Below are 115,343 nucleotides of genomic sequence, written 5' to 3'. Positions count from 1 at the left end.
AATTTCATCTGTTTATGCATCTCCGTGTGAATCGACTGCCAAGCCATCTCTGGGGGAGAATCGACTCCATCCCCAGCCAAGGGTGCAATCTCTTGCCCAAAAAAATCCTCAGCTTCTTGACAAGCAAGGATTAATCCGTCTGGAGCCGTCTCAGTTGTAGACAAAATTAAAACTTTATTTAAAATTTCCAGAAAATTCTGGTAAATCTGTACATGCTCTTTAGATAACATACGAGTATTTCATCCCCTCGCTTTTTTTAGAGGTGTAAAGTTATAGTATTCAATAACAGAGCATTAGAGTAACCTGGCATCAGGGTAAACTTCTGCATTAACTCCACCACCAGCTATTTGCCATTGCTATCATCCTCATCTCGTAATCGGGAGACCTTCGACGATTTCGAGAGCGGATTGGCTATTGTATCGATCATCCCCAAACATCCACCCCCTATGAAAACCATCATTGAATCCAACTCCCTCGATCTAACCCTTCCCAACTGGTTAGCTGCTTGTTTAACCCCAGAGCAAGCCACTGTCGATGCCCCACCCATTGGTCAATCCGCAAAAGATCAGCGTTTAATTCGAGAAGCCTTTGAATTTGCTTATCAACTCCATCAAGGGCAATACCGAAAATCAGGAGAAGCCTATATTTCCCATCCCGTAGCAGTAGCTGGATTATTGCGGGAACTGGGGGGAAGTGCCCCCATGATTGCGGCCGGTTTTCTCCATGATGTGGTGGAGGATACGGATGTAACCCCAGAAGAACTAGAAGAGCGATTTGGCTCAGAAGTGCGCCACCTGGTGGAAGGAGTAACAAAGTTGTCTAAATTTAAGTTTTCCAGCAAAACTGAACGGCAAGCCGAAAATTTTCGGCGCATGTTTTTAGCCATGGCCCAAGATATTCGGGTGATTGTAGTGAAGTTAGCTGACCGACTTCATAACATGCGAACCCTAGAATTTATGAAGGAGGATAAACAACAGGCGATCGCCTTAGAAACCCGTGAAATCTTCGCTCCCCTAGCCAATCGTTTGGGAATTGGGCGGATTAAATGGGAACTCGAAGACTTGGCCTTTAAGTATTTAGAACCCCTCTCCTATCGCGAGGTTCAAGCCCTAGTTGCTGAAAAGCGTACAGACCGAGAAATGCGCCTGGATAATGTGATTGAAATTTTCCAGATTCGTCTGGAACAAATTGGGATTCCCAATGTAGAAATTACTGGTCGTCCCAAACATCTGTATGGTATTTATCGCAAAATGCAACAGCAACAAAAAGAGTTTCATGAAATCTTTGATATTGCTGGAATTCGCATGATTACTCAAACTCATGATGAATGCTATCGCGCTCTGGCGATTGTTCATGATTCCTTTCGACCGATTCCCGGTCGATTTAAGGACTATATTGGCCTGCCAAAACCTAACCGCTACCAATCCTTGCATACGGGGGTGATTGGCCCCACAGGACGGCCCCTAGAAGTGCAAATCCGTACCCAAGAAATGCATCAGGTCGCGGAATATGGGATTGCAGCCCATTGGAAATATAAGGAAGGGGGATCGAACTATAGCCAAATGACGGATGCTGATGAAAAATTTACTTGGCTACGTCAACTGCTGGATTGGCAAAACGATCTCAAGGATGCTCAGGAATATTTGGAGAGTATCAAGGATAATCTATTTGAAGATGATGTCTATGTGTTCACGCCCCGTGGGGATGTGCTGTCCCTAACTTCGGGATCGTCAACGGTGGATTTTGCCTACCGCATTCACTCGGAAGTGGGGAACCATTGCGCGGGGGCAAGGGTGAATGGGCGCATGGTTCCTTTAAGTACCGTGTTGAAAAATGGCGATATTGTGGAAATTTTGACGCAAAAAAATAGCCATCCCAGTTTAGATTGGCTGAATTTTGTCAAAACCGCAGGAGCAAGGAACCGGATTCGTCAATGGTACAAGCGATCGCATCGGGAAGAAAATGTGGCTAGAGGTCGGGAACTGCTGGAAAAAGAAATGGGTAAATCGGGATTTGAAGCTCTGCTGAAATCTCAGCCCATGCAATGGGTAGTGGAGCGATGTAATTACCATGCTGTTGATGATCTATTGGCGGCTTTGGGGTATGGTGAGCTGACCCTAAATTTAGTGGTCAACCGCTTGCGGGATGCCATTCGCGCTACCCAACCCCTGGAACCCGATCGCAAACAAGGACTTAAGGGTGAGGCCATGATTCCCTCTTCCTCTTCTGCTTCATCTTCTGCTGGGGATCAGAGTTCTCCGATTGTAGGCATTGAAGGCTTGCTCTATTATCTGGCTGGATGCTGTAATCCCATTCCCGGAGAGTTGATTATTGGTGTCGTCACCAGGGGACGGGGGATTTCGATTCATCGCCAAGGCTGTCAAAATGTGGAGCATGTGGAGGGCGATCGCCTGATCCCCGTCAGTTGGAATGGCAAGAATCATAAAAATGCGCCCACTGCTATGACTTATATTGTGCAAGTGCAAATCCAAACCATTGACCGAGTGGGGATTCTCAAGGATATTCTCTCCCGGTTAAGCGACCAAGGGATTAACGTGCGGAATGTGGATGTGAAAACCCAGACCGGAAAACCCGCAGTGATTAATCTGGGGATGGAAATTCGCGATCGCCCCCAACTCGAATCGGTGTTTACTCAAATTCGTAATATGAGTGATGTTCTCAATATTCGTCGTTTGGGACAAGCAGAAGATGCTCATCCTGAGTCAGAATAGGGGAAGGAAATCTTGAGGATCAACGATGACAGACCGGGTAGCGAACAATCCTTTTCAGCAGCTCGAAACTGAAAGTGCCCTAGAAAATTTAGGGGATGATTATTACGATCTCGTAGCTGCTGCCCAATTTCCTCAGCATATTCTCCGATGGCGTAATGACGATCTCTTACCCCAAATGGGACTCGATCCCCAACAGGTGAGCGATCGCCATTTTATCGACTTTTTCGGTAAATTTAACAGCGCTCTCCCCTGTTTAGCCCTCAGATATCATGGCTATCAATTTGGAGAATACAACCCCTGGTTAGGCGATGGTCGGGGATTTTTGTATGGTCAAGTGCGAGCCATCGACGGTCAATTGTATGATTTTGGCACAAAAGGATCGGGCATGACTCCCTATTCCAGGGGGGCAGATGGCCGGTTAACCCTCAAGGGGGGAGTGCGGGAAGTCTTAGCGGGGGAAATGCTCCATCGGTTGGGGGTTACCACCTCACGCTGTTTGAGTTTAATTGAAACCGGAGAGTCTTTATGGCGAGGGGATGAACCATCACCCACGCGATCGTGCGTAATGGTACGCTGGAGTCGCTCCCATATTCGCTTTGGCACATTTGAAAGATTACGATATTTTGAGCGATCGGATTTAATCACCAAACTGCTCGATCATGTCATTGAACAGTATTATCCCGCTCCCTTGCCCCTAGTCAAGCCGGAACCTGCACCAGAGGGCTACATCCGATTTTACGATCAATTGGTGCAACGAGTCGCCCAACTCGCCGCCCAATGGATGGCCGCAGGCTTTTGTCATGGAGTCTTAAATACCGATAATATGTCCATTACCGGTGAAAGTTTCGACTATGGCCCCTATGGCTTCATTCCCCACTACGACCCCAATTTTACCGCCGCCTATTTTGATTATTCTGGACGCTACAGCTATGGCAATCAACCCCTGGTGTGTCAACTGAATTTAGAATTGCTTAGTGTGGCTCTGAGTAAGGCGATCCCCAAAGCCGCCATGCAAGAGAGTTTAGACCAATTTAATCTTCGTTATGAACAGGCTTACCAGAAATTAATGTTACGTCGGTTAGGCTTAGATCCCGATCAAATTCCAGAACAAGAAGCCCAGGAGTTAGTCGAATTAACCCTGAAATTACTCAAAGATACCCAAAAAGGATACCCTCAATTTTTTAGCGGTCTCCGGGATAGCTTCGATCCCAGTTGGTTACAACAGGTAGATGCAATTCCCAATTGGTCTAGTGCTGGCCCCAGTTCAATTTGGCAAGCTTGGAAAATATTGTATCATAGGGTATTAACTCAAAACTCGGAGGAACAAGTAGTCAAAATTAGCGATCGCCTACAAAAAGCAAATCCCCAAGTCCATCTCTTGAGACCCGCGATCGAAACCATTTGGAACTCAATTATGGTCGATGATAATTGGCAGCCATTTCTACAATTTTTACAAGATATGAAACCATAGTCTCCTTCCGTTATCTTCCTTATCCCTTGCCCCCAGTCTAGCCTGGATATTTTCCTGATTATGAACTCAAACCAATATTTTTCTCAAGCCTTATCATGATGCGCTTATTGGAAAAAAGTCTCTTAAGAAAGATCGCACTTTATTATTCTGGCCTCTCATTTTTGATTCTCATTTTAGTTGCCAGTAGTGCTTATATACTAGCTCGCTCTTCCCTCAAGCAATCTGTAATCAATCAGCTTGGTTTGGCTATTTCACTCAAAGAAAATGAAATAAATCAATGGTTCTTGCTGCAACTTCAGGATGTGTTTCTATTATCAAAATTACCGGAAGCAACTGAAAAAATAGATGCATTAATAAACCTGAGAAGATCGGATTTTCTAATGGAAGAATCTGATGATTATGAATATATAAAATACTATTCAGAAATCAAAAATCTCCTCAATCAAGTGACCCAACTGAAATCCAATATAAAAATTGCTTCTGTTGTTAGCAATCAAGGAATTGTCCTGATTTCAACTAATTCTATACTCGAAAAAACCTATCAGCCATTAGGTCATTTGACCACTTATATAACCGATCCAAAAGATCCCATTAATCCCATATTTTATAACTCGATTATTACTCAAAATAAAGCAATTACATTTGTCACTCCAGTGTATAATCAAGACAACATAAAAATTGCCTATATTTCCATAGAGCTAGACTTAGGCGAAATCGATATTTTTTTGCATAACAGTAATAATTATGAGCAGGATAAAAAGATTTACTTAGTTGGTCGTATTGGTGGCAAGAATACATTTGTAAACTCGCTAAATTTACAAGAAAAAAATATTGATTTTGTTCATAGTTTTGCTATTGATGCTGTTCTTGAAGGAAAAAATGGATCGGGATTATATATTAATCACCAAAACATTCCCGTCTTAGGACTGTATCGGTGGATCGAAGATAAAAACATGGGTTTAGTGGCTGAAATTACGCAAAAGAACGCATTCAGTTTAGCCGAAAATCTGGCTGGTCAAATCTTTTTAATTGGTTGTTTTTTATTGATTCTTATATTATTCATTGTTTATTTCATTTCTCGTAAATTGGTACAGCCAATTACTGAAATATCTGAAGCAGCCATAAAAGTTTCTCAAGGGAATTTAAATTGTCATGTCCCTGTATTGAGTAAAGATGAACTCGGTACATTAGCGATAAGCTTTAATATAATGACAGAAAAACTGAATCACTCTTTCCATGAATTAGAGCTAATCAATCAAGAGTTAAAAATTAAAATCGATCAACTGAAGACAGCCAATCAGATGGCTGAAAAAGCCAATCAAGTTAAGAGTGAGTTCATTAGCCAAATGAGTCATGAATTAAGAACCCCTTTGAATAGTATTTTGGGATTTAGCCAAATTCTAGATGAAGATGATGAAATATCCGATGGTAAAAAGTCTTTTGTTCAAAGTATTTTAGCCAGTGGTTACAAATTATTGGAATTAATTAATAATGTTATCTCTCTGTGTAATCAAGATCAAAAAGAAGAGTCTTTAGCCCTAAGTGTTGTTGCTGTTAATGATGTAATTCATGAAGTCGTAGAGCAATTTAGGGGGCACTTGAGAAGCCTAAACTTGTCCCTAGTTTACCAAATCGATCCCAAAGTTCCGCAGTATATTCAAACCGATGTGTATTGTTTAAAAAATATATTAAAGCATTTAGTTGATAATGCTGTTAAGTTTACCTCTGAAGGGCAAATTACCATCGATGTCAATCTATTGCCTCCCGATCGAACCCACCACTTATCAGCAAAGATGCCCAGTTATTTAACTTTTAATTCAACCCCTGTCGATTGGATTCAATGGGAAATTCAAGATACAGGGTGTGGAATTCAACCAGAAGAATGGGAAAATTTATTTCAACCCTTTGCTCGCCATCTGAAGACTGGGAGATTTCAAGAGGGAATGGGATTGGGGTTACCCTTATGTAAGAAGTTAGTGGATCAAATGGGGGGTGAAATCCAATTGGAGAGTCAAGTGGGTATGGGCACTAAGGTAAGCATTATTTTACCCTGCAAAAAACTAGAAGCTCAGGTAGAACTTCATTTACATCAGACTAGACTATCTAACACAGAACCCCAAAGTGTCCGTGAAGTGAGTGGTTCTATAGAATCTTGGAACGCCCTGAGAATAGGTGTTGAATCCCTATCCGAGGTCTGGCTGGAAAAAATGCATCAAGCTTGTTGTGAAGCCGACGATCAGAAAGTGATGGAATTACTTGATGAGTTACCAGAATCTGAATTAGCTAAACAGGGAATGAGTGAATTGGCTCAAAACTATCGATTAGATAAAATTCTGGAATTGGTGGAACCTTTAGTCATTAAGGATTAGGGGGTTGGCTATTTGAAATTGATTACTCACATGCAGTCATGGAAACATTAACTATCCTTTTGTCCAGTTTATTCCTAGTGGGATCGCCTTCTGGACTGTTGGTCGATCGCATCACCCAATCTCTACTCAAATCAACCTTCGATCGCGCAGAAACTTGGCAGGTGCGGGTAGACAATGCTCCGGTTCATCGACTGCTACAAGGTCAAGCAGAACGGGTGAGAATAGCTGGACGGGAGATTTGGATAACTGAGGATTTACAAATCGCTAAACTAGAGATAGAAACCGATGCGATCGATCTCAAGCTTCAGGGTTCTGGCGATCGCCAATCCCTAGATATTCTAGAGCAACCCTTACAAGCAGGAATCAGCATCGCATTCACCGATACCGCGCTGAACCAGTGGTTAAAATCGCCCCAAATGAGCGATCGCCTGCGGCAATTCGGACTCTCCTCCCTCCCTCGCCTAGCGGCCGCCCAACTAGAGCGCTATCGTATAGTTAACCCAGAAATCACCTTTTTAGACAACCGGATCAGACTGCAATTCCAACTTCAGCAACTCCCCAACCCAGACACCTCCTCCCAACCCTTTGAACTGGGCCTTGCCGTTGAATCCGGTTTCACTATCATAAAAGGGTGGGGTTTAGAACTCGTCGATCTGGAGGTCACCGTCAACCAAGAACCTGTTCCTCCCCTGGTGATTAATCTCATCCAACGGGGAGTTCGCGAACAAGTTGACCTCCGCACCCTCGAATCCAACTCCGTAATCCTGCGCCTATTGCAGATGCAGATTACTCCCGGTCAACTAGAAATTGCTGGATTTATTAGGGTTCAGCCCCCCTTTGGCCCTTCAGATAATCCTGATCCAGAGGAGTAGATCTCGATCCATATCTTATGTAGGAACCCTTGACTGGCGTAAAACGGTCTTTAATATTCCCCAGTCAGAGTCAATTCAATATCGTCCAACTCAATCAGGACAGTCATTATGGAACAACCCAAACAAAATCGCGGTATTCATATTGGCCTAGTCGTCGGACTATCGGCCTTAATTCTAGGGTCTGGAGGGGGTACAGCCTGGTGGATGCTCCGGTCTATGCAGGCCCCTAACAGCTCTTCTTCTATCCTGGAGGAAGTTCAACCTAGCCCCTCAGAACAAAATACGCCTCAAGCCTATTGGATTAAAGATACGGGCAATACTTTAGAACTGGTCTCCACACCGGTACAGGTAAAAACCCTAGGATCGCCTGAAGAGGGGTTGACCCTAGCCCTAAAAACGGTTTTAGAGTCACCGGTCGATCCCCAAGTGTCGAGTACCATTCCCCCAGGAACAACCCTGTTAAGCTTAGAGCAAAAATCGGATGGTATCCACCTCAATTTGTCCCAGGAATTCACGACAGGGGGCGGCAGTGCCTCAATGACAGGACGATTAGGGCAAATTTTGTATACAGCTACTTCTTTAGACCCAGATGTCCCGGTTTGGCTCTCAGTTGAAGGTGAACCTTTAGAGTATTTAGGAGGCGAAGGCTTAGAAATTCTCCAACCCATGACTCGCGACCTTTATGACCAGGAGTTTGCCTTGTAAGAAAGTCTCTCTAGGAGACTAATTGTTTGCCCGTCATACTAAAATTGCGAAATTGACGGGCTTGCTGTTCAATCCGACTTGCCAGGCGATCGCAGACTAAATTACATAATTCAAAGATTAATTCATCTTTAACGCTATAGTAAGCGGACGTTCCCTCAGCTCGTCGTTGCAGAATGCCCGCTTGTAACATAAGCTTGAGGTGTTTGGATACATTCGCTTGGCTGGTTTGGGTTGCTTCCACTAGCTCTTGTACGCATTGCTCGCGCTCGCGCAATAGGTTTAAAAGCTTTAAACGCATCGGTTCTGAGAGAATGCTAAAATATTCAGCCACTTGATCGACGACTTCTTGGGGGACTTTTTGCGATGCCATGTTGGTTAAAGAATCAATGACAATGAGTGGGTAGTTGTTCCTCAAATTGTAGCAATTTATTGATCAATGGCAATAGGGTCATGAAGGAGTGGGGGAATGGGGGAATGGGGGAGTGGGGGAATGGGGGAGTGGGGGAGTGGGGGAGTGGGGGAATGGGGGAATGGGGGAATGGGGGAATGAGGAACTTTGATTATCTCTATCTCCCTATCTCCCTATCTCCCTATCTCCCTCACCAAGCAGCTCAGGATACGGTTTGATAAACGGTGGTGAGTTGATGGAGTTGGTTGACCAAGAGGCTCAGGAATAAGCCCACATCGGTGACTACACCAACGGACTCTAAGGAACCGCGATCGCTCAATTTAGTCACAACAGCCGGATTAATATCCACACAAACCATTTTCACCCCAGAAGGAGTCATATTGCCCACGCCAATAGAATGAAGCATGGATGAGAGCATCAGCACCATATCCGCACCTTGCAAGAGTTGGGCATATTGCTGTTGAGCAGCAATCATATCCATTTGCGTATCGGGTAAGGGGCCATCATCACGAATAGAACCGGCCAAGACGAAGGGGACTTGATTCTGCACGCATTCGTACATCACCCCTTTGGTTAAGACTCCTGCTTCCACGGCTTTAGCGATACTGCCATAGCGACGCATTTTATTAATCACCTTCAGATGATGACGATGCCCCCCTTTGACAGCCACCCCTTGATTCATATCGACACCCAAGGAAGTTCCCATCATCGCTTGTTCGATATCATGGACGGCGATCGCATTTCCACCGAGCAGAGCTTGTACATAACCTTCCCGAATCAGCGTCGCTAGGTGCTGTCCGCCACCGGTATGAATCACCACCGGCCCAGCCGTTACAACGACTTTACCGCCTTGATCCCGGATATGGCGCAATTCCCAAGCCACCTGCTCAACCATCAGTTCTACGCGGCGCTCGCTAGAGACTCCACCGCTCATAAAGCTAAATTCTTGAGAGGCTTTTTGGTCTCGGTTTTCTACCTTATGCAAGGTGCGAATGCCACGAGTCCCCACAATCACTTCTTCACCAATCGTCAAATCTCGCAGGAGTTTACACTGAGCCACCGGCCCGAGATCGGTATAAGTAACGGCGATCGCCCCATCCATTCTTTGGTTTTGCACCTTCACCCAAGAACCTTGAACCCTTACTTCTGTCGGATAAATGGTACTGACATAGAAATCATCCGGTGCAACACCCGCTTGAGGAACTGCCTCGCGCAAGGCTTCTTGCTGATCTTCAGAAGCCGGGACTGCTCCCAAATCAATCAACTGAGCCATAATATCATCCAGCACTTCCGCCGAAGGAGCCGATACTTTCACATCCGCTTCCGAGGGACTTTGACGCTGTTCGCCCAAGTTGAAATTGAGAACCTTAAAGCTACCACCACCTTCTACGATTAAGTCTAAAGCTCGGTTCATCAAGCCTGCATCGAGTAAATGGCCCACCATATGGATGGTACGGGTATCGATTTGAGTGGTTCCATGGAATTCTGTGCGTACCGGTTCTGTGATCCGCAGGGTGAGACATTTTGATGCGCCCCCAGCCTTCAAAAACTCCGTCAATGGGGTTTCAATCACTCGGTAACCCACGGATTCTAGGCGATCGCGTAAATTTTTAGTGGCTTTATTAAGAATGACAATATCGTTAATATTGACGGCATTACAAGCAAAATTTACAGCATCGGGTTCGCTAATGGCAATCCGTTTTTCCGCCGGAACCCGCATTTCAATTAAGCGATTAGAATATCCATCAAATGCAGGAGGATAATATAATAAATAACCACCGCTTAAGGGACAGAAACAGGTATCCAGGTGGTAGAAGCGCTCATCCATTAACCGTAAAGAAAGCACTTCCACATCTAACCATTCGGCGATCGCCGGATGAGAATCCAGTTCAGACCGGAATCCATACCCAGCCCATAACCATCTTCCTTCCCGGTCAAAGAGGGCATCACCTGCCCCTTCAAAGGGCACATCTTTGGGTAATTCATGTACCGTAAATCCTTGAGATTCAAACCAAGCCTTAAAATGGGGTTCTTCACCTTGTCGTTCCGGGTGATAAAATCGGCTGAGGACAACAGTTTTTCCCAACACCAAACCCGCATTCGCAGTAAAGACCATATCCGGCCATCCCTGTTCGGGTTTAACTAGCTCGACAATGGCATGGTCTTTAATAATATGGTGAAGTTTCTCCCATTGTTCTACCGCTAGAGAACGGGAGGATTTGTGAATATTTCCTTCCATCCAGGGATTAATTACATAATCCACATCGTAGTGGTCAGGAGGACACATTAAAAAGCGAATTGGATCGGTCATAATTCAATTAAAGATAGGGTAGAGGCTTTCAGGATTTTGCACCTTGATCTTTGACACCTACAGCAGTTTCCTCTGCGATGCAATACATCTCGATCCCCCTAAATCCCCCTTGGAAAGGGGGACTTTCTCTATGTTAATCCCCCTAAATTCCCCTTGGAAAGGGGGACTTTCTCTATTGCCCCCCTTTTTAAGGGGGGTTGGGGGGATCGAGAAGATGGTCAAGTCTTATGCCAACCCAATATCCTATCATGGTTAAGACCTTTCCCTAGAAAGCGTCAGGATTTCATAACCCATTGAGGTGAAGCAGTTGGCTAAAAATCAGATTTTAATTATCGGAGGAACGGGAAGAATTGGCCATCATGTGGCCCAAGATTTGCAACAGCACCTGGACGCAAAGCTCGTGGTTACAGGTCGTCAATATCCCAGGAAGGATCGAGATCCAATTGGGGAATTTTTGCCCCTGGATTTAGGGAACTGGGAGCAGCTCCAAAAGGCGATCGCCGAAAGTCAACTGGTGATTCATTGCGCGGGCCCCTTTCACCATCGGGATGCTAGAGTCCTCAAGTGTTGTATTGAACAGGGTGTAGATTATTTGGATGTGAGCGATCATCGTTCCTTTACCCAAAAAGCACTCAAATTAGCCACCGCAGCACAAGAAGCGGGAATTACGGCTATTGTGAATACAGGGGTATTTCCAGGCATTTCTAATGGCATGGTGCGGCAAGGGGTAGACTCATTTGACCGAGTAGAAACCATTCGCCTGTATTATGCTGTGGGAGGCTCTGGAGGCGCAGGGATCACGGTGATGCGGACGACATTTTTAGGTCTGCAACATCCCTTTTTAGCCTGGATCGGGGGACAATGGCAAAGCATCCAACCTTACAGCGATCGCCAAATCATCGACTTTGGCCCCCCATTCCATCACCTAGGAGTCTATTGGTACGATGTGCCGGAAGCTTGGACATTAGCGGAAAGTTTCCCGGTACAGAATGTAATTACAAAATTTGGTTCTGCACCGGATCTTTACAACCGTTTAACCGCTCTGATGGCAAGATTGCCTCAATCTTGGATTAATCATCCTTGGGTGATTGAGGGACTCTCACAAATCAGTTATCGCATGACTCAGGTGAGCGATCGCTTTTCTGGAGTTGGTATTGTCATGATCGTTGAAGTCGAAGGCGAGAAAGATGGTACACAGGCAAGCTATCAGAGCCGATTTTACCATCCTCACACGGCGATCGCCGCCGGATGGGGTACGGGAGCCTTAGCCGAGTGGATCTGGCAAGGGAAGCTCAAAAAACCGGGGGTTTGGCCGGTGGAACAAGCGATAACTTCAGAGCAATTTGCACAGATGATGCGATCGTCCCGTAATCTAGAATTCCAAGAAACTTGGGGGACACAACCCACCTAAAATCCCCCCCTCTCAACGCAACCGCACATGACGACTCCAACGGGTTTTATGCCAAATCCCTAAAAACGCCGCTCCCGCAATCATAGCCCCCAAATTCCACTTCACCGACTGTTTTATGAGCGTCAACCGTTGCATCCTTCTCTGACGCTCTAATTGCCCCTCCCACTGAGCTTGAGTCTGGGTTAATTCCTGCTGCAATTGTTTCTTCAGCTCTTGGGGATTCTCAAGCACAGGTAAAATGCGATCGGGAAACATCCAAACCCTTAATGCATTTAAATCTTCTAAGGATTGGCTCTTTTCAAGACGCTCTTGAGCCTGGACAAAAACCTGATTATATTCAACCCTTTGGGTCTGTAACTGAGCTTGGTTCATCGTATCAATCTGCCAAGTTTGGCGAATCCCCACAGGAACCATCAATAAATAAACCAAACCCACCCACAGCGTCATCCGAGACAAAAAACGCCATAACCTCAATTCCCAGCGATCGACATAACCCCAGCGACCATAAAGAATACACGCCAATCCTAATAAAGGAAACCAACACCCCTCAACCAAATATCCCTGGGTTTCTAGCACCCAAACCCCATTCAAGGGTTGGAGAGGGATCAACACAATCACCATATTAATCACCGTTAAACCCAAGATGGTATAGCCCACGAGAGGGAATAACAGCAGGGTTCGGTTAAAGACTGCTTCAGAAAGAAACAGTCCTGAATCATTGGGGTGGAGCGGATTGTGGAACCAGCGAGGGGGTAAATTACTAGCAGGAGTATCAGGCTTGGGTTGTTGCTCTAGCATAGGGATAGCAGCGAGTGAAAGACTTCCAAACCCCATCAGATGCACTGAGGTTGGTCTAGACTTATGGTAGCTGATTCCCTCACCCCATTTTGTATCTCTATCCATTCAGCCGTCTTTTAACTTTGGGTGACATCATGATCGATAGGGATCTCCAATGTAGAGATCTCCAAGGCATGTACTTTTCAGGATCTCATGGATGTCTATTCGGTTTTCCACTCTCGTCAAGCTGTTGAATGCTCAGTTATCCCGTAAAATTGCGGGTTGGGTGTTTGTGAGTTTAATGGCGATCGAAACGATTATTTTAATTCCTTCTTATTATCGGCAAGAAAGACAAGAATTAAGGCAACTTGAAGAAGTATCTTGGGCGATTATTGATTCGATTGTTCGCTTGAGCTATCTAGAAATGGATACTGGTTCAGAGTTTTATCAAAAGGTAGAAACCTTAACCAAAGATTCGATTATTGTGGGGATTACGATTTACGATCGCACGGGAGAAGTCGTTTTTGAGTTTGGAGAATTACCGGAAATTTCCTTTGAGCAAACCCAACAGGAGGCTGTTTTTCGCGATCGCAGTTGGAATGGATTGCGCTATGATGTAGCTTGGTCTGCCAATTATTTAAGTATTAACTATACCCTAGTGGCACGCCACAATGCGGAACGCATTCAACCTCTGCTCACGGCTTATAAATGGCGGATTTTGGGATTAGTGATCATTATCGCGATCGTAGTGACTTCCTCTACTTTATTGGTTTTAGGCATAACGGTAATTATCCCCATTTTACGCCTGAGAGATGATTTAATTGCTGCGGGAGAGGTCTTATCCGAGCCTCATCGCCTTAAGCCTCAATTTTATTCTTTTTCCACCGAGCGATCGGATGAATTAGGCGCAGTCATGCAAGCCTTTCATCAAATGTTTTGTCGAGTGCATCAGGAGCAGGAAAAGTCCGAGCGTTTGCTGCTCAACATTTTACCAGAGGCGATCGCCTCCCAATTGAAAAATGGCCAAGCTACCATTGCCAATAGCTTTACCGAAGTCACCATCCTGTTTGCCGACTTAGTGGGGTTTACCGAGCTTGCAGAGCAGTTGTCACCTTGTGAATTAGTCGAGTTTCTCAATCAAATTTTTTCTCGCTTTGACTCCCTGACGGAAAAGCACCATCTCGAAAAAATCAAGACGATTGGTGATGCGTATATGGTTGTTGGCGGTATTCCCATCGAGCGCAGGGATCATGCCGAAGCTATTGCTAATATGGCCTTAGAGATGCAAGAGGCGATCGATGAATTGAATCACCAATCTCAAGAGCAATTTAAAATTCGCATTGGCATCAATACCGGCCCAGTTGTTGCTGGAGTCATTGGCACAAAAAAATTTAGTTACGATCTCTGGGGAGATGCGGTCAATACCGCCAGTCGCATGGAATCCCATGGTTTACCTGGGATGATTCAAGTCAGCCAATCCACTTATGAAAAGCTCCAAGGAAAATATCAATTTCAAGAACGGGGAGAAATTCCCATCAAAGGCAAAGGCCAACTCAAAACCTATTTTTTAATCGGTAAACAGCAATAAAAAGGGCTATCCTAAACCGATAGGATAGCCGCTCATGGGAATTAATGTAGGGGATAGCTATACTGTGCCATCAACATAGGGGCCAAAGAAATCCGATCCCAGATTTTGTTGGAACGGAGTCAGAGTAACCACATCAAAGCTATTGATACCCAAGGTATAGTCTTCAAGCACCGCCAGTACGGTGTTGTTGAGGTTGTTGTAAATCACTGTATCGTTCGAGATACCCCCAGTAATATTTTGACCGGTATCGAATCTGAGGTTAGAATAGACCAACCCGCTATCGAGTCCCAACATATCTTCTTGGGGATTGAAATCAGTGATCACATCAGCCGCGAAGGGATTACTTCCGTCAACGGGGCCAATGCCTGGATCAAAGACAACGTAGTTAGGACTGGTTGCGGGTAGGTTAGGATTGACATAACGAACTCCAGCCAGAGGGTTGGGTGCGTTAGCACGGATAACAAAGGTATCGAAGCCGTCGCTACCGGTGAGGGCATCAACGCCGAAGTCACCAAACAACCAGTCATTTCCAGATCCACCATCGAGGCGATCGCCACCTTGACCACCTCGTAGGGTATCGTCATCTTGATCGCCTAGGAGGTCATCATTATCGAAGTTTCCTAGGAGTAAGTCATTGCCAAGACCACCCACTAGAACATCATTACCTTGTCCGCCAGCTAATTTGTCCTGGTCATTGCCACCAAAGAGCAAATCATCACCTGCGTTCCCTAAGATCCGTTGGTTCCCTATGGAAGCCACTACCGTATCGTTACCTTCGAGCGTCCAAAGTCCGCCAGTAGGAAGGGAAAAATTACCCGCCAGACTCACATAGTCATTAGTGGGAGCTGTAATCCGAGGGTTTACTAAACCAACAGGAGTTGGGGTAGCAACAATCCGAGATAGGCCATTAACCCCTGTAACATCATTCGTTAAAACAGTGGAAACTGTACCGGTGGGGAAGGGAGGTACAGGAATCGTACCGGGTAAACCGGGTAAATTGGGTGCAGATACAACGGGCTGAAAGGGCCCAGTAGACGGAACGGGAACAGTACCGGGTATAAATACCATAATCAGTCACTCCTCACTCTATGGCTTTCGTTATGGTGTACGCCTAGAAGATTATAGCAGTAGTCTCCCTGAACTGTGTCAATCCCCCTAGTGAATCTCTAAAATCCCTTCTAGGCGAATGGTTAGGGGGACAGACTGAAAAATATTGAATCAGGTCTTCTCATCGCTGGCTGCATTATAACTTGTTTATGGTTTTAGGCCAGAGTTTCTGGACAATAGCCTAAACCCATTACAAATTGTTTACGAAAGGTTTCGACTTCGATGCGGCTGGGCCTGCCATGGGAGACGACGGCTACTTGGTAACGGCGCATGACATGGGTAGGGGATTGGCCGGTTTCTAGACTCCATAGGGCCATTTGTACGCGGATCTCTGGTTGATAAGCAAATCCTAATTCGTTGAGGACGGCGCGGAGATTACCGGCTTCTTGTGGGTTTAGTTCTCGGGCCAGCTTGATCCGGACGACCCAACCATCGATTTGATGAATAACGGTAACAAAATCGACCTGGAATTGAGGTGAAAGGTTTAGATATTCAATAATCCGGAGGGTTAAGCTGGCATTCGCGAGGTAGTAAAGATAGTCCATAATTTTTCCTGGGTCACCTGGCAAATGCTACATTTCTATTCTCTCTGGATAGCGGGGATCATGAGTAGGGGAGAGTTCCCCGATATGCTCTGGGTAGATTCCCCCAATTTGGGATGGGGAGATGGGGAGATGGGGGGATGGGGGGATGGGGAGATGGGGAGATGGGGAGATGGGGGGATGGGGGGATGGGGTATTTTTAAAGGAGAACTGGGATGGAATTGTTGTGATGGATGGAGAATGGGGATCGATGAATTCTCAGGATTATGAGTTGGATGGGTATGATTATTTTCTACCAGAGGGATGTATTGCCCAAAATCCAGTCACTCCTAGGGATAGCTCGCGGTTGTTGGTGGTGAATTCGCCCCTAGGGTGTCATCATGGGGTGTTTCGGGAGTTGCCCCAATGGTTACGGCGGGGGGATTTGTTGGTGATGAATAATACGCGAGTGATTCCGGCGCGGTTGTATGGCCGTAAGTCTACGGGGATGGAGATGGAGGCGCTGCTGCTGGAGAGGGTGGAGCGTCAGGTGTGGTTGGCTCTGGTGAAGCCGGGGCGACGGTTGAAAGCGGGGGCGGTGGTTGAGTTTTCTGCCCATAGGAATCTAGATTTGCCACCGTTAAGGGCGAAGATTCGGGGGACGGATGAGGCGACTGGGGGGAGGTTTTTGGAGTTTGAGTTATCTGGCGATCGCGAGTTACAGGATCTGTTGGATGATTATGGTCATGTGCCGTTTCCGCCCTATGTGACGGATACCCAGGCAGAGGCGGAACAATATCAGACGGTGTATGCACAGGCGGAGGGTTCGGTGGCTGCGCCGACGGCGGGTTTGCATTTTACGCCCCGGTTGTTGCAGGAGCTGGATAATCTGGGGATCGAGCGAGCGATGGTGACTCTGCATGTGGGGGTGGGGACGTTTCGCCCGGTGGAGGTGAGTGATATTCGGACACATCAGATGCATCAGGAGTGGTTGGAGGTGTCTGGGGAGACTTGGCGGAAGGTGCAGGAGGCTAAGGAGCGGGGGGGACGGGTGATTGCAGTGGGGACGACTTCGGTGAGGGCGTTGGAGGGGGCAGGTTCTGTAGGGGCAGGTTTGAAACCTGCCCCTACGTCGGGCGGTGAATCGGGATTTTATGGGAAGACAGATCTATTTATTTATCCGGGTTACAAGTGGCAGGTGGTTGAGGGGTTGATTACGAATTTCCATTTGCCCCGTTCGAGTTTGTTGATGTTGGTGAGTGCTTTGGTGGGTCGATCGCGACTTTTAGAGTTATATCAGGAGGCGATCGCCCAGGGATATCGCTTTTATTCGTTTGGGGATGCGATGCTGATTTTGCCGGAGGCTGCGGTTGGGAGCCTGAACCAGAACATGAATTGTTAATTATCTAAGTTGGCGATCGCCTCGGTAACTTGGGTAATCGTCTCGAAGTCAAAGTTATTGACAAGGGTGGTTAAGGTGTGAAAGAGGGGGCGATCGCGCTCTTGAATTTCAGCAATTAGATCCAGGAGTAAATCGCTGTCTGCTTCTGTAGCTGCCTGATGTAGGCGATCGAGCCAGGGTTGAGGGAGGGATTTGAGGCGATCGGGGGTGAGGGCGATCGTCTCCTGCATATCTCCCTGGGCGATCGCTTTTTCCTCTTCATAAACATACTCAAGATCGAGATATTGGGCCATCTTTTCCAGTAACTCCACCTCATCAAAGGGTTTACTTAAATAATCATCACAACCACTCGCCAACATCTTTTCCTTATCCTCAGCAAAAGCATTCGCACTTAAAGCAATAATCACCGTTTCTTTCCCCTCTGGCAACGACTTAATCCTTTCAGTTGCTTCATATCCATCCATCACCGGCATTCTCATATCCATCCAAACCAAATCAGGATGCCAAGTTTGCCACCTTTCTATGGCTTCAAGTCCATTCAGGGCTTCCTCAACTTCAAACCCAACTCGTTTTAATAAATTCACCAGCAATATCCGATTCGCCCAATGATCCTCTACTACTAAAACCTTATACCTTGGACAATCTTTAGCCAGACCCATAATATTACGATGGTGACTCAGTAAACTTTCAGTTACCCGATCCGCCACTTTGACGGGAATATAAAACTCAAACACTGTCCCTTTATCCAAAGTGCTACTGACCCAAATCTCACCACCCATTAACTTAATAAATTCACGAGCGATCGGTAAGCCCAATCCTGTCCCCTGGTTCATTTTCAGCCCTTGATTGGTTTGAAAGAAAACATCAAATAAGTTGTCGAGATCTTCTGGAGCAATCCCGATACCCGTATCTTGAACCTTAAACATGAGACGCTGATTTATTTCTCCACTGTTTGGGGTCTCTTCTTCATACTGGTCAACTTCAATTTTAATCCATCCCTTTTCTGTAAACTTAATTGAATTATCCACCAAGTTAATCAATATTTGCCTTAATTTTCCTTCATCTGCTATTATGAATTGATCGACATTATCTGGAACTTGGAAGATCAAACTCACGGGTTTGTATTCAAGCTTAAGAGATAATATTTTTTCTACACTTTCGATCAGCTTACATAGATCAAAAGTTGCTTCATTTACATGAGATTTTCCAGCTTCAATTTTAGAAAGCTCTAAAATATTATTGATTAATTGCAATAAATGTTCGCCACTATGAAGAATGATATCCAAATATTGATCTTTCTTTTTATGTTCATTAGGTTCTTTTTTTAAAACTTGAGAAAATCCCAAAATTGCATTTAATGGCGTTCTTAATTCATGACTCATACGGGCCAAAAAATCACTTTTCGCTTGATTGGCTCGATCGGCTTTATCTTTAGCGATTTGCAATTCAAGAGTTCTAGATTTAACCCTATATTCTAATTCTTCAGTTAACTTTTTCAAGGCATTTTCTGCTCTTGCTCTTTCTTTAATTTCTTTCTTAAGCTGCTGATTTTGTTTTTCTAAATTAAGATTTAAGCTTCTCAGTTGTAAATGAACTTTAATTCGAGCTAACACCTCTTCCTGACGAAAAGGTTTAGTGATATAATCAACTGCACCGACAGAAAAACCCCGTATTTTATCCTCAATTTCTCCTAAAGCCGTCGTAAAAATAATCGGAATATCTTGAGTAGAAGGTGAAGACTTGAGACGACGACAGGTTTCAAATCCATCAATACCTGGCATCATCACATCTAAAAGAATCAAATCAGGTTGTGCATATTCAACCTGTTCAATCGCACTTTCTCCATCAAGAGCTACTAAAATTTCCCATCCTAAATCTTTAAGAGTATCCGATAAAACTTTTAAGTTCGTCGGATTATCATCTACAATGAGAATAACAATATCTTGAAAAGCATTCTGAAAATCTGTAAAGGAATACATTAGAGTAGATTTTTTTCTGTAGAACCACAATAGGAAGACGATTAATATCTCAATCTTAGGTTAAAACTGGATTGCATGACTACAAGAGTTAATCCTTATGGTTTTACTCCCCTGTTTACAGTGTAGTCAGATGAGTTTGATTTTGGAAAATGAGTCAGCGATTAGGTTCATCATGTTTTACCTGTCTCGATCTATGGTTCAATAAATCACAAAAATATAAATATAAATACTGATTAAATGTAACAATTGCGATCTAAATCTCCTTCGAGTGTAAAGTTTTATTGAATTAAATCGAAGAAATTCAATATTGAAAATAAGTCTCTCGTGAAGATTGGGTTTTCTAGGGAAAGCGTTATAATAAGAGCTACCCCGATCCCAACCATGGGTAAAGAGTGACATTAAGGGTTCATCAAGTTTAAAATCATTAACACTTGTCATCATCTATGGTGGAGACCAATCTCAAACCGAAGGAACACAGTATGAGAGAGATTGAAGAGAATGAACCTTTACATAATCAACCGTTAATTTCTAAACAAAAAAATAAAATTTCAGCCAATCAATTGCTGAACCTATCTCAAGATATCCCCTTAAGATTACTGTTAGTAATTCCCTTTATTTTACAAATTGTAGGAGCAGTTGGATTAACGGGTTGGTTGTCTTTACGCAATGGTCAACAAGCGGTAAGACAGGTGACTTTACAGCTTCGGGATGAAGCCAGTGCTAGAATTAGACAAAATTTAGATGATTATTTAGAAGCGCCTCGCATTATTGCTGAAGTCAATACCAATAGCCTAGAATTAGGGCAATTAGATCCACAAGATTATTCCCGTTTAACTCGTGCTTTTTGGCGACAAAGAGATCTATTTGATCCGATTGAGGTTTCAGCGATTTATTTTGGTACGGAAGGGGGAGAATTTACGGGTTTAGGATTTCAGAACGATCAAACTTGGCAAGTGGGAAGATCGGGTCAAGAAACTGCGTTTCATTTTTATAGTTATGCTACCGATAATAAAGGTAATCCAGCTCGACTTTTAGAAAAGGGAAATGCCTACGATCCGAGGGTGCGTCCTTGGTACAAAAAAGCAGTAGATACTCAAGATGCGACCTGGAGTGATGTTTATGCAGATTTTAAGGAACCGCGATTAAAAGTAACTCTTGCTCAACCGGTTTTTCGAGAGTCTGGAGAATTGTGGGGAGTGTTAGGAGTAGATTTTGTTTTATCTCATATCCGTACTTTCTTACAAGGGATTAAAATTGGCGAGTCAGGCAAAACTTTTATTATGGATCGCTCTGGGTTTTTGGTGGCAACTTCTACGTCAGAATTACCCTTTGTGATTAAACCGGAGACGGTGGAGCGATTGCCCGCTATTGAGAGTGAGAATGAGGTGATTCAAAAAACAACTTTATATTTGTACGATATTTTTGGTGATTTGGAGAATATCAAGACAGCGAAAAATTTAGAATTAAATGTGGATCGAGAGCGATATTTTTTGCAAGTGGTTCCTTTTAGTCAAGGACAGAATTTAGATTGGTTAGTTGTGGTGATTGTTCCAGAGTCAGATTTTATGGGACAAATTCATAAAAATACGCAACGGACGATCGCTCTCTGTGTGATTTCCCTATTGGTTGCCACTGGCTTTGGATGGGTGAGTGCGAAGTGGATCACTGATCCGATTATGCAGTTAAGTGCTGGAAGTCGTCGGTTAGCAAGTGCTGCTCTAACGCGCTGGACTCATGAGAGTTTAGCTGAGAATGTGGAGGTTAAAGGGGTGGCTGAGTTAAAAATTTTGGCTCAATCGTTTAATCAAATGGCTAATCAGCTTCAAGAGTCGTTTACAGCTCTTGAAAAAAGTAATGAAGAATTGGAGTTACGGGTAGAAGAGAGAACGGCGGATTTACGTCGAGAGCAGGAGAAGTCGGAGACGCTGTTGTTGAATATTCTGCCGGAGGCGATCGCCAAACAACTCAAACAAGAAACCCAGGCGATCGCCGAACATTTTGAATCGGTAACGATCCTATTTTCGGATATTGTGGGATTCACTTCTTTATCCTCTCGTCTGGCTCCCATTAATCTAGTGACTTGGCTTAATGAAATGTTTTCTACGTTTGATTATTTAGCAGAAAAACATGGGTTAGAAAAAATCAAAACGATTGGTGATGCTTATATGGTTGTCGGGGGATTGCCTGTGCCCCAAGCTAACCATCAATCGGCTATGGCGGCCATGGCCTTAGATATGCAAGAATGTATGCAGAAATTTTGTTTGGAAAATGGAGAATGTTTACAAATTCGGATTGGCATTCATACCGGGCCAGTCATCGCGGGAGTGATTGGCGTGCGTAAGTTTAGTTATGATTTATGGGGCGATACAGTAAATGTGGCTTCGCGGATGGAGTCTTCGGGGATGCCGGGAAAAATTCAGGTGAGTGAGGAGTTTTATCAGTGTCTTAAAGACCGGTTTGAGTTTGAAGAGCGGGGAATTATTTCGGTTAAGGGGAAGGGGAAAATGAAAACCTACTGGTTGGCAGGAGTCATGAGTAATGACTAATTGAGTTAGGATTAAAACCCCTTATCCCCCAATCTCCTATCTCCCAATCCCCCCATTATGTAAAAATGGTAGATATGCAAAATTGATGATCCGAATCAGATCGTAGTGAAGATGACTCAAACCACCAACGCGCGTGACCTTTTCCAAAGTGCTTACGAAAATCGCTATACCTGGGATGACCAGTTTCCCGGCATGACGGCTGAGATTGATGTTGAACAAGGCAATGAAATCTATAGCGGTTCTATTCAGATTAACCGAGATCTGACGATTGAAGTTTCGGGGATTGACAATGAGACGGTGAAAAAATCTGTGGAAACCCAACTCAAGGATATTATTACCCACCGTAAACGCAGTTCTTTTGAGGATACCCATGGTAAAAATAGTTTTACTCTGGGGGAAACGGATGATACGGGTGCGGTAGAGATCAAAGTTTCTGGTGCAGCTATGGGTTCAGAGTATAAATTACGCGATCGCACGATTTGCTATGTCAAACGGGTGGTCGGTCAAATGACCTTTTATATTGATACCCATGAAACCTTGGATACAGGCAATGGCTATCTACCCACCCGCTATGATGCCGTGTTCCGCAAGACGGAAACGGGTGAGTTAATTCAGCAGGTGCAGTTTGAAGACCGCTATCAAAGGGTTGGTGATTATTTTATGCTCACCCATCAAACCCTGCGTACGGAACGGCCAGAGGAAAAGGTGACGACTCAGTTTACTTACTCGAAGATTAAACTGTTAGAGCCGAGTCTGGTTTAGGGCGATCGCCTAATTTCATCAATCGCGTTAGGATAATTGAAAGCATTTGAAGTCCCTTGTGGTGAATTAAACCTATGTCTAGCACTTTAACCCCTCCCCTAGAACTCAACCCGGAAAATGTGGAAGCAGTTTTAGATGACCTCCGTCCTTACCTAATGGCTGATGGGGGAAATGTGGAACTGAGCGAAATTGATGGCCCCATTGTGAAATTGCGTTTACAAGGTGCTTGTGGCTCTTGTCCGAGTTCGGCAATGACCCTAAAAATGGGAATTGAGCGCCGTTTGCGCGAATTTATCCCGGAAATTGCTGAAGTTGAACAGGTTCTCTAGGGCTGGTAAAAGGTCATGATTGTAGGGGTGGGTTTGAAACTCATCCCTACTGGTGAATTGATTATTGAGCCTAGATGTTTGATAATTATGGTTTTCCTGTTTAGGTTGGTTTATGATGCTCTCTGTTCGTCGCAAATCGTTTTGGGTATGGATGGCGATCGCCTTTTGTCTCACTTGGCTCATTAGTTGTGGCGCTCCCCAACCCAAGAATTCTGCTTCCGGGGAAGTGGAGTTTTGGACGATGCAATTACAACCTAAGTTTACGGATTATTTTAATACCCTAATTGCTGAGTTTGAGGCGGAAAATCCGGGAGTGACCATTCGTTGGGTGGATGTGCCTTGGGCGGCGATGGAGAGTAAAATTTTAACGGCGGTGGCAGCGCAAACCGCTCCAGATGTGGTCAACTTAAACCCCAATTTTGCCTCGACTCTAGCAGCTCGTCAAGCTTGGTTACCCTTAGAAGATCGCATTAGTGAGGGCGATCGCACTCTCTATTTACCCGGTATCTGGAAAGCCAATACCCTCAACGAAATGACGTTTGGTTTACCCTGGTATCTCACCACCCGCATCACCCTCCATAATCAATCGATTTTGCAAGCAGCAGCCATTACCGAACCTCCAAAAACCTATGCCGAATTAGCACAAGCCGCCCAAAAAGTCAAGGAAAAAACAGGAAAATTTGCCTTTTTTGTAACGTTTGTGCCCGAAGATTCCTCGGAAGTCCTAGAGTCCATGGTACAAATGGGCGTGACTTTAGTAGACGAGCAAGGAAAAGCCGCGTTTAATACCCCTGAAGGAAAAGCCGCCTTTCAATACTGGGTGGATTTGTACCAAAAAGGCTGGTTACCCAGAGAAGTGTTAACCCAGGGACACCGGCGAGCCATTGAATTATATCAAGCAGGGGAAGTGGCGCTGTTATTCTCAGGGCCAGAATTTATGAATGCGATCGCCACCAACGCCCCTACCATCGCCGAAGTCACCCAGAGTTCTCCGCAAATTACCGGGAATACAGGTAAAATCAACGTCGCCGTCATGAACTTAGTCATCCCTCGTCAAACCGATCAACCCGAAAACGCCCTCAAATTCGCCCTCTTCGTCACCAACCCCAAAAATCAACTCGCCTTTGCCCAAGCAGCCAATGTCTTGCCCTCCACAGTAGAATCCGTACAAGAGTATCAAACCCAACTCAAATCCACCTCCCAGTCCACTCCCCTAGAAACCGCCCGCTTGATCGGTTCCCAACAATTGGACTCGGCAGAAGTCTTAATTCCCGCTATGAAGGGATTAACCGAGTTAAAAGGAGCCATTTACGACAACCTGCAAGGGGCAATGTTAGGCGAAAAAACAGTGGAGCAAGCCATATCAGATGCAGCCGAAACCTGGAATAGTTTGAGCTTTTAGGGTGCGTTAGTCGGGCATAAATTTTGAACTTAATCAGTCCATTAAAAAAACCGACGTAACGCCCCAAATTTACACCAATAAAATCAACCAAGTTGTAGGGCAATCGCAGGGGAGAAGAAGCGGCTATCCTCTACCAAGTTACTCGGCCTTCCAATTTTCTTAACAAACTCGGCCCCACCCCTGGCACTCGATCTAAATCTTCGAGGGAGGTAAAGGGTTGCTGTTGACGGAAAGCAATAATGCGTCCGGCTAAGGTTTCTCCAATACCGGGTAACGCTTGTAATTCTTCTGAGGTTGCAGTATTTAAATTGACTATTTTACCGCGAATGGGGTGGTCGGTTTGGGCTTCAATTTGGGGACAATCTTGGCTTTGACGGGCAATCTGCTCAGAGATGCGCTCTGGAAGGGTGAGATTAGCATTACGGTAAAGGCGCTGAAATTCACGGTCAAAATGGGCCGCAACGGTAGGGTTGGTAAGAATAAGGACAGTTTCATCATTTTTTTGATTAGCCGCTTCTGACCAATTTTGGGAGCCGGTAATAACGGTTTTTTGGTCGATGAGGGCGAATTTGTGGTGCAGTTTGTCACCGATCGCTAATTTAGGCGTGCCTACAGTATCAATCTTTGCTCTCCAGGGCAGGTTGTCAGGTTCATACTTACATTGATTGGCGATCGCCAGCCCCCGCATATCCAAAGCTTCGCTATAGTATCGATAGGCAAACACCGGATCGATCAACGCCCGCACCTCAACCCCATTTTGATGCTGAATGTGCAGAATATTCGCTAAAGGTTGCTCAGAGAAAACAAACAGAGCTAAATCTGTCGTTTCTTGAGCGGTTTTCAACGTTTTTCCAATCAAACCATTAGCGCTATTTATCCATAACTCGGAGGAAGAAGTGGGAGAAAATTGAACGGAAACCGGAGTATTCCCTATAACAAGACTTTGAGCAGGACGTAAAGGTTTTCGTAGGCCAAATAGACGAGTGTCAGGTCTCGAATTTCCCTCTCCCCACATCAAATTAAATTCTTGGGTAAATTTCTCCGATAGTTCCCGACTTTGGATCGTCAGCAGATGATTGGCATTACCTCGACTCTCTGGATTTTGAAGATCTCCATGAATACCACTGGTAGTAAAATTAGCCGAAGAAACAATCAAGCGCTGGTTATCAATAACCACAAATTTGTGATGCATTAACCCACTACCTCGCGATCCATCTGCCGTATCATCAATAACCGGAATTTGTGCATTACGCAGGATCGCTAGGGCATCTCTTTGGTTAATTTCCTCTTCAGACAGTTGACCATCTTGGTTGATGTCGGCTAGTTTAACAAACTCACGATATCGGTTTTGATTGTCATTATCTAATTGGGCAATTTCGCGAGGAGTAAAATCGCTCCAAGGGCGAGAATAGGTATGTTCTAAGATAACCCTGATTTTGACTCCCGCTTTAGCTTGGGTGGCGAGTGCTTGGGCAAGTTGGGGTAGACGAAACTCTTGAACTGCAAGGTCAATGCTAGTTTGAGCTTGATTAATTTCTTCAATGATAACCGCTTCTAAATTATCCCCTAATCGCGTAATTGGGCGATAGGGTTCTGTATAACTGGAGGCTTCAGAAGAATTAAAATAAACTTGAATAAATGGATCTTGAGGTAGAGGCTCAAGGGTATTCAGTTCTGGACTTTTGGGTTTACATCCTGTGAAGAGAAGACTTAACAGGACTAGGAGTATTCTGTAGGGGCTGGTTTTGTAGGGGCTGGTTTCAAACCAGCCCCTACAGGATATGTGTTTCTTATTTAGAACTATATTTTGCCACCAGTTCCTCAAGGAGAGTTTGCTCATAGACTTCAAAGGGTTGATGAATCCAGGGATTATCCGTCAGATAATCCACATAATAATCCGGCACAAAGACTGAGCAGGATTTATACCATAATACCGCCGTGCGAATTTCATCGAGGCGATCGCCCTCCACTTCTGCGTAATTTTTCAACCAAGTAATACTTTCTTGCAACGAAATCCCAGAATCTACTAGATCATCAACCAATAAAATTGGAGAATGCAAACGATCCGTAGTCATACTCAAATGAGGAGAAAACCGAATTTGACCCCGTGTCTGATAATCCGGGCCCGTGTATGATGAAGCAGAAAGAACCGCTAAGGGTTTCCGATATAATCGACAGAGAATATCTCCAACGCGCAAACCACCCTTGGCAATACAGACAATTTGATTAAATTCCCAACCCGATTGATAAATTTGGGCGGCCAATCGTTCAATCTTTTGGTGGTATTCTGACCAAGAAACAAATAAATCAGACATCACAGCTATAAGGGAAGGGTATCAGGGCAGCATCATAGAAGATTTATTCTCAGGGAAACCTAGTCAAATGGAAACCCAATTATCCCATAGTTTTAGCATATCTTAACCTATGACCTCTGAGAGCCACCCATCACCATCACCCCTGACCCGGTTACAGAAATTATCCTATGGCCTGGGAGACTTAGGGCCAGCCATTACCGCCAATCTCTTGGTGTTTATCTTTTTACCCTTCTTAACTGATGTCGCCGGTCTCAGTCCCGGTTTGGCGGGTCAGGTGTTAATGATTGGTAAAATTTGGGACGCAATTAACGATCCAATCATTGGCTTTTTAAGCGATCGCACCCAATCTCGATGGGGAAGACGACATGCTTGGATGATCTGGGGCGCAATTCCCTTTGGTCTCTTTTTCTTCCTCTGTTGGGTTGTCCCCCCCTTCGGAGAATGGGGAACCTTTTGGTACTACGTGGTGGTAAGCATATTCTTTAATTTGGGCTACACCATGGTCAACTTGCCCTATGTGGCCCTCACGGCTGAACTCACCCCAGATTACAATGAACGTACCACTCTAAATAGCTTTCGGTTCACCTTCTCCATTGGCGGCAGTATCTTCTCCTTAATCCTCGGCTTAGTCCTCTCCTTACTGATTAAAGATCCCCAACTGCAACATTTGGTACTCGCTGCTCTAGCCACCGTATTATCCGTCATTCCCCTCTATTTATCGATATGGGGAACTCGGCAACCGGTCAAACGCATAGAACAAGAGAGAAAATCAACCCATATAGAAGCATCCATTCCCCTCATCGATCAAGTCAAGATTGCCTTTACCAATGGGCCCTTCCTATTCGTGATGGGAATTTATTTATCCTCCTGGTTAGCCATCCAAGTTACAGCTACAGTGCTTAAATATTATGTTGTCAGTTGGATGGGATTACCCGATTCTCTCTTTTTCATGGCTGCTTTGGCCGTACAAGGAACTGCCCTAGTGATGCTCTCTGTGTGGAGTAAAGTCAGTTATCGGTTAGGCAAAAAAGCCGTTTACTATCTCGGTGCTGGGTTTTGGCTAATCACAGAATTGGGGCTATTTCTGCTGCAACCCGGTCAAGTCGGCTTAATGTTCTTGTTATCGATTATTGCCGGATTTGGGGTTTCTGTCGGGTATTTAATTCCCTGGTCGATGCTCCCGGATGTGATCGATTTGGATGAACTGAAAACCGGTCAACGTCGAGAGGGAGTGTTTTATTCCTTTATGTTGGTCTTACAAAAAATGGGTCTGGCCCTCGGTTTAGCCTTAGTGGGCCAGATTTTAGGTTGGTCGGGATATCAATCGACGATCGCCGGATCAACCGCTCCTATCCAACCTGATTCTGCACTATTAGCCATTCGTTTATCTATTACCCTGCTTCCCCTGTTCTGCGTCATCCTGGGTGTGGGTTTAGCTTACTTCTATCCCATTACCCAAACCGTGCATCAAGAAATTCTCCTAAAGCTTGAGGAGAATCGCATGGATAACAGGAAAACCAGAGGATAAAAGTATCGGGTAGGGTGGGCAGGGTCTGCTTGTATAGCCAACCTAAATGAGTTATATAAAGTCCGTTGGATCAGTTATAGTATGTCATTGCGAAGGTCGCGGAGCGGAATGAAGCGATCGCAATGACAACTGTTGAACCGGACTTGATCTTAGTGGAGTGGGAGCGTCTCGCTCCCAAGACTTTTTAATTGTTAATTGTTAATTGCTCTAACTACCTGAATGTGGCAAACCGATGAGCTAGATCGGAGTCGATCTCCACTTTGTAGTCTGAGAAGCATCGAGGCACGTTCTGATCTTCCTTTTTGCTCACAGATACTGCACTATTAATGTCCCGTCGTGGGATATCTCCTAACTTACTCTCATGGGTGAAGACCATTAATCCTTGGCAGTCCAAACGCTTACTACTAGAGTCTGAGTTTTCCCAGCAGTTTAACAAAGCTTCCCAGAATAACTCTAGATCTGCTGAGGTTACGGCATCACTGGCCCGGTTCGGATTATAGGAAATTTCAGCCCGGTACAATCCATAGGGAATAATTTCTTTAGTTCCCATGGTTTTATTATCCTTGCCTTCTTTGCCATCCGTGGCAGCGCATCGAGTCAGGGTAACACTCATGGGTTCAATGGGATCGACAGAACACCCAAACCCAACTTGAACGGGCCCCCAGACTTGCCCTGCATTCATGCCAGTGGATAAAACAGCGCCAAACATGCGAATATCCCAGTATTGTTTCTGCATCCAGGCTTGTACTTGAGCTTGTTGTTCTGGGTTTCCGGTCTTGGAGACCTCAATCGTTAGGGCATTATAACCCGCTTTGATGGCATCATTGAGGATTGCCCCTTGGGTCACAAAGATCTTGTAGCCTTCTTCACCCTGCTTTTTATCTAAAACATAATTGCGGATTTTGCGTTTAATAGCCGCATCAGTGACCAATCCATGTTGGGTAGTAATATCCATACGGGGTGCATTTAGAGCATCTGGATCGCCGTTAGGATTACTGTTGGTGCAATCAAACAATACAATTGCATCGTGGCGCTTGGTTGGGTCACAGTTTGGTTTAGTCATTTGATTCTGCTTCCTGTTCAGTTTTCTTCGTGAAATATTCTGCTTTTTGTTTCCACCATCCCTCACAAAATGCGGTTTGCTCATCCAGGTTAAATTGAATTTTTTGCAGTTCAGAAGATGAGGGCATTCCTTTGAATAGTGGCGTAAGTAAGCGCTCTTCTCTGTGAGATTTTCCTGACTTCAAATGAATATCTAGCAGGCGGTACAGTCGAGGGAAAACGGTACGAGGCGATCGCATTAAAGACCCAAAAGCCTTAGATGCTGAAGTGTCTTCTGTTCCCCTAACTGCAACTTCAGCGCGATGCATCAAGAAGGCAATTCTGCCGTAACGTTCGGCAATTTCATGTTGTTCCATGGCTGCTCCTTTACAGATAATCTTGAGTGCGATCGCCTGAGTTTGTGAAATATCCCCTGACTTGGCGATCCTCTCAAGTAGTCGAATTTTTACCGACTGACTTATGGGTTTGCCGGTGAAGATGTAGTCTAAAAACTCACGGGTAATTTGAGCTTTAACGACCTCAATTCCTTTACCAGGGGGCAAGCAAGTGCTGACAATTTTCCATAAAGCGTAGATCTTAGGATGCTGGGTATGGGCGGTGATATCTAAGTGAATCTGCTGATACTCTCGAATAGAATTGATAATGCGATCGGCTTTTTCTGTGCCATAGGAGGTAATCGCTACACGAGCGCCCATGCCTCGAACGGCCATCAGGTGATAGTCCTGGTCGGCGACATCCGAAACCTTGAGCCGATCGCCGGTAGCGTTAACCAAAATCCCTTGATAACGGTCTTCTCTGGGATCGATTTCCTCGATATCTTCAGCCAGATTGAGATCGAAGCCATCCCCCAAGTTTGACCAAAAGAAGTAGGTCAGATTGCCCATCTTAAAGGAATGGTTGTCACTGAGAATCAACCATTGCATGGCTTGAGTTAGGGCGATCGCACTCGTTAATCCGATGGGGGCATTGTGGCAGCCTTCCCATCCCCAGGACTGGAAGGCTGCCTTATCAAATGAGATGAGCTTCACCCCTGCCCCATCTGTACCGGCAATGCCCTTGTTTTTATAGGGCAAAAGTCGGCAAATATCATCCTGTTGTCCCGTGAGTAGACAAGTGCCTTTGGTAGTCTCTTGGGCCGATAACCAGCGCTGTTGCCACCACTGCTGAATGGTCGCGGACTGGCAGAGGCGATCGCCTTTATAGCGAAAATCCACCCACTTTTCTAAGCTCATGCGGTCTTTCTGATTACTCTCCTGGTAGATCTCACCGATCCAATTTCCTAGATTTTCCATGTACTCCAGAGCCAGTTGTACGCCCTCGTCTCCGGTCTCTTGGCTGTACTGCTGGGCTAGTTCCCTCCAGAGCTGGTGCTTTTCCTTAGCCTTGTTCTTGGGGAAAAAGGGTAGCACATATTCAGCCCGGTCAACTAACAACACGGGTTTAGCCCCATTGCGCTCTAGGTGAGGGACAGGTAATCGGATGGGATCAACGATCTTAGGCGGCAACTGGGGAGCATCTAAATCAACAATGATCGTCACTTCTTGGATGGCGTATCCTTTGGGGGGCAGCAGTTCCAGGGTATTGAGCCGTTCGCCCAAAGCGGTTAACTGATTGAACATTGGATTACCCCTTGCTCGGCTATGGCGTGGAACATGACGGGTTCCACATCTCCCTTGACGATTTCCCCTTTGTTTTTCCAGGTGACTTTACCCTTGGTATTGGGAATATAGTTGAGGTGGTGTAGCACCAGGCCGAAGTCCATCGTGCCATCGTAGGTGTAATGGGGTTTTTCTTCTCCGGTGGGACAGGAAAAATCGGCTGTACACTCGCGAGTCCCGGCGTAAACTCCAGAGAAGGATTGCCCCTTGTCAACCCGGCGATTCAATTGGGCAATGTATTTGATCGGATCGTCTGCCAGAATATCGAAATCAGCAATAAAACAGAGATCTTTTAGGTATCGGTGCGATCGCTGGGTGCGATCGTTTTCAATATCAATGCAATTTTGCCGAAATGCCTTGTTCTTCACCATGTTTCTCATCATGCTGCCATACTGAATCGGATTGATCATGATGATTTGGTTGATCCGATATCGCATTTCAGGTTTCCAGATAATCGAGGAGAGCATCCCGGCGATCGCGCTAGGCGGCGGAATTGGGTAGGAAACGGCTTCTACCTTGAGTTCAGGGCGAGTGAATATCGCCCAGCTTGCAGTGAATTTGACTTTCATCTGCGTCGTTGGAGAAATTGGATTTACCTATTGTAGCATATTTGCTGCAAGAGTGTCGATTTTTTACTTAAATTTACAGTCGTTTCAATTCACAGAAAACTCAAAGGTTTTCTGAAAGACAAAAACGTAAAGAAGGGAAGAAATCACCGCTAATTGTTTCAATTCACAGAAAACTCAAAGGTTTTCTGAAAGGAAGAGAAGTCGCCCCGCTACTACAATGATTTTCTGGTTTCAATTCACAGAAAACTCAAAGGTTTTCTGAAAGATGAACTACCACAAAAGGGACTCCAACTTCTTCTTGGTTTCAATTCACAGAAAACTCAAAGGTTTTCTGAAAGAAAAAATCTGGATCAGGTGGATCAGGTGGGTCAGGAGTTTCAATTCACAGAAAACTCAAAGGTTTTCTGAAAGAGACGTGAAAGCGGGGGTGGCAGCAGTGCATAATGTTTCAATTCACAGAAAACTCAAAGGTTTTCTGAAAGATCAGAATCTTGGCATCCTCCCCGAATTGAGCAGGTTTCAATTCACAGAAAACTCAAAGGTTTTCTGAAAGGATGTGGTGTTCCATCCACTCCCCCCCACCGTTTTTCGTTTCAATTCACAGAAAACTCAAAGGTTTTCTGAAAGTTAATCTTCTGTGCTGATAGAGCGCAGCACTACAAAGTTTCAATTCACAGAAAACTCAAAGGTTTTCTGAAAGCTAAAAGATGGTGTTTCTGGAAACGTAATCGATATGTTTCAATTCACAGAAAACTCAAAGGTTTTCTGAAAGATCCAAAAAATAATCTTGCTCGATATTAGCGAGATTTGAGTTTCAATTCACAGAAAACTCAAAGGTTTTCTGAAAGGAGGATGAAAACTAATGCGGTATCGAAGTAATGTGTTTCAATTCACAGAAAACTCAAAGGTTTTCTGAAAGATTGAACGCAATATAGCCGCGCCCCGGTTCGTTATGCTTGTTTCAATTCACAGAAAACTCAAAGGTTTTCTGAAAGCTTTGCTTCGCGAAAGTTTGTATGCGTTTACACGCATCTGTTTCAATTCACAGAAAACTCAAAGGTTTTCTGAAAGATAGTATAATCCCCTTGAGGTGAAGGAAATTCAGCGTTTCAATTCACAGAAAACTCAAAGGTTTTCTGAAAGTTTAATTCATCTACCTGTTCCTGTGTTGCTGTTGGTTTCAATTCACAGAAAACTCAAAGGTTTTCTGAAAGTAGAGAAGGAGGAAGAATAATGCAAAAAGCCCGGGTTTCAATTCACAGAAAACTCAAAGGTTTTCTGAAAGCTTTAATTCATCTACCTGTTCCTGTGTTGCTGTTGGTTTCAATTCACAGAAAACTCAAAGGTTTTCTGAAAGAAGGGAGGAGGAAGAATCCATTCTTAACCCAGAAGGTTTCAATTCACAGAAAACTCAAAGGTTTTCTGAAAGTCCATTCCTGCTTAATCTCCTCGTAAATTTCTTCGCTGTTTCAATTCACAGAAAACTCAAAGGTTTTCTGAAAGGGGTAAGTATCTCTGGAGATCCAGTAATTGGCGGCGCTTTGTTTCAATTCACAGAAAACTCAAAGGTTTTCTGAAAGACTGGATGAATCTAGCTCCATTAGGTACGCTAAAGGTTTCAATTCACAGAAAACTCAAAGGTTTTCTGAAAGGTTAAATTTAAGGGGACTTCCAACCATTCCTTGGATGTTTCAATTCACAGAAAACTCAAAGGTTTTCTGAAAGGCCGCGCTCGGAAACTCTGAGCCAGTAAAGGTCTGAGTCCCCATTTGCGCCACACCCCTCAATTTTAGCATCACTATCGCCTCCATTCTTGCCTAAAATCGCTGAAACCCTTGCCCTGTCTATTCCGACGCTACTTTTGATCGACAAAACGCCAGAACCCTTAGCTGGCAATAAATCCAGTCATTCGAGAACCATTCTCATTTTCCACACCCCCCTAGCGTCGGAAAATCCAGTAATGAATACAGGGCTTTGCGCGGTAATGGGTAATGGGTAATAGGAAAACCATTTTTCACCCTATACCCCATTCCCTATTCCCTAGCGCGAAGCGCTATAACTAATCCCGATCCACTAACACCGCACCGATCGCATCATCATAATCTCCACTCCACACTGGAAGACCATCCTCAACTTGAACGTGACGAGCTTGCGACTGAGGAACCGAAATTGCGTACTGTGCCAACTGTTTCCAATCCCCCAATGTTAAATACTCCTTATTTTTGATCTTCTCTTGCAATGCTTCAATCAGCCGTTTACCGCCACCCCATTGAACATAACCCGTGATTTGATTATCATCGATACACCGAAATTTAGCCACTTCAGGAAAATTCAGATCTAGCCTCAACTCTTCTAAATTAACCCCCTCAAAACCAAATTTTTGCTGATAGTAATCCCGGATCGCTAGATCGTGGTCATCCCAGAACGGATCGTCATACCCTTGAAGTAAATCCCTGGTTACATTGATCGCCTGGGCATATTCTGGACTATGTAAATTTTCCCCATGATCAAACAAAAAGACCTTAGCGCCTGGATATTCCCCAGCCCGATTAACCCGTCCTCCAAATTGAATGATCGAATCGAGTGGAGCCATCATCTTAAATGCTTGGGGAAACGAAATATCAATCCCCGACTCGATCACCTGAGTGGCAATCACAACACATAACTGTCCCCGATCGAGCTGTTGTCTGGCTGCTTTAACCACCTCTTCCCGGTGCAGTGGGCACATCGCCGATGAGAGATGAAGGGCTTTAATGCCCTGAGCCAGAAGCGCATAATAGCAGTTTTGAGCAGCTTTTCGGGTATTCACCCCAATCAAGGTAGAGCGATCGATTTGCTTGCCAATCGCCTGCCAATCCCGATCCCCCACCCATTCATACTCCCGGTTTCTCATCTGCCCCCGACACCATGCCACCACCTCTAGAGGCACAAGTTCAGGAGCAGAGGCAGCCCTAGGACAGAACTCAAACTTAGGCTGAGTTGCCGAACAGAGAATCACCTTTAATCCCCAGTGCTGGGTGAGTTGATCCAAGATCGCCAGAATAGATTTACACGCCTGAGTCGGCAGGGTTTGTACTTCATCCAAAACCACCACTGCATTAATGAGCGCCCTTAATTTACGCAACTTAGAAGCCCGGTTAGAGAGCAAGGATTCGTAAAACTGAACCCCTGAAGTTACGATGACTGGGGGTTCCCATCGCTCCGTCTGGGCTTTCCAGATTTGCCAATCTTGATGTTCTTGGGGATCGTAACCGCTATGGTGTTCTAGAATCCAATCTTGATGTTCTTGGGGATCGTAACCGCTATGGTGTTCTAGAATATTTTCTGCACCATAGGCAACCCGAAACTCATCGGCTGATTGCTTCAGGATGGATTTCAAGGGCGCAACATAAATAATTTTTTCCGCTTGTAGGCGATCGCACACCTCCATAATCGCCTTCGTTTTGCCCACTCCACAAGGGCCTGTCAGTCGGTAAAATGGATGCCCTGTTTCCACACAGATTGCCTCTCGGAACCGATTCCGAATCGAGTCGATGGCAGTAGACCGAGTGGGCAGCACAATTTGAGGCGATCGCGGTGGGGCTTCGATCGCCACAGTCCCCCCAGAGAAGCAATGGGCATCCAGGCGATCACTGTCCACCAACAGAGCCGTCAACATGCGGATGGCCACATCTTTCTCACTGCTCTCTAAATCTAAGTGGCCAGGAATATTAAACTCCCCATAGCTTTGACGAAACCAAGCCATAGACTCAAGAATCATGTCCTTAAGTTCTGGATCGGCATCTCTTTGTTTTTGCGTTTTGAACCACTCACTATTTTTTCTATATTTGAGCTGTGAATGATGGGCAGCGATCGCGTAGGCAATCAGGGGCGGATTTTTCCACTTCCACCCTAAAATCATGGCGGCTGCCATAGCACTTTCTGCTGCATGGGTCACCATTTTGGGGTCTTTCCCCTCTACCTTTTCCTGAAGATAGTGTTGCCAGCCTGTTGAGGCCTTGGCTACGTCATGCAGCAGGCCAGCGCTAGATAAAGGTTTATAGGGTTCTGGCAGTAAACTGAGGAGGCGATCTCTGACGTTAGATAGGTGAGTTTTAAGGGTTTGCCCTGGACGAGCTATGGGTTCTTTCATCTTTTTGTTGGTTTCCAATCAAGTCCGAAACATCCGTTAAAATTGTGGGTCGCGAAGCGCTATATTACTGATAACTTAAAATGAACCCTTCTGTTGACCCAGGTAGACTAGGGAGCTAAAACGGTCGAAGTTAGAGGATGCGATAACAGGGGGGCATCAACAATCTGCTCTAACCCCACTTGCGGATGGCTGAGGACGCTTTTCCAGTCAGCCGTTGCTTGGTCGCGATCTGGGCCAGAAGCCGTTTGGCGCAACTGAGCTAAAGTAGTCAGCAAATCGTACCATAAACCGGCTTGGGCATAGATTTTAGCTCGCTCGCGGTCAGATTTGGCCCCATCCAATTGCGCTTTCACTGTAGCTTGATTGTCCTCTAAATTGACCACCTGAATCCAGCCTTGGGTATAGTCGCTCAAGGTATTATTACAAACTAACTGAAACGCCCACAAATAAATTTTTCCCGCTTCTAGTTTAGGTAACTCAGGATGACGGCTCAGAGGCACACCTAAAATTCCTGCCTCCTGATTCAGAGACACGGAACTTTCAAATTCTGATTTCAAAAATTGATCTTGATTTTGTACATCTAAATCCCCTAAAGTTAACCCAGCTTGGGCGAGTTTTTCCCGATCCAATTCTTGCACAATCAGTATTCCTCGATCGGTACTATGCTTCGGTAAATGTACAAATACAGTGGGTGAATTACTCAGGGTTCGACCGACATTAAATTCTGGAATAATGGCCATCAGTTGACCGCTTCGATCAGTAATGCAAGGGCCGCGGGTTCCACCAGCTTCACGGCGGCTAGGTAATCCCATCTCGTCTGGGAGTTGTAAATCCTCTAGGGCGAGAGTCGGTAAAGGAAATATGGTAATTCCCAGAGCGAGAAGGGTGGCGAAAGCCCCGTAAGGTCGAGATCTGGAAATGGACGCAAGCCAGGAAAATAACATAAACGATTGATCCTCATCAGAAAAAACAACACAAAAAACCACAATTGTATCTACTTTTATTTTAAACCTTGAACCCGGCACTGTGGGGAAAGTATTACCCGTTAGTGCGTGAAGGGCTGTATATAGCTTGACGCACCAAAATCACGGTACAATCACATCCAGAGGCGATCGCTTCAGGAATATTGCCTTTAATCACCTGTTGGAGCAAACCTTCCCGCGATGCCCCCATGATCACCACATCAATGTCGGATTGTTGCACTTGCTCAATGATGGATTCGCTAACTTGTTCGGATACTAACTTAACCAGGGTTAACTTCGGTAATTTTAAGTTGGTGTGGCGTTTATCCCCCAGAGATTTTAAGCGATTGAGTAAAAACTGCTGTACTTCTTCTAACACGACAGGAACCTCCGTTTTTTGGTCTGGAGGATAAACCTGGCATAATTGAATTTCTGGGGGAAAAAACCTCCTTGGGGCAGAAGGCTTGCCCCTACGGGATCTCAACTGAATTTCGCGCAACCGCATTAAACCCGGTAACAACTCAGCGCCAGCGATTGCATTCGGGCCTCCTGCTAAGGGTAATAACCAGCGATTAAAATGCCATTTTGCCTGCTGGCCACGGGTAGCCCATTTAACTAAGACCACCTCACAAGGAGCTTGTCGAATCAAGGTATCCACCACATCCCCAAAAATACGTCCGTCTTTTCTAGCTCTGCCTTTCCATCCCATCAACAACAGATCCACATGGCGATACTTCACAGTTTCCAGAATCGTTTTGCCGATATCATGGGTTACGCGCACCTGCGTATGTACGCTAATGCCTAACTCTTCCCCCAACTTGTGGGTGTAGTCCGTCCAGCGTCGAAATCGATCTAAATTCACCCGTGCTTGATCCACTGGAGTATGATCGGAGACCACTGCTACTTGTAAACATTCCAACTCATAATTCTGCTCGGCGGCGATCGCCCCTGCCATCTGTAACAATAGGGCCGCTGTGCTATGATTAACCACCGGAACCAAAATCCGCCCCTGACCGGTTGCCGGCCCATGGGTTTGATAAATCACATAAGAAGTCCCCCCTGCCGGGCCCAAAGCTGGCCCCACCCCACTCAACAAATCCGACTCCGCCCGAATAATATCACTGCGGGTAATAATCCCCACTAACCTGCGTCCCTCCGTTACCGGTAGGCGGCTGAGTTTATACCGATTCAGGCAATACACCACCTCACTCAAGGGACAAGAGGGCCGAACACTCACCGGATCGGGAGTCATAATTTCTGCTAAAACCGCATTGCGATCTTGGGGACGTTTTTCTAAATCCCCCTGAGTGACAATACCAACTAACTTACCTTCATGGACTACGGGAAACCCCCGATGATGGGAGCGGGAAAAGGCTTGCACCACCTGATCCAGGGGTAAATGCAGATTCAAGGTTTCCACACGCTGTTGCATCAAATCCTCGGCAATCAACTCATCAAACCCTTCTGGGGTTTTCCGTTGCTCATTTTGGGGTTCCATGCCATTCCAGATCAACAGCCGTTGGTATAGGGAGTTTTTCTCCAACAAACTGGAAATAAAATAGGCTACCACCGATACAATCATCAGGGGTAAAACTAGATTAAAATCTGCTGTGATTTCAAACACGATCACAATACTGGTCATGGGTACTTTGCCCACGGCACTAAAAAAGGCTCCCATCCCTGCTAAGGCGTAGGTATCGGGAGAAAAGCCTAGAGGGATTCCCAGAAGATGGCCGACTAAATAGCCAAGAGCTGCCCCTAATGTTAGGGTGGGCGAAAAAAGTCCTCCTGGTGTGCCTGCACCATAGGCTAAACAGGTGAGTAAAAAATGGACAATAAAGGCGAGAATGACTTCAGAGGCTTGGAGATTGCCAATTAATAGCAGTTCTCGTAAGCCCGCATGGTCATTAAAACTTGGGGGGAGTAGGGCAATACAGAGGCCAGAAATTAGACCCGCTAGGGCCATACGAGCCGGTAGAGTTAGGGGCAGGTGGCGATTGAGGGTGAGGCTGGTAATGATACCTTGGTTAAAGAGTGTACCTAGAAGACCAGCTAAGATACCTAGGATGAGGAAGGCGGGGATTTCTGGGGTAGAGAAATGGGCAACGGAGGCGCTCACTTCCCGATTGAGGTTGAGGTCATTCCCAAAGATACGGGAGACTACTGCACCGATAAAGGAGGCGGCGATCGCCGTTTCTAGGGTTAATTCGGAAACATCATGGAGTAATTCCTCTAACACAAACAACATACCGGCGATCGGGGCATTAAAGCCAGCCGCCAGTCCTGCGGCGGCTCCAGCCGCTACCATCTGCCGCCGATGGTTGGGAGAGGTCGGGAAAATTCGGGCAATTTCCGAAGCTAAGGCAGCTCCAATTTGTACCGTTGGCCCTTGGCGACCCAGGGTGAGTCCAGAGGAAAGGGAGAGCAATCCCGCAATCAGCTTGACTAGAGCCGTGCGCCAACTGAGGGGAACAGGGGTTCCTTCTAAGACGGCTTTGACTTGGGCAATACCGCTACCTTGAGCTTCGGTGGCAAAGGCTTCAATTAAACAGCCGGAAAGAAAGGCAAAGGTCATCCCCACGAGGGGTAAAACAAACCAAGCGGGGAAAATTTGGGTGAGCCAGATGCGCCATCCCCCCAATATGCCGATGCCATTTCTGAGTAATACGGCGCTACAACCAGAGACCAATCCAATCAGACAAGCCTCGGCAATCATGACCCGTCGTTTGGGTAACAGGAGAGGACGCACGGTTCAATTAAAAATTAAAAATTAAAAATTAAAAATCCTTAGAATTATAGCGTTGTGCGCTATAGGGTTTACAAAAACTCGAAAGCAGAAAGCGCTGTATTACCTAGGTCGGTTATCAATTGTCTAGTTTAGTGGTAATGGATAGGCCTTCGACAATCACAGATGGGGTATAACAAGATCCATTCCATTCGCGATCGCCTCCGAGTTCGACCACATTTCGCAGACCGTGATAGATATTTCCTGCCACCATGGTGTCTTTGACTCGACCGATGATTTCTCCGTTGCGAACCCGATAACCCAGATCTACATTAATAGAAAAGTCGCCGGAAATTCCGCCCCCTGAGCCTAAGATTTGATCCACGATCAGGGCATCGGCAAGGGAGGCAATTAAGTCTTGTAGCGTCCGGTTTTGACCGCCGGAGATAATCAGATTATACAGGGAGGGGGTCGGATAACTGCCGAGACTGGGGCGAAACCCGTTACCGGTGGTTCCGGTTCCTAATTGGCGACCGGTGGCGCGATCGCATAGAAAATTCTGCACGACCCCCTTTTCCACAAAGATCAGGGGCTGGGTGGGGGTTCCTTCATCATCAAACGGACAACTATAGGGCCCCATTTGCGGGTCTTGGGAGAGGGTAAGCTGGGATGAGGTCATCTGTTCTCCCCGTTTGTCTGCCCAAGGAGAAGAACCTTCAAACACTTGTTTGCCATTCAGGGCAGCGCTGAGGGTTTCCCAGAGGACATCGGCTGCTTTAGCTGTAAACAGAATCGGTACACGCCCTTGGGGAGCTGCCACATTACGTTCGCAGGCTTTCAGGTGGTCTTGGATTCTGGAGACGATTTCTCCTAAATTTAGGGTATCCCGTTGTACCTGTCCATCACTGATGTTGCAAAAATCATCACTGCGTACCCATTCCACGGCTAGATAGGCACTAAGGGTAGTATCGGTGTAGCTACAATCGAGGCCTTCCGAGTTAAGCAGGCGGGTACTTTCTGCTTCACTATCGAGTTCAGCACTACAGAGAATATCGCTCTGGATTTCTCGCAACTGGGCGATCGCCTCTTCTCCCCAATCTAAAAGTTGCTGAATCTCGATCCAAGATCCTAGATTTGAGTAAACTTTTTTGCCTCCAGGAGTTAACTCCAAATATTCAGATTTTTCTTGCAGGGCAGAAAGGGCGATCGCCTTTTCTACTAATTTTTCTGGGGCAACTGAGCCATGGGAGACAGCTAATCCCGGTTGCCCATTTTTCCATAGGCGCAGAGCCACCCCTTCACTATGGTGAGTGAGAACACTTTTGAGGCGGTTGGCTTCAAAGACAATGGGGGTTGAATGGGATTTAGATAAAAACACCTCTGCCGCTTCTGCCCCATGGCGAGTGGCTAAAGCTAATAATTGCTCGCCATAATCATCCCAAGAGGTTTCATAGGGATCGACACTGGAGGGGGATCGAGATGCGGAAAGTAAACTTTCGGCCAGGCGATCGCCCCTTGAACTGCGATCCTCTCGATCGGTTAACTTTTGATTCCCTGTGCGATCGTTCACGCTCCGTTCCCACCCTCCCTAGGATTCTGGCTTTAGGTTCACTGTACCAAAAAAGGAGTCTATCGCCGCACCCATTCCGTTAGATGTCTGGATCAATACCCAGTTGTGCCAATCGTTGGCGATCGCACTCCCGTTCAGCCCTCTGCTTAAATGATTAATTGTTCTTGCATCAACCAAAATCCAGCAAAAGACTCTGATTGAGGATTAGACTGAATAGCGATAAAATGAATCCCTTGAGAATTCTTTTTCGCCTCTTCAAAATTCTGTCCCTCTTTTAATAATTGATCTGTATTCAAATTAGCTAAAATCCAGCTTTCATTGACTCCGGTTTCCAGCAACAAGCGAGGTTTTTTACTTCTATCTTCTCGATTATCCAGGACTTTGACACAACCCAATTCTAACCCAGACATCCATCCCGCCATGGGAATAGCACGGGGTGAAAACAGGATAATACCGGGAATGGGGGTCGTTTCTGATAAGCCAAATGGACTTAAGGGAAAAGATTCTTGAAACGCAATATCCCATTCTGGCATCTCGGCAAAGGCTTGGACTTCTAGGCTAACCAAAGCCCATTTTTGACCGAGGATGGCATCCGGAAGGGGTTGGGCGATCGCCGATTCATATTGCACAGAAGGGGAAGAAGCGGCCTTAGCATCATAACCAGCTTCTTGGGGATACACTTCCTTTTCTCTTTGCTGTAACCAATGATATAGGGTTAAGGTACGGCGACTGGGAGCCGAGGGAATCGCCAAATCCTTGCAAGCTTTGACAATCATGTTATTCATTTGTCTGCGAAAGAAGCGGATCTTATTAGGGCGCTGATTGGCTTTATCCATCGCCTCTAAAATCGCATCCCTCAATTCTCCTGAGTTGACTTTACTACTCTCACAAAATCGAGAATACCGAAACAAACTGTCTGGGTCAGTGGCGATTGACGATGGAGTTTCACAAATCAGAATTTCCCAAACTTTCTTATTATTTTCATCCAGAATAGGGCGGGAGTAAAAATCGAGTTCCCAAATGATTTTCATTTAATCAGCTAACCGGTAAATTTCCAAATGTAGAGCAGTTTAAAACTTAGAAGAGAGGAAAGATCGAGACCCAACAATCCGCTTTCTTTCCTCCTGGGTCAAATCTGTAGCTTAGGTATCGAGCAGCGATTTCGCCGCCCGTTCTCGACGAGCCGCAGCGCTTGCCATCACCTCCTCCATATTTTCCAACACTTCTCCAGGATAGTTTTCCAAGATGCGGGTAGACAAAGAAATCCGTCCTTTCCCTTCATCAATACTAACGATCATCGCTTTAATCGATTGACCAATGGAAAACTTACTGGAGAGGGAATCAATATAGCTTTGGCTAATTTGCTTAATATGAATGAGTCCTGTTGTATTCCCTAAATCCACGAACAAACCAAAGGGTTTAATATTCGCAATTCGACCTTCCACCAGTTGACCCACTTCTAACTGACTAAAGGTCACCGTTTGGGTTGCCAGTCGCTCAGAAAGTACCAACTTACGAGTGTCTGGATTCACTTCCAGAAAGGCAACCGTTAGGGTTTCTCCCTTGAGAGCGTTCAGATTATTCCGTTGACTCAGATGAGATCGCGGTATAAAACCTCTAAGTCCCATCACATCCACCGTCACACCCCCTTTATTGGTTCCGGTTACCCGAACTTGCAGCGCTTGTTGTTCTTCCTGCTTATCTAAGAGGGTATCCCAAAGGCGTTGGATTTCCAGTTGACGACGGGAGAGCGTCACTTGTCCCTCTTCATTTTGTTCGCGAGTAATGAGAAAGTCTAATTCCTCATTAAGTGGCAGAATGGTAGACAAATCACTGACACTTTCTAAGGCTGCCTCTTCCATGGGTACAAAGGCAGTAGATTTGCCTCCAATTTCAATATAGGCTCCCTCTGGGGAATGGACGGCCACCCGACCGCGTACCACTTGTCCTTTTTGGAAGGTATAGTCATGCTCTTGCAAGGCTTTGGCAAAGTCATCTTGGGAAAAACCAATGGAAGCGGGAGTTTTAGAAGCGGGTTTAGATTCAGGGTTCATAACTAGGATCTGAGAAATTAAGAGGCCTGAAGTTGGGAGTGAAACAGTTCTTTCACTTTAGCCCAGGCATCAGTAGCAGCTTCTGCATTATAACTAGCCCGGCGATCGCAGAAAAAGCCATGATCGGCTCCATCGTATCGGAAAATCTGATAATCCACCTGAGCCTCCCTTAACGCTGCTTCAATTTGCTCAACTTCGACAGCAGGAATACTGACATCCTCATTGCCAAAAAAGCAGTGAAGGGTTCCCTTAATCTCTGGGGTACGAGTAACAGTAGGTGCGCCCCCTCCTGGAGTCAGAGTGGCAATTCCCGCACCATAGAAAGAGGCAGTCGCCTCGATTTCCTCCAAAATAGCGGTTAAATAAACCACATGGCCGCCAAAGCAAAATCCGATCGCCCCAAAACCTCCCGATTTCAAATTGGGTCGGGTTTTCAGATACTCTAAAGTGGCTTGAATATCACTGAGCAGTTCATCAGCTTTGGTTTTGACCTTATATTCCCGGCCAATTTTAATATCTTCTGGAGTATAGCCCGCTTCAAAACCAGGGGCTAGACGCTGATAAATAGCGGGAGCAATGGCAATATAGCCCTCTTTGGCGATGCGATCGGTTACCTCCCGAATGTGTTCATTTACGCCAAAAATCTCCTGTACCACCACCACCCCCGGATGGGGCCCCGGTGTCGTGGGTTCAGCTAGATAGGCATCAATAAGTAAGTCCCCATTGGGCACTTGTACAGGGGTGGATTGGATGGTTAAATCGGTCATAATTGCTGGAAAAATTGAGATTGCGTCTTTCCCATTTTAATGGTGTTCTGATTGTTCCTCTTCTAGCGGTAACAGAAACTTTATGTTCTCTAGAAGTTCAGGAATATGCCCTTGAGCGATCTCCCAGACCTGAGAAAGATCGATTTGTCGGTAGTCATGAACGCACTTACAGCGCTTCGCGCGGTAATGAGGTACAGTCGGAAAAGATCTCCCTAAATCCCCCTTAAAAAGGGGGACTTTTACTGCCCCCTTTTTTAAGGGGGGTTGGGGGGATCGAAATGTACCGCATAGCAGCGAAAACTGCTGTATCACGCATTCCAGCAATTTGTCGCCAAGGGATATGGGGATTATTCTCTCGGAGTTGGGTGGAAAGTTTTTTTTGTAGCTTCTTCAATAATAGTGATACTGTAGAGAACTGCTTTTTGCACTTTCCGGTCAGCTAAGAATGTGGCTTCATCCATGTCTTGAACAAAGTCAATGATATCTTGGGAATTTTGGGCAATATCAAGTAGATAGAATGGATCGCGATTCATAGATCGTTTGATAATGGTTGAGAATTTCTTGGCGGCGAAGCCAATTCCGATCGCATTCAACCGCTTTTTTACTCACAAGATCGACATTTCGGTTGAGTAAGTCTTGCAGTTGATATTCAAGTTCAACAAAGTCTAGCAAGCTAATTTTGCAGTCAGGTTCAAAGCTTACTAGGATATCAATATCGCTCTCAGGACGGAAGTCATCACGAAGGATAGATCCAAACAACGCCAATTCACTAATCTGAGCATTCTGGCAAAATTGCTGGAGTCGATCAGGGGCGATACCTAGATGTTGATACAGGATTTCAATATTCATACACTTCAAGGGTGAATTCGATATCTTTCGTGATAGCCAGGCGCGTCGCCCATTCTCCGACCTTATTCCCTATGACCTAGTACGAAGCACTATATACTAGAGAGCAATGATGTTTTGGGGGTAAATCTGGGGAGATGGTCAAATTTCAGATTCAACCGGATAGTGATATTCCGGCTTCTAATCAGTTATTTAATCAATTACGCTTTGCGATCGCCTCCGGTCAATACCCTCCTGGCTCCCAACTGCCCAGCACCCGTGCCTTAGCCATGCAAACCGGTTTACATCGCAATACCATTAGCAAAGTCTATCGCCAACTGGAAGACACCGGATTAGTGGAAGCTCAAGCTGGCTCAGGAATTTACGTCCGTCAGCAGGGAAAAGGCATTCTGGCTCAGTATAAATCCCAACTCTTGCAAACCTATCCCCAAGCCCAAACCATTGTCCAAAATAGCGTCAATCAGCTCATTCAAGAAGGCTGCTCTCTCCATGAAGCGCGGGAACTCTTCTTAGCCGAAATCGATTGGCGTTTGCGTTGCAGTGCCAGGGTTTTAGTCACCGCTCCCACCAACGATATCGGTGTCGGACAACTGATGATGGAAGAACTACAAGCAGCCCTGCATATTCCCGTACAGTTAGTTCCCTTAGAAGAACTAGATGACCTCTTAAATCATACGCGATCGGCCACCGTCGTCACCAGTCGCTATTTCTTTGGTGATGCCGAAAAAATTGCCGCCCCCAAATCTGCACGAGTCGTTCCTGTAGAAATTTATGACTATGCCCCTGAAGTTGAATTAGTCAAAGGATTACCCAAAGGCACATATTTCGGAGTTGTTAGTCTCTCCCATGGCATTTTACGCGCCGTTGAAGTCATTATTCATAGTTTGCGCGGAGATGATGTATTAGTCATGACTGCTCATCGGGATGACCGCTATAAACTGAGAGCCATGGTCAAAACAGTTCAATATATAGTCAGCGATGTCTCTAGTTATGATGCCGTGAAAGCCGCGCTCCAAGCAGCCAGAGAAGATATTATCCGCCCCCCTCGTTTAATTCAAACTGACAGTTATATCGATCAATCTTCCATTAATCGCCTGAAACGAGAACTGGGTTTAGATTAAGTCTTGAGCCTAATAATTCTGTTACTGCTTCTGCTGGCATAGGTTTAGAGTAAAAATAACCCTGGCCATACTCACAACCCAATTGTTTCAGCAGTTGATGCTGTTCAATTTTTTCAATGCCTTCAGCAACAATATCCATGCCAAGATTATGACCTAAATCAATCACCGCTTTAATAATGGCTCGATATTGGCAGGAAGCTTTAGAGTCTAAATTATTCAGAAAACTGCGGTCAATTTTTAGGGTATGAACTGGGAAACGATATAGATAGCTTAAGGAAGAATAACCTGTCCCAAAATCATCAATGCAGAGTCGAATTTGACGCGCTTTGAGTTGCTGGAAAATGAGATTAGCCACTTTAGAATTATCGATAATTGCACTTTCAGTAATTTCCAATTTGAGATATTTCCCTTCAATCTCCGTTTGCTCCAGAATCCGATCAATTTGTTCAATCAGATCGGCTTGGGCAAATTGTTTCACCGACAAATTCACATTCATGATTAGCGGGTAGCAATGGGGGAATTGAAGATTCCAAAGATGCAATTGTTGACAAGCTTGTTCGAGTACCCAAGTCCCAATGGGTAAAATTAATCCTGTTTCTTCAGCAATGGGAATAAATTCAGCCGGAGAAACAAAACCCCATTCGGGATGAGGCCAGCGCAGGAGAGATTCAAAACCAGTGAGTTGACCACTATTTAAGTCAATAATCGGCTGATAGTAAAGCTCTAATTGTTGCCGGTCAATGGCTCCTCTGAGATCGGTTTCCAGTTTCAGTCGGGTTACAGCTTGAGTATACAGGAGCGTATTATAGACAGCATAACGCCCTTTTCCAGCCGTTTTAGCCTGGTACATTGCTAAGTCTGCATCTCGAAGGATGTCCCCCGGTTGATCGTATCCGATGGTGCTTAAGGTAATACCAATGCTGGTATTGGCAAAGACTTCATGACCCTTGAGGTTAAAGGACTGAGAGAGTTTTTTTAAGACCCGTTGGGCAACTTTGGTAGCATCTTGGAGAGTATGAATATTATCTAAAAAGATCGTAAATTCATCCCCTCCCAGTCGAGCCAGGAGATCGCAGGGACGAAGACAGTTTTCTAGACGACGGGCGATCGCCACTAACAATAAGTCTCCCACCAAATGACCCAGACTATCATTAACTTTCTTAAAGCCATCCAAATCGAGAAACAGCACGGCAAATTGATAATTGGGGTCTTTTTGATGCTGTTCAATGGCCCGTTGTAGGTGTTCGATTAATAGGGCACGGTTGGGAAGATTCGTGAGATGATCGTAAAAAGCGCTATGTTCGAGCAGTTCTTCTGCTTGTTTGCGATCGCTAATATCATTTTGAATGCCAATAAAATGGGTCAGATGACCCTGGATATTAAACACCGGGGAAATATGCAGTTCATTCCAAAACAGTTGGCCATCTTTACGCACATTTTGCACAACAACTCGGCATTCAGTACCTTGCTCAATCGCTTCGCGAATTTGATCCAGAGCCGTTTGATCTCGGTAACTCCCTTGCAGAAAACGGCAGTTACGACCGAGAATCTCTTCTGGAGAATAGCCCGTAATCTCTTCAAAAGCTAGATTGACATAAACCGCCGGATTATCCGATCGCGTCGCATCTGTAATAATAATGCCATTATTACTAGAAGCGATCGCCCGCTCCATCAGATGCAATTGCTCTTGAGCTTGCAAGCGAGTCATCACACTTGTCAGCACATTGGCGATCGTTTGTAAAAAAGACACATCCTCCTGGGTAAAATGGCGACACTCTCTCGTGTAAACACTTAACACCCCAAACGGCCCCTCAGAACCCGGAATCCCGGCAATAATCGTACTGACTCCCGAAACCACCCGATGATTATGCAACAGAGGAGAACCACTAAAGCGCGTTTCAACCCGCAAATCCTCCACAATAATCGGTTTCCCTTGAGATAAGGCATACCCCGCATGACAATTACTGCGAGCGCTCAACGTCGCCTGTCCCACCAATTCAGCTTGCCAACCCACCCCCGCCCTCAGCAACAGGGTCTGATGATTGGGCAACAACTCCAAAATCCCACTACAATCTACCGATAGAGTCTCATTCACCAACTCCACCGCCTTTTCCATCAGAGCATCTAAATTCTGATTCGTTAAAGCCTTCTGACTCAGTTCTGAAACCGCCGCCTGCTGCTGCAAACGCGAGTGCAGTTCAGTTTCTACCTGCTTATGATGGGTCATATCCCGACCCACAGCATAAATTAAACCCTCATCTGCATAAACAACCGCAGTCCAAGAAATCCACCGATAGGAACCCTGGCGGCAACGATAGCGATTTTCTAAAGAAACACTCGATTCTCCTGAAATTAATTGCTCCAACCCTAAGCGAGTTTGTGGTTGGTCTTGGGGATCGATCAATTCCAGAAAATTCTGCTCAAATAATTCTTCTGCGCTATATCCTAATATCCTTTCCCATGCAGGATTAACACTTTTGAGATATCCCTGAAAGTCAATCGTACAAAAGAGTTCTAGGGAGAGGTTAAAAAATCGTTCCTGATGATGTAGCACAGACATCATATGACCCTCTTGCCAACAAAAGTTGTTTGTTTCTAGGGTAGATTTCTGAATTGGCTTAAAATGTTGCTGCACTGCGAAAATCCCTATGGCACTTTTACATGAATCATCAAAAACTGGCAACTCTAGCCGAGTCAACCCTTTTCAGGAGAATATGCCGGTTCTTGATTCAAGCAACAAAAGAGTTGATGTCAATCCAATCCCACCCCAAACTCAATCTGAAGACTATAGGCTTGACTCTGTTGACCTCCTAGCTTTAGGGGTAAGGGTTTCCTGGCGATCCGGGATAGATAAGGAGTATTTACTAATCTCCTCAAACCCATGGGCCCACAACCTTTTTACCTCTTATTCTCCTTTTGAATCTATTATATCAAATGATACACAAATTCCCAAGTTTTTTAAGTTTCTTTGAGTCTAGCTTTGCCATCCGAGTCGGTCGATCCCCACTTAATCATAGATAAAAATCTATTATTAGATCAGATTAAAACATGAGATATACATCTTCAAAAAGCAATGGGATTGCAGATAGTCTGATTAGGGATCAATACATTTCTCTTATTAATCAATATTTTAACGAACTTTCTTATCAACAGACTTGGTTCCCCTTTGTATTTTATATTTTTTACCCTATCCACCTGTAAAATCCTTGTGATAAGAGAGAGACAGCCTCCTTGACTTATAATGAATAAAAAAATGTATAATAGGTAAAAAGAGATCGTAGAACTATTCTTAATTTACCCTAAAATAACCGTCTTTTAATGTTTGGTTTACCTTTTCTTAACCAAAAAATTACCATAAAAGGTTAACCTGCAATCAACATCTTCTCGTACACTGAAGATCGGCCTAATCTCGAACTTGTATATCCTATGTTTTCTCTTTCTAACTTCAAGCGTAACAGCATTTCCCTGTCGATCGCAGCTCTAACTGCCCTAGCCTTATCCTCCTGTGCTGGTGGTGGAGACAACACCGCTCAAGTGGAAAGCACCACTACAGGTGAAGCCAACACAGAAGAAGCAGCCGCTCCCACAGAAGCAGCCTCTCCCAAATCAACCAGCAAACTCGCCCTAGCCAACAACACCAGTTTAACTGGGGCTGGAGCCTCCTTTCCTGCTCCCCTTTACCAACGCTGGTTCGTAGACTTCAGCAATGCCACCCCCAATTTACAAGTGGACTATCAGTCCGTTGGCAGTGGAGCTGGGGTAGAACGATTTATGCAAAACCTGGTTAACTTCGGAGCCAGTGACGTAGCCATGTCCGATGAAGAAATCTCCAAAGTGACCAAAGGAGTATTAATGCTCCCCATGACTGCGGGGAGTATAGTAATGGCTTATAACCTTCCTGGTGTCGAACAACTGAACCTAACCCAAGAAGCCTTGATCGATATTCTTTTGGGGAAAATCACCAAATGGAATGACCCCAAAATTGCCGCAGCCAACCCTGATGCCACCCTTCCCGATACCAACATCACCGTCGTTTATCGTTCGGATGGTAGCGGAACCACCGGAGTATTCACCAAAAACCTCAGCGCTATGAGCGAAGAGTGGAAAACCCAAGTGGGTGAAGGCAAAACCGTAGAATGGCCTGTAGGCATTGGGGGAGCCAAAAATGATGGCGTAGCCGCCCAAATTCGCCAAACCGAAGGAGCCATTGGTTACCTAGAAGAAGGGTTTGCCAAAAGCGCCGGTCTGAGCATGGCAGCTCTGGAAAACAAAGCGGGTAAATTTATCTATCCCACGGCTGAAGCTGCTTCTCAATCCCTAGCCGCCGTTGAATTACCAGAAAACCTGCGGGAGTTTGTGACCAACCCTGACGGAGAAGAATCCTATCCCATTGTCAGCTACAGTTGGCTACTAGCTTATAAGCAATACGACGATCCCGAAATTGCTAAGTCTTTGGAAGCCATGATTGAGTATGGTCTCAATGAAGGACAATCCGTTAGCTCAGAGTTGGGTTATATTCCCTTACCCGATAAGGTGCGCGAAAAGGTGGCCATGGCGGCTGATGCCATTAGCCCAGATTACACCATCGAAGTGAAATAGACTCTTAAACGTCTTCATGCTTCTGGGAGCAAGGGAGACCTTGCTCCTCAACCCCACTCTACAGTTATGGTTTAGTCTTGATCTTATGGTTTCTATTGCAAAAACTGAATCGGGGCGATCGCGCTCTGGCCTAGAAAAAAACCTAGACCGAAGCTTTATCGGTCTCACCTTGATTTTTGCCCTCTCCATTGCCCTGATCCTAATCATCATTACCCTCACGGTGGGTTGGCGTGCTATTCCAGCCATACAAAAATTTAATGTGGGCTTTCTCTTCCAGAGCGCCTGGAACCCAGTGGAAGATCGATATGGCGTTTGGCCCATGATCTATGGAACCATGATGAGTTCCGCCATTGCCCTATCAATCGCTGTCCCCCTAGGTCTGGGAACCGCCGTTTTCCTCAGTGAAGACTTTATTCCCGTCAATATCCGCACCATTCTCGTCTTTCTCGTGGAACTGCTGGCCGCTATTCCCAGCGTGGTTTATGGCTTATGGGGAATTTTCGTCCTCATTCCCCTGCTTAAACCCATAGGTGACTTTCTCCATGACAACTTAGGCTGGCTCCCCTTATTTAACACCCCTCTGGCAGGGCCAGGCATGTTACCGGCTGGCCTCGTCCTCTCGATTATGATTTTACCGATTATTACAGCGATCGCCCGCGACTCCCTCGCCAGCCTGCCCCCAGACCTGCGTCAAGCCTCCCTTGGTCTCGGTGCAACCCGATGGGTGACCATTTTTCGGGTACTCCTCCCTGCCGCCTTCTCCGGCATTGTCGGCGGCATCATGTTAGCCCTCGGTCGAGCCATGGGAGAAACCATGGCCGCCACCATGCTCATCGGCAACTCCAACCAAATGAACCTCTCAATTTTAGCCCCCGGCAATACCATTGCCTCCCTAATGGCCAACCAATTCCCCGAAGCCTCCGGACTCCAGGTTTCTGCCCTCATGTATGCCGGTTTAATTCTGATGATTCTCACCCTAGTCGTCAACGTACTAGCTGAATGGATCGTTAATCAAGTCAAAGCCAAATATGAGTAATGGGTAATGAGTAATGAGTAATGAGTAATTGGTAATGAGTAATTGGTAATATTCCCCCATTCCCCCACTCCCCCACGAACCCATTCCCCCATTCCCCCACGAACCCATTCCCTGACATCATGAACCCTTCCACAGAATCTCAGTCCCTCGCCCAAAGCCTAATCCGAGATAATCGCCGCCCCAGAGCCATCTTTGACACCGTAATGACGACCCTTTCGGGGATTTGTATTGGACTAACCATCTTGCCCCTATTTGCGGTCTTAACTTATGTGATGATTAAAGGTGGATCGCGTCTGAGTTTAGCCCTATTCACCCAACTTCCCCCAGCCGCAGGACAAACGGGAGGAGGAATTGCTAACGCCATCCTCGGAACCTTTATCACCGTTGGCATTGCCAGCGTCATTGCCGTCCCCATTGGCGTATTAGCAGCAGTTTATCTGTCTGAATTTAGCTCTAGTAGCCAACTTGCCCGCGAAGTCGCTCGCTGGATTCGCTTTGCCACTAATGTCCTTAGTGGTGTCCCTTCCATTATTGCTGGGGTCTTTGCTTATAGTTTAGTCGTTTTAAGCACAGGAACCTTTTCTGCCTTAGCCGGAGGAGCCGCCCTATCTGTGTTGATGCTCCCCACCATCATTCGTACCACCGATGAAGCCTTGCAAATTGTGCCCCAAGACATTCGTTGGGCCTCCGTTGGAGTGGGAGCATCCAATTATCAAACCGTTCTCAAAGTGGTTTTACCGGCAGCGCTCCCGCCCATTTTGACTGGAGTTACCCTAGCAGTAGCTCGTGCTTCTGGAGAAACGGCTCCCCTTCTGTTTACAGCCCTCAATTCCAATTTTTGGCCCAGAGGATTAATGGCTCCTACTCCTTCCTTAGCCGTCCTGGTTTACAACTTTGCCAGTAGTTTCGATCTTAAGCTTCAGGAATTAGCTTGGGCAGCTTCTTTAGTCTTAGTCTTTTTGGTTCTCATAAGTAGCATTATTGCCAGACTAGCCACCCGTCAAAGTCAGTTTTAATCGTCGATCAATTCATCCAAGAATAGAGGAAATATCATGTCCAACTCAGATGCAAATATTGTCAACAAAACCGAAACGGTCTTAAGAACCGATAATGTAAGTATTTTTTATGGGGATTTTAAGGCGGTTCGGGATGTATCTCTGGAAATCCCCAAAAATCGAGTCACGGCATTTATTGGCCCATCGGGATGTGGGAAAAGTACAATTTTAAGATGTTTTAATCGCCTGAACGATCTGATCCCCATTTTTAAGTTAGAGGGGCAAATTTTATACCACGATCAAAGCTTATATGAAAGCAATATTGACGCAGTAGAAGTGCGCCGCAGGATTGGGATGGTGTTTCAAAAACCTAACCCTTTCCCCAAGTCTATTTATGACAATATTGCCTATGGAGTGCGGATTAATGGGTTAGCAAAAACCAAGGCAGATATTGAGGAAATTGTGGAGCGATCGCTCCGTCAAGCTGCCCTGTGGGATGAAGTCAAAGATAAAATGCATCAGAGTGGATTTGCCCTCTCTGGAGGACAACAACAGCGCCTATGTATTGCTCGTACAGTGGCTATTAACCCGGATGTGGTGTTAATGGATGAACCCTGCGCTTCCCTCGATCCCATCTCTACCCTGAAAGTGGAAGAGCTGATCCATGAGCTGAAGGAAAATTACACCATTGTGATTGTCACCCACAATATGCAACAGGCTTCCCGTGTCTCCGATATGACAGCATTTTTCAATGCGAAGGCGATCGAAGGGGGTAAACGGTTCGGGTATTTAGTCGAGTATGACAACACAGAAGATATTTTCCAAAATCCCCAAGAAGAAGCCACTCAGCAGTATGTCAGTGGACGATTCGGTTAAGACTAATCATCACCCAACGATCGCCAATGTCCCCATTCACGATAGGATCGTTTGACGAGTAAATCTCAATAATGCAGGTTTTGATGATCCTTATGAAGCGATTTTTTGCCAGATTGCTACCCTTGATTTTGGTGGCGGTCATGGGTTTGGTTGGCTGTTCCAATACCCCTTCCTTGATTACAGGCAACTATTCTCAAGATACCTTGAATATGGTTGATAGCCTTCGCACAGCCATTCAACTTCCCGAAGATGCTCCCAATAAGGCTGAAGCTCAAGCCGAGGCTAGGGAATTGATTAATCAATATGCCTCTCGATATCGTCGGGATAAGTCAGTGTCTACGTTAACATCGTTCACGACCATCCGCACAGCCCTGAATAGCTTGGCAGGCCATTATAGTTCCTATCCTAATCGTCCGGTTCCAGAGAAGCTGAAAAATCGGATAGACCAGGAATTGCGCCAAGTAGAAGCAGCGCTTAAACGGGGAGCCTAGTTGCCCAGTCTCAAGAGTTATGAGGTGGGCCAAGCCCACCCCTCCATTGGTCTAGGTTAAGGCTGGGGTTAAATTGAGGTGGGATTCGCTTTGCAAAAGTCCCGTTAATAAGGAGGCCGGATGCTCTGGATAAGGCCAAGCAAAGGCATGGCGGAATGAGGCATCTTGACAGGCTTGCAGTTGCTCAAAGTCGATGATGTCTAGGGTAAGTAGATTTTCGTATTCAAAGGGCAGACGCATGTTATGGAGTCCGGCGTTATCGGTACAGATGGCAATGTCTACCCCAGCATCAAAACAGCGATCGAAGACGATTTTTAGTTCGTGTAAGTCTTCTAGAGTGCCGGTTTTCAGGTAGGTAGTGGGACAGACTTCTAGACATTGCCCTTGCGCCGCCAGTTGGGGCAAGAGGTGGGGATAGTGGAGGGGAATTTGAATCCCATGGCCGATACGCATCAGGTAGGGAAGCAGTTCCGGATAACATCCATCACGGGTTTCATAGAGGTGTCCGGTAGTTTTGAGACCCAAAGATCGGGCATATTCATAGAGTTGAATCAATTCTGGGAGGCGATCGCCATAATGGGCATCTCCACCCGCGATATCAATCCCACAGACATATTCAGGCATTTGGGCCGCCAGTTCGACAATCGCCCGGTTCACCTCATAGGGTAGACGGGAATGGGTACAGAGAATCTGGCTGGTAATAATACTATAGTTATGATTTTGGCTTGCCCGACCCACGGCTTCCACAATCGCTGCCATGCGATCAATGCGATCGCTCTGGCTATACTCCTCTGGAGTCCGCAGGTAAGGCGTATATCGCAATTCCAAATAAGCTAAATTTTCAAACACATAGGCCCCACGAATCAATCGATAAATAAAATAGGGCAAAGTGTCTAAGGTTTGCGTTTTCTCCACTAGGGTATGGAGTTCTAAATATTCATCTAAAGTTGTCCGAGGACGAGTATAGAAGTCTTCAAACTCAGCATACTCAGGAAACTGCTCAGACCATTCTGAGCCGCTACGGTGAAAGTAGCGCCAGAGAATGCGAGGGACGACCGAACCGCCTAAGTGTCGGTGGAGTTCAGCATAGAGAGCCACAAGAAGAACCTCTTAATATCTGCGATCGATAGGCTAGAAAAACCGTTCACCTCCTATGGTAATGTTCAAAATCCAGTTCAGCACCCTTCAGGACTTATTTCTTGTATATCCCGATCGTTAAGAAGCTTTTTCAATGCGCGTTAAGCGGGCCCCTAATTGTTGCAACTTGACTTCAAGCTGTTCATAGCCCCGGTCTAGATGTTGCAGATCTTGAATAATAGTCGTTCCTTCGGCAGCTAATCCAGCGATGACTAAAGCGGCTGAAGCTCGTAAATCCGTGGCTAATACCGGCGCACCCGATAAGAGGGGCACACCTTTAACAACAGCAATATTACCCTTGACGCGGATATTAGCTCCCATACGCTGCAATTCGGCCACATGGCGCAGGCGATTTTCAAACACCGTTTCAGTCACCATGCTGTTACCTTCGGCGACAGTCAGCAACGCCATAAACTGGGCTTGCATATCCGTGGGAAAACCAGGATAGGGCAGAGTTTCGATATCCGTGGCTACAATGCGTTCAGCCGGAATCAGGCGTAATTGTCGCTCGGCTTCTTTAATCACTTTAGCTCCGGTTTCTTCTAACTTCGCGATCGCCGGAATCAAGTGAGAAGCAATGACATTATTGAGCAGCAGTTCAGATTGGGTAATGGCAGCCGCAACCAAGAAAGTACCGGCTTCAATGCGATCGGGAATCACTTCATAATCGGTACTATGGAGTTGGGATACCCCTTCAATCCAAATGGTTTTTGTACCCGCCCCTTTAATGCGAGCGCCCATGGAACGGCAGAAGTTGGCTAAATCGATCACTTCCGGTTCTTGGGCGGCATTTTCAATACAGGTTTCTCCCTCAGCCAAAGTAGCCGCCATCATCAGGGTTTCCGTGGCTCCTACACTGGGATAATCCAGATAGATTTTGGCTCCCTTGAGTTTACCCTGGGGAGCATAGGCATTGACGACCCCATGTTCAATTTGCACATGGGCCCCCATCGCTTGCAGTCCCCGCACATGGAGGTCTACAGGACGAGCGCCGATCGCACAGCCTCCCGGTAAGGGCACTTGGGCCGTACCCAAACGGGCGAGCAAGGGGCCAATGATAAAGAAACTAGCCCGCAGTTGGCTGACCACTTCATAGGGGGCTTGCCCTTGGCTAATATGGGTAGCCTCCAATTCTAGGGTGTCCCCGTGGCGTTCAAGCTTAATCCCCAATGATTGTAAAATTTGGCCCATGCGGGTGACATCGACCAAGTTCGGTACATTGCGTAATCGGCAAGTTTGGGAGCAAAGGATCACCCCGGCTAGAATGGCTAAGGCCGAGTTTTTCGCCCCACTGATTTGCACTTGGCCGCTTAAACGAGATTTCCCTTCAATCTGAAGCAGGGAATGGCTTTGTGTCACTTCTGTCGTGACATTAGTTGAAATTACGGTATTAATTGCCCTATCCTCCAAAATTTAAGTAATTCTTACCATCAGTTGCGAAGTTGGTTTTGATTGTACCGGAAAGTTTTCTAGGACGCTAATCCAATCTCCGGATCTCTTATGAGTTTTGGGAAGCACGACTTTCTAACCAGAGGGGAACAACAATCCAAGCGATGAGGAGAACTAGGGCAAGGATGGCAAATTGTCCCACCCAAGCGATCAGTTGTTCTAGGGCGATAACACGGCCAACAAAGAAGGATAAACTCACCATCACGGTAGCCCAAAGGCTGGCTCCGGCCACATTACACAGGAGAAATTTAGGATAGGGCATTTCCACGATCCCGGCGATCGGGCCGGCAAAGATCCGCAGCAGAGCGACGAAGCGACCGAGAAAGACAGCACGAGCGGCATTTTGCTGAAATTGGGTTTTAGCGTTTTCAAGTTGATGTTCAGCCACCCGAAAGAATTGACCCACTTTCAGGAGTAGGGGCCATCCTCCGGTTCTACCGATCCAATATCCACAACTATCACCAATGACGGCTCCGGCGATCGCACTGATGAGAACTCGCCAATAGACCATTTCCCCGCTCCCGGCTAGAAATCCACCCACGAGGGTAATGGTTTCACCCGGTAGGGGCAGGCCGGTATTTTCGAGCATAATACCGAGAAAAATCGTCCAGTATCCGTATTGACTGGCTAGGGATTGAATCGTATCGAGGGAGAGAAATTCTAAGGACATGCAAACCGTTGGGGGAGAAGGGAACGTATTTGTTACGTTGCTAGATTGAGCTTTCTCTGATCTTGGCGTGGAATCGGGGTACTGTCAATCTCCACTGGGGATCGAGGCTTCGGGAAAGTTTGAGCGAGGGAGTGAAGTTTTAAAAAAGTGTAGTTTTTGGGGCTGACAATTCTCAATTTTCACGCTTATATTAAGAAGGTCTAAAGGAGCGATCGCTAGAGTAAGATTGCTTAAGCTAGAGTTCGGTCGTCTTGCCGGACTCTTTTGGCTTTAGATCTTGGATCAATCAACGATTTTCATCTCCTAGGGACTTATCAAAAGGATAACTACAATGACAAATAGAGTAATGGGTCAGTTTGCGGTTCTTCACCCTCAAGGGCGTTTCGATCGCCAGGGTGGGGAACAAATTGCTCGCCAGATTGAGGCGATGGCTTCTGAGACTTCTGTCCTGTGTTTAGATTTGGCTGGAGTCGATTTCATGGACAGTGCCGGACTCGGTAAGCTCGTCTCTGGACTCAAAGCCGCCCGTCAGCAGGGTTGTCGCCTGGTTCTCTGTCATATTCCTGGACAGGTGAAACTGATTTTGGATATTGCCCGACTAGAGGGGGTTTTTGAAGTTTATTCTTCCTACGAAGAAGCATTAGAGGTGTTTCAAGCCGATAAATTAATGGCTGCTTGAAGCAATGGGTTTAATTTGTAGGTCAATGAGGGGGATTCCGATTTGGCAATACCAGTAACTGGTGAGTAAGTCTGGCTCCTGAACTCCTAAACTGGCTAAGACTGGGGTATCGGGAAAGGGAATGAGGCGATCAAAGCAGGGATCGGATATTCCCCCAAACTGAAGCAAATAAACGCCAGGAATAGCCCGAATATGGCGCAACAGTTGATAACCCAGTTGGTAGAGGGTTTGACGGGTTTGATCGCCTAAATGTAGGGGTTGATGATAGCTGGAGTTCCTGTTTTCAATGGCTTCACCATAAACAGGCCCTTTCGTTGTCAGCATAATCGGTAGCCAATGCTCTCCTTCGCCAGTCGCATATCCCCAGGTGGTAACGGTTTGCCGTAGGGAGTCTAGCGATCGACAATATTGGTAAGTTTTTTGACCTTGAAAAGGGAGCCAATCTGGAATATTGAGGGTTAGGGGACAGAAAAGAATCCCCTCTGAAGTTTTGAGAGTCTTAATCGATTGAATCGTGGCCTTCAGATCGGGGGAGATTCCCTGAATTATTTGTAGCAATTGTAAAGGCAAAGGGGCGGAGCGATCGCCATCAGACTCGACAACGATCTGTACAGAGGAATGGGACATGATCGGAAATTATGTTTGGCCAGAAGTTATGGGAAAATTGGGTAAATCAATGCGGGAAGGGTTACGGGTTCGCATGGCTAACCGATAGCTGACGCTTTGCAGTTCAGCATGAAGTTGGCGATTTTCCCGTTGCAGCATCGCCACTTTTTCCCGGATGGGTTCCATGCGTTCGGCGAATTTTTGCCGATACAGATGGGGAAGTTCTTGTACGACTTGTTCGAGCATTCCAGAGCGATCGCTTAATTCTTGCACAGACTGGCGCAGTTGATAGATTTCACTATCTCGCTCTTGAATTTGTTCTTGATAGAACTGTACCTGCTCCTCCACCTTTTGCAGTTGTGCTTGGAGCAATCGCATATTTTCCCCTTGATCTCCTGACTGGGTTTGAGCCGGGATAAAAGAGGCATTCCCTTTCACTAACCGAAACAGCTCTTGAGACAACTGTTGCACCAATTGGTCTCTTAAAGTTAACTCTTCCCGCAAGCGCGTCATTTCCGCTTGAAATTCCTGAAGGCTCTCCGAGTCAGAAGAATGGGTCATTTTAGGTCTCCTTGGGATAATAGGGAATAGGGAATAGATTAGCTCTTAAGGGGAGTTCCTCGGTATAAAGATTCTAAGGATTTGACCGGTTCAGAATCTCGTGCTTCCTCATACAAGGCTAGATCGAACCAAAAGGTTGTTCCCACTCCCACTTCACTGACCAATTGTACACAACTATTATGTTTGTCAATAATATTGCGGACAATAGATAATCCCAGTCCCGTTCCTTCTAAGGTATGCACCCGGTTTTCCACCCGATAGAAGCGGTCAAAAATGGCAGCTTGGTCTTCTGGATCGATCCCAATTCCCGTATCCGATACTTCGATGCGGACGACCTTCTTATTACTCGGAGGACAATAAGAGCGAATTATTACTTTACCTTTTGATTCTGTAAATTTGAGGGAATTTCCCACCAAGTTAGTCAATACTTGCAGGAGCAGATCGTAATGGCCCAAAATTTTCGGTAAATCCGTTTCAATCTCTTGGCGCAGTTCAATCCCTTTATCTTTGGCATTGAGTTGATAGGTACGGAGGGTTTGCTCTATCAGTTGTCCCACATACACCGCATCAAGGTGATAGATACGGCTGGATTCTAGCCGGGATAAATCTAATACATCATTGACCAAGCGAGTGAGGCGATCGGTTTCATGATTAGCGGTTTCTAGAAAATCGCGCCGCTCGACTTCACTGAGTTCTTCCCCATATTCATAGAGAGTTTCAATAAATCCTTTAATATTAAATAAAGGAGTTCTTAGTTCATGGGATACATTACTAATAAATTGGCTTTTAGCTTCATTAAGTTCCACTTCACGGGTAATATCTTGAACGGTCATGGCAATGCCTTTCAAGTTGCCAATATTAGCATTCTCTAAATTAGGTTTAATATTATGCTCATATAAGACGCATTCTTGGGCTAGGGGGCGTTCGGGAACCACACAAGTATCATTCTCATCATGCAGGCAGTCTTGACATAAGGCGGCTTCTCCCGTGGCGCGATGGGATAAAACGGTGGTTAAAAGAATTCTTACAGTGCGTTTAACTGGTTCAGTTACAGTAATGCGAAATTCATTGACAGAAGCACCATCACCAGGGAAAAAATTACCTTGAATAATTTCATAAAGGGGGCGAGTGAGTTTAACTTGTATGGGGGGAGGGACATAGCGTAAAACATTTTTACCGACTACAGATTCTCCTTCCCAATCAAACATGCGGCGAGCGTTGGGATTGACTAAGATAATATTCAGTTCAGTATCTAATAAGATTGCGCCATCGGCAATGGTGGAAACTAAGGTTTCTAGTTTGGCTTTTTCGGCGGTTAACTCTTCAATATTTTGTTCTTCATAGCTCTCTAACCGTTCGGCCATCTCATTAAAACTACAAATGAGTTCCCCCAATTCTCCGCTTAAGGGTAAATTAATTCTCTGCTTAAAATTACCGGCGGCAATACTTTTAACTCCAGATAAGAGTTCTTTAATGGGTTGGGTGATGGCGAGAGCATTGAAGACTCCACCTAAAATAACCATTGACCAAATGGAGACAAAGACGGCTAAGGTCACATCGCGGGTGAGGTTGGAGGAGGTGACTACTGTGGGATTAGGATTGATACCGATCGCCAATACCCCTAGATATTCATTTTTATGGATCAGGGGAACGAAGACATCGGTGACTTCTCCATCAGGGGTTTGATGTTGGCGCACCAGAGGAATTTGGGAGGAGATGAGATAATTCTCTGGGAGCTGAATGCGCCGTTCAATGCTCAGGGAGGTTTGTACTTCTGAGTCCCAAAAGGGGAGGCCAAAGAAGAGCTTACCGTCTCTGTCTGCATAGAGGAGATAGCGGATATTGGAGGTGCTGTTATAGAAGCGCTGGGAAAACCTGGCTACTTCCGTTAGGTTGTTTTCGGCGACTAGGGGGGTGACATTGGAGGCCAGTAGGAGTCCGAGGTCTTGGCCAAAGCGGGTATCATGGAGGCGAGCGTCGAGTTGAATGGTGTTGACGGCCCAGAAGGTGAGACTGCTCATGATCAGGGATACCGCTAGGGTGGCCGCTGCCATGAGTCGGGTTTGCAGGGTGAATTCTGACCACCAATGGGCGATCGCTCCTTTAAGATTTTTCAGTAAAGTCACCATGATACCGATGCATTGTTCTGAAGGCCTACAGTTGTTTGCTGTGTTTCTATTATGGGTTACTGGCTCAGTTTTTGCCGCACCCGATAGCCGATATCTCGACGGGTGTATAAACCCTGAAAGTGAATGGAGGCGATCGCCTGATAGACTTTTTCAAAGGCTAGATCGTGGGTTGCTGCTACCGCAGTGACTCCCAAAACTCGGCCGCCACTGGTCACGGGACGATTATCCTTTAAGCTAGTGCCCGCTTCAAACACGATCGCCCCTTGAGCTTCGGCCACTTCTATTCCGGTAATGGGAAATCCGGTTTCAAAGTCACCGGGATATCCCTCAGAGGCCGCCACCACACAAGCACAGGCTCCCGGTTTCCAGGTAATTTCTTGTTGGGCTAATTCTCCTTTGGCTGTAGCTAAAAGGAGGTTTTCTAGGGGAGTTTCTAACAGGGGGAGTATGGCTTGAATTTCTGGATCGCCAAACCGACAGTTAAATTCGATCACTTTCGGATCGCCTTCTGGGGTAATCATCAGGCCAGCATACAATACGCCCCGGTAGGTAATGCCCCGTTTTTTGAGGGTTTTAATCGTGGGGATGAGAATCTCTTGGTTAATGCGAGCGCTTAATTCTGGGGTTACCAGAGGAGCCGGAGCATAGGCCCCCATGCCTCCCGTATTGGGCCCGGTGTCCCCTGGGCCGATGCGTTTGTGGTCTTGGGCGCTGATTAGGGGGCGGATGGTTTCGCCGTCGGTGAGGGCTAAAATTGAGGCTTCTTGACCGGTGAGATAGGTCTCGATCACTACGGTTTGACCGGCTGCACCAAATTTACCTGAAAAGGCATCGGCGATCGCCTGTTCTGCTTCTGCTAAGTCCATGGCTACAGTCACCCCTTTACCCGAAGCTAGACCATCGGCTTTAATGACAATGGGCGCTCCCTGGTTTTGTACATAGGCGCGGGCGGCTTTAGCTTCCGTAAACACGGCACAGGCGGCTGTAGGAATCGATGCTTCCGTCATCAAGGCTTTTGCCCAGGCTTTACTCGCTTCAATTTGCGCTCCTGCTTGGCTGGGGCCAAATACCGTGAGGTTGTGGCGTTGGAGGACATCCGTAATCCCCAGGGCGAGGGGGGATTCTGGGCCCACGATAATCAGATCGATGGCATGGGTTTTAGCATAGTCGGCGATCGCCTCAAACTGATCAACCTGGTCAATCTTCAGGGGTAGATTTTCGCAGCCCTTTAACCGTGCCGTTCCCCCATTCCCAGGAATACAGACCACCTGTTGCACTTGAGAAGATTGTAAGAGGGTTTTGGCGATCGCATGTTCTCGCCCTCCACTACCAATAACAATAATTTTCACGTTCCGTTCTTCAATCACACTCACCGATCTGATTGTAATATGCAATCTCCACCAGAAGCCGGATTGCTCAGAAACTCGGTTTCCCAGCAGACCAGATACCAGGCTCTAATTCTCCTGGCTAAACTGGGCTAACAACTCCTCACGATCGGCTTGCATACAGATAGGAATCAACTCTTCTAGAGACCATGCCATCATCCTGTCTATCATTGCCAGTAACGCCTCATCCAAGGAACCAAACCTTGTTCTTAATAGCATTTCGATGGTCACTCGTTTAGCCTGCTGAACCCCTTGTTCAACGCCTTCTTGTATCCCTTGTTGGATACCTTCCTGAATCGTATCTTCTCGCCATTTTAAGTAAGCCGGTGATAACTCCATAAGTAACTCCTGGTCTTCTGGATTGAAATCTATTTTAGCTTGTACGTTAATTCGCCATACTCCAATCAGTTCTAGAATATTACGCCGTTGCGGATCATCTTCTGGCAACTCTAGCACTTGTTGAATGGCTCTTCTCTGGGTTCCCCCTTTTCCCAACAGTCTTAACCAGAGGGTTTCTGGGATTTCCGGCAGTTGGTTAATGGCAATAATCCCTGTTTGGTTAATCTCCGCGAGTTGATAAACTCCTGCATACTCGCACTCTTGATCGGCTCTAGCTCCCAACTCGTCTAAGAGTTTCTTGGATGCGGTTGGGGTTAAAATCCATAATTGAGGTAATTGTTGTTCATCCAGAATCCCCTCTTCCCGTCTGGCTTGACGCTCTAGCTCGGTGTGAACATAAAAGAGTTTGAGTATACAGTTGCGGATTTCTGACCGACTCGGACAATTGCGATAGGGTTCTAATAGACAAGGCTTAGAAGCGATTTGAGCCAGTAAACCGAGGGCAGGTGCATCAGTTGGAGGCTCTGGAGAGGGATCGAAAAAGAGGTCAATTTGTAGGGTTTCTCCTGGAACTTCCCGGCTAATTTCGACGGTTCCTAGGGGTTCGAGCAGTTCTTTCAGGTAGGCTTTGGCGAATTGATCGTGAGGTTGCCGAGTCATTTTAATTAAACGTTAATAATTAACAATGGATAATGATGGTCAATAAAGGGGTTATGAGTAAAACAGAAGCAATTTTATCTCAACTACCGGGGGATGTGCTGGGAAGCTTGCGAAAGGCGGATGAACTTTGGTCGAGTTTGCGTTCTGCGAGTATACCGATTCCCGAAGTGATTACAGTAGCCGATCCGGGGACTTCTAAGGATGAACCCCTAGATACGGATGTGGTCATCTGTGGGGGGACTTTGGGGATTATGATGGCCTGTGCTTTGCAGTTGCGCGGCATCGGGGTAACGGTGGTAGAGCGGGGAATTTTGCGCGGTAGGGTGCAGGAGTGGAATATTTCCCGGCGGGAATTGGGGGTGTTGGTGGAGTTGGGGTTGTTGACTGAGGAGCAGTTAGAGGAGGCGATCGCCACCGAGTATAACCCAGCCCGGATTAGTTTTCCCGGTATCCGCGATATTTGGGTTAGAGATATCCTCAATATTGGCATCGATCCGGTGTTTCTGTTGGAGTGTCTCAAGCAGCGTTTTTTGGATGCAGGAGGAACCCTGTTAGAGCAAACGCCATTTGCAGGAGCGACAATTTACGGCGATCGTATTATCCTCAAAGTGGGAAATCAAAACATTAACGCCCGCTTACTCCTCGATGCCATGGGGCATTTTTCCCCCATCAGCCAACAAGCAAGAGCGGGCGCTCAACCCGATGCCGTCTGTTTAGTCGTCGGTAGCGTCGCCCAAGGATACCCCAAAAATGACACGGGCGATCTGTTTGTCTCCTTCACCCCCCCCATACATCACTGTCAATATTTCTGGGAAGCCTTCCCCGCCAAAGATGGACGCACCACCTATTTATTCACCTATTTAGATGCCCATCCTCACCGATTTAGCCTCGAATTTTTCTATGAAGAATACTTGCGCTTACTGCCCGAATATCAACAGATTTCCCTCGATTGCCTCACCTTTCAACGCGCCCTATTCGGCTTTTTTCCCTGTTATCAAAACAGTCCCCTCAAACTCCCCTTTGACCGCATTTTAGCCATTGGCGATAGTAGTGGCAGCCAGTCTCCTCTCAGTTTTGGCGGCTTTGGAGCCATGATCCGCCACTTAAAGCGCTTAACCTTGGGCATTGAAGAAGCCTTAACCCTCGATACTCTCAAACAAAAACAATTATCCCTCCTCCAACCTTATCAACCCAGTTTATCCGTCACTTGGCTCTTCCAGCGCTCCATGAGTTTAAGCATGGAAAGTAAAGAGTTTCTCGTACCTCCCAATGACTTACTCCGGGGCGTTTTCACCCTTATGGAAGAAGCCGGGGATGATGTTTTACATCCTTTTCTGCAAGATGTGGTGCAGTTTCCCGGCTTAACCCAAACCTTGCTTAAAACCTGGATTCAACAACCTATTTCTGTGCTAAAGATTATTCCCCAAGTGGGCTTACCCACCCTGATTAACTGGATGATTCATTATCAGAATTTAGGCGCTTATACCCTATTGGATATATTGAGTAATTCCTTAGAACCCTATCTAAAATTCCTCTCTCCAGAGCAACGCTATACTTATCACCGTTGGCGAGAGGGTTGGCATTATGGCTCAGGACGGGATTATCAGTCATAAGTCTTGAGTCATGATTCATTGATAGAGTTCGATCGCCATTTGAGAGAGAATCGGCAATGCTCGCAGCGCTCCCTCAATCAGATTCATGGCTTTGAGGGGATGTTTGAGTAGTTCTAGGGTGAGGGGAATGGGATCGAGTTGACCTTGGCTATTCAGAGTAGCATTGAGATTGGGCAGATCTTGATTATGGCGATCGCCAATCACCCGCACCATCCCAACTGGAAGATCTAGGCTTTGTAAGGTTTTTAAGATCCCAAATCCTTCCATATCGACAACAGCAGCATTGTAGGTTTGACCGAGGTTTTGTTTTTCACTGGCTTGAGTAATAATATAAGGGCTGGTTAAGGCTCTGATCGGTGGGGTATGGGGGGTCAGTCGAAGCTTGAGAAACTCGGTTAAGGAGCGATTGCACTCTAGAGTCTCTCCCAGAGCCAGATGACAACACTGTTGATAGACTACGCGATCGCCCACTGAGTAGTCAGGGGACAAACTTCCGGCTAATCCCAATACCAGAATTTTGGGGCGATAATGCTCCGCATCGCTAACGTGATCGGGTAAAATTTCTCTCATCCACTGTAAACAAAACCCCGTAACCGGTTCCCCTCCCATAGGAATGGGATAAACTAGGGGCAACCCAGAAGATGATGGCAAAGAAGCAATACCCCGACGAACGGCGTGATATTCAGCCCCTTGAGGGACTAAAATCAGATTGGGTGAGGAAATGTCGATCTGATCCAAGTTATCTCTTCTCAGGGTAAACCCTGGGGAACTTATTCAGTAACCCAAACTTCTGTACTGCCCAGTTATTCTAATCGATTGAGAATTCAAGGACAATAGCGATCATGAATTTATGGAAAATGGGTTTATCAACCCTGATGAGTCTGGGATATTTCGGGATGCTGGTAACTCCCCTCGCTCAAGCGCAGTCTACCCCCAATCCTTATCCCGAAAAAGCGGTGAATGAAATTCTCGACAATTGCGGCAAAAAAGTGGAGTCATTTTTACCCGCAGATTTCGTCGAACCCTTATGTCAATGCGTGCTAACTGAGTTTCAAGCTCAGTTTACTTATGGTGACTATCAGAGAATCATTCGTGAGGCTGAGGCAAAAGGAGAAGATCCCCCCCAATTTACTGAAATTGGTCAAGAATGCGCGGCTAAGTTAATTTAAGGTAATAGGGATTAGTCACAAGTTAAGGACGATCGCCAGTTCAAGGGGAGATTAAGAGGCAAAAGGCAATAGGAAAACTAGGTTTTACCCGTTGCCTTTTACCAGTAGGTTTCATGCCCATGACCTTCTAAGGCTTTATCTGGCAGAATCGGCCATTAGATTTGGTCTTATTTCATGTATTTATCAAACCAGGCGATCATTTTTTCAGGATAGTTACCAAAATAGTTATAACCATCAAAACGCCGGGTTGTTCCCTCAATCCAGAACAGCTCTTTTTCTTCAGATCCTAATAAGTCAAACGTGGTTTGACCATCTTTAGGATTATCTGTCCATAAGTCATTGAGTACCTGAGTCATAAAAACCGGCATTTTCACCGAAGGAGCAAAGAGATGAGGAGTCATTTCACTATTTTTAAAACCACCAAGCTTGACTTGCTCAAAGTCCATGATATCCATGTACTCTTCTACGCCTTGGAGTTTAGCAAAGGAAGTCATTAACGCCGTCATAGAAACGGGTAAAGGACTCATCATACACTTCACATTTTCAAATAATTCTGGCTGCCGATGAATGGCCTCATATTGGGCATTTGCACCTGTACAACGACTGAGTAAACCAACTGTCATGTTTTGCAGTTCAGGGTGGGAATCAACATATTGCTTGGCTCCGACACAATCTCTCCATTCATAGCGTCCAATACCACAGATGCCACCATTAGCAGAGCCACTGTTTCCATGATTGCGTAAGTCATAGGCTAAGACATTGTATCCAGCCTTAACTAAATGAACATAGGCTTTAACAAAATCAATCTCGATATCATCAACGTTACTCCAAGGTTGACCCCAGTGACCAGTGAATCCTGAGCGACTCATGGGCATGGGATGATTGGCAATAATTAATTTATTCGATCCCTTAGAACGAATCAACCAACCTTCAAGAGGAACGCCATCAGCAGAGGGAAAGAAGATATCCTCGTAATCAGTAATTCCATATTCATCTGGTTTCTTATGAACAGGAGTTCGGAACATTGGACGAACGGCAAATTCAGCCAGGTATTTGACGATATTGAGTTTTTCTTCAGGAATGTTTTGTGCGTTCATACTGTTTAAGTAATTGCTCTTCTTGAGATGTGTTGTACAATATCTTGCCTCAGTAATTACGCTAACATAAAATCATTTTTTTGTCAAGATGTACAAGATTATATTAATTAAAAATGTGGGAAAGTTATTGAATTTATGCAGTTAAAATAAGCCGATAATCACCTGATGTAGTTTGTTGCTTTTTCTCCTTTGCAATAGAGTCCGATAAAACCGTTGATTCTTTAGAATAGATAACTGTACTGGCTATGGGTGAGTGAGATAAGAGTATAATGCTGATTTGATGATTCTAGATTACAATGGATAACACCCAAAGGAAATCCTCCAAAAGGATGAAAAGTAAGAACAAATGGCGGCAGCAATTCAATATTTCCCGTTGGGCGATCGCCGCCCCCAGAATCACCCTGGGATTTTGGATCGCTACAGTAGTGGCGGGGATTTTAGCCTTTAGTTCCCTCAAATATGCCCTATTTCCCGATATTACCTTTCCGGTGGTGGTGGTTCATGCTTCTGCTCCCTTGTCTACTGCCTTAGAGGTAGAATCTCAACTGACTGAACCCATAGAAGAACAACTTCAGGATCTACCGGGATTAAACCATAGTCGCTCTTTAGTCTATCCCGGACAAACGGTAGTCAGTGGCATTTTTGAAGTGGGGGTAAATTTGGAAGCGATCGCCCCCCAATTAGAAGCAGACTTAAACCAGGTATCTCTACCCCAAGATACCGAATTTAAGGTCATTTCTCTAAATTTGAATGAGTCCAGCGCGATCAGTTATGCCATCATCAGCGAGAGGCTTTCTTTGGAAGAGCTACGGGAGATTGCTGTATCCTCGTTTGTCCCCCCATTATCGGCTGTTGAGGGGGTGTTACGGGTGGATCTACTGGGAGATGGCTTAGATCGAAACCGAGAAACACCGCCAGATGCCCAGTTAAACGAGGTTTTGGCTGCCCAACATCCGCCTACCTTAGTCAGGTTTAATGGGGAAAATGCCCTCGCTTTAAGTGTAGTCAAACGGAGCGATGCAAATACCTTAGATCTGGTACATCGGATCGAGGATCAAGTCTCTCAACTACAGGAGCATCATCAGGATTTACAGTTCGTTTTAGCTGACACCGATGCAGAATATATTGAAGAAGCCACTCAATCGACAATTGATGCTTTATTTTTGGCGATCGCCTTAGCCGTATTGGTGATTTTTGTTTTTCTCTGGAATATCCCTGCCACCCTGATCGCGGCTTTAGCTATTCCCATGTCTCTATTTGCAACCTTCATGGTAATGGCGATCTATAGGTTTAATTTGGAAACCATTACTCTGTTGGCGTTAGCCTTGGTAATTGGCATTATTGTTGATGATGCCATTGTGGAAGTCGAAAATATTATCCGCCATGTAGAATTAGGCAAATCTCCCTTAAAAGCCGCGATCGCCGCCACCAATGAAATTGGCTTAACCGTATCTGCCTCTACCCTTACCATTGTCGCAGTTTTTCTCCCCGTTGCCTTCATGGGTGGCACAGTGGGGCAATTTTTCAAACCCTTTGGCTTAACCATTTCTGCCGCCGTGATTGCCTCTTTGCTCGTAGCTCGCACCCTCACGCCAATTTTAGCCGTGGATTGGCTCAAACGGCAAAAAACCTTAAAACAAAAGCCTGCACGCCAATATGGGGTCTCTAGCGCCTATGGTTCCCTGCTGGAATGGTGTTTACATCACCGATGGATTGTGATGGGAATTGCTCTCTTGAGTTTCATCGCCGGGATTGCCCTCATTCCTTTTATTCCCAAAGGTTTTATCCCTCAACTCGATCGCGGAGAGTTTAACATTGTCTATACATCAGAATTGCCGAAATTTAGCCCTCCTCCTGCTATGGAAACGGCTGAAAATCAGGGATCGTTTAGTTGGTTAGCCAATCTGGTTAAATCTCCCGAAAGTATCCTCTTACGCAAGTCTCGCAATGTGGCGGAAGAGTTAGAAGAGGTGGTTTTGAATCTTCCCGATGTGGAAAAAGTCTATACCATCATGGGGTTACGGGGAGAAGCGCATAAGGGACAGATGCGGGTGATCTTAAAAGGCGATCGCCAGTTAACCACATTAGAAATGCAGCAATTCCTACGGGATAAGCTACCGAAAATCCCTAGGGTTACCATCAGCGTCGAAACGATCCAATTTGTAGATACTGTAGATCAAAAACCCGTGCAAGTGATGTTAGCAGGAGATGATTTAGCGCTCCTAACCCAAGTCGGGCAAGAGTTTCAGCAGCAGTTAGCCCAACTGCCCGGATTAGCCGATTTAGAGGTTACCGAAACCGGAGTGAATCAATCAGCAGATCTGCCCACGCGCATCGATCGCTACCAGGGAGAGCGGGTGATTCTCTTGAGTGCCAATTTAACCGATGGAGCGGCGATCGGCAATATCAGCGATAAAATCACTCAAATTGCTGATAACATCCTTCCCAAAACGATCCATCTGATTATCGGTGGCGAAGGAGCATCAAGTAGCGAAGTGTTTGGCAGCTTTGGCACAACCTTAGTCTTCTCTATTGTCTCCATGCTCTTATTACTTTGGCTCTTATTTGGTCGTCTAGAAGAACCAATCGTTGTCGGTTTATGTCTCCCCCTATCCATTGTCGGAGCCATGTTAGCCCTACTCATCACCCAAAGTGATTTTGGTATGATTTCCCTCTTAGGATTAATCTTTCTCCTAGGACTCTTAGATAAAAATGCCTTGCTTTTAATGGACTATGCTAACCAATTACGCCAGAAAGGAATTGACCGCCATACTGCCTTATTAGAAACCGGAAAAGTGCGCCTAAGACCCATTTTAATGACCACCGGATCGACCCTACTAGGAATGCTGCCCCTTGCCCTTGGATTCGGTGCAGGGGCAGAATTGCGGCAACCCATGGCAGTAGCCATTATGGGGGGTTTATTCACTTCTACCTTATTAAGTTTAATTGTTGTCCCCGTTTTGTATACCTTGCTCGAAGATAGCTGGAAAGGAATTTTTAAAATGGGGAATGGTACTACAAAAAGATAGGGGGAGATTAATCTATCAGCCCATTCCCCCATTCCCCCCATACAGGCGAATGTATGGGACTCTAACCTATCATTAACTGCTGATAAAATTGGCGGGGTCTTGATCCCGGCGATCGCGAACTGAAATAGGAGTTCCCTGGCGATCGCCCACTAGAGCGGCTGTCGTTTCCAGAGCTTCCCGTAACCGTTTCGCCGCATAAATGGACATATCCCTAGGGACACTAATGCGATCGCGCAGATAACGCAACCCAAAATCTGAGCCAGAAGGCGGGGTACAAACTTCTCCCGTCATCAAATAGGTTAACGCACAACGTAGCGCCTCATCCAACATCCGATCCTCCGTCGGATTAACTCGAATAATATTCTGACGATGCTTCAGCACCCGGTGCAGAGCTTCTTTCCGGGACGTTTCCGGTTCCGGATAGGTCACATCAGGCAGACCCAACCAAGGCCCCTCATCCACCCGTTTCTGATTCTCTTGAGTTTCAGGTTCATTATTGGCATAACAGCCCCCCATTTGCGGCGGTAAATCATGGGCATGAGTATGAAAATCACTTTGAGTTCCTCGATACGTCAGCCGGGTTTCCATGGCATCAAACCAATCGGAAAAATGGGGATTTTCCGTTCGTAAACTATACCCTTTGTAGTAGTACAAACTGGCATTCATACGCTCAACATAGGGCGTGAAAATGATATCCACTATGCCAAAATCCTGGAGAAAATAGGAGCCGGGGGTACTGCTCAGAGCCTTTTCTACATCAGCAACCACAGGGGTAAACTTTTCTTTTTGTCGTTCATCGTCACGGGGAGAGCGCGTCGGATAGCACAACCAACCACACCAAGCGCGAAACAGCAGTCGCTCTAGTCTCCGCAGAGGAATCACCTCAGCATCCTGCATTCCTACACCATTCAGGGGGCCAAACTCTCGTTCTAGAGCGATTAAAATATCATCACTTTCCGTAATTAACCGGCCATCCAACTCGATCGCCGGTAGCATCCCCGATCGCACCTTTTCCTTGTACCATTTTTCCTTCGTCCCATAACAGAACATTGTCACCTTCCGGATACGGTAAGGAATCTGTTTTTCCTCTAACCATAACCATACCTTTTGACAATAGGGACACCAACCATGATGATCTCGATAGAGGGTCACCCGCACATCGGCTTCTGAATGACCAAATAGGCGTAAATTGGATTGGGCATTGGTGGGGCCATTCACCCGATCGATCGTAAAATCAGTCAGGGTTTCCAGTTCTGTCCAGCTTAGGGCAACCATAGAGACAATTCAATTAAACGGCATATTGTATACTTTTTATATTGTATCCTTTAATAAGGAATCTCCTGAGCCATCCCCCTAGATTTGATTGAACCAGTCCGTTAAATCTTCAACGGAATTAAAGTCCAGTAAAGCTTCTCCCAAAGCCTCTACGCGCTCAATATCGAGAGCTTTAATTTGGGTTTCCAGTTCCGACTCAATTCCGCCTAATTTACGCTTAATTTGACGGATAATTAATTCTTTTTCTCGAATCAATCCTCGCTCAATGCCTCGCTCAATGCCTCGCTCGATGCCTCGCTCGATGCCTCGCTCAATGCCTCGCTCAATGCCTTTTTCCATCCAACTTGTGATAATTTCCATACTTGACTCCTGTTCGGGTTGAGTGAATGTGCTAATTTCCTGTTCAAATTGTATCTCTTCTGAACGATTCAGCTTGAGATAGGTGTCCACAAATCCTGAAATTAACTGCATCCGGGCTGGATCTAGCTTCAATGTGGTTAATAATCTTAAACATTGGGCTTTGACTTTGGGTCTGTCTTGAGGGTCTATTCTCATTTTAGCCATCAATGCAGAAGCGATGGGGTTGGGTTGATTGAGGAAGTCTCGCCAATTGAGGCGATTGAGTTGCACGACTTGATACTTAAATTCTAAAACACTCAAGTCAGGAAAGGTGACTTTGTATTGATTTTTGGCTTCCTTGAGAGGGGTATCATAGGAGAAGAGGACGATGGGATAAACGGGTAAGGCGAATTTTTCATGTAAGCGGGCAAAATAAACAAACATGCGTCGCTCAAAGTCTTTTTGGGAACTCGCTTGTGCTTCTATATGAATGAGAAAATAAGAGGGTTTACCACGAAATTTGACTTGGGCGATTAAGTCGCTTTCGTGTTTTTCGCCTTCGGTGACATCGGTAAATACTTCTTTGTCGAGTAAAATAATTGATTGGGTATCAATATAGTTGATGACTTGAGGGAAGAAGAGTTGCAGGAATTCTACGAAAAAGGTGGAGAGGAGTTCTTTAAATAAGCGATCGTGGTCAATGGTTTCGGACATGAGTTGAACAGAGCCAAGGAAAATAGGGAGGATGATCCAGATGATGAATCTTCAATCTACTCATAAATCGATAGGGGCACAACGGACTTGGATCTGGCGAGGATGGCGTATCCGCTATACCTATATTCGCAGTTTATCGCGCTTAGAGGCGATCCCGATTTTATTGTTACATGGGTTTGGCTCTAGTTTGGCCCAATGGCGCTATAACCTCAAACCCCTGAGCGAGTTTCATTCGGTTTATGCTTTGGATCTCCTGGGTTTTGGGATGTCGCAAAAGGCTCCAGAGCGCTATGGTTCGCCGTTATGGATGGCTCAGGTGTATGAATTTTGGCGCACTTGGATTAAGCGCCCGGTGATTTTGGCGGGACATTCTTTGGGGGGTTCGGTGGCGCTGGCGATCGCCGATACTTATCCAGAGATGGTACAAGGGTTAGTATTGTTCACCGTTCCCCCTTCCCGTGAAGAGCTGTTTCAATCTCAAGTACAAGCTAACCTCGCTTCCCTAGAAGGGTTACTCACTCCCCGGTTTTTGCTGGTTCCCCTGTTTCGTCTCCTGTTTTATCCCCCTTTATTGATTCCCTTTGTGCGTCAAGGGTTGCGCTCGGTTTATGTGAATAAAGATCTCGTCGATGAGCAGCTCGTGGAAAGTATCGCTACTCCCCCTCAAGATCCGGGAGCGGTAGATGTTCTCTGTCGCCTCTTCCTGTCGAAAAACAATCGGGAGTATACCCCCCATGTGGGGCGTGTGTTTCCCCAGCTAAAAATGCCCGTCTTGCTGGTTTGGGGCAAACAAGACCCCATTTTTTCAATTCACCTAGCTCGTGAGCTTGTAGCCCAAAATTCCCAGGCTCAGTTGGTGGAGATTGAAGCAGCAGGGCATTGTGTTTATGATGAACAACCGCAAGAGGTGAATCGAGCGCTGTTACAGTGGATTGTATCAATTAAAAATTAAAAATTAAAAATTAAAAATTAAAATTTATCAGGTTGGCGACAGCCTAAAAAATCAAAAATGGGTAGGGAGTTTGTACAATGTCAAAACCAGCGATTATTGCCCATCGGGGAGCAAGCGGATATCGCCCTGAGCATACCTTAGCGGCTTATGAGTTGGCGATCGCCCAAGGTGCAGAGGCTATAGAATTAGATATTGTCCCCACTAAAGACGGCAAGCTAGTGGTACGCCATGACTCCGAATTAAGCCAAACTACAGATATCCTCACCCATCCAGAATTATCCCATTATCGAACCCCTAAAACTCTCTATGGGCAAACGCTAGAAGGTTGGTTTACCGAAGACTTAACCCTCGCCGAAATCAAAACCTTACGAGCCAAAGAACCCTTCAGTTTTCGCTCCTCTGATTATGATTTTCAATATCCGATTTTAACCCTCTCCGAAGTTTTGCAATGGCAAGAAGTCACCCAACAAAAACTCCAGCGTCCCATCACTCTCTATATAGAAATCAAGCATTCCCATTATTTTCGCAGCCTCGGCTTACCCATTGAAGAGCGGTTAATTGAATTACTTAAAAACAAAGGATATGAATTTTCCCTCGATCCGATTTTAATTCTATCGTTTGAAATTGAGAGCTTGCACTATTTGCGCTCTTTAACCGGTTTGCGTCTCATTCAACTGATGGCACAAGCAGAAGATCGACCCTACGATCGCATGATCAAAGGAGATCCAGTAACCTATCAGGAGTTACTGAGTTTACCCCAATTAACCCAAATCGCCCAATATGCCAGTGGTCTAGGATTACATAAAGAACTGCTTTGGTCAAAGGGTAGACAAGATTTAGTGAACCAATGTCACGATCTCAATTTAACAGTGAATGTCTGGACTTTTCGCCGTGAATCTCAGTTTGTTTTACCCGATTTTTCTGGGGATTGGCAGAAAGAAATGCTTGCATTTATGAATTTAGGCATTGATAGTTTAATTACCGATTTTCCAGATGGTGATCGATCGTGATATCAAGTGCGGTTAGACACCATATTACAAGCTATTCTTCCCATGTTCAGTTATGGACTGGGTACGGAGGCGATCGCCGAATGGCTGGCTTTACAGTTGATTGGATTAAGATTGATAGAATTTTGATTGGTCTATTGTAGGGGTGGGTTTCAAACCCACCCCTACGATACCTAAAAACCCGATCAACTTCTGAGGGTGACGCTAAATTTCTCCACTAAAGCATCCCGCACCTGTTGATGGATGGGTTCCACATCAGCATCTGCTAACGTGCGATCGCCTGCTCGATAAACCAGACGAAAGGCTAAAGAGCGCTGTCCTTCGGGCACATTTTCCCCTTGATACTGATCGAAAACTTCCACCGATTCTAATAACGAAGAGCCTTTCGGTTGTCCCTTCGCTGCTGCTTTCACCATCACTTTCTCAATCTCAGCGACGGAAATTTGGCGATCGGCAAAGAAGGCTAAATCGCGATCGCTTCCCGGATACGTCGAATATCCCTTATAAATTGGTTGCAGCTTTTCATCCTGTTCCAGTGCCGCTAAAATCACATCTAAATCCAGTTCAAATCCATACACCTCATCCGGTATCTCTAACTCCTGACACAACTGGGGATGGAGTTGCCCAAAGGTTCCTAACCGCTCCCCTTGTAACCATAAGGAAGCCGTGCGCCCTGGGTGAAAGCGCTTATCCTGTTGATGTGGTTGATACTCTACTTGGTTTTCGGGACTCCCCGAACCGGGTAAAATACCTCCGGGTGTGGATAACCCCACGCGCTCAAACACCGCTTCTAAAAGTCCTTTGGCTTCATACCAGCTTAGGGTTGCCGGTTTGCCTCCGCGAATCCAATTGCCCACACTAGAAGCACTAATGATACCGGCTACAGAATCCGCTTCCATGAGTCCATCTTCCTCACGCCAAAAGACTCGGCCAATTTCAAACCCATTCAGAGGGCCATTACCTTGTTGTAAATTGTACTGAAATGCCAGAATCAAACTCGATAATAACTCGGTGCGTAGGGTGGAATATTCCGTAAACAGGGGATTGGAGATTGCCACCTGAGTCGAATCAGCCGAAAGCAAACTCTCCTGGCGCAGATGGCTCAACCCATAGGAATAATGCATCACCTCCGTTAATCCCACCCCTCGCAGAGCTTCCCGCAACTGCCGCACAATCCACTCATCAGCCGGTAGATATCCCGGTTCCGATTGAGCGGGTAGGGTTTCACAGAAATTATCATAGCCATACAAGCGAGCCACTTCTTCAATGAGATCGATTTCCCGCTCTAAATCTCGATAGCGATAGGGTGGAATAGTGACTAGCCAAGTGGGAGCGCTCCCTTCGACTGCGCTCCCTTCGACTCCGCTCAGGGAGCGTTCTTGTCGTTCCAGGGTACAACCCAAAGCGGTTAAAATCCGCTCCACATCCTCCCCTAAAAGCTCCCCTTCCACTGGTTGGGCATCGGGATCTCCGGGATTGGCTAATGGGGAACCTAGCACCTGTTTAACGCGATCGAAACGGAGAGAAATTTGCTTTCCTCCGGTGCGGGTATCGGGTCGAAAATCCGCCACATCCCCCGCGACGACTGCCCCATCTGCCAACTCTTGCAACAGTTGAATCGCTCGCGCTGCTGCCACTTCCAACTCCGCCGGATTTACCCCGCGCTCATACCGCGCCGAAGCCTCCGTTCGCAGTCCTTGGGAGCGAGCAGAACGGCGAGTGACGATGGGAGTAAAGAGGGCAGCTTCGAGTAAAATGCGTGTCGTTTGCTCATGAACTTCCGTGGCTTCTCCCCCCATTACCCCCGCCAGGGCTACCGGTTGGTCATTTGCTGTAATCACCAGAGTCTCCGACTTAGCCGCAGAACTGAGATCGCGAGATTGCCCATCGAGGGTTACCAGGGTTTCCCCCTTGTGGGCAAAGCGTACCCCAACCGTGACTGATTCTGTGCCCGTAAGGGTTAAGAGGCGATCGTAATCAAACGCATGGAGCGGTTGCCCCCATTCCAGCAACACATAATTCGTAATATCCACCACATTATTAATCGGACGCACCCCTGAAGCCACCAAGCGCTGCTGTAGCCAAGCCGGAGACGGCATCAGTTTCAGTCCTTCAATCACCGTACCGATATACACTGGACAGGGGTAAAAGCTATCATTCTTTCCCTTGCCGCGCTGTTCATCGAGCTTCACCACCACCTTTCCATTCTGCCCTGGGGGATTGAATGACTCCAGATTGGGCAATTTCAGAGCCGCACCTGTGAGCGCCGCCACTTCCCTAGCAATACCCACTAAACTCAAGGCATCCGCACGGTTTGCTGTCGAAGTTAGATCCAAAATTACATCATCCAAACCCAGCAGGGGACGCACATCAGCCCCCAGGGTTAAGCCTTCTTGGGTAAAAATATGAATCCCTTCTGATTCTTTTTCTAATCCCAATTCCGACAGGGAGCAAATCATGCCTTGAGACTTTACCCCCCGCAGTTTCGCTGGTTTAATTTTTAAATCAATTTTGCTCAAATGGGTTCCCACCACCGCTACCGGTACGCGAATACCTGCGCGAGCATTGGAGGCTCCACAGACAATATTGAGGGGTTCGGCAGCACCAACATTGACTTGGCAAACTTGCAGCTTATTGGCATTGGGATGGGGCGCAGCTTCCATAATTTCACCAACCACTACTCCGTCAGCCCAAGTGCGGCGGTCTTCAATGTCTTCTACTTCAAAGCCTGCCATGGTCAAAGTATGAGCTAATTCATCGGCAGACAGGGTGATATCGACGAGTTCTTGCAGCCAGTTCAGTGAGATACGCATGGATGGGGGTTTGTTCTCTAAAAATCTCTCTCAATCCTTTGTTTATTTTGCGCTCCTACCGGCCCCTTTGCCAAGATGGGCACGTAGATGTTGCAGCCAGCAATAAGGATCGGAGCATCTCCAGCTAGGATTATTTGCAACTCGATTGGGTATTCCAACCAGGATGATCTGAAAACTTCGCATACACCCAACGGTCTGTCGAGTTAGACTAAAATAGAGAAGTCATCTGTGATTAGTGAAACAGAGTGGAATGCGATTCAAGAAACTCTGTATTTACAATCTATACCAGGAATGTCTCAATCCATTAAAGAAGGTGGACAAACTCCCGTAGACGATTGTATTGATGAATCAACAATTAGGGACATTTTAAATGATTGAGGAAAATTATCGATGCAAATTACCATCAACTTACCGCCAGACCTGGAACAAGACCTCATCCGTCAAGCGGAGCAATCTAATATTTCCCTATCGACCTTAATTCTGCAAGTATTACGCCACACAATGCAAGCGCCACCCATTTCAGCTTACCAATGGCCAGAGGCGATCTTGTCTTATCAAGGAGTCCCTGATTTTCCCGCTTTCGAGTCCTATCGGGATGAACTGCTTCCCCCTCGCGAGCAGGAAATCTTTTGATGCAATATCTTCTTGATACCTGTACTATTAGTGACTTCATCAAAGGTGAACCGGGTACTCAAAGCAGAATCAAGCAAACTGCCCCAGTTAACATCGCTGTTTCCTCAATTACAGTGATGGAACTCAACTATGGTTTAGCCCTCAATCCACAACGGGCTAAAAAAATTCAACCCATCATTCTCAGTTTTCTCTCTTCTGTAACCATTCTCCCTTTCACAACTGCCGAAGCTGAAAAAGCAGCTCAAATTCGTGCCATACTCAAATCTCAAGGACAGCCCATTGGTGCTTATGATGTCTTGATTGCTGCTACTGCACTAGAACATGACCTGATTGTGATTACTGCTAACCAACGAGAATTCAATCGCGTTGTAGGTCTGAAAACAGAGAATTGGCGACAAGCGTAGGGAATGGGTCGATCCTTGACTTGATGTTTGTGGTATCATTCTATTTGTGAGAATGATTATCATTTTTTATTTATGACCCTTACATCCAGCGACATCAATCGATCCTCAATTGAGATTCCCAAGCGAGGGATGCCAGTCACCATCATCACCGGTTTCTTAGGAAGCGGCAAAACCACCCTAGTCAATCAAATTCTCAGCAATCGTCAGGATTTGAAAGTCGCCGTACTGGTGAACGAATTTGGCGACATTGATATCGATAGTCAACTCCTGGTGTCTATCGATGAAGAGATGGTGCAACTGAGCAATGGCTGCATTTGCTGCACGATTAATGATGACTTGGTGCAGGCCGTTTACAACGTCTTAGAAAACAGTGATCGCATTGACTATATGGTGATTGAAACCACCGGTATAGCCGATCCCCTGCCCATTATGCTGACCTTTCTGGGTACTGAGTTACGAGATATGACCCATTTAGACTCAGTGATAACCTTAGTGGATGCGTCTGAATTTACCCCAGAGCATTTTGATAGCCAAGCGGCCCTGAAACAAATTGCTTATGGGGACATTATTCTGCTCAATAAAACCGACTTAGTTGAAGTTAAAAAAGTCGAGGAACTCGAAGGTCATATTCGAGCAATAAAAGAAAAGGCGCGCATGATACGCTGCCAAAATGGGCAAGTGCCTCTGCCCGTAATTTTGGATGTGGGATATAACAACCCAGAATCCTATGCCGATCTCGTCCAGGAAGAGATTGAAAAAACCCAGAGTGATCGCGACGATCCCCACCATCACGATCATAGTCATGACCATCACGATCATGAACATCATCACCATCACTCCGATCATTTGGATAACGATGGGTTTGTATCGGTTTCCTATTGCAGCGATCGCCCCTTCTCCCTACGGAAATTTGAAGAATTCCTCGATACCTTACCCTCCAACATATTTCGGGCTAAGGGTTTGCTCTGGTTTACCCAAAGTCCCCACAAACATATCTTTCAGCTCTGTGGCAAACGCTGTACCCTCACTGCTGAAGACTGGGATAATGCCACCCCTAGTAACCAGCTTGTCGTCATTGGGCGGCAGATCGACAGCGAGGATATTCGTCGCCAACTCGCCCTCTGTGAAGCTACTGAGTTCCTGGTTAGCTGATTTTTTCCATTTAGTCCACACCTTTCAACTGTCCTTACTTACCTTAAATTCTATGACTGCCCAAATTCCTGCTCATAACGGCTCTCTCGATCGAAGCATTGCTGCCATTGCTACCCAACCTCAGCCACCAGTTTCTCAAGCCGAGATGGAACAAGCCGTGCGAACCTTGTTACTAGGATTAGGAGAAGATCCCGATCGCGAAGGCTTGGTGGATACTCCCAAACGAGTGGTCAAAGCTCTCCAGTTTCTCACCTCTGGGTATCACCAATCCCTCGATGAATTGCTCAACGGCGCTGTATTTCATGAAGATACCGATGAAATGGTGTTGGTGAGGGATATCGATCTCTTTAGTTCCTGCGAACATCACATTTTACCCATCCTAGGACGTGCCCACATCGCTTACATTCCCAACGGTAAAGTCATTGGTCTTTCCAAAATTGCCCGCATTTGCGAAATGTATGGCCGTCGTCTACAAGTTCAGGAACGGCTCACCCAACAAATTGCCAATGCTCTACAGGGTTTGCTCCAACCCAAAGGCGTGGCTGTCGTTGTCGAAGCCACCCATATGTGCATGGTGATGCGGGGGGTACAAAAGCCCGGTTCTTGGACAGTAACCAGTTCCATGCAGGGAATCTTTGCTGAAGATGCCAAAACCCGCCAAGAGTTTATGAGCTTGATTCGCCACAGTCCCTCATTTCACTCTTGAGAATAACTGTATCTAGCCAGATCGTAGGGTGGGCAGGGGATAAGCGACATAATTGAACAAGTATGCCCTGCCTACCTAACCCAGATCCTTGAGTTAAGTATCCGGACTTGATATGAATGAGCGATCGCCTATAATCGATCCAGAGCGTTCTGAGGAAGAGCGATGACAGCCACTTTACCCACAGCCCCCCCCCCTGAAATTATCCATCTTTCCGGTATTAGTTGGAAAACCTACGAGCATCTTCTTGAAGAACTACAAGACCGCCGTTTGCGCTTAACCTACTATCGTGGAAAATTAGAAATCTTGGCTCCTTCACCAGAACACGAACTTCATAAAACAGTCATGGGGCGCTTTGTCGAGACTCTGGCAGAAGAATTAGACATTAATATTTATCCTCTGGGATCGACCACATACAAGCATCCAGAGTTAAGCGGAGCAGAACCTGATGAATGTTTTTATATTCGCAATATTGCTGCCATTCGCGGCCGGCGAAGATTGAAACCGGAAGATCCACCCCCCGATCTGGTCATTGAAATTGATATCACCAGCAGTTCGAGCGATCGCTTGCAGGTTTATGCCTCTTTGGGAGTCCCTGAAGTTTGGATTTATGATGGCAGCACTCTAACTATCCAACAATTACAAAATGAAGAGTATATTGCCTCCACAAACAGTCAATTTTTCCCCAATATTCCCATCCCAGACATTTCCAGATTTCTCCAACAAGCCGAAACGATAGATTATTTAGAATTAATCAAGCGGTTTCGCAATTGGGTCAAAACAGCGCTCTGAATTGATTTCAGACCTTAATGAGGTATCGAGATGAAGATGAAACGGCAGGCGATCGCCCAAGACACGCTAAATATCCTCAACACTGGCGCTTATCATTAGACAAACAGCAGCACATCCTGGCTGAATTTGAACGCCGATTTGCAGCGTTACGCCCTGGTAATGAGCAATAGAATGCGATCGACACCCACAAAATCCGGGTTGCTGCGATCAACAAGGGTCGGTTCCGACCATTCGGGTTAAGTTGGGTATAGAGCCTTTTTCTTGCGCTATGCCCTGCATGTCCCAAATTCCAGGCGATCCATACAGTTAACTGTCAAGTTCCTGAAAGACAAGGTATGATGATTAAGTAGGGATGCATAACTCAAAAGTCATACCTAGATTGTGATTGATAATTGGATCGCTCTGCCAGTCGCTTGGTATAATTACACTCAACTTCCAGATAAAGGTAGCAATTAGAGCGATAATGACGATCCAATACATGCTTAACTTAGTCATAATCAATCTAGGATCGTCCTATCCTGGCAGTCAAACTTAAGAAGCGAGTAAGGCCTCAATGAGCTACTGCGTTAACCCAGTTTGTCCAAATCCAGAAAATTCTCTCGATGCTCAAGTTTGTGCTGCTTGTGGCTCGAAACTCTTGCTTCGAGAGCGTTATCACATCTCTAAAATGTTGGGACAAGGTGGATTTGGGGCGACTTTTCTGGCTCAAAATATATCTCTTCCGGGGAATCCCTATTGTGTGATTAAACAATTGCGCCCAGCTTCCACCTCTCCTCAAACGCTGCAAATGGCTAGAGAGCTGTTTCGGCGAGAAGCGAAGACCTTGGGCAAGATTGGCAATCACCCCCAATTACCCGGTTTGCTCGATTATTTTGAGACGGAACAAGAATTTTATTTAGTTCAGGAGTACATTAGCGGAGCGACCTTAAGCCGGGAGGTGAAGCGGGGAGGGCCATTTACAGAGGCAGGAATTAAGCAGTTTCTCAGTGAGCTGTTGCCTGTAATCGAGTATATCCACTCTAATCAGGTGATTCATCGGGATATTAAACCAGCTAATTTGATTCGCCGCAATCAGGATAAGAAGTTAGTGTTGATTGATTTTGGGGCGGTTAAGGATCAGGTGAATCCTACGGCAGTGGAGAATAGTTCGGATCAAACGGCTTTAACGGCTTTTGCGATTGGGACTCCAGGATATGCGCCCCCCGAACAGATGGCTCTGAGACCGGTTTATGCCAGTGATATTTATGCAGTCGGAGTGACTTGTATTTATTTGCTAACGGGTAAGTCTCCGAAGGATTTGGGCTACGATCCGGCAACGGGAGAAATTCTCTGGGAACGACAGGTACAAATCAGCGAGCATTTAACCCGTGTGTTGAAGAAAATGCTGGAGGGGTCGGTTAAACACCGCTACCAGTCAGCCCAAGATATTTTGAAGGCGTTAGAGTTGGAGCCTTATTTGGATAGTTTGGCCCAAGGAATGCTAACGGGGCCGGTGAAGCCGACAACCGAGAGCTATTCTAAGGCAACAGGAGGTCGGAATATGGGAAATTCTGGCTCAAGCGGAAGTGGCCATCTGTCTCGTTTCGGGGTGTCGATTCGCTCTCGCCAATCGAAGTTGCGAGGGGCTGGGAATACGGGGTTTTCTGATACGTCGATTTCAACTCAAGCGAATTCGGACTCTTCTCCAGGGACGAGTGCAGGGGGGACTAAGCCAAAGATTCCCACTCGTTTGAAGGAGCAAGAGTTGATCACCTATTATGCTAAGGGCCGCAGGGATTTTGTGGATCATGATTTGAGTGCCCTTAATCTTCAGGAGATGGTGTTTCCAGAGGCGAATTTCCGAGAATGTAAGTTTGTGAAGACGAATTTTACTCGTGCGAATTTGTTTCGCTCAGATTTTACCAAGGCCCGTTTGAAACAGACGATTTTGCGGGATGCTAATTTAAGTCGGGCTTATTTTAATTATGCGAATCTGGAGGGGGCGGATCTGCGGGGCGCGGATTTGAGCTATGCCTATTTGAGTAGCGCTAATTTGAATGGGGCGAATTTATGTGGAGCGAATTTGACGGGGGCGAAGGTGACGGAGCAACAGTTAAAGCGAGCGCGAACCAATTGGCGGACGATTTTACCCAAGGGGCGCGGGAAGTAGGCTCAAGGGGGTAGAAATGAGCTGGAAAAAGGGCGATCGCTGCGATCGCCCTTTTTGGGGTTTTACCGTTGAAAAACCTCCTCTAGAGAAGCTTTTCGCCGGTTTTACTCAAGGAATATGAGTTGAGGGACTTAAACCTCGTAGGGTTGTTTGCCACTAAATTTGAGGGTGGCTGGCTCAGGATTGCTGCCGATATTGCGGTCAACTTTACCAAAAAATTCCCGGCCTTCGTTCACTTTTTCAGGGAACACGCCATCTGCGGGATGAAGATACTGAACTTCACCACTGGGATAAACCCGGTAAATTTTATAATCATTGATCTTAAATTTGGGCCGCAGTTGGCGATAGGCTAAGGCCAAGCATTGTTCCTTGCGAGCCAGATAAAGAAGGTTTTCACCTTCTTGCATAGTGGCTGCACCGCCAGTGGGCATCTCAAAGACTTGAGCTTTGGGAGATGTCCAAGTAATGGCGTACTTTTCTTCTACTGATGCTTTGGTGAGTAGTCCACCAGTGCTGCCGCCAAATAGGGGCGCTTGTCCGGTCAGTGTCTCACTCATGGTTAAAGCTCTCTCCTCTAAACCAAGATTTTTATGGCATCCTATCACTGAGATGGGGGTAGACTAGAGATTTTGTTAGGAACTGTTACAGTTGTTCATAATTGATGGGCTAAAAGTCTTAACGTTTATCGCCCAAAAGTGGGAGAGCGACGACGGGAACCTGAAGTACCCATGCCCCTAGATGAGCTTTGGGATAGAGATTTGTCTACAATGGGCAGGGTAAACCGGAATTGACTCCCCTGGTTCTTGCCCCCTGATTCGGCCCAAATTTGTCCCCCCCAGTTGCTGACGATTTGACGGCAAATGGCTAAACCCAGACCTGTGCCACCGGTACTGCGACGTAGGGCCCCTTCTTCTTGATAAAAGCGATCGAAGACGGTTTCTAGGCGGTTAGGTTCAATTCCGCGCCCGCTATCTTCAACAGTCACCAAAATCATGTCTTGGTTATTCTGGGGTCGTTTCTGGGGAGGAACGAAGGCTCCAAACTGCTTGCTTTGGGTACTAGAGATGGCTTGAATGGTGACCTGTCCTGGAGATGGGGTGAATTTACAGGCGTTATCGAGTAGCTTTGATAAAACTTCCACTAACCATTCTCCATCCACATGAACCAGGGGGAGATTCTTCGGGAGATGGGTAATAATCTGGGGTAGCCCTTGATTGGGCTGATGGCTGCGAATACTGCTGATCGCCAGGTCAATACATTCTTGTAGAGGTAGGGGTTCGGGATTCCAGTCTACGGAGCCACTTTCGAGGCGAGAAAGGGTGAGGAAGTCTTGGATTAGCTCTCGTAGGCGTTCGGCATCGTCTAGGGCGGTATTGAGCATCACCTGGCGCAAATCTTGGGGCATATCTGGCTCGCTGGCTAAACTTTCCAGACAGACTTGGATGGTGGATAGGGGAGTGCGGAGTTCGTGGCCGGTAATAGCGATTAGGTTGCGGGTGGTGCGGTCAAGGGCTTCAAGTTGTTGATTGAGGTCTTCGAGGTTGGCGTAGGCTTGCCCTTGGATCAGGGCGACCCCAATTTGGGAGGCGATCGCCTGAACCAGTTCCAGTTGATTCGATGCCCAAGTATAGGAGCTATCCCCACAGTGGTGAATTTCAATCATGCCTAAGAGTTCCTCTTTGTAGAGTACGGGAACCATCAACCAGGAATGGGTTTTGGCGGGGGTCACTTGAGCGGTCAGGGTAGGATGATTAAGGACATCCGGGTTAACGTTGCTCAAGTAAGCGCGATGATGTTGCTCGACCACCTGGGAGAATAGGGGATGGTCTGTCAGGGGCCAAGTTTTCCCTTTCAGGGAAGAGAGCTTACGGGAGTTCATATACTCATATTCGATCGTCACCTGTTTTTGGGTGGCTTTACAGGGATAAATCAGGCAGCGACAGCTTTCCATGGCTTGGCCGAGTTCTCTGGCGGCAATCTGAAAAATTTCTTCGCGATCGAGGGAACGGCGAATGGCATCGGTGATGGAATTGACGAGGCGTTCTTTTTTCTCTTGGTTGGCGATCGCCGTATAAGCTTTCACCAGTTTATATTGACCCGCTTGTAAATAGGTCACCAAACGTTCGGCAAAGGGGGCTGGATCGACATGACTGATTTGACATACAGGCCCTTGGGTGATGCGCCTTCGGGCCTGTTCTACTTTAGGGGCTAATTCCGGACGATAATCTAGAATTCGAGAGAGCAAAGCCTTGGCTGCTTGTTCGCACACCTGGCGATCGAACGTCCAAATCCCCTCAAAGCGCCGGGCTTGATCCATGGTCATCAAGGGAGTTTCCGGCAACCCGATCCCGGATGGATCTCGTTCTCGACAAATCAGACAAGTAGCATATTGCTGACCAATAATCACCAAATGCCATTCATGCTTGAGTTCATCCTGAACATCAAAAGCAACCGTTTCATACTCTTGGGAAGCGCTCTTAAATTCCGTTTCTGGAGCCGCCAGAATATAAACCTGATCGGTTTTTTGGGCAATGCGGCGATAGCGATGAGACTCTTGGCGATAAAACCGTTCTCGCTGGAAATTAGCAATCACTAGGGGCTGATCCTCTCCAGCAAGTACCTGGTCTTCCATGGCATGGGAAAGGGCTGTCAAAGACGGCTTAAAATAGATTTGCGATCGCAGTTGGGGTAACCTTTTTAAAAGGTCTGCCAACACGGAAGTGTAATTACTCATTAACGCTGCTTCGCCCAGTCAGGACAACTCCACACTTAACTTAAGTTTAGTTCGTCTAAGTTTTTATTCTATCGACTTCCTGGGCCCTTTGATGCGGTTTATAGTCCCGGCAATCGATCGCCCGTTCAGAATTAGCATAGTGAGGATGTACCGTACATTTAAGCCGATGGTCATTGGTAAAAAATTGACAGTAGGCACAAGGAATCTGGTGCATTTGTTTGGCCTGGGCTAGAGTATCTCCCATGGCTCGCCCTAATGTCCAAGCTACTCCAGCAATGAAAGCCCAAGCACTGATCAAGCAAATCGGCACAAGGAATGGTTGTATCGCTTCCCGAAGGAGAAATAAGAGATCGATAAGTGTCAGCATAACAGTATCCTTGAAGTCTATGATGGGCAATTTTACGATCCTTTATCGTAGGAGACTGAATTAATCCGTGCAGAGTAGCCTATAGGATAAAAGTAGAATAGGTGAAAGTTCGGTAAGCAAACGGATGGATATCAAAGCAGGATTTATAGCCACAGTGGGCAATACGCCCCTAATTCGATTAAACAGCTTTTGTGAAGAAACTGGGTGCGAAATTCTCGGTAAAGCAGAATTCCTCAATCCAGGGGGTTCCGTCAAAGACCGAGCCGCCCTGTATATGATTGAAGATGCGGAAAAACAAGGACTCCTCAAACCCGGTGGTACAGTAGTGGAAGGAACGGCCGGTAATACCGGCATTGGTTTAGCCCATATCTGTAATGCCAAAGGCTATCGCTGTAAAATCATTATCCCCGAAACCCAATCCCAGGAAAAAATTGAGGCTCTGAGAACCCTAGGTGCAGAGGTACAAACGGTTCCGGCTGTACCCTATCGAGACCCCAATAATTATGTAAAATTATCGGGGCGAGTGGCGGCTGAACTCGATAATGCCATTTGGGCCAATCAATTTGATAATTTAGCCAATCGCCTGGCCCATTATGAAACCACAGGGCCAGAACTTTGGCAACAGACCGACGGTAAAATTGACGGTTGGGTGGCTGCCACTGGAACAGGGGGAACCTATGCGGGGGTGGCTCTATACTTGAAGGAGAAAAACCCGAATATTCAGGTGGTGGTGGCTGATCCTATGGGGAGTGGTTTATATTCCTATGTGAAAACCGGAGAAATTAAGCCAGAAGGCAGTTCAATTACTGAAGGAATTGGTAATTCTCGGATTACAAAAAACATGGAAGGCGTACCCATTGATGATGCGATTCAGGTGGATGATGTTGAATGTATCCGAGTCATCTATCAGTTATTGCGCCGGGATGGTTTATTTATGGGCGGTTCTGTCGGTATTAATGTGGGGGCTGCTGTTGCTTTGGCCAAACAAATGGGGCCGGGACATACGATTGTTACGGTCTTATGTGATGGGGGCGCTCGCTATCAGTCCAAACTGTATAATCGGGAGTGGTTAGCCTCGAAGAATTTGCTACCGGATTAATATAGCCTTTCTCTATATCCCTCTCCCGTGGGAGAGGGATTTTCCGCAAGCGGACATGAAAGGGAGAGGGCCAGAAGTGTTGCACAACTCATTTAGACTAGCTATAGTCACGACTAAAGTCGTTGCCAACTATTCGGGTTGCTAGGGGAGCCAGTCTTCATCTAGGGTTTGTTCCAGAGTAAAATCAGGCTCTTGGGGAATGAAGTCACCGGGTGTATCTATCACTTTCAACATATTTTTTCTAGCTTTTTGATAGGAAGCTAAAAAAGCTTCGCTTAAACAAGGCTTGAGGCTAGGGCTATCTTGGAGAATCAACTCAATTTCTGAACGGAAATTGTTAATTTCTAAGATCCAACCTCTGAAACAGAGTTCTCGTTCAGATTCCCAGTATTTGAGCTTGAGAAGATGCTCACAGAGTCGCAGCAGATAGCTCGATATTGCCCGCTTGTCACTTCTCCCCAAGCTTTCAATCTCCTCAATTAAATTTTCTAAGTCAAGATTGCTGAAATTCCGTGCCTTCAATTGAGCAACGGTATCATTCAACCAAAGTTGGTAGTCTGCGTCATATAATAACGTCGGTTGAGGTTTAACTTGAGGTTCCATAACTCATTGCCTCTATCGGTTTCTTGATTGTATCGGCAATAATAGCGATCGCTGTTATTCCTCTTCTATCATGTTCTCAAAAAGGCTGGTGAAAAATGAGTGAAACCCAAGCAACCCAACAAGTGCGGGTGTGCCAATACCAAAGTTGTCGTAAGTTAGGAGCAGATCGGGTATTTGAGGCGTTTGAGCTGCATCATGTGGATGGGGTGGAAGTAGTAGCAGTTCATTGTTTGGGACAATGTGGCAATGGGCCGATGGTGCTGGTTTTACCGGAAGAGGTTTGGTATTGTCGGGTTTCTCCCCAGGAAGTGCCTGCGGTAGTGGAGCGACATTTGCTGGGGGGAAAACCGGTTAAAGGGATGTTATATCAGAAGTTCCATCCCTGTAAAGGTTAGTTAGGCAGACTAGGGTTGATTGGGAAGCCGAACTTTGGTAATTAAGCCAACGCGATGCAACAGGCTAATGACTCCCCAACTGGGATCGATTTCCCACCATTTTAAGCCACAACGAGCAGAGTAGGGAAAGGCATGATGGTTGTTGTGCCAACCTTGTCCATAGGTCAAGGGGACTAACCACCAAAGGTTGGTGGATTTATCATCGGTGTCATAGTTGCGATAGCCGAAGGCGTGGGCGAAACTGTTGACACCCCAAGCACCATGCCAAAGGAGAACGACGCGGACGATGCTTCCCCACATTACCCAAGGTAAGCCTCCGAGGGCAAAGAGGATGGCGGCTAAACCGAAGTGCAAAACGAGGAGATAGCGATCGCAGAATAGATAGAAGGGATCGTCTTTAATATCTTTGGTGACTTTAGCAATTTTCTCATCTAAGTCAGGCTTATGGTAGAGAATCCAGATAAAATGGCTCCACCAGAATCCTTTATTAATATTATGATAATCACCCTCCTTATCGGAATAGGCATGATGGATGCGATGGGTTCCCGCCCAATCAATGGGGCTAGATAAACCACTAAAGGTTCCACAGAAGACAAAAAAATATTCAACCCATTTGGGACAAGTAAAGCTACGGTGACTGGCTAAACGATGCCAGCCAATTTCCACTCCTGAGCCGGTAATCATGTGCAAGACTAGAAAAACGGCCACAGCAGACCAACTAAAAAATGGGGGGAAGAAGGCTAAAACGGCCCCGATATGCATGGCAATCATCACCGTGATGATAATCCAGTTTAAACGGGGAGAGGCTTCGGTTTCAGGAACGGTTGTTTCAGAAGGGATGGCTTTGATCATCAAAGATTACCTAAGATAAAGGGATTTAGGGGATGAATACCAGAGGGGCTAAGATCGGAGAACCCGCCCTGACTGAACTAGGATTGCCCTTTCTGGGTAAAGGGTTGATAGCATGTGTCCTCATCGTATAAATGACAAACGCTGGTGATTTCCCAGAGGGAAGAGAGGGAAAATTCATTAGTGGTCATGTATTCTCCCCAATTTTGTTCAAGACTGGTATGAGCCTGACGGAGATTGTACCAGGGAATCGCTGTAGAGATATGATGGGGAACATGAACATTAATGTCATGGGCCATCCATTCAAACCATCGGGGATATTGACAATGGGCGGTTCCCATGAGTTGGGCTTCGGCTTCATTCCATTGAGATTGGGGTTTGAAGGGAATATTGGGTTTGGTATGGTGCAGGAGGGTGATGGTACTCATCCAGAAATGGAAGACGAGCCAAGGCATGAACCAGTAGTTGACGAATCCCCACCAGCCGGTGGTGGCAATCAGTAGGGGAAATCCGATCGCCATTTGAGCGATGACAAAGAGGACGGAAAATCGGACTTGTTCCCGCTCTTTACCTGAAAATGTCCACCATTGAAAGTGGAGTTTTGCCCAATGGACGGCGGAGGCTAACCACCAAAATTTACCGCGCAGGGCGCGATAGGCCCCTTTTTCGATGGGATGGAAGCTGTCGTATTCTTCGCGGGAATAGGCTTTCCAAGCGTTATCAATTTCTAGGCAGTTGGTGTATTTATGATGGATATCATGTTGAATCCGCCAGCTATGGAAGGGATAAATGCAGGGAATGAGCAGAAGATGGCCGACGAGGTTATTGATCCATATGCGATTGGAGAAAGAGCGATGTCCGCAGTCGTGAGCGAGGACAAAGAGGCCGGTGAAGGCGCTACCGGTGAAGAGCCAGAGGAGAGGGAGTAAATACCAGGGGGCGTGAGCGGTTGCCCACCATCCTAAGCTGACGAGGATGAGGTTAGTGATTACGCCTGTCCAGGCTTTGAGGGGATGTTTTATAAATACTTCCCTAGGAAGGGTGTTGAGGATATCTCTGAGGCGGATCTTGGGATCGAGTCGGAGCTTTTCGTCTGTTTGTGGCCGTGCAGACGATTGAGCGATCGCTGTTGTCATGCTAAATTTTCCTGTTGTATTGTTCTCGATTGGGGGTGGAGGTGATCCCCCTAAATCCCCCTTAAAAGGGGGACTTTTACTGTTGGGGAGATCGAGTTCCCTTGTACTTCATTAAGCAAGCAAAGGGCTGTATCGCTAGGATTCGGAGAAGGTGCGATAGCCTTTTTCTTCGTCATACAAGTGGCAAACATCGGTAATTTGCCAGAGTAGGCGGAAGGAAAAGCGCTTGCGAGTGATATATTCTCCCCAATTTTCTTCAAGGCTGGCATGGGCCTTACGGAGGTTATACCAGGGAATGGCGGTGGTTAAATGATGGGGAACATGAACGTTGATGTCATGGCAAATCCATTCAAACCACCAAGGATATTTGCAATCGACGCTACCGACGAGTTGAGCGGTGACTTCATGCCATTTACCGTCGGGTTCAAATCTGAGATCGGGTAAAGTGTGGTGTAGAAGGGTAACGGTACTGAGCCAGAAGTGGAAGACTAGCCAAGGCATCAACCAGAGGGAAAACCAGCCCCACCATCCGGTGGTGGCAATCAGGAGGGGAAAGCCGATCGCTATTTGTGTTATTACTAATAGGGCTGAAAATCGGAATTGTTCCCGTTCTTTTCCTGGCTTAATTGTCCACCATTGAAAGTGGAGTTGTCCCCAATGGACAATAGAACCTAACCACCAGAATTTTCCATGGAGGGAACGATAAACGATTTTTTCAAAGCCGTTGAGGGCTTCATACTGTTCCATATAGAATGGATTCCAGGTGTTATCGCGGTCAATATGATTGGTATGTTTATGATGAATGTTGTGTTGAATCCGCCAGGGATGAAAGGGATAAATGCAGGGGGTTAGGGCAATATGACCGATGAGATTATTCACCCATTTTTTATTGGCAAAGGAACGATGACCGCAGTCATGGGCAATCACAAATAAGCCAAAAAAACAGGTTCCTGTAAAGAGCCAGAGTAGGGGAAGTAAGTACCAGGGAGCGATCGCGATTCCCCACCATCCTAAACTGACGAGGACGACATTGGAGAGAAACCCAAACCACGCTTTGAATTGGTCTTTGACAAAAACATCTTTGGGTAAAGTTTTTAAAACATCTTTTAAGCGCAAATTTCGATCGAGTTGGGGTCTTCCCGTTGATATAAGCTCCGCCGAGGGATTGGCGATCGCTGTTTCCATGCTAAATGTTCCTCAGTCAACAATTGCATCATTATATCCCCTACTTACGCAATTTTCATGAATTTTAGAAAAGGGAATTTTTATCCACAACCAAGGGATTTTCTATCCATAAAAAGAGGATAATTTCAACCGTATAAATACCTATTTTTTGAGCAAGAAAACCTTTATTGTTTCGGCAAAGGAGAGCGGGGGGTATGGGCCTTAGCGGGCGTACCCCAACAAATGTAGGCTTCGGGTAAGGAGCTAAACACACTGCTACGGGCCCCAACAACAGTATTGGCTCCAATTTCCACCCCTGGAGAGACAAAACAATCCGTCGCTATCCATACCCCATTGCCAATCCGAATTGGGGCAGTAACTAGGGGAAAACAGGGGTTTTTCACATCATGGGAACCCGTACAAAGATAGGTTTTCTGGGAGACTACACAGTGTTGGCCAATTTGAATCTGGTCTAAGCTATAGAACACCACATCATCACCAATCCAACTGTAATCGCCAATGGTGACTTTCCAGGGATAGGTAAAGCGAGCTGTGGGTCGAATGACCACTCCTCGACCAATTTTAGCCCCAAACCACCGCAATAGCCCGATCCGAATACGATGCCAATTATGGAGGGTTAAGGGGAAAGTAACGGCTTGTACAAACCACCAAAGAATAATCACCCAAGTGGGACGACCGCGATCGAAATTGGACTGGTCATACTGGCGTAAATCGATCCAGGCAGGAGAGTCTAAGCTATAGGATGGGGAGGATTCAGGACTTAAGGGAGGTGTTGACATGGGTAGGGGAAGATTGAGATCCAGAAACTGACGCTTTTTTGGGATTAATATGACCTCCAAATTGACGCAGTTCAAATAATTTTACGCCAATGTTGTATTCATATTGACTCAGGAGACGGGCATAAATATATCCAGCTCGGCCATCTAAAAATCCCAGTTGGAGAATATAATGCAAGATAAAGCGAATGGTGGGTTTCAAGGGGAGGCGCACCCAGATTTTTTTTAGCCAGCGTTTGCGCTGCACTGCATCGCCAAATAAGTTCGCGCCAATGGTATTCCCTTCGTCCATGCCTTCAATGAGATTGTAATAAACTCTGGCTTCCCAATTAGAATAGCGGTTATGGCGAGCTAACCAAGCATAGATATCGCGGAAGTCTTCATGGAGCATGTCTTCTTTGAGGTAACCGACATTCCCTTCGAGGATCACATGCTCGTGAACTTCGTTATCTCCGGCATTTCTGACATCTTCCACGTTCAGGTTTTCGTAGCGTCCTTTTTGGTGTTTAAATAGGCGTAAATTCCAATCGGGATAGCGTCCTCCATGGCGAATCCAAGAGCCTAGAAAAATGACGCGGCGATTGAGATAATAGCCATTCATATTGGGGTCTTGGATGGCTTGTTTTATTTCTTCCCATAGAGGGGGAGTGATTCGTTCGTCGCAATCGACAATTAAGATCCATTCATGGCGAAAGGGAAGGTTTTCTAAAGACCAATTTTTCTTTTTTGGCCAAGATCCATTAAACTTAAATTGGACAACTGTCGCCCCTAAGCTTTCAGCAATTTCTGCGGTGCGATCGCCACTTTGAGAATCGACGACGAAGATTTCATCAGCCGGTTGCAAACTCTCCAGGCAGGCGGCAATGTTATCTTCTTCATCTTTTGCGGGGATAATAATCGAGACCGGGACTTTAGGAGCTTGAGAGGTCATAAGGGTACTGGAGGTACAAGGGCAACGTTTAGGATATCAGATCGATCTCAAAGTTTGGATTGGGGGATCTGCTTTTTCTCTTTTAGTTATAGCAGTTCTGGTATTGTGGCCAAGTTCAAAGGAGTAGAGATAAGTTTACTTTGATGGAGATTGGCTAGACCGTAATCCTTCGATCGCCGTTATTAGATAACCGATTTGACCATAGGCATAGACTAGGTTATCAAAACGGAGGGCCGGATCGCTGATGTATTTGACTGATTTATAGAGTCCCCGAATGAGGCGCTCTCCTCCCCGCGAAAACTGGTGAATTCCGCCTCGGTTGGAGAGTTGTTCGCGGTAGCATTCACTCACCCCTTGCCACCAGCCTCGGCGCAGAAACCAAGAGCGGTTAACTCGCTCTGGCGCGACGTTATGGGCAACTAAGGCTTGGGGAATATAGCTGACTTGCCATCCGGATTGTAGGGCTAATTCGGTCATCACCAGTTCTTCATTGGAGAGTAATTTTTTGCCGACTCGTCCCAAGTTGGGGTCAAAGCCGCCAATGTCTGCGAGGAAACTGCGCCGGATGGAGTAGTTTAAGCCCCTGGGGGTGTGGTTGGGTTGGGTGATGAACAGGGGTTTATCGCCTAAATCATAGGCTCCTAGATTGCCCGCTAAACCGTCGGAGAGCCAAGGGGGAGGGGTGATATCGGGGGGCCAAATGAGGGTGACTTTACCGCCAGCAATGGCGAGTTTAGGGTTTTCTGTGTAGGCTTTTGAGAGGATGCTTAACCAGGTGGGGGTGGCGATCGCATCGTCATCTAAATAGGCTAAAATTTCTCCACTGGCGGTTTTAGCTCCGGTGTTGCGAGCGACGGATAAGCCGGTGATGGGTTCATATACTGACTTGAGGCGAGGATGGGGTTGTAAGGATTCGATGACTTCTTGGGTGCGATCGCTCGATGCATTATCAACGACAATGACTTCAAAATCGGGGTGATCTTGGTTGAGTAAGCTTTCTATCGCTCCACCGAGATATTGATCGCGGTTGTGGGTACAGATAATGGCTGAGATTTGGGCGCTCATGGGGGAATGGGGGAATGGGGACTGTCTGGGATTGATAGATGCCATCTCTGTTTTACTCAATTTTCCAATTTTGTCCAACCACCCCATCCCCCCATCTCCCTATCCCCCCATCCCCCTATCCCCTAACTGACTATGCAGGCTGTTTAAAGATTGGGCTAACTGGGATAGACGCTCTTCTAGGATATGCTTTTGGTTCAGAAACTGTCGCAGTTGCTGATAGCGATGAAGGGCTAGACTAATGGAGGCGATTTCTTCGGGTAGACAGGGACGACTCCAAACTTCTCCATTTTCGTTGAGTCTACAGAGTCGATAGGTGGTGCGAGGGCTGGCAGGAGTAAGGTTAGGAGTTAAGTTGGGGGTAGATTCGAGCCATCCTTCAACGATTGGCCCCTGGTGATAGAGTTGGGTAATTTGATCGTGGATCTGGTCTAACTCATCTTGCCATTGGCGAGCGATCGCCTCAATATCATGAAGCAAGTCAATGGCTAGATCGGGATAGTGTTGGTTTTGATGGCGACTTAAGCGCGGGGGTTTGTGTTTGGGGAAATGGGGCTGTTCAGTGGGACGCATCTGAATAGGTGCAGAGTTAGCGCGATTCTAGATTATTCAGTCGCTGTTGCAACTGTTTTAAGGACTGATATAAATCGGGTAGACGCTTGTAAATGGCAGATGCTTTGAGGTAAATGGGATGATTGACGGCTGGGTTGCCGGAAACGATGGAGCCAGGGGGAATGGTTCCATGGACTCCTGCTTTAGCGGATGCGATTACATTATCGCCAATGATGGTGTTATTGGCAACTCCCACTTGTCCAGCCAGAAGGACATTATTACCGACTTTTGTGCCGCCTGCCATGCCAGCTTGACCGGCGATCGCACAATTGGAGCCAATCTGGGAACCATGGCCGATTTGGACGAGGTTATCGATTTTGGTATCGCGACCGATGCGGGTTTCACCGACGGCTGGACGGTCAATGGCGCTATTACAGCCGACTTCTACACCGTCTTCTAATACGGTGATGCCAGATTGTTCCATTTTGAACCATCCTTTCGGGGTGGGAACAAAGCCAAATCCTTCTGCTCCGATGACTGCGCCGCTATGAATGACGCAATTTTTACCAATTTTTGATCGTTCGTGAATGGTACAGTTGCCATGGAGAATGGTGCGATCGCCGATTTCCACTTGGGGATAAATGACTACATTGGCATGAATGCAGACTCCATCGCCAATTTTAACTCCGGAGGCGATCGCCACATGGGGGCCAATATAGACTCCTTCTCCCCACTCCACATCCTCAGCAATCACAGCAGTGGGGTGAATCTGAGGTTGGGGGGTAAAAGGTTGATAAAAGAGGTTAATCGCTTGGGCAAATAACAAGCGCGGTTCCCTAGTCGCGATCCAGGCAATGCCCCGCTCTGTAGCCGTTTCGGTTAAACTGGGGGGAATAATAAGGGCGATCGCCTCTGTGGTATGAATCTGACTGGCAAACTTCGCACCCTCAATAAAACTCAGACTCTGGGGTGTCCCTTGATCGATTGGAGCCACACCCATAATTTCTGGATCGAGATCCGGTAGAGAGTTTTCTCCAGCCACCTGACCCAACTTTTCCACAATTTCACTGAGTTTCATTGAAGGTATCACCAAGCTCTAAAGGCATCTCTGCACAGTTTACCGTATCTCCCTTATCTTTTAGTCAACCGCCCCCAAGGAGTGAAGAAAGGGGTGCGGGATGCTCAATGCTATCATAAAAAACACCGTATCCGATCGAGCAATTGCTATGGTTAATGCAACTTACATAGCTTGCTCGCCGGTAATTGTGGGTAGTTTAGCTATGGCTTAAACCACTACTTTTTGGATACCGACAAATTCTGTTAATGGATGGTATTCCTGGGTTTCGAGACAGAGTGAGATGGCTTCTTTGATGTTGCTCATCAGTTCATCGAGGGTTTCACCTTGGCTGTAGCATCCTTGGAGTTGAGGGACTTCGCCGATGTAGTAACCGTCTTCATCTCGTTCGATGAGAACGTAATAGTCTTGGGGTTGGGGGGGTTGGTTGGTCATGGATAGATTATATCAATGAACAATTAACAATGAACAATTAACCCCGTAGGGGCGGGTTTTACCCAATTCTCGGATACCCCACCATCGATGGTGTGAACCCGCCCCCACCCCCTGTCGCCGACATGAAAATTTTTAACGGTATAATGGATGTGAGCATAAAAAGCCATCCCCCTGCTAACCCGACCTCAATATTGATGATGAGATTGCCCAATGGTGAAAATGCTGAAATATCAATGCAAAAGCTGATTGGCTACTGTTTGAATCCAGACCATTCCAGTGGTAAGCATAAAGCACAGGTTTTTGCCTCGGTTTTAGGAATTACGGCCGAAAATGTAGATATTTTAAGAGAGATGATTGAAAGAGCAGCGCTTGAAGGTGAAGTCGTCCAACAGGATAATACGCCATTTGGTGAGCAGTTTAAGGTCGATTGGGTTATTCCCCATCCAGAAGAAATTACACTCCGCACCATCTGGGAAATTGCATCAACTCATCCTAACCCTCGTTTGATTTCTGCTTTTCTTAAATTACCATGAAACCATTCAAACTTCTAGATTCAGTAGCTCTTCTGAAATCAATTCCCAGAGAAAGACTGACCTTAATTGAGCCAGAATATGAATTGATTTCGAGTTTACCCACGGGACAAGTGGGAACGATTGTTGCCGTATACAATCGCCCAGAAGAGACTCAATACTTGGTTGAATTTTGCGATCGCCAAGGCTGCGAATATGCGATGGCTACCTTAAAGGAAAATGAAATTTTGGCTCTACATTATGAATTGACTGTGGCTTAATAAACAATGAACAATGAACAATGAACAATGAACAATGAACAATTAACCCCGTAGGGGCGGGTTTTACCCAAGTCTAGGATACCCCACCATCCCTGGTGTGAACCCGCCCCTACAACATCCCTACAACCCTGTAGGGGCGGGTTTTACCCAAGTCTCGGATACCCCACCATCGATGGTGTGAACCCGCCCCCATAACACCCAAAACCTACCGAGGGTTGGGCGAGTTTGCAACCGTTATTTCAGAACGAGATAACTGTCGCAGTTGCGCTAACCGTTTTGAGGTCGTTTTTTTGATTTTACTACAATCGATAAGTAATCAGCTCAAAGCGCTATAACTGCTGGCTTACCCATTGTCGCACCTGGCGAATTAAACTGGTTTCCCCTAGGGTTAAGCTTAACTCTAAAAACTGCATCAGCACAGGGGTATTAAAGAGGGGTAAGACTGAGGATGTTTCACGGAGTTGATATTCACCATTAACCCAATGAAAAATGCTTAAACTCTCCATATCGTAGCGCCATATTTCTGGCACTCCTAGGGCTGCATAAATCTCCATCCGATTGATGGAACTATTCGTATTATCGACTTCAATGGCTAAGTCTGGGGGCGGATTAATAGTTAAGTCGATGGTATCTTTACCCCGTACAGCGAGTTCATTCTGAATATAGTAACATTCATCTGCTTCTAGACCTTTTTGTAAGTCTTTTCTTGTCCAAGTGGTGGAGCCTAAAGAGCGAATTTCAATGCCCATTTCTTCCGTCATTACTTCCACAAAGCGACCGAGTAATTTTTTGCAGGTTTCGTGGGGAGGGAGGGGCATTAAAATCTCCAAAACTCCATGGTTATAGGTGAGTCGCAGTCCAGGTTGTGATTCTAAGTCTCGCACTAAGTTCTGATAAGTATCCCAATGAATACCTGGAAGGATGGTGATATGGGTAGATAATGGGTTGGTGGAAGGGGTATGGGTTACGATTTGAGCAGTCATCCTTTTCTTCCTTTGATATCAAGTCCGTTAAACTACTGTACCCAGGAGGCTCCACAATTCTTGGCAGCATCAGCCAAGCGTCGATCTGCTGTCCAAAAATGGGCTTCTTGTGATTGAGCTAGAGCTACAGCAGTTTTCGCTGCTATGGGGTACATTTTGATCCCCCTAAATCCCCCTTAAAAAGGGGGACTTTCTGATTTCCCCCCTTTTTAAGGGGGGTTGGGGGGATCTTTTTCGGCTGTACCTCATTACCGCGCGAAGCGCTGTAAGTTCATTGGTTAGATTAATCATACATACTATCTCGATGAAGAGCTTCTTCTGGCAAACTTCTAGGATGGGCGGGAAGAGATTGAAGAAAATTTAACCAATTATTGACTCTTTCTTCTGGAGTTAAGCGGATAATTGATTATATCAATTAAAAATTAAAAATATTGTAGGGGCGGGTTTTACCCAAATCTTGGATACCTACAAATCAATCTGGTAAACCCGCCCCCACCCCCTGTCGCCGACATGAAAATTTTTAATTTTTAATTTTTAATTTTTAATTTTTAATTGCCCTTCCGGTGACACCAGAGGGAGGAGGCGATAAGTTCCCCCGCAAGGGAGCTGTTTTGCACCACTTGCATGATACGGGGCCATTTTTCTTCGGTGTCGTCGAAGAGCATGGGGCTGCGGGGTTTGAGTTGGGGAGTGTCGGGGTTGATTTGGGCTTTTAGGTTAATAAGCTGCTTGATACTACTGAATGCTAAATGTTATCATAAAAAATACCGTATCCGATCGGGCAATTGCTATGGTTAATGCAACTTACGATGATGTTTTGAGCGCTGCTATCAACTTGTCTCCCCATTTACGAGTGATGTTAGCAGAACATCTATTAAACAGTCTCGATCCAGTGGAACAAAATCAAATCAATGCAGCTTGGGCAGAAGAAGCAGAAAAACGAGTGTTAGAGATTCAAGAAGGTGGAGTGACACCGATTTCTGGGTCAGAAGTTATGCAGCAGTTGCGGGAAAGACATCAAAAATGACTTATGATTTTCACCCTGCTGCTCAACAAGAGTTAAATGATACTATTGACTACTACGACCAAATTAATCCTGACTTGGGTGATGCTTTTTTAGATGAATTGGATCGCACTTTAGAGCGTATTAAACAGTTTCCTGAAGCCTGGTCTTTGTTATCGGCAAATACACGGTGTTGCCGTATGAATCGTTTTCCCTATAGCATTATTTACAGCAGTTTTCGCTGCTATGGGGTACATTTTGATCCCCCTAAATCCCCCTTAAAAAGGGGGACTTTCTTATTCCCCCCTTTTTAAGGGGGGTTGGGGGGATCTTTTTCGGCTGTACCTCATTACCGCGCAAAGTGCTGTATCAAATTCAAGAGGAAGAAAAACTCTTAATTGTGGCACTGATGCACTGGCAACGCAAACCCCATTACTGGGAAAATCGACTTTAAGGGAACTCTATAGGGCAAAGTCTTGGATAAGGTGGGCAATGCCCTACGGTTTCTCATTGTTCATTGTTCATTGTTCATTTTTAATTGCCCTTCCGGTGACACCAGAGGGAGGGGGCGATAAGTTCCCCCGCAAGGGAGCAGTTTTGCACCGCTTGCATCACACCGGGCCATTTTTCCTCGTAGTCGTCGAAGAGCATGTAGCTGCCGGGTTTGAGTTTCGGGTAGTAGTGGGTGATGTCGGCTTTCACGTCGTCGTATTTGTGCCCCGCATCGATGAAGATGAGGTCTAGGGATGCGTCGGCAAAGAGGGATGCGGCGGCGGTGGTGTCCATGACATGGAGTTGAATTTTGTCGTTGACTCCGAAGGCGGTGACGTTGTGGAGGAAGGCTTCTTTATTGCGGCGGATGACTTCTGCCATGGGGGGGCGGGCTTCACCGGGGGCTAGGAGCGCTCCCTGAAAGTTGTCGATGCTGTGCAGGATGGAGCCGGGGGGAAGGATGGAGGCGATGGCGATGCTGCTGCGCCCTTGGAAAGCTCCGAGTTCGACGACGGTGGAGTTGGGGGGCAGTTGTTTGACGAGGCATTGGAGGGCGAAGGCTTCGGCAATGGAGAAGAAGCCGGTGACTTGTTCCCAGAAGTAGACTCCGGCGAAGTCGTAGTTGAGGGTTTTGAGGTCAATATGGAGGGGTTGGGGGGTTTGCATTCTGTTTCCCTGGAATGGAAAAACCACGATCTTAGGTATTATACCTGCGATCGTGGTTTTTGGAGGGGGTTATTTTAGGGAGTTATACGAAGTTGGCAATGCCTAAAGTGGTAGCAGCAGTATTAATCAGGGTAACTAGGGCAATGTCATCTGCTGCATCATACCCAGCTAACCCATCCCGTTCAATGTAAATTAGGGAATCAGCAGCATTACCAGGACTGGCAGCAATGTTGGTGGAACCAACTGTAGCAGAAGCGGGATTAAGAACGCCTCCTGTAGTTCCAATATTCACTGGTCTACCCCCAAACGCTAAAGCGGTAGTTCCTGTCGTAGTTGTCACAGTTACGTTAGTCAGGCTGCTAATTTGGATAACGTCTTGGTTAACATCAAATCGGGTGATGTAGTCTGCCGCAGTTTGAGCTACTGCGCCTGGAACGTTGTTGTAGACCGTAGTCCCAGCAGCAGCAGGAGCAGCAGGAACCGTTACTGTACCAGCCGCAGTAATACTATAACTACCTGCCTGACTTCCTAAAATCCCACTGAGGTTGTACACAAAGCGGTCTGTCCCATCATTGTTATCAGTCCCGTTAAACCCAGTTAAGGTATCACTACCTGCACCGCCTTCAAGGATGTCAGCGTCGTTACCACCAACGATGCTATCATCGCCAGCACCACCTAGGATAGTGTCGATCTGGTCACCACCTAACAGCCAGTCAGCATCATTACCACCATCGATGAAGTCGTTACCAATACCACCTTCGATGCTGTCATTACCCCCTTCACCTTGGATGTTGTCATCACCATCTCCACCAAGGATAGTATCACCCCCTAAAACACCGTTAGTAATGATAAATGCAAGTGTCTGTCCACCAGCTTCACTACCACCAGAAATACTATCGTTACCAGCTCCTCCAACAATGGAGTCTGAACCGGAATTGGTAGTACCACCACGAATGGTATCATTCCCATTACCCCCGATTAGGGTATCACCCGCAACGTTGACATTAGGAAGAGTCTGGTTATTTCCCCCTTGGATACTATCATTTCCTTCACCACCGTCATACCAGTCAGTTCCAGTTGCTCCACCAGTAGCACCCAACCGGCCAATGGTGTCATTTCCAAGGTCGCCGAAGACTCTATCATTCCCTGAAACCACCCCAGCATCACCAGCAGGGAAACGGTCAACTGGCGGAGTACCGCTACGAACGAGGGAAGCGTCTACTTCTAGATAGTCATTATCTTGACCACCATAGATGGTATCATTACCGCCACCGCCTACCATACTATCGCTGCCAGTACCGCCAAGGATCATGTCGGCATTACCTGTATCACCAGATAGGGATTCATCCCCCCAGATGATATCCGCGCCTGCGTCTCCAGAGAGGAAATCACTGCCACTATAACCTCGGATTACGTCATTATCTTGACCTCCAAAAAGGCTGTCAATGCTTGACCCATCTGAACCAATGAGAACGTCGTTTCCTTTGTTTCCACTTCCAAAGGCAGCGGTTCCACCTTTCATGATGATGGTGTCGTCACCGTCGTCACCAAACAGGTTGGTGATGGAAAGAAAGACGGGGCTACCAATCAGACTGTCATTGCCTTGACCACCGAACACTTGGGAAACAGCAGAGAAACCGACATCAATGGTATCATTTCCTTTGTAGCCATAAGCAATATCCTGCGTCGTCAGAAGACCCGTTTGATTATTAGGAAGTCCTCTATCATCACCGTTAGTTCCAAACCACTCACGAATTTGAGGGGTAGTTGTAGTTATTCTTGGTGTAAATCCGCTCATCGTTCACTCCACAACGTTGTTAGATGTACTTTTATTCTTGTGCAGAGACACATTTTAATTTAGCTGTCCTTGAGCATGATAACCGAAAATTTGCCAATTGGGCATCATTCCAGGAGATTTGCTCTAGGGTACAGGTCACAGTATAGCCTAATGGCTCAGAGTTAGAGGAATGGGAATATTACCCAAATACTCTAACGGCAGGTGACAGAGACAATGATACCACCAGATTTTGAAAATGTGTCTACCCACATCGGAAAATTTTGGAAATTTAATCGGTGGTTTAGGTTTTCATGTCCTGTGTTTATCTACAGGTGGGGGTTGTAGATTCCGGAAACTGGGGAGATGGGGGAATGGGGGGGTGGGGGAGTGGGGGAGTGGGGGAGTGGGGGGATGGGGGAGTGGGGGAGTGGGGAGATGGGGGAGTGGGGGAATAGGGGAGTGGGGGAGTGGGGGAGTGGGGGAGTGGATAGACAATCTCTAGGGGCGTTTCATCTGCCGAAGGGAAATGAAACGCCCAGACCAGATCCTCTATACAGCTAAAATGGGGTCGAGCTTGCCCTGAGCATCCAGGGAATAAATGCCGCTACAGTCACCAATATATTGATCGTCCACAAAAATCTGAGGAACCGATCGCGGGCCGCCTGTACGTTCTACCATTTCATCCCTTGCCTCTTCGTCTCCATCAATACAATACTCAATATAGTCAACGCCTTTACGATCTAATAGCGCTTTGGCTCGCAGACAAAAGGGACAGGTTCTCCAAGTGTAAATTTCAACTTTTGCCATAATCGTTGTGGTTCTCCCATAATCCAATTCCTTTACAATTCTATACAAAATTGGCGATCGCCCCAGGAATGATTGCAGGAGTCCCTCAAAAAAAGGTACTATGCTCCTTTGAGCTTATGAATATTGCTTTAGTCTGAGGATTACATCATCAGTGCGAAAGATAGTTTTAGCAGGTAACTGGAAAATGTACAAAACCCAGGCCGAGAGCCTAGATTTTGTGCAAGCATTTCTCTCTCAACTGGAACAAACCCCCGCAGAACGCACCGTCGTTTTGTGCGTTCCCTTTACCGATTTAGGGATTCTAGCAGAAAAATTAAAGGGTACTCCTGTGCATCTGGGGGCGCAAAATGTTCACTGGGAAGACCAGGGCGCTTATACCGGTGAAATTTCTGCACCCATGCTGACAGAAATCGGCGTACAGTATGTGGTCATCGGCCACAGCGAGCGCCGGGAGTATTTTGGCGAAACGGATCAAACCGTTAATTTACGTCTGAAAGCGGCACAAAAACATGGGTTAATCCCCATTCTCTGTGTGGGAGAAACAGAGCAACAGCGAGTCAATGGGGACACCGAATCTCATATTCGCTCCCAGTTGGATCGAGATTTAGTCGGCATCGATCAAAGTCAAATGGTGATTGCCTATGAGCCGATTTGGGCCATTGGAACCGGCAAAACTTGCGATTCTCAGGAAGCCAACCGGGTGATTGGTTTAATTCGTTCCCAGCTCTCGAATCAAGATGTACCCATTCAATACGGAGGTTCAGTTAAACCGGAAAATATTGATGAGATTATGGCTCAACCGGAAATTGATGGGGTTCTTGTCGGTGGTGCGAGTCTGGATGCACCAGGATTTGCCCGGATCGTCAATTATAACGCTTCGCCCTAGGGAATAGGTAACAAGAAATAGGCGGTAGGGGCAATAGCCAGAAAGCCCCTACAGTTCTTAGATTTTTATAGGGATAGGATATGGGTTGGATGGTGCGGGGACGCTCCTTTAATTGGGGGATGCGAACCCATGTAATGGGGGTGCTGAATGTCACGCCAGATAGTTTTAGCGATGGGGGGGAGTTTCAGGGTTTAGAAACGGCGATCGCCCACGCTCAATATTTGGTAGATTATGGGGTGGATGTGGTCGATATTGGCGGCCAGTCCACTCGCCCCGGTAGCCCCCAAATTTCCCTGGATGAGGAGTTAAACCGGGTGATTCCAGTCATTCAAAACATCCGAGAATTACCCGAACCCTATAGTAATATTCCAGTCTCCATTGATACGACCCGCTCCGAAGTAGCCCAGGCAGCAGTAGAGGCTGGTGCAGATTGGGTCAATGATATTTCTGGGGGAGACTTTGACGAGCAAATGTTGGCAACCGTGGCTCAACTGGGAGTGCCAATTATTTTAATGCATATGCGGGGAAATCCGGAAACCATGCAACAGTTGACCCAGTATGAGGACTTAATGGGCGAGATTTTGCGGGTTTTAGAGGCAAAAATCCAGAAAGCTCTAAAGGCAGGAATTAACCAGATCATCATCGATCCAGGCATCGGCTTTGCCAAAACCACCGACCAAAATTTAGAAATTCTGCGCCAGATTCCCCGGTTGCGAGCATTGGGTTATCCGGTATTAATTGGCCCATCGCGCAAAAGTTTTATCGGTCATATTTTAAACCAGCCCGACCCCAAACAACGGGTTTGGGGCACAGCCGCCGCCTGTTGTGCAGCCATTTCTGGGGGGGCAGATGTAGTGAGAGTCCACGATGTGCCGCAGATGGTAGAGGTATGTCGGGTGGCCGATGGGATTTACCGAGGGGTGAAGGAGGATTGAACCGATACCTTCCCTATTTTCAGGATTACGATTTTCACTTTATGGGATAATCGAGTCTGGAAAGTTAAAAAGAAGTTCTGATGGCCAGACGGAGAAGAAACCCCTAATCTTGTCTCAGAGAATACCCCGAATTCAGAGATCTGAATAATTTTACCAATTGACTTTCTAAATCCGATATCTCTTGATTGAGAAGACAAGGCAACGATGACACCTGAACAAATCAGACTGCAAGAAGCAGAGAATCCCCAAACCCCTTGGAAGAAATGGGGGCCCTATTTAAGTGAGCGACAATGGGGTACGGTGCGGGAGGATTATAGCGAGAATGGGGATGCTTGGAACTATTTTACCCATGACCAGGCGCGATCGCGGGCCTACCGTTGGGGAGAAGACGGCTTGGGGGGTATTTCCGACGACTGCCAGATCCTCTGCTTTGCCCTAGCACTCTGGAATGGCAAAGACTCAATCCTAAAAGAGCGGCTGTTTGGACTCAACAACAGCGAAGGCAACCACGGCGAAGATGTCAAAGAATATTACTTTTACCTTGACAGCACGCCGACTCACTCCTACATGAAATATTTGTACAAGTATCCCCAAAGCGCTTTCCCCTATGAGGATTTGGTTAAAACCAATAGGGAACGCAGCCGGGAAGAATTAGAATATGAATTGCTAGATACAGGCATTTTTGACGAAGACCGATATTTTGATGTTTTTGTCGAATATGCCAAAGCCGATGCAGAAGACATCCTGATTAAAATTAGCGTCTCCAATCGGGGCCCTGAAGCGGCAACCTTACACCTATTGCCAACCCTCTGGTTCCGCAATACCTGGTCTTGGGCTGATGGTGGTTCTAAGCCTGTCCTGCAAAAGGTAGAAAATACTGAAGGCAGTGTAGTTCATGCCCATCACACCGACGCACTATTTCAGAAGTTTCTGGTCGATTACTATCTCTACTGCCCTGAAAATGTCCCCCTGTTATTTACGGAAAATGAAACCAATAATGCTCGCATCTTTGGTACAGAAAATCCGAGTCCCTACGTCAAGGATGGAATTAATAATTACATCGTGCAGGGAGAAAACCATGGGGTCAATCCCCTGCAAACAGGGACAAAGGTTTCCGCTCACCACCAACTGACGGTTGGGGCGGGAGAAACAGAAATTGTCCGCCTGCGCCTAACTCGCACGGCTCCAGCCCAGGGGGTTAATCCCTTTGCCGAATTTGATCGCCTTTTCCAAACCCGCCTACAGGAAGCCGATGCTTTCTACGATGAAATCATGCCAGTAGCGATTAAAACCTCTGCCCCAGAAAAGGCTCATCTCATGCGTCAGGCTCTGGCGGGGATGCTCTGGACAAAGCAGTATTTCTACTACGATGTCGATCAATGGCTGGAGGAACATAAGATTACTCCTTGGTCAGAAGCCGAACAGCGCCGGAGGATTCGCAACGGTGAATGGTTCCACGCCTATTGCGATGACATCATTTCCATGCCGGATAAGTGGGAATATCCCTGGTTTGCAGCTTGGGATCTGGCCTTCCACATGCTGCCCTTGTCCATTGTAGACTCGGACTTTGCCAAAAAGCAGTTAGACTTGATGCTGCGTAATGACTACCTGCACCCCAATGGTCAAATCCCCGCCTACGAGTGGAACTTTGGCGATGTCAATCCTCCCGTCCATGCCTATGCCACTATGCAGATCTATTTGATGGATAAGGCCCGCAATGGGGGTAAAGGGGATATCGACTTTCTCAAGTATGCCTTTTCTAAATTGCTGGTCAACTTCACCTGGTGGCTGAATCGTAAGGATCGGGGTGGTAATAATGTCTTTGAAGGCGGCTTTTTAGGGTTGGATAATATCGGGGTGTTTGACCGCAGTTCACCTCTACCAACGGGGGGCTACCTTGAGCAGGCAGATGGCACTGCCTGGATGGTGTTTTTCAGTCAGCAGATGTTGCTGATTGCGACTGAACTGGCAATACACGACTCGCTTTATGAAGAGTTTGTGAGTAAGTTCTTTGAGCATACGATGTGGATTGCTGGAGCTATGGATCGACTGGGTGAACATCAAGATGAAATGTGGGATGAGGAAGATGGATTTTTCTATGATGTCCTGCGTTTGCCCGATGGTAAGGCCTTTCGCCTCAAGGTGCGATCGATGGTTGGTCTGCTGCCTCTAGCGGCTGTGGCAATTTTTAAAGAAGGGGATCTTGCCAAAGTGCCTAATTTTGTCAAGCGGGCTGAACAATTCTATCGCCGCCATCCCGAACTGCTCGTCAATATTCACTTACCCAGTCAACAGGGTACAGCAGGTCGGCGCATGTTGTCGGTGTTCACTGAAGCGAAACTGCGCCGTGTTTTGGCGCGGATGTTAGATGAAAATGAGTTCTTCAGCCCCTATGGTATTCGCTCTCTCTCCCTTTATCATCGGGATCATCCCTTTATCTTTGTTCATGATGGTCAGGAGTTCCGGGTGGACTATTTGCCCGGTGATTCTAACTCTGGGATGTTTGGGGGTAATTCCAATTGGCGGGGCCCTGTCTGGATGCCAGTGAATTTCTTGCTGGTGACTGCTCTATATCGGCTCCATGCTTTCTACGGGGATGAGTTTAAGGTGGAATGTCCCACTGGATCGGGACAGTATATGACTCTGTTTGAAGTGGCGCACGAACTAAGCGATCGCCTCATCCGCATCTTCTTGCCTGACGATCGCGATCGCCGTCCAGTCTATGGTGGCTCGGAAAAATTCCAAACCGATCCCTACTGGAAAGATTTGATCCTGTTTTACGAATACTTCCATGGCGATAATGGTGCTGGAATTGGTGCGAGCCATCAAACGGGCTGGACGGGTTGTATCGCTCGCATTATTCAGATTATGGGGGAGGTGACACAGGAGATGTTTACCGCTTCAGAGGAGGAGTAGGCAGTCATTCAGACGAGGGATGAGGAAAACTGATTTACACTGATTGGAAATTGCTATAGTCGATCGATGAAGGGACTGAAAAATTTGCCGCCTCTGGGCAATGTGATTAAAATTCTGGGCATCAATTTGGTGTTGATGTTTCTTCTGCTAGAGGGAGTGTGTTTAGGCTTTTACGCCGCTCAACATCAGCAACTCTATTATGGGCGATCGCCGGAAAATGCCGAAAACCCCGAAGATGATCCCTTCCACCTCGATCAACAGGGCATTCGCTTAGAACAGAATATCAGCGAAATCCTACATCCCTTTTTTGGCTATATCTCCAAACCCGGTGCAGGATTTGGGGGCTTTGGATTTCAGTCGGTTTTTAATGCCAATAATTATGGTTTAGTCTCTCAAGTTAATTATCCCTACATCCGCAAACATCCTAATCAGGTTCTCGTGGGCATTTTTGGTGGTTCTGTCGCCACATTCTACTATATGAATGAAATCGAAAATCCCACCCTTGCCCGAACTCTGAAAACCTTACCTCAATTTGCTGATAAAGAAATTGTCCTCTTAAATTTTTCCCAAGGGGGCTATAAGCAACCGCAACAATTACTGGTATTGAATTATTTCTTATCTCAAGGACAAGAACTGGATTTAGTCATTAATATTGATGGTTTCAATGAAGTGGCGATCGCCAGCAACAATATCCAAAAGAATATCGCTCCTTCTATGCCGAGTGCCTTGCAAGTCATGCCTCTGGTAGAGTTAACCAATAATAACCTTTCTACAGAACAGATGAAAATCATGCTAGAGGTGATTGAAATTAAGGAAAAACTCAAAAATAGCTTGCAAGCCCAACAAGATTGTGGGTTAGCCTTATGTTATTTCTGGGAGAAAATCCGTTCAACAGTGTTCATGAGAAACTATTACGATCGCCTAAAAGACTTTGACAATCGACGCAAAAAATCAGCGACTCCAGATGAATCATTAATTTATCTCCAATCCTGGGAAAGTCAAGGCATAGAAACAGATTATGAAAATATGACCCGGATTTGGTTACAGTCTTCTTTAGCCATGTATTCGGTTCTCAAAAGCCGAAATATTCCCTATTTTCATATCTTGCAACCCAATCAATATCATCCCACTCAACGCCAGTTTAGTGCTGAAGAACAAGAGCAATTTGCACCAGAGAAAAATACCCGTAATCCTTATATCAACGGCGTACAGTTGGGTTATCCATATTTAGTGAAAGCGAGCCAAGAATTATCAGACAAGGGCGTACATTTTTTTAATGGAGTTACGGCTTTTGATCGGGAGCCTGACACCGTTTATATTGATACCTGCTGCCACTATAATCAAAAAGGAAGAAATATTTTCGCCAATTTTATCGCCAGTCAAATTGCACTTACTCTTAATCAACCCAGTCCCTAGCAATCATGCTTAAGTTTAAGCCAAAATGGATTAAAGTCATCTTAATTAATATGGGCAGTGTTTTGCTCTCTTTAGAACTGCTGTCTTTAGGGTTTTATGGACTGAAAATGCAGCAATGGTTTTATACTCGCTCCCAAGACTCGAAACCTACCTATTCGGCACTTCAGGAAATAGATAATATGGGAGTTGAGTTAGATGATAGTTTGCTATTAAGACTCCATCCTTATTTTGGTTATACTGATTTTAAGCCAGACGAGCCGACGATTAATAATTATCAATTTGGCTCATCTAGGGATTATCCTGCGATCAAAGAAAACGATCGCCAGTACATCATCGGTATTTTCGGCGGCTCGGCTGCCCTGGCGATCGCCAATACAGAAGCCCAGTATCAAATTATTACCAATACGCTTCAGCAACTGCCCCAATTTTCCGATAAAGAGATTATTATCTTAAATTTTTCCCAGGGAGGGTATAAACAACCCCAGCAACTCCTCGTCTTTAACTATTTTTTATCCCTGGGGCAAAGCTTTGATATGGTGATTAACATTGATGGATTTAATGAAGTGGCATTATCGAGCCTCAATTATCCTGAAAATGTCCATTTATCCTTACCCAATGGTTCCCTGATGAAAGCCTTAGTTAACCTAGGAAATCATCAGTTTTCTGCCAAAGATCTGGAAATGTTGATTAAAATCCGTGAATATAATGCTACCCTTGGTAAAATTCAAAATCGACAAAATGCTTGTGGGTTGGCACTTTGTTATATCAGTCAACTGTTGCATTATCAAATTTTGCGTCTAGATTATCAAAATTTCTTAAAACAACAGCAAAATCAAACGTCAGAAACCCTGGTTTTAGCACCTACATCTACCCCCTTTAGCTTGTTTTATCTCAATCCTCCCGATCCCGATACAACGGCTGAAAATCTGTATAGCAAAATTGCCCAAACTTGGGTCAAAAGTTCTCTTTTAATGCATCAAACTTTGCACAGTCAAAATGCGCTATACTTCCATTTTTTGCAACCGAATCAATACTATCCTACCCAACGCCAGTTTACTCCCCAAGAGCAAAAACAGGCTATTAATCCCGAACAAGTATATGCTCAAGGAGTACGCCAAGGCTACCCGGAATTAATCCGAGCTATTGCCCAACTGCAACAAAATCAGGTGAATATTTTTAATGGAACAACAGTTTTTGATTCTGAGTCTCAACCGGTTTATAGTGATGATTGCTGCCATTATAACCTTCTCGGTAATCAAATTTTTTCCCAATATATTGCTAACCGTATTGTGCAAACTCTGCCAGCAGGAACCCCCCCAATCGTTCAAACTCAATCAAAGAATTAATGAAGAAAAAAAAGGATGAACGCTGGCATTACAGGCGACATCCTTTTTCTTCTTTATTCCTGTTACGATCTATGCCTCGTCGTAGGGTTCCATATCTAATAAATAGAGATAGGGTTGAACGATATCGACCATTTCGGGGCGCTGGAAGGCGATCGCCCGCAATAAATGCCAGTCCCTTAATCCTTCAAAGGCATTACTATACTCATCTTTTTCCAAACGGTTTGCCAGCAGGGTAATATCTTCGGAAGTCATGTTAGAAATTGTCTGCTTGGAGATGGTGATCATTGCCATAGTCGAGCCTCCCATTGCACCGTTTGTCTATCAACACTATCTTATCCCATTGATGTACAAGGCTGGCTAACTTTCGGCGATCGCCTCCTCAACAATCGGCTGCGACATTGCCGCTAACAGATTTTCACCCTTGAGCATCCGTTGAGCCGCTTCTAACAGTGCTTCCTCTAGATAAGGCTTGGTGAAATATCCCTTTGCTCCCAAAGAAGCCGCGTGTTGTTGAAACTTAGATGCACCCCGTGAGGTGAGCATTGCCATCGGAATTTGCTTGAGAACTTCATCCCCTTGGAGACGCTCCAACAACTCCAAACCATTGAGTTTCGGCATTTCAATATCACAGAAAATCATGTCACAAGGTAGACCTGCTCGCAATTTCTCCCAAGCATCTAACCCATTTCGAGCCTGTTCTACCCGATATCCCGACTTCACAAACGTCATCGATAACAGCTCCCGTACCGTAATCGAATCATCGACAATTAACACCGTTGGTTCAGACTTATCAATAGGTTCTGGTTCAGGGGGAACCACTTCTTGCCACATCCGAGAATCCCGTCGAGAACGACCCATAGACAGATCGATTAACTCCAGTACATCGGCAATCGGCATAATCCGACCATCCCCAAGAACCGTCGCCCCAGCTACCCCCACCGGTTTAGGAATCGGCCCCTCTAACTGCTTAATTACAATTTCCTGCTCTCCTAACACCTGATCCACCTGAAGCGCCAAATACTGACCCGCACTTCGCAAAATCACAATCGAGATAATATCATCATCAGCAGAACCGGCAAACACCCGTCCTCGGCCAATCGTCCGGTTATACTGCAACAACTCTGATAGGGGTCTAAAGGGTAGCTCCGTATCCCGCCATTTAATACAATTGAGTCCTTCCGAATTGGCATAAATGCGCTCTTTGGGCACATCGAGCATATCTTCCACCCCATCCATCGGGAAGGCAATGCGGGCATGATTACTAATACAAGAGAGGGCCTTAGAAATACTCAAAGTTAACGGCAGACGAATCGTAAATGTTGTCCCTTGTCCTTCCATTGAGTCTGTGGTAATCACCCCGCGAATTTCCCGCAGAGCCACTCGTACTACATCCATCCCCACACCTCGACCGGCAAAATTATCTGCCTTATCCTTGGTACTAAAGCCAGGATGGAACAACAAATCATAGACATCCAGACGGGACATTGATGCTGCTTCTTTAGCCACGATCAAACCTTTTTCCAGAGCTTTCGATTTCACTCGCGCCGTATTAATTCCCGCTCCATCATCAGAAACCGATATTACCGTTTGGTTTCCTTGGTGGAAGGCTCTAACTGTAATCTTACCGACTGGATTTTTACCTAACTTTTTACGCTCCTGGGGAGTTTCAATCCCGTGGGTCATGGCATTATTGATCAGGTGAGTCATCGGATCGAATAACTGCTCCTGAATCATCTTGTCAATTAAAGTATCTTTCCCTTCAATCTGAATTTCTGCCTGTTTATTCAAACCCGTAGCAATTCGCCGCACCGCTCCTGGTAGACGGTCAGCAGTTTGGGCAAAGGGAACCATTCGGGTGCGGGTTAAGCCTTCTTGTAATTGGGTCGTCACTTGGCGGAATTGGCGCGTTACCTGATCGGTTTCTTCGACGATAAACTCGATGTCGGAAGAAGACTCTCGTACCCGCACAATTAACTCAATGGTTTCTTGAGAGAGGGTATGGAAGGGAGTAAAGCGATCCATTTCGATGTGATCCCAACCACCATTCTGATTAGAATCTCCCGATCCATTTCCCGAAGAGAAGGCGGAACGATTACCATGACGGGAACTGAGCAATGCAGCTTCTAGAAGCGATCGCTCGTAGAGATCTCGCATTTTGCCCCCCACATCGCTCAGTTGCTGCACCAAATATAGCAAGTTATCTAGACATTGCCGCAAGCGTTCCTGGTTCTGCTCTAGACTGTTCCGGTTAACCACCAATTCCCCAACCAAGTTACTCAGGTTATCCAGTTGTTTAATGGGAACCCGCATGTTCTGCTCAACTCGTTTTGCAGATTTAGGCGATCGCGCCGTTGCCACATTAGCCGTTGGTGGCCCCCCCAACGCCTGATCTGCATCCGCTAACAAATCTTCCAGCTCATCAAACTCCCCATCTGTCGTTTGCGGAACCTCCATCGGTTCATGACTCACTTCTTGGTGTAGAGATGGACTCGGTAAAGTCACCGGTTCATCTAAAAATGTCTCCAATTGCGTAAAAATTTCAAGACTTTCACTCTGCTTTCCCTCTACTCCCAAAAATGTTTCTAACTCTTGCCATAGTCTAGAACCAGAATCCACTGGCTCTAAATCATCACCAAAATCCAAACTCTCTAAAGTCTCATCCGTCGCCCCTAAATCATCACCAAATAAGTTCAGTTCATCGATATCTTCAAGAACTTCCCCAGCACCTAACACCTCTTGTTCATCTGAAAACAGAGTTGACAAGTCTTCCCCTTCATTCTCTTCCATCTCTAAGGCAAAATCTAAATCCTCTAGATCTTCAGAGCCTTCTCCCATCACCCCTTCATCGAAATTTAAACCCCCATCTCCTACTAAATCTGATGACTCATCCAGGAGATCTATCTCTAACCCATCCCCCAATTCAAAATCATCCACTTCTTGAATCAATGTCCTTTGACTGGGATCTTCATCGCCTAATTCAGAATTCCAATCAAATAGATCTGCGGATGCCGATGATTGATCTTCCGAAGACTCCCCTAAATCCAGAGACATCTCCCCTGTCAAAGACTCCTCTGAATCCTCTTCTAAACTCAACTCTTCCAACTCCGAAGACTCCCCTAAATCCAAAGACATCTCCTCAGTCAAAGACTCCTCCGACTCCTCTTCTAAACTCAACTCTTCCAACTCCGAAGACTCCCCTAAATCCAGAGACATCTCCCCTGTCAAAGACTCCTCCGACTCCTCTTCTAAACTCAACTCTTCCAACTCCGAAGACTCCCCTAAATCCAGAGACATCTCCCCTGTCAAAGACTCCTCTGACTCCTCTTCTAAACTCAACTCTTCCAACTCCGAAGACTCCCCTAAATCCAGAGACATCTCCCCTGTCAAAGATTCCTCTGACTCCTCTTCTAAACTCAACTCTTCCAACTCCGAAGACTCCCCTAAATCTAGATCGTCTATGTTATTAGATGATTCTAACTCTGCTGTCTCAACCTCTTCATCATCATCTAATTTCACTAATGGTGATTGAAAGAAATCCTCTGAATCGATTGATGATTGAGAATGGGATAGAGTAGATGGACTCGAAGAATTTGATATCTCAAAAAAGTCATCAACACTAGCATCTGAATGGGAGGAATACCCTTGTAAATTTGATGTCTCAGTCTCCATCATGAAATCAAATTCATCTTTATTTTCTGGAGCTAAAATTTCTTCTATTTCTTGCGTTTCCTCTTCAGCTTCTACCCTTACTTCAGAAGCAGAATCGAGCATATCTGATTTTCCCTGGGAAGTTAAATCCTCGGAATCAGCATCTAAATCCATATCTAACTCATCTGAAGAAGAGTCTAAATCAAACAATTCTGAGGAACTACTGCTACTCTCTTCTTGGTCTAGAGACAAATCATCTAACCCTTCACTGTCTCCTAGAGCATCTAAATCCATATCCAACTCATCTGAAGAAGAGTCTAAATCAAACAGCTCCTCAGAACTACTGCTACTCTCTTCTTGGTCTAGAGACAAGTCATCTAACCCTTCACTGTCTCCTAGAGCATCTAAATCCATATCCAACTCATCTGAAGAAGAGTCTAAATCAAACAGCTCCTCAGAACTACTGCTACTCTCTTCTTGGTCTAGAGACAAGTCATCTAACCCTTCACTTTCTCCTAGAGCATCTAAATCCATATCCAACTCATCTGAAGAAGAGTCTAAATCAAACAATTCTGAGGAACTACTGCTACTCTCTTCTTGGTCTAGAGACAAATCATCTAACCCTTCACTGTCTCCTAGAGCATCTAAATCCATATCCAACTCATCTGAAGAAGAGTCTAAATCAAACAATTCTGAGGAACTACTGCTACTCTCTTCTTGGTCTAGAGACAAATCATCTAACCCTTCACTGTCTCCTAGAGCATCTAAATCCATATCCAACTCATCTGAAGAAGAGTCTAAATCAAACAATTCTGAGGAACTACTGCTACTCTCTTCTTGGTCTAGAGACAAATCATCTAACCCTTCACTGTCTCCTAGAGCATCTAAATCCATATCCAACTCATCTGAAGAAGAGTCTAAATCAAACAGCTCCTCAGAACTACTACTACTCTCTTCTTGGTCTAGAGACAAGTCATCTAACCCTTCACTGTCTCCTAGAGCATCTAAATCCATATTCAACTCA

99 protein-coding genes, 1 pseudogene and 1 CRISPR repeat array (2 of these 101 cut by a window edge) are annotated in these 115,343 nt (G+C 46.1%); of the genes and pseudogenes, 44 read left to right on the top strand and 56 right to left on the bottom strand.

What is annotated here, in order from left to right:
- Positions 1-230: the 5' portion of a heterocyst frequency control protein PatD gene (gene patD / locus AC3FZD_RS13710; protein ID WP_488736576.1), read on the bottom strand. It extends 133 nt beyond the left edge of the window; the window shows 230 of its 363 coding nt (coding positions 1-230); its start codon is at positions 228-230; the stop codon falls past the left edge of the window.
- A gap of 216 nt (positions 231-446) precedes the next feature.
- On the opposite strand from patD, the gene AC3FZD_RS13705 reads away from it, so the two are divergent.
- From AC3FZD_RS13705 to AC3FZD_RS13685, 5 genes are all read left to right on the top strand, one after another.
- The gene (locus tag AC3FZD_RS13705; RefSeq protein ID WP_488736575.1) at positions 447-2,732 is read left to right on the top strand and encodes a RelA/SpoT family protein; all 2,286 of its coding nucleotides are present in this window, start codon (positions 447-449) and stop codon (positions 2,730-2,732) included.
- A 25-nt stretch (positions 2,733-2,757) separates the two neighbouring features.
- Positions 2,758-4,203 carry a protein adenylyltransferase SelO gene (locus AC3FZD_RS13700; RefSeq protein WP_488736574.1) on the top strand — a complete coding sequence of 482 codons (1,446 nt, stop codon included), beginning with the start codon at positions 2,758-2,760 and terminating at the stop codon, positions 4,201-4,203.
- A gap of 95 nt (positions 4,204-4,298) precedes the next feature.
- The gene (locus AC3FZD_RS13695) at positions 4,299-6,572 is read left to right on the top strand and encodes an ATP-binding protein (protein ID WP_488736573.1); all 2,274 of its coding nucleotides are present in this window, start codon (positions 4,299-4,301) and stop codon (positions 6,570-6,572) included.
- A gap of 38 nt (positions 6,573-6,610) precedes the next feature.
- On the top strand, positions 6,611-7,444 hold the full coding sequence (locus AC3FZD_RS13690) for an LmeA family phospholipid-binding protein (protein WP_488736572.1): 834 nt from the start codon (positions 6,611-6,613) through the stop codon (positions 7,442-7,444).
- Positions 7,445-7,552: 108 nt separating this feature from the next.
- Positions 7,553-8,149 (top strand): GerMN domain-containing protein, encoded by a 597-nt coding sequence (locus AC3FZD_RS13685; protein WP_488736571.1) that lies wholly within the window; start codon positions 7,553-7,555, stop codon positions 8,147-8,149.
- A 10-nt stretch (positions 8,150-8,159) separates the two neighbouring features.
- Here AC3FZD_RS13685 and AC3FZD_RS13680 read toward each other — a convergent pair whose 3' ends face one another.
- On the bottom strand, positions 8,160-8,519 hold the full coding sequence (locus AC3FZD_RS13680) for an ArsR/SmtB family transcription factor (RefSeq protein ID WP_488736570.1): 360 nt from the start codon (positions 8,517-8,519) through the stop codon (positions 8,160-8,162).
- 241 nt (positions 8,520-8,760) lie between these two features.
- Positions 8,761-10,869 carry a bifunctional arginine dihydrolase/ornithine cyclodeaminase gene (argZ, locus tag AC3FZD_RS13675; protein ID WP_488736569.1) on the bottom strand — a complete coding sequence of 703 codons (2,109 nt, stop codon included), beginning with the start codon at positions 10,867-10,869 and terminating at the stop codon, positions 8,761-8,763.
- Between the two features lie 307 nt (positions 10,870-11,176).
- On the opposite strand from argZ, the gene AC3FZD_RS13670 reads away from it, so the two are divergent.
- A complete protein-coding gene (locus tag AC3FZD_RS13670) occupies positions 11,177-12,280 on the top strand; it encodes a saccharopine dehydrogenase family protein (RefSeq protein WP_488736568.1) in 1,104 nt (367 codons plus the stop codon).
- 12 nt (positions 12,281-12,292) lie between these two features.
- Here the strand turns inward: AC3FZD_RS13670 and hpsJ-A are convergent, their stop codons facing one another.
- On the bottom strand, positions 12,293-13,078 hold the full coding sequence (gene hpsJ-A, locus AC3FZD_RS13665) for an HpsJ-like protein, cyanoexosortase A-associated (RefSeq protein WP_488736567.1): 786 nt from the start codon (positions 13,076-13,078) through the stop codon (positions 12,293-12,295).
- A 196-nt stretch (positions 13,079-13,274) separates the two neighbouring features.
- On the opposite strand from hpsJ-A, the gene AC3FZD_RS13660 reads away from it, so the two are divergent.
- A complete protein-coding gene (locus tag AC3FZD_RS13660; protein ID WP_488736566.1) occupies positions 13,275-14,645 on the top strand; it encodes an adenylate/guanylate cyclase domain-containing protein in 1,371 nt (456 codons plus the stop codon).
- Between the two features lie 57 nt (positions 14,646-14,702).
- Here AC3FZD_RS13660 and AC3FZD_RS13655 read toward each other — a convergent pair whose 3' ends face one another.
- Together AC3FZD_RS13655 and AC3FZD_RS13650 are read right to left on the bottom strand one after the other, a co-directional pair.
- The gene (locus AC3FZD_RS13655) at positions 14,703-15,713 is read right to left on the bottom strand and encodes a calcium-binding protein (protein WP_488736565.1); all 1,011 of its coding nucleotides are present in this window, start codon (positions 15,711-15,713) and stop codon (positions 14,703-14,705) included.
- 194 nt (positions 15,714-15,907) lie between these two features.
- A complete protein-coding gene (locus AC3FZD_RS13650) occupies positions 15,908-16,297 on the bottom strand; it encodes a hypothetical protein (RefSeq protein WP_488736564.1) in 390 nt (129 codons plus the stop codon).
- Positions 16,298-16,544: 247 nt separating this feature from the next.
- On the opposite strand from AC3FZD_RS13650, the gene queA reads away from it, so the two are divergent.
- Entirely contained in the window at positions 16,545-17,675 is a 1,131-nt protein-coding gene (gene queA / locus AC3FZD_RS13645) for a tRNA preQ1(34) S-adenosylmethionine ribosyltransferase-isomerase QueA (RefSeq protein ID WP_488736563.1), read from the top strand.
- Here the strand turns inward: queA and AC3FZD_RS13640 are convergent.
- Positions 17,672-19,654: a response regulator gene (locus AC3FZD_RS13640; protein WP_488736562.1), complete on the bottom strand. Its 1,983-nt coding sequence runs from the start codon at positions 19,652-19,654 to the stop codon at positions 17,672-17,674. The two genes, queA and AC3FZD_RS13640, sit on opposite strands and share 4 nt — an antisense overlap.
- 443 nt (positions 19,655-20,097) lie before the next feature.
- Here AC3FZD_RS13640 and AC3FZD_RS13635 point away from each other — a divergent pair, with 443 nt between their 5' ends.
- The 4 genes from AC3FZD_RS13635 (at position 20,098) to AC3FZD_RS13620 (ending at position 24,693) form a co-directional block, all read left to right on the top strand.
- On the top strand, positions 20,098-22,200 hold the full coding sequence (locus AC3FZD_RS13635) for an adenylate/guanylate cyclase domain-containing protein (protein ID WP_488736561.1): 2,103 nt from the start codon (positions 20,098-20,100) through the stop codon (positions 22,198-22,200).
- 111 nt (positions 22,201-22,311) lie between these two features.
- Entirely contained in the window at positions 22,312-22,962 is a 651-nt protein-coding gene (locus AC3FZD_RS13630; RefSeq protein ID WP_488736560.1) for a DUF3386 domain-containing protein, read from the top strand.
- Between the two features lie 74 nt (positions 22,963-23,036).
- Positions 23,037-23,291, top strand: coding sequence for a NifU family protein (locus AC3FZD_RS13625; protein ID WP_488736559.1), 255 nt, complete (start codon positions 23,037-23,039; stop codon positions 23,289-23,291).
- Positions 23,292-23,403: 112 nt separating this feature from the next.
- Positions 23,404-24,693, top strand: a complete 1,290-nt coding sequence (locus AC3FZD_RS13620; protein WP_488736558.1) for an ABC transporter substrate-binding protein — start codon at positions 23,404-23,406, stop codon at positions 24,691-24,693.
- A 130-nt stretch (positions 24,694-24,823) separates the two neighbouring features.
- Here the strand turns inward: AC3FZD_RS13620 and AC3FZD_RS13615 are convergent, their stop codons facing one another.
- Positions 24,824-26,533, bottom strand: coding sequence for a phospholipase D-like domain-containing protein (locus AC3FZD_RS13615; RefSeq protein ID WP_488736557.1), 1,710 nt, complete (start codon positions 26,531-26,533; stop codon positions 24,824-24,826).
- Complete coding sequence (locus AC3FZD_RS13610; protein WP_488736556.1) at positions 26,484-27,008, bottom strand: phosphoribosyltransferase; 525 nt, start codon at positions 27,006-27,008, stop codon at positions 26,484-26,486. Before AC3FZD_RS13610 ends, AC3FZD_RS13615 begins: the two co-directional genes overlap by 50 nt.
- A 109-nt stretch (positions 27,009-27,117) precedes the next feature.
- Here AC3FZD_RS13610 and AC3FZD_RS13605 point away from each other — a divergent pair, with 109 nt between their 5' ends.
- On the top strand, positions 27,118-28,536 hold the full coding sequence (locus AC3FZD_RS13605) for an MFS transporter (protein WP_488736555.1): 1,419 nt from the start codon (positions 27,118-27,120) through the stop codon (positions 28,534-28,536).
- Between the two features lie 211 nt (positions 28,537-28,747).
- Here the strand turns inward: AC3FZD_RS13605 and cas7c are convergent, their stop codons facing one another.
- The 13 genes from cas7c to AC3FZD_RS13540 all read right to left on the bottom strand — a co-directional run bounded on the left by cas7c (position 28,748) and on the right by AC3FZD_RS13540 (position 44,884).
- Positions 28,748-29,599, bottom strand: coding sequence for a type I-C CRISPR-associated protein Cas7/Csd2 (gene cas7c / locus AC3FZD_RS13600; protein WP_488736554.1), 852 nt, complete (start codon positions 29,597-29,599; stop codon positions 28,748-28,750).
- Entirely contained in the window at positions 29,592-31,217 is a 1,626-nt protein-coding gene (locus AC3FZD_RS13595) for a type I-C CRISPR-associated protein Cas8c/Csd1 (protein WP_488736553.1), read from the bottom strand. The genes cas7c and AC3FZD_RS13595 overlap by 8 nt, the downstream gene beginning before the upstream one ends.
- Positions 31,202-31,825 carry a type I-C CRISPR-associated protein Cas5c gene (cas5c, locus tag AC3FZD_RS13590; RefSeq protein WP_488736552.1) on the bottom strand — a complete coding sequence of 208 codons (624 nt, stop codon included), beginning with the start codon at positions 31,823-31,825 and terminating at the stop codon, positions 31,202-31,204. The genes AC3FZD_RS13595 and cas5c overlap by 16 nt, the downstream gene beginning before the upstream one ends.
- Positions 31,826-31,906: 81 nt before the next feature.
- A CRISPR array of direct repeats spans positions 31,907-33,550; the repeat unit is 37 nt; unit sequence GTTTCAATTCACAGAAAACTCAAAGGTTTTCTGAAAG.
- 334 nt (positions 33,551-33,884) lie between these two features.
- The gene (locus AC3FZD_RS13585) at positions 33,885-35,957 is read right to left on the bottom strand and encodes a CRISPR-associated endonuclease Cas3'' (RefSeq protein WP_488736551.1); all 2,073 of its coding nucleotides are present in this window, start codon (positions 35,955-35,957) and stop codon (positions 33,885-33,887) included.
- Between the two features lie 107 nt (positions 35,958-36,064).
- Complete coding sequence (locus tag AC3FZD_RS13580; RefSeq protein ID WP_488736550.1) at positions 36,065-36,901, bottom strand: DUF928 domain-containing protein; 837 nt, start codon at positions 36,899-36,901, stop codon at positions 36,065-36,067.
- 94 nt (positions 36,902-36,995) lie between these two features.
- Positions 36,996-39,668 (bottom strand): chloride channel protein, encoded by a 2,673-nt coding sequence (locus AC3FZD_RS13575; RefSeq protein WP_488736549.1) that lies wholly within the window; start codon positions 39,666-39,668, stop codon positions 36,996-36,998.
- Positions 39,669-39,783: 115 nt separating this feature from the next.
- Complete coding sequence (locus AC3FZD_RS13570) at positions 39,784-41,214, bottom strand: TldD/PmbA family protein (RefSeq protein ID WP_488736548.1); 1,431 nt, start codon at positions 41,212-41,214, stop codon at positions 39,784-39,786.
- A 146-nt stretch (positions 41,215-41,360) separates the two neighbouring features.
- Positions 41,361-42,245, bottom strand: a complete 885-nt coding sequence (locus AC3FZD_RS13565) for a Tab2/Atab2 family RNA-binding protein (protein ID WP_488736547.1) — start codon at positions 42,243-42,245, stop codon at positions 41,361-41,363.
- A 111-nt stretch (positions 42,246-42,356) separates the two neighbouring features.
- Positions 42,357-43,268 carry a S1 RNA-binding domain-containing protein gene (locus AC3FZD_RS13560; RefSeq protein ID WP_488736546.1) on the bottom strand — a complete coding sequence of 304 codons (912 nt, stop codon included), beginning with the start codon at positions 43,266-43,268 and terminating at the stop codon, positions 42,357-42,359.
- Positions 43,269-43,285: 17 nt separating this feature from the next.
- Positions 43,286-44,035, bottom strand: coding sequence for a dienelactone hydrolase family protein (locus AC3FZD_RS13555; RefSeq protein ID WP_488736545.1), 750 nt, complete (start codon positions 44,033-44,035; stop codon positions 43,286-43,288).
- Positions 44,036-44,071: 36 nt separating this feature from the next.
- On the bottom strand, positions 44,072-44,347 hold the full coding sequence (locus AC3FZD_RS13550) for a HepT-like ribonuclease domain-containing protein (RefSeq protein ID WP_488736544.1): 276 nt from the start codon (positions 44,345-44,347) through the stop codon (positions 44,072-44,074).
- Positions 44,348-44,382: 35 nt separating this feature from the next.
- Positions 44,383-44,568 (bottom strand): HepT-like ribonuclease domain-containing protein, encoded by a 186-nt coding sequence (locus AC3FZD_RS13545; RefSeq protein ID WP_488736543.1) that lies wholly within the window; start codon positions 44,566-44,568, stop codon positions 44,383-44,385.
- Positions 44,540-44,884, bottom strand: coding sequence for a nucleotidyltransferase family protein (locus tag AC3FZD_RS13540; protein WP_488736542.1), 345 nt, complete (start codon positions 44,882-44,884; stop codon positions 44,540-44,542). The genes AC3FZD_RS13545 and AC3FZD_RS13540 overlap by 29 nt, the downstream gene beginning before the upstream one ends.
- 134 nt (positions 44,885-45,018) lie before the next feature.
- On the opposite strand from AC3FZD_RS13540, the gene AC3FZD_RS13535 reads away from it, so the two are divergent.
- Entirely contained in the window at positions 45,019-46,002 is a 984-nt protein-coding gene (locus AC3FZD_RS13535) for a GntR family transcriptional regulator (RefSeq protein ID WP_488736541.1), read from the top strand.
- Here AC3FZD_RS13535 and AC3FZD_RS13530 read toward each other — a convergent pair.
- On the bottom strand, positions 45,968-48,565 hold the full coding sequence (locus AC3FZD_RS13530; RefSeq protein WP_488736540.1) for a sensor domain-containing protein: 2,598 nt from the start codon (positions 48,563-48,565) through the stop codon (positions 45,968-45,970). The two genes, AC3FZD_RS13535 and AC3FZD_RS13530, sit on opposite strands and share 35 nt — an antisense overlap.
- A gap of 863 nt (positions 48,566-49,428) precedes the next feature.
- Between AC3FZD_RS13530 and pstS the strand changes: the two genes are divergently transcribed.
- From pstS to psb27, 5 genes are all read left to right on the top strand, one after another.
- Positions 49,429-50,601 carry a phosphate ABC transporter substrate-binding protein PstS gene (gene pstS / locus AC3FZD_RS13525; RefSeq protein ID WP_488736539.1) on the top strand — a complete coding sequence of 391 codons (1,173 nt, stop codon included), beginning with the start codon at positions 49,429-49,431 and terminating at the stop codon, positions 50,599-50,601.
- 85 nt (positions 50,602-50,686) lie between these two features.
- Positions 50,687-51,637, top strand: a complete 951-nt coding sequence (pstC, locus tag AC3FZD_RS13520; RefSeq protein ID WP_488736538.1) for a phosphate ABC transporter permease subunit PstC — start codon at positions 50,687-50,689, stop codon at positions 51,635-51,637.
- A 119-nt stretch (positions 51,638-51,756) separates the two neighbouring features.
- Complete coding sequence (gene pstA, locus AC3FZD_RS13515; protein WP_488736537.1) at positions 51,757-52,653, top strand: phosphate ABC transporter permease PstA; 897 nt, start codon at positions 51,757-51,759, stop codon at positions 52,651-52,653.
- A 36-nt stretch (positions 52,654-52,689) separates the two neighbouring features.
- On the top strand, positions 52,690-53,508 hold the full coding sequence (gene pstB, locus AC3FZD_RS13510) for a phosphate ABC transporter ATP-binding protein PstB (RefSeq protein ID WP_488736536.1): 819 nt from the start codon (positions 52,690-52,692) through the stop codon (positions 53,506-53,508).
- Between the two features lie 92 nt (positions 53,509-53,600).
- Entirely contained in the window at positions 53,601-53,999 is a 399-nt protein-coding gene (gene psb27, locus AC3FZD_RS13505; protein WP_488736535.1) for a photosystem II protein Psb27, read from the top strand.
- Positions 54,000-54,050: 51 nt separating this feature from the next.
- On the opposite strand, the gene AC3FZD_RS13500 is transcribed toward psb27, so the two are convergent.
- The 3 genes from AC3FZD_RS13500 to AC3FZD_RS13490 all read right to left on the bottom strand — a co-directional run bounded on the left by AC3FZD_RS13500 (position 54,051) and on the right by AC3FZD_RS13490 (position 57,255).
- Entirely contained in the window at positions 54,051-55,097 is a 1,047-nt protein-coding gene (locus AC3FZD_RS13500) for an adenosine deaminase (protein ID WP_488736534.1), read from the bottom strand.
- Positions 55,098-55,214: 117 nt separating this feature from the next.
- Positions 55,215-56,495, bottom strand: coding sequence for a UDP-N-acetylglucosamine 1-carboxyvinyltransferase (murA, locus tag AC3FZD_RS13495; RefSeq protein WP_488736533.1), 1,281 nt, complete (start codon positions 56,493-56,495; stop codon positions 55,215-55,217).
- Positions 56,496-56,634: 139 nt separating this feature from the next.
- Positions 56,635-57,255: a DedA family protein gene (locus tag AC3FZD_RS13490; protein ID WP_488736532.1), complete on the bottom strand. Its 621-nt coding sequence runs from the start codon at positions 57,253-57,255 to the stop codon at positions 56,635-56,637.
- A gap of 331 nt (positions 57,256-57,586) precedes the next feature.
- Here AC3FZD_RS13490 and AC3FZD_RS13485 point away from each other — a divergent pair, with 331 nt between their 5' ends.
- Complete coding sequence (locus AC3FZD_RS13485) at positions 57,587-57,934, top strand: STAS domain-containing protein (protein ID WP_488736531.1); 348 nt, start codon at positions 57,587-57,589, stop codon at positions 57,932-57,934.
- Here the strand turns inward: AC3FZD_RS13485 and AC3FZD_RS13480 are convergent.
- The 5 genes from AC3FZD_RS13480 to AC3FZD_RS13460 form a co-directional block, all read right to left on the bottom strand.
- The gene (locus AC3FZD_RS13480) at positions 57,920-58,561 is read right to left on the bottom strand and encodes a hypothetical protein (protein WP_488736530.1); all 642 of its coding nucleotides are present in this window, start codon (positions 58,559-58,561) and stop codon (positions 57,920-57,922) included. The two genes, AC3FZD_RS13485 and AC3FZD_RS13480, sit on opposite strands and share 15 nt — an antisense overlap.
- 9 nt (positions 58,562-58,570) lie before the next feature.
- Entirely contained in the window at positions 58,571-59,101 is a 531-nt protein-coding gene (locus tag AC3FZD_RS13475) for an Npun_F5560 family protein (protein WP_488736529.1), read from the bottom strand.
- Between the two features lie 38 nt (positions 59,102-59,139).
- Positions 59,140-61,230 (bottom strand): ATP-binding protein, encoded by a 2,091-nt coding sequence (locus AC3FZD_RS13470; protein WP_488736528.1) that lies wholly within the window; start codon positions 61,228-61,230, stop codon positions 59,140-59,142.
- Positions 61,231-61,286: 56 nt separating this feature from the next.
- Positions 61,287-62,579, bottom strand: coding sequence for a phosphoribosylamine--glycine ligase (purD, locus tag AC3FZD_RS13465; protein WP_488736527.1), 1,293 nt, complete (start codon positions 62,577-62,579; stop codon positions 61,287-61,289).
- A gap of 105 nt (positions 62,580-62,684) precedes the next feature.
- Entirely contained in the window at positions 62,685-63,614 is a 930-nt protein-coding gene (locus AC3FZD_RS13460) for an RpnC/YadD family protein (RefSeq protein ID WP_488736526.1), read from the bottom strand.
- A gap of 53 nt (positions 63,615-63,667) precedes the next feature.
- Between AC3FZD_RS13460 and AC3FZD_RS13455 the strand changes: the two genes are divergently transcribed.
- Positions 63,668-65,227, top strand: a complete 1,560-nt coding sequence (locus AC3FZD_RS13455) for an FAD-dependent oxidoreductase (RefSeq protein ID WP_488736525.1) — start codon at positions 63,668-63,670, stop codon at positions 65,225-65,227.
- Positions 65,228-65,242: 15 nt separating this feature from the next.
- On the opposite strand, the gene AC3FZD_RS13450 is transcribed toward AC3FZD_RS13455, so the two are convergent.
- Positions 65,243-65,965 carry a phosphorylase family protein gene (locus tag AC3FZD_RS13450; RefSeq protein ID WP_488736524.1) on the bottom strand — a complete coding sequence of 241 codons (723 nt, stop codon included), beginning with the start codon at positions 65,963-65,965 and terminating at the stop codon, positions 65,243-65,245.
- A 104-nt stretch (positions 65,966-66,069) separates the two neighbouring features.
- Here AC3FZD_RS13450 and AC3FZD_RS13445 point away from each other — a divergent pair, with 104 nt between their 5' ends.
- The gene (locus tag AC3FZD_RS13445; protein ID WP_488736523.1) at positions 66,070-66,396 is read left to right on the top strand and encodes a hypothetical protein; all 327 of its coding nucleotides are present in this window, start codon (positions 66,070-66,072) and stop codon (positions 66,394-66,396) included.
- 167 nt (positions 66,397-66,563) lie between these two features.
- Here AC3FZD_RS13445 and AC3FZD_RS13440 read toward each other — a convergent pair whose 3' ends face one another.
- Entirely contained in the window at positions 66,564-67,493 is a 930-nt protein-coding gene (locus AC3FZD_RS13440) for an alpha/beta hydrolase family protein (protein ID WP_488736522.1), read from the bottom strand.
- A gap of 329 nt (positions 67,494-67,822) precedes the next feature.
- On the opposite strand from AC3FZD_RS13440, the gene AC3FZD_RS13435 reads away from it, so the two are divergent.
- Positions 67,823-70,522, top strand: a complete 2,700-nt coding sequence (locus tag AC3FZD_RS13435) for an efflux RND transporter permease subunit (protein WP_488736521.1) — start codon at positions 67,823-67,825, stop codon at positions 70,520-70,522.
- Between the two features lie 72 nt (positions 70,523-70,594).
- On the opposite strand, the gene AC3FZD_RS13430 is transcribed toward AC3FZD_RS13435, so the two are convergent.
- Positions 70,595-71,797, bottom strand: coding sequence for a glutathione S-transferase family protein (locus AC3FZD_RS13430; protein ID WP_488736520.1), 1,203 nt, complete (start codon positions 71,795-71,797; stop codon positions 70,595-70,597).
- Between the two features lie 78 nt (positions 71,798-71,875).
- On the bottom strand, positions 71,876-72,850 hold the full coding sequence (locus tag AC3FZD_RS13425) for an Rpn family recombination-promoting nuclease/putative transposase (protein ID WP_488736519.1): 975 nt from the start codon (positions 72,848-72,850) through the stop codon (positions 71,876-71,878).
- Positions 72,851-72,890: 40 nt separating this feature from the next.
- On the opposite strand from AC3FZD_RS13425, the gene AC3FZD_RS13420 reads away from it, so the two are divergent.
- Positions 72,891-73,802 carry an alpha/beta fold hydrolase gene (locus tag AC3FZD_RS13420; RefSeq protein ID WP_488736518.1) on the top strand — a complete coding sequence of 304 codons (912 nt, stop codon included), beginning with the start codon at positions 72,891-72,893 and terminating at the stop codon, positions 73,800-73,802.
- Between the two features lie 77 nt (positions 73,803-73,879).
- Positions 73,880-74,812, top strand: coding sequence for a glycerophosphodiester phosphodiesterase family protein (locus AC3FZD_RS13415; protein ID WP_488736517.1), 933 nt, complete (start codon positions 73,880-73,882; stop codon positions 74,810-74,812).
- A 182-nt stretch (positions 74,813-74,994) separates the two neighbouring features.
- Here the strand turns inward: AC3FZD_RS13415 and pheT are convergent, their stop codons facing one another.
- Entirely contained in the window at positions 74,995-77,622 is a 2,628-nt protein-coding gene (gene pheT, locus AC3FZD_RS13410) for a phenylalanine--tRNA ligase subunit beta (RefSeq protein WP_488736516.1), read from the bottom strand.
- 234 nt (positions 77,623-77,856) lie between these two features.
- Here pheT and AC3FZD_RS13405 point away from each other — a divergent pair.
- From AC3FZD_RS13405 to AC3FZD_RS13370, 8 genes and pseudogenes are all read left to right on the top strand, one after another.
- A pseudogene (locus AC3FZD_RS13405) lies at positions 77,857-78,000 on the top strand (type II toxin-antitoxin system Phd/YefM family antitoxin); the annotation flags it as partial.
- A gap of 12 nt (positions 78,001-78,012) precedes the next feature.
- A complete protein-coding gene (locus AC3FZD_RS13400; protein ID WP_488736515.1) occupies positions 78,013-78,255 on the top strand; it encodes a hypothetical protein in 243 nt (80 codons plus the stop codon).
- Complete coding sequence (locus AC3FZD_RS13395) at positions 78,255-78,659, top strand: type II toxin-antitoxin system VapC family toxin (protein WP_488736514.1); 405 nt, start codon at positions 78,255-78,257, stop codon at positions 78,657-78,659. Before AC3FZD_RS13400 ends, AC3FZD_RS13395 begins: the two co-directional genes overlap by 1 nt.
- A gap of 72 nt (positions 78,660-78,731) precedes the next feature.
- Positions 78,732-79,811: a CobW family GTP-binding protein gene (locus tag AC3FZD_RS13390; RefSeq protein WP_488736513.1), complete on the top strand. Its 1,080-nt coding sequence runs from the start codon at positions 78,732-78,734 to the stop codon at positions 79,809-79,811.
- 52 nt (positions 79,812-79,863) lie between these two features.
- Complete coding sequence (gene folE, locus AC3FZD_RS13385) at positions 79,864-80,517, top strand: GTP cyclohydrolase I FolE (RefSeq protein ID WP_488740342.1); 654 nt, start codon at positions 79,864-79,866, stop codon at positions 80,515-80,517.
- A 162-nt stretch (positions 80,518-80,679) separates the two neighbouring features.
- Positions 80,680-81,306: a Uma2 family endonuclease gene (locus tag AC3FZD_RS13380; RefSeq protein WP_488736512.1), complete on the top strand. Its 627-nt coding sequence runs from the start codon at positions 80,680-80,682 to the stop codon at positions 81,304-81,306.
- A 17-nt stretch (positions 81,307-81,323) separates the two neighbouring features.
- Positions 81,324-81,476, top strand: a complete 153-nt coding sequence (locus tag AC3FZD_RS13375) for a hypothetical protein (protein ID WP_488736511.1) — start codon at positions 81,324-81,326, stop codon at positions 81,474-81,476.
- Positions 81,477-81,859: 383 nt separating this feature from the next.
- The gene (locus AC3FZD_RS13370) at positions 81,860-83,455 is read left to right on the top strand and encodes a serine/threonine-protein kinase (RefSeq protein WP_488736510.1); all 1,596 of its coding nucleotides are present in this window, start codon (positions 81,860-81,862) and stop codon (positions 83,453-83,455) included.
- A 131-nt stretch (positions 83,456-83,586) separates the two neighbouring features.
- Here AC3FZD_RS13370 and AC3FZD_RS13365 read toward each other — a convergent pair whose 3' ends face one another.
- The 3 genes from AC3FZD_RS13365 to AC3FZD_RS13355 all read right to left on the bottom strand — a co-directional run bounded on the left by AC3FZD_RS13365 (position 83,587) and on the right by AC3FZD_RS13355 (position 86,556).
- Complete coding sequence (locus tag AC3FZD_RS13365; protein ID WP_488736509.1) at positions 83,587-84,012, bottom strand: photosystem I reaction center subunit II PsaD; 426 nt, start codon at positions 84,010-84,012, stop codon at positions 83,587-83,589.
- 125 nt (positions 84,013-84,137) lie between these two features.
- Complete coding sequence (locus AC3FZD_RS13360; RefSeq protein ID WP_488736508.1) at positions 84,138-86,189, bottom strand: DICT sensory domain-containing protein; 2,052 nt, start codon at positions 86,187-86,189, stop codon at positions 84,138-84,140.
- 55 nt (positions 86,190-86,244) lie between these two features.
- The gene (locus AC3FZD_RS13355) at positions 86,245-86,556 is read right to left on the bottom strand and encodes a hypothetical protein (RefSeq protein WP_488736507.1); all 312 of its coding nucleotides are present in this window, start codon (positions 86,554-86,556) and stop codon (positions 86,245-86,247) included.
- A 124-nt stretch (positions 86,557-86,680) separates the two neighbouring features.
- On the opposite strand from AC3FZD_RS13355, the gene AC3FZD_RS13350 reads away from it, so the two are divergent.
- Positions 86,681-87,655, top strand: coding sequence for a cysteine synthase A (locus AC3FZD_RS13350; RefSeq protein ID WP_488736506.1), 975 nt, complete (start codon positions 86,681-86,683; stop codon positions 87,653-87,655).
- A 141-nt stretch (positions 87,656-87,796) separates the two neighbouring features.
- Here the strand turns inward: AC3FZD_RS13350 and AC3FZD_RS13345 are convergent, their stop codons facing one another.
- The gene (locus AC3FZD_RS13345) at positions 87,797-88,258 is read right to left on the bottom strand and encodes a DUF29 domain-containing protein (RefSeq protein ID WP_488736505.1); all 462 of its coding nucleotides are present in this window, start codon (positions 88,256-88,258) and stop codon (positions 87,797-87,799) included.
- 95 nt (positions 88,259-88,353) lie between these two features.
- Here AC3FZD_RS13345 and AC3FZD_RS13340 point away from each other — a divergent pair, with 95 nt between their 5' ends.
- Positions 88,354-88,653, top strand: a complete 300-nt coding sequence (locus tag AC3FZD_RS13340; protein ID WP_488736504.1) for a (2Fe-2S) ferredoxin domain-containing protein — start codon at positions 88,354-88,356, stop codon at positions 88,651-88,653.
- A 9-nt stretch (positions 88,654-88,662) separates the two neighbouring features.
- Here the strand turns inward: AC3FZD_RS13340 and AC3FZD_RS13335 are convergent, their stop codons facing one another.
- From AC3FZD_RS13335 to AC3FZD_RS13295, 9 genes are all read right to left on the bottom strand, one after another.
- Positions 88,663-89,505, bottom strand: coding sequence for an acyl-CoA desaturase (locus tag AC3FZD_RS13335; RefSeq protein ID WP_488736503.1), 843 nt, complete (start codon positions 89,503-89,505; stop codon positions 88,663-88,665).
- A gap of 77 nt (positions 89,506-89,582) precedes the next feature.
- Positions 89,583-90,638, bottom strand: a complete 1,056-nt coding sequence (locus tag AC3FZD_RS13330) for a fatty acid desaturase (protein WP_488736502.1) — start codon at positions 90,636-90,638, stop codon at positions 89,583-89,585.
- 135 nt (positions 90,639-90,773) lie between these two features.
- Complete coding sequence (locus tag AC3FZD_RS13325; protein ID WP_488736501.1) at positions 90,774-91,823, bottom strand: fatty acid desaturase; 1,050 nt, start codon at positions 91,821-91,823, stop codon at positions 90,774-90,776.
- Between the two features lie 164 nt (positions 91,824-91,987).
- A complete protein-coding gene (gene hpsU, locus AC3FZD_RS13320; RefSeq protein ID WP_488736500.1) occupies positions 91,988-92,602 on the bottom strand; it encodes a hormogonium polysaccharide biosynthesis acetyltransferase HpsU in 615 nt (204 codons plus the stop codon).
- Positions 92,577-93,530 carry a glycosyltransferase family 2 protein gene (locus AC3FZD_RS13315; RefSeq protein ID WP_488736499.1) on the bottom strand — a complete coding sequence of 318 codons (954 nt, stop codon included), beginning with the start codon at positions 93,528-93,530 and terminating at the stop codon, positions 92,577-92,579. The genes hpsU and AC3FZD_RS13315 overlap by 26 nt, the downstream gene beginning before the upstream one ends.
- A gap of 135 nt (positions 93,531-93,665) precedes the next feature.
- Positions 93,666-94,595 carry a glycosyltransferase family 2 protein gene (locus AC3FZD_RS13310; RefSeq protein WP_488736498.1) on the bottom strand — a complete coding sequence of 310 codons (930 nt, stop codon included), beginning with the start codon at positions 94,593-94,595 and terminating at the stop codon, positions 93,666-93,668.
- Between the two features lie 99 nt (positions 94,596-94,694).
- Positions 94,695-95,165 carry a hypothetical protein gene (locus AC3FZD_RS13305; protein WP_488736497.1) on the bottom strand — a complete coding sequence of 157 codons (471 nt, stop codon included), beginning with the start codon at positions 95,163-95,165 and terminating at the stop codon, positions 94,695-94,697.
- 16 nt (positions 95,166-95,181) lie between these two features.
- On the bottom strand, positions 95,182-96,222 hold the full coding sequence (lpxD, locus tag AC3FZD_RS13300; protein ID WP_488736496.1) for a UDP-3-O-(3-hydroxymyristoyl)glucosamine N-acyltransferase: 1,041 nt from the start codon (positions 96,220-96,222) through the stop codon (positions 95,182-95,184).
- Positions 96,223-96,429: 207 nt separating this feature from the next.
- Complete coding sequence (locus tag AC3FZD_RS13295; RefSeq protein WP_488736495.1) at positions 96,430-96,654, bottom strand: type II toxin-antitoxin system HicB family antitoxin; 225 nt, start codon at positions 96,652-96,654, stop codon at positions 96,430-96,432.
- Between the two features lie 197 nt (positions 96,655-96,851).
- Here AC3FZD_RS13295 and AC3FZD_RS13290 point away from each other — a divergent pair, with 197 nt between their 5' ends.
- Positions 96,852-97,187, top strand: coding sequence for a DUF6883 domain-containing protein (locus tag AC3FZD_RS13290; RefSeq protein WP_488740341.1), 336 nt, complete (start codon positions 96,852-96,854; stop codon positions 97,185-97,187).
- Complete coding sequence (locus AC3FZD_RS13285) at positions 97,184-97,444, top strand: DUF4926 domain-containing protein (RefSeq protein ID WP_488736494.1); 261 nt, start codon at positions 97,184-97,186, stop codon at positions 97,442-97,444. Before AC3FZD_RS13290 ends, AC3FZD_RS13285 begins: the two co-directional genes overlap by 4 nt.
- A gap of 329 nt (positions 97,445-97,773) precedes the next feature.
- On the opposite strand, the gene AC3FZD_RS13280 is transcribed toward AC3FZD_RS13285, so the two are convergent.
- Together AC3FZD_RS13280 and AC3FZD_RS13275 are read right to left on the bottom strand one after the other, a co-directional pair.
- Complete coding sequence (locus AC3FZD_RS13280) at positions 97,774-98,427, bottom strand: Uma2 family endonuclease (RefSeq protein ID WP_488736493.1); 654 nt, start codon at positions 98,425-98,427, stop codon at positions 97,774-97,776.
- 32 nt (positions 98,428-98,459) lie between these two features.
- Entirely contained in the window at positions 98,460-98,582 is a 123-nt protein-coding gene (locus AC3FZD_RS13275; protein WP_488736492.1) for a hypothetical protein, read from the bottom strand.
- A 587-nt stretch (positions 98,583-99,169) separates the two neighbouring features.
- Between AC3FZD_RS13275 and AC3FZD_RS13270 the strand changes: the two genes are divergently transcribed.
- Both AC3FZD_RS13270 and AC3FZD_RS13265 read left to right on the top strand, forming a co-directional pair.
- On the top strand, positions 99,170-99,454 hold the full coding sequence (locus AC3FZD_RS13270) for an addiction module protein (protein WP_488736491.1): 285 nt from the start codon (positions 99,170-99,172) through the stop codon (positions 99,452-99,454).
- Entirely contained in the window at positions 99,451-99,744 is a 294-nt protein-coding gene (locus AC3FZD_RS13265) for a type II toxin-antitoxin system RelE/ParE family toxin (RefSeq protein ID WP_488736490.1), read from the top strand. The genes AC3FZD_RS13270 and AC3FZD_RS13265 overlap by 4 nt, the downstream gene beginning before the upstream one ends.
- A 220-nt stretch (positions 99,745-99,964) precedes the next feature.
- Here the strand turns inward: AC3FZD_RS13265 and AC3FZD_RS13260 are convergent, their stop codons facing one another.
- The 3 genes from AC3FZD_RS13260 to grxC all read right to left on the bottom strand — a co-directional run bounded on the left by AC3FZD_RS13260 (position 99,965) and on the right by grxC (position 103,172).
- Complete coding sequence (locus AC3FZD_RS13260; protein ID WP_488736489.1) at positions 99,965-100,588, bottom strand: class I SAM-dependent methyltransferase; 624 nt, start codon at positions 100,586-100,588, stop codon at positions 99,965-99,967.
- 82 nt (positions 100,589-100,670) lie between these two features.
- Positions 100,671-102,206 carry a calcium-binding protein gene (locus AC3FZD_RS13255; RefSeq protein WP_488736488.1) on the bottom strand — a complete coding sequence of 512 codons (1,536 nt, stop codon included), beginning with the start codon at positions 102,204-102,206 and terminating at the stop codon, positions 100,671-100,673.
- Between the two features lie 708 nt (positions 102,207-102,914).
- Entirely contained in the window at positions 102,915-103,172 is a 258-nt protein-coding gene (grxC, locus tag AC3FZD_RS13250) for a glutaredoxin 3 (protein WP_488736487.1), read from the bottom strand.
- Between the two features lie 151 nt (positions 103,173-103,323).
- On the opposite strand from grxC, the gene tpiA reads away from it, so the two are divergent.
- From tpiA to AC3FZD_RS13225, 5 genes are all read left to right on the top strand, one after another.
- Complete coding sequence (tpiA, locus tag AC3FZD_RS13245) at positions 103,324-104,058, top strand: triose-phosphate isomerase (RefSeq protein WP_488736486.1); 735 nt, start codon at positions 103,324-103,326, stop codon at positions 104,056-104,058.
- 80 nt (positions 104,059-104,138) lie between these two features.
- On the top strand, positions 104,139-104,993 hold the full coding sequence (gene folP, locus AC3FZD_RS13240) for a dihydropteroate synthase (protein ID WP_488736485.1): 855 nt from the start codon (positions 104,139-104,141) through the stop codon (positions 104,991-104,993).
- 204 nt (positions 104,994-105,197) lie between these two features.
- Positions 105,198-107,909, top strand: coding sequence for an MGH1-like glycoside hydrolase domain-containing protein (locus AC3FZD_RS13235; protein ID WP_488736484.1), 2,712 nt, complete (start codon positions 105,198-105,200; stop codon positions 107,907-107,909).
- 66 nt (positions 107,910-107,975) lie between these two features.
- Complete coding sequence (locus tag AC3FZD_RS13230; RefSeq protein WP_488736483.1) at positions 107,976-109,325, top strand: hypothetical protein; 1,350 nt, start codon at positions 107,976-107,978, stop codon at positions 109,323-109,325.
- A gap of 5 nt (positions 109,326-109,330) precedes the next feature.
- Positions 109,331-110,671, top strand: a complete 1,341-nt coding sequence (locus tag AC3FZD_RS13225) for a hypothetical protein (protein WP_488736482.1) — start codon at positions 109,331-109,333, stop codon at positions 110,669-110,671.
- Positions 110,672-110,740: 69 nt separating this feature from the next.
- Here the strand turns inward: AC3FZD_RS13225 and isiD are convergent, their stop codons facing one another.
- The gene (gene isiD, locus AC3FZD_RS13220) at positions 110,741-110,962 is read right to left on the bottom strand and encodes a protein IsiD (RefSeq protein ID WP_488736481.1); all 222 of its coding nucleotides are present in this window, start codon (positions 110,960-110,962) and stop codon (positions 110,741-110,743) included.
- Positions 110,963-111,028: 66 nt separating this feature from the next.
- A protein-coding gene (locus tag AC3FZD_RS13215; RefSeq protein WP_488736480.1) for a hybrid sensor histidine kinase/response regulator crosses the window boundary here: on the bottom strand, positions 111,029-115,343 show its 3' portion. The gene runs 2,633 nt beyond the window's last position; 4,315 of the gene's 6,948 nt are visible here — the last part of the coding sequence; the start codon falls outside the window, past its right edge — the gene reads right to left on this strand; it ends in the stop codon at positions 111,029-111,031.

Source organism: Roseofilum sp. KMC-1 (assembly GCF_057802075.1).
The sequence above is the reverse complement of the archived record's forward strand: the minus strand, read 5'-3'. Positions and strand labels throughout refer to the sequence as shown.

Excerpts from the sequence above, each read along its gene's own strand:
- pstB (WP_488736536.1), top strand. The coding sequence starts at position 52,690 with ATGTCCAACTCAGATGCAAATATTGTCAACAAAACCGAAACGGTCTTA.
- AC3FZD_RS13705 (WP_488736575.1), top strand. The coding sequence starts at position 447 with ATGAAAACCATCATTGAATCCAACTCCCTCGATCTAACCCTTCCCAAC.
- folP (WP_488736485.1), top strand. The coding sequence starts at position 104,139 with ATGGGTTGGATGGTGCGGGGACGCTCCTTTAATTGGGGGATGCGAACC.
- AC3FZD_RS13275 (WP_488736492.1), bottom strand. The coding sequence starts at position 98,582 with ATGTACCCCATAGCAGCGAAAACTGCTGTAGCTCTAGCTCAATCACAA.
- AC3FZD_RS13635 (WP_488736561.1), top strand. The coding sequence starts at position 20,098 with ATGGTGGAGACCAATCTCAAACCGAAGGAACACAGTATGAGAGAGATT.
- AC3FZD_RS13380 (WP_488736512.1), top strand. The coding sequence starts at position 80,680 with ATGACAGCCACTTTACCCACAGCCCCCCCCCCTGAAATTATCCATCTT.
- AC3FZD_RS13615 (WP_488736557.1), bottom strand. The coding sequence starts at position 26,533 with ATGAGCAAACTCTCCTTGAGGAACTGGTGGCAAAATATAGTTCTAAAT.
- AC3FZD_RS13655 (WP_488736565.1), bottom strand. The coding sequence starts at position 15,713 with ATGGTATTTATACCCGGTACTGTTCCCGTTCCGTCTACTGGGCCCTTT.
- cas7c (WP_488736554.1), bottom strand. The coding sequence starts at position 29,599 with ATGACTAAACCAAACTGTGACCCAACCAAGCGCCACGATGCAATTGTA.
- AC3FZD_RS13350 (WP_488736506.1), top strand. The coding sequence starts at position 86,681 with ATGGATATCAAAGCAGGATTTATAGCCACAGTGGGCAATACGCCCCTA.
- hpsU (WP_488736500.1), bottom strand. The coding sequence starts at position 92,602 with ATGTCAACACCTCCCTTAAGTCCTGAATCCTCCCCATCCTATAGCTTA.
- AC3FZD_RS13295 (WP_488736495.1), bottom strand. The coding sequence starts at position 96,654 with ATGACCAACCAACCCCCCCAACCCCAAGACTATTACGTTCTCATCGAA.
- AC3FZD_RS13375 (WP_488736511.1), top strand. The coding sequence starts at position 81,324 with ATGAGGTATCGAGATGAAGATGAAACGGCAGGCGATCGCCCAAGACAC.
- AC3FZD_RS13425 (WP_488736519.1), bottom strand. The coding sequence starts at position 72,850 with ATGTCCGAAACCATTGACCACGATCGCTTATTTAAAGAACTCCTCTCC.
- AC3FZD_RS13290 (WP_488740341.1), top strand. The coding sequence starts at position 96,852 with ATGAGATTGCCCAATGGTGAAAATGCTGAAATATCAATGCAAAAGCTG.
- AC3FZD_RS13310 (WP_488736498.1), bottom strand. The coding sequence starts at position 94,595 with ATGAGCGCCCAAATCTCAGCCATTATCTGTACCCACAACCGCGATCAA.
- AC3FZD_RS13540 (WP_488736542.1), bottom strand. The coding sequence starts at position 44,884 with ATGAATATTGAAATCCTGTATCAACATCTAGGTATCGCCCCTGATCGA.
- AC3FZD_RS13370 (WP_488736510.1), top strand. The coding sequence starts at position 81,860 with ATGAGCTACTGCGTTAACCCAGTTTGTCCAAATCCAGAAAATTCTCTC.
- AC3FZD_RS13230 (WP_488736483.1), top strand. The coding sequence starts at position 107,976 with ATGAAGGGACTGAAAAATTTGCCGCCTCTGGGCAATGTGATTAAAATT.
- AC3FZD_RS13270 (WP_488736491.1), top strand. The coding sequence starts at position 99,170 with ATGCTAAATGTTATCATAAAAAATACCGTATCCGATCGGGCAATTGCT.
- queA (WP_488736563.1), top strand. The coding sequence starts at position 16,545 with ATGAATTCTCAGGATTATGAGTTGGATGGGTATGATTATTTTCTACCA.
- AC3FZD_RS13235 (WP_488736484.1), top strand. The coding sequence starts at position 105,198 with ATGACACCTGAACAAATCAGACTGCAAGAAGCAGAGAATCCCCAAACC.
- AC3FZD_RS13490 (WP_488736532.1), bottom strand. The coding sequence starts at position 57,255 with ATGTCCTTAGAATTTCTCTCCCTCGATACGATTCAATCCCTAGCCAGT.
- AC3FZD_RS13610 (WP_488736556.1), bottom strand. The coding sequence starts at position 27,008 with ATGTCTGATTTATTTGTTTCTTGGTCAGAATACCACCAAAAGATTGAA.
- AC3FZD_RS13545 (WP_488736543.1), bottom strand. The coding sequence starts at position 44,568 with ATGAATCGCGATCCATTCTATCTACTTGATATTGCCCAAAATTCCCAA.
- AC3FZD_RS13625 (WP_488736559.1), top strand. The coding sequence starts at position 23,037 with ATGTCTAGCACTTTAACCCCTCCCCTAGAACTCAACCCGGAAAATGTG.
- AC3FZD_RS13650 (WP_488736564.1), bottom strand. The coding sequence starts at position 16,297 with ATGGACTATCTTTACTACCTCGCGAATGCCAGCTTAACCCTCCGGATT.
- AC3FZD_RS13530 (WP_488736540.1), bottom strand. The coding sequence starts at position 48,565 with ATGATGTCTGTGCTACATCATCAGGAACGATTTTTTAACCTCTCCCTA.
- psb27 (WP_488736535.1), top strand. The coding sequence starts at position 53,601 with ATGAAGCGATTTTTTGCCAGATTGCTACCCTTGATTTTGGTGGCGGTC.
- AC3FZD_RS13630 (WP_488736560.1), top strand. The coding sequence starts at position 22,312 with ATGACTCAAACCACCAACGCGCGTGACCTTTTCCAAAGTGCTTACGAA.
- AC3FZD_RS13605 (WP_488736555.1), top strand. The coding sequence starts at position 27,118 with ATGACCTCTGAGAGCCACCCATCACCATCACCCCTGACCCGGTTACAG.
- pheT (WP_488736516.1), bottom strand. The coding sequence starts at position 77,622 with ATGCGTATCTCACTGAACTGGCTGCAAGAACTCGTCGATATCACCCTG.
- isiD (WP_488736481.1), bottom strand. The coding sequence starts at position 110,962 with ATGGCAATGATCACCATCTCCAAGCAGACAATTTCTAACATGACTTCC.
- hpsJ-A (WP_488736567.1), bottom strand. The coding sequence starts at position 13,078 with ATGCTAGAGCAACAACCCAAGCCTGATACTCCTGCTAGTAATTTACCC.
- AC3FZD_RS13325 (WP_488736501.1), bottom strand. The coding sequence starts at position 91,823 with ATGGAAACAGCGATCGCCAATCCCTCGGCGGAGCTTATATCAACGGGA.
- AC3FZD_RS13565 (WP_488736547.1), bottom strand. The coding sequence starts at position 42,245 with ATGAAAATCATTTGGGAACTCGATTTTTACTCCCGCCCTATTCTGGAT.
- argZ (WP_488736569.1), bottom strand. The coding sequence starts at position 10,869 with ATGACCGATCCAATTCGCTTTTTAATGTGTCCTCCTGACCACTACGAT.
- AC3FZD_RS13560 (WP_488736546.1), bottom strand. The coding sequence starts at position 43,268 with ATGAACCCTGAATCTAAACCCGCTTCTAAAACTCCCGCTTCCATTGGT.
- AC3FZD_RS13360 (WP_488736508.1), bottom strand. The coding sequence starts at position 86,189 with ATGAGTAATTACACTTCCGTGTTGGCAGACCTTTTAAAAAGGTTACCC.
- AC3FZD_RS13660 (WP_488736566.1), top strand. The coding sequence starts at position 13,275 with ATGTCTATTCGGTTTTCCACTCTCGTCAAGCTGTTGAATGCTCAGTTA.
- AC3FZD_RS13585 (WP_488736551.1), bottom strand. The coding sequence starts at position 35,957 with ATGAAAGAACCCATAGCTCGTCCAGGGCAAACCCTTAAAACTCACCTA.
- AC3FZD_RS13685 (WP_488736571.1), top strand. The coding sequence starts at position 7,553 with ATGGAACAACCCAAACAAAATCGCGGTATTCATATTGGCCTAGTCGTC.
- AC3FZD_RS13580 (WP_488736550.1), bottom strand. The coding sequence starts at position 36,901 with ATGTTATTTTCCTGGCTTGCGTCCATTTCCAGATCTCGACCTTACGGG.
- AC3FZD_RS13640 (WP_488736562.1), bottom strand. The coding sequence starts at position 19,654 with ATGTATTCCTTTACAGATTTTCAGAATGCTTTTCAAGATATTGTTATT.
- AC3FZD_RS13445 (WP_488736523.1), top strand. The coding sequence starts at position 66,070 with ATGAATTTATGGAAAATGGGTTTATCAACCCTGATGAGTCTGGGATAT.
- AC3FZD_RS13440 (WP_488736522.1), bottom strand. The coding sequence starts at position 67,493 with ATGAACGCACAAAACATTCCTGAAGAAAAACTCAATATCGTCAAATAC.
- AC3FZD_RS13420 (WP_488736518.1), top strand. The coding sequence starts at position 72,891 with ATGATGAATCTTCAATCTACTCATAAATCGATAGGGGCACAACGGACT.
- AC3FZD_RS13395 (WP_488736514.1), top strand. The coding sequence starts at position 78,255 with ATGCAATATCTTCTTGATACCTGTACTATTAGTGACTTCATCAAAGGT.
- AC3FZD_RS13595 (WP_488736553.1), bottom strand. The coding sequence starts at position 31,217 with ATGTTCAATCAGTTAACCGCTTTGGGCGAACGGCTCAATACCCTGGAA.
- AC3FZD_RS13415 (WP_488736517.1), top strand. The coding sequence starts at position 73,880 with ATGTCAAAACCAGCGATTATTGCCCATCGGGGAGCAAGCGGATATCGC.
- AC3FZD_RS13555 (WP_488736545.1), bottom strand. The coding sequence starts at position 44,035 with ATGACCGATTTAACCATCCAATCCACCCCTGTACAAGTGCCCAATGGG.
- AC3FZD_RS13690 (WP_488736572.1), top strand. The coding sequence starts at position 6,611 with ATGGAAACATTAACTATCCTTTTGTCCAGTTTATTCCTAGTGGGATCG.
- AC3FZD_RS13305 (WP_488736497.1), bottom strand. The coding sequence starts at position 95,165 with ATGCGTCCCACTGAACAGCCCCATTTCCCCAAACACAAACCCCCGCGC.
- AC3FZD_RS13480 (WP_488736530.1), bottom strand. The coding sequence starts at position 58,561 with ATGTCCCATTCCTCTGTACAGATCGTTGTCGAGTCTGATGGCGATCGC.
- AC3FZD_RS13265 (WP_488736490.1), top strand. The coding sequence starts at position 99,451 with ATGACTTATGATTTTCACCCTGCTGCTCAACAAGAGTTAAATGATACT.
- AC3FZD_RS13475 (WP_488736529.1), bottom strand. The coding sequence starts at position 59,101 with ATGACCCATTCTTCTGACTCGGAGAGCCTTCAGGAATTTCAAGCGGAA.
- AC3FZD_RS13355 (WP_488736507.1), bottom strand. The coding sequence starts at position 86,556 with ATGCTGACACTTATCGATCTCTTATTTCTCCTTCGGGAAGCGATACAA.
- AC3FZD_RS13435 (WP_488736521.1), top strand. The coding sequence starts at position 67,823 with ATGAAAAGTAAGAACAAATGGCGGCAGCAATTCAATATTTCCCGTTGG.
- lpxD (WP_488736496.1), bottom strand. The coding sequence starts at position 96,222 with ATGAAACTCAGTGAAATTGTGGAAAAGTTGGGTCAGGTGGCTGGAGAA.
- AC3FZD_RS13620 (WP_488736558.1), top strand. The coding sequence starts at position 23,404 with ATGATGCTCTCTGTTCGTCGCAAATCGTTTTGGGTATGGATGGCGATC.
- pstC (WP_488736538.1), top strand. The coding sequence starts at position 50,687 with ATGGTTTCTATTGCAAAAACTGAATCGGGGCGATCGCGCTCTGGCCTA.
- AC3FZD_RS13680 (WP_488736570.1), bottom strand. The coding sequence starts at position 8,519 with ATGGCATCGCAAAAAGTCCCCCAAGAAGTCGTCGATCAAGTGGCTGAA.
- pstA (WP_488736537.1), top strand. The coding sequence starts at position 51,757 with ATGAACCCTTCCACAGAATCTCAGTCCCTCGCCCAAAGCCTAATCCGA.
- AC3FZD_RS13695 (WP_488736573.1), top strand. The coding sequence starts at position 4,299 with ATGATGCGCTTATTGGAAAAAAGTCTCTTAAGAAAGATCGCACTTTAT.
- AC3FZD_RS13365 (WP_488736509.1), bottom strand. The coding sequence starts at position 84,012 with ATGAGTGAGACACTGACCGGACAAGCGCCCCTATTTGGCGGCAGCACT.
- grxC (WP_488736487.1), bottom strand. The coding sequence starts at position 103,172 with ATGGCAAAAGTTGAAATTTACACTTGGAGAACCTGTCCCTTTTGTCTG.
- AC3FZD_RS13280 (WP_488736493.1), bottom strand. The coding sequence starts at position 98,427 with ATGACTGCTCAAATCGTAACCCATACCCCTTCCACCAACCCATTATCT.
- AC3FZD_RS13485 (WP_488736531.1), top strand. The coding sequence starts at position 57,587 with ATGACAAATAGAGTAATGGGTCAGTTTGCGGTTCTTCACCCTCAAGGG.
- AC3FZD_RS13460 (WP_488736526.1), bottom strand. The coding sequence starts at position 63,614 with ATGACTCGGCAACCTCACGATCAATTCGCCAAAGCCTACCTGAAAGAA.
- AC3FZD_RS13335 (WP_488736503.1), bottom strand. The coding sequence starts at position 89,505 with ATGATCAAAGCCATCCCTTCTGAAACAACCGTTCCTGAAACCGAAGCC.
- AC3FZD_RS13390 (WP_488736513.1), top strand. The coding sequence starts at position 78,732 with ATGACCCTTACATCCAGCGACATCAATCGATCCTCAATTGAGATTCCC.
- AC3FZD_RS13345 (WP_488736505.1), bottom strand. The coding sequence starts at position 88,258 with ATGGAACCTCAAGTTAAACCTCAACCGACGTTATTATATGACGCAGAC.
- AC3FZD_RS13315 (WP_488736499.1), bottom strand. The coding sequence starts at position 93,530 with ATGACCTCTCAAGCTCCTAAAGTCCCGGTCTCGATTATTATCCCCGCA.
- AC3FZD_RS13285 (WP_488736494.1), top strand. The coding sequence starts at position 97,184 with ATGAAACCATTCAAACTTCTAGATTCAGTAGCTCTTCTGAAATCAATT.
- folE (WP_488740342.1), top strand. The coding sequence starts at position 79,864 with ATGACTGCCCAAATTCCTGCTCATAACGGCTCTCTCGATCGAAGCATT.
- AC3FZD_RS13340 (WP_488736504.1), top strand. The coding sequence starts at position 88,354 with ATGAGTGAAACCCAAGCAACCCAACAAGTGCGGGTGTGCCAATACCAA.
- AC3FZD_RS13535 (WP_488736541.1), top strand. The coding sequence starts at position 45,019 with ATGGTCAAATTTCAGATTCAACCGGATAGTGATATTCCGGCTTCTAAT.
- AC3FZD_RS13260 (WP_488736489.1), bottom strand. The coding sequence starts at position 100,588 with ATGCAAACCCCCCAACCCCTCCATATTGACCTCAAAACCCTCAACTAC.
- AC3FZD_RS13470 (WP_488736528.1), bottom strand. The coding sequence starts at position 61,230 with ATGGTGACTTTACTGAAAAATCTTAAAGGAGCGATCGCCCATTGGTGG.
- AC3FZD_RS13455 (WP_488736525.1), top strand. The coding sequence starts at position 63,668 with ATGAGTAAAACAGAAGCAATTTTATCTCAACTACCGGGGGATGTGCTG.
- AC3FZD_RS13400 (WP_488736515.1), top strand. The coding sequence starts at position 78,013 with ATGCAAATTACCATCAACTTACCGCCAGACCTGGAACAAGACCTCATC.
- cas5c (WP_488736552.1), bottom strand. The coding sequence starts at position 31,825 with ATGAAAGTCAAATTCACTGCAAGCTGGGCGATATTCACTCGCCCTGAA.
- AC3FZD_RS13700 (WP_488736574.1), top strand. The coding sequence starts at position 2,758 with ATGACAGACCGGGTAGCGAACAATCCTTTTCAGCAGCTCGAAACTGAA.
- AC3FZD_RS13430 (WP_488736520.1), bottom strand. The coding sequence starts at position 71,797 with ATGGTTGCCCTAAGCTGGACAGAACTGGAAACCCTGACTGATTTTACG.
- pstS (WP_488736539.1), top strand. The coding sequence starts at position 49,429 with ATGTTTTCTCTTTCTAACTTCAAGCGTAACAGCATTTCCCTGTCGATC.
- AC3FZD_RS13330 (WP_488736502.1), bottom strand. The coding sequence starts at position 90,638 with ATGACAACAGCGATCGCTCAATCGTCTGCACGGCCACAAACAGACGAA.
- AC3FZD_RS13225 (WP_488736482.1), top strand. The coding sequence starts at position 109,331 with ATGCTTAAGTTTAAGCCAAAATGGATTAAAGTCATCTTAATTAATATG.